Annotated in this window: 94 protein-coding genes and 1 rRNA gene; 72 read left to right on the top strand and 23 right to left on the bottom strand. The window is 68.1% G+C overall.

Annotated features, from left to right (window positions below; all coding sequences use genetic code 11):
• The 9 genes from AC1DDH_RS18705 to AC1DDH_RS18665 all read left to right on the top strand — a co-directional run.
• Window positions 1-847, top strand: an 847-nt coding sequence (locus AC1DDH_RS18705; protein WP_476956043.1) for a DUF222 domain-containing protein, incomplete at its 5' end; no start/stop codon positions are given.
• Window positions 848-980: 133 nt separating this feature from the next.
• On the top strand, window positions 981-1,364 hold the full coding sequence (locus tag AC1DDH_RS18700) for a hypothetical protein (RefSeq protein WP_476956042.1): 384 nt from the start codon (window positions 981-983) through the stop codon (window positions 1,362-1,364).
• A 190-nt stretch (window positions 1,365-1,554) separates the two neighbouring features.
• Window positions 1,555-2,538 (top strand): bifunctional riboflavin kinase/FAD synthetase, encoded by a 984-nt coding sequence (locus tag AC1DDH_RS18695; RefSeq protein ID WP_476856440.1) that lies wholly within the window; start codon window positions 1,555-1,557, stop codon window positions 2,536-2,538.
• A gap of 96 nt (window positions 2,539-2,634) precedes the next feature.
• Window positions 2,635-3,489, top strand: a complete 855-nt coding sequence (gene kynA, locus AC1DDH_RS18690) for a tryptophan 2,3-dioxygenase (protein ID WP_223914012.1) — start codon at window positions 2,635-2,637, stop codon at window positions 3,487-3,489.
• Complete coding sequence (kynU, locus tag AC1DDH_RS18685; RefSeq protein ID WP_476888298.1) at window positions 3,486-4,835, top strand: kynureninase; 1,350 nt, start codon at window positions 3,486-3,488, stop codon at window positions 4,833-4,835. Before kynA ends, kynU begins: the two co-directional genes overlap by 4 nt.
• Window positions 4,836-4,973: 138 nt before the next feature.
• Window positions 4,974-5,243: a 30S ribosomal protein S15 gene (gene rpsO / locus AC1DDH_RS18680; RefSeq protein WP_018774485.1), complete on the top strand. Its 270-nt coding sequence runs from the start codon at window positions 4,974-4,976 to the stop codon at window positions 5,241-5,243.
• Between the two features lie 247 nt (window positions 5,244-5,490).
• Window positions 5,491-7,758, top strand: coding sequence for a polyribonucleotide nucleotidyltransferase (locus AC1DDH_RS18675; protein WP_476888297.1), 2,268 nt, complete (start codon window positions 5,491-5,493; stop codon window positions 7,756-7,758).
• Window positions 7,759-7,863: 105 nt separating this feature from the next.
• Window positions 7,864-9,213 carry a M16 family metallopeptidase gene (locus tag AC1DDH_RS18670; RefSeq protein WP_079551351.1) on the top strand — a complete coding sequence of 450 codons (1,350 nt, stop codon included), beginning with the start codon at window positions 7,864-7,866 and terminating at the stop codon, window positions 9,211-9,213.
• Between the two features lie 57 nt (window positions 9,214-9,270).
• On the top strand, window positions 9,271-9,768 hold the full coding sequence (locus AC1DDH_RS18665) for a DUF1579 domain-containing protein (protein ID WP_476888296.1): 498 nt from the start codon (window positions 9,271-9,273) through the stop codon (window positions 9,766-9,768).
• Window positions 9,769-9,772: 4 nt separating this feature from the next.
• Here the strand turns inward: AC1DDH_RS18665 and AC1DDH_RS18660 are convergent, their stop codons facing one another.
• The 3 genes from AC1DDH_RS18660 to moaA form a co-directional block, all read right to left on the bottom strand.
• Window positions 9,773-10,054, bottom strand: coding sequence for a hypothetical protein (locus AC1DDH_RS18660; RefSeq protein WP_476849439.1), 282 nt, complete (start codon window positions 10,052-10,054; stop codon window positions 9,773-9,775).
• Window positions 10,055-10,185: 131 nt separating this feature from the next.
• Entirely contained in the window at window positions 10,186-10,452 is a 267-nt protein-coding gene (locus tag AC1DDH_RS18655; RefSeq protein WP_229992995.1) for a MoaD/ThiS family protein, read from the bottom strand.
• Between the two features lie 7 nt (window positions 10,453-10,459).
• Complete coding sequence (moaA, locus tag AC1DDH_RS18650; protein WP_476956041.1) at window positions 10,460-11,599, bottom strand: GTP 3',8-cyclase MoaA; 1,140 nt, start codon at window positions 11,597-11,599, stop codon at window positions 10,460-10,462.
• Window positions 11,600-11,731: 132 nt separating this feature from the next.
• Here moaA and AC1DDH_RS18645 point away from each other — a divergent pair, with 132 nt between their 5' ends.
• The 7 genes from AC1DDH_RS18645 to AC1DDH_RS18615 are packed head-to-tail and all read left to right on the top strand — an operon-like array spanning window position 11,732 to window position 18,386.
• Window positions 11,732-12,475, top strand: a complete 744-nt coding sequence (locus tag AC1DDH_RS18645) for a response regulator transcription factor (RefSeq protein ID WP_079551342.1) — start codon at window positions 11,732-11,734, stop codon at window positions 12,473-12,475.
• The gene (locus AC1DDH_RS18640) at window positions 12,462-13,844 is read left to right on the top strand and encodes a sensor histidine kinase (RefSeq protein WP_476888294.1); all 1,383 of its coding nucleotides are present in this window, start codon (window positions 12,462-12,464) and stop codon (window positions 13,842-13,844) included. Before AC1DDH_RS18645 ends, AC1DDH_RS18640 begins: the two co-directional genes overlap by 14 nt.
• Window positions 13,832-15,562 carry a molybdopterin-dependent oxidoreductase gene (locus AC1DDH_RS18635; RefSeq protein ID WP_476956040.1) on the top strand — a complete coding sequence of 577 codons (1,731 nt, stop codon included), beginning with the start codon at window positions 13,832-13,834 and terminating at the stop codon, window positions 15,560-15,562. Before AC1DDH_RS18640 ends, AC1DDH_RS18635 begins: the two co-directional genes overlap by 13 nt.
• Window positions 15,563-15,588: 26 nt before the next feature.
• Window positions 15,589-16,812: a molybdopterin molybdotransferase MoeA gene (locus AC1DDH_RS18630; RefSeq protein WP_476872793.1), complete on the top strand. Its 1,224-nt coding sequence runs from the start codon at window positions 15,589-15,591 to the stop codon at window positions 16,810-16,812.
• The gene (gene moaC / locus AC1DDH_RS18625; RefSeq protein ID WP_476849443.1) at window positions 16,809-17,366 is read left to right on the top strand and encodes a cyclic pyranopterin monophosphate synthase MoaC; all 558 of its coding nucleotides are present in this window, start codon (window positions 16,809-16,811) and stop codon (window positions 17,364-17,366) included. The genes AC1DDH_RS18630 and moaC overlap by 4 nt, the downstream gene beginning before the upstream one ends.
• Complete coding sequence (locus AC1DDH_RS18620) at window positions 17,363-17,875, top strand: MogA/MoaB family molybdenum cofactor biosynthesis protein (protein ID WP_476849444.1); 513 nt, start codon at window positions 17,363-17,365, stop codon at window positions 17,873-17,875. Before moaC ends, AC1DDH_RS18620 begins: the two co-directional genes overlap by 4 nt.
• Window positions 17,865-18,386: a molybdenum cofactor biosynthesis protein MoaE gene (locus AC1DDH_RS18615; protein ID WP_476888292.1), complete on the top strand. Its 522-nt coding sequence runs from the start codon at window positions 17,865-17,867 to the stop codon at window positions 18,384-18,386. Before AC1DDH_RS18620 ends, AC1DDH_RS18615 begins: the two co-directional genes overlap by 11 nt.
• Before the next feature lie 34 nt (window positions 18,387-18,420).
• On the opposite strand, the gene AC1DDH_RS18610 is transcribed toward AC1DDH_RS18615, so the two are convergent.
• Entirely contained in the window at window positions 18,421-18,879 is a 459-nt protein-coding gene (locus AC1DDH_RS18610; RefSeq protein WP_476856433.1) for a Clp protease N-terminal domain-containing protein, read from the bottom strand.
• A 9-nt stretch (window positions 18,880-18,888) separates the two neighbouring features.
• On the bottom strand, window positions 18,889-19,092 hold the full coding sequence (locus AC1DDH_RS18605; protein WP_223914000.1) for a helix-turn-helix domain-containing protein: 204 nt from the start codon (window positions 19,090-19,092) through the stop codon (window positions 18,889-18,891).
• A 206-nt stretch (window positions 19,093-19,298) separates the two neighbouring features.
• Here AC1DDH_RS18605 and dapB point away from each other — a divergent pair, with 206 nt between their 5' ends.
• Complete coding sequence (gene dapB / locus AC1DDH_RS18600; RefSeq protein ID WP_476849447.1) at window positions 19,299-20,057, top strand: 4-hydroxy-tetrahydrodipicolinate reductase; 759 nt, start codon at window positions 19,299-19,301, stop codon at window positions 20,055-20,057.
• A gap of 5 nt (window positions 20,058-20,062) precedes the next feature.
• On the top strand, window positions 20,063-20,545 hold the full coding sequence (locus AC1DDH_RS18595; RefSeq protein WP_223913998.1) for a hypothetical protein: 483 nt from the start codon (window positions 20,063-20,065) through the stop codon (window positions 20,543-20,545).
• A 68-nt stretch (window positions 20,546-20,613) separates the two neighbouring features.
• Here AC1DDH_RS18595 and AC1DDH_RS18590 read toward each other — a convergent pair whose 3' ends face one another.
• Window positions 20,614-21,867, bottom strand: coding sequence for a heparan-alpha-glucosaminide N-acetyltransferase domain-containing protein (locus tag AC1DDH_RS18590; RefSeq protein ID WP_476956039.1), 1,254 nt, complete (start codon window positions 21,865-21,867; stop codon window positions 20,614-20,616).
• 115 nt (window positions 21,868-21,982) lie between these two features.
• Here AC1DDH_RS18590 and AC1DDH_RS18585 point away from each other — a divergent pair, with 115 nt between their 5' ends.
• The 8 genes from AC1DDH_RS18585 (at window position 21,983) to AC1DDH_RS18550 (ending at window position 31,064) form a co-directional block, all read left to right on the top strand.
• Window positions 21,983-22,438, top strand: coding sequence for a hypothetical protein (locus AC1DDH_RS18585; protein ID WP_476849449.1), 456 nt, complete (start codon window positions 21,983-21,985; stop codon window positions 22,436-22,438).
• Window positions 22,439-22,447: 9 nt separating this feature from the next.
• Window positions 22,448-23,212, top strand: coding sequence for a carbon-nitrogen hydrolase family protein (locus tag AC1DDH_RS18580; RefSeq protein WP_476956038.1), 765 nt, complete (start codon window positions 22,448-22,450; stop codon window positions 23,210-23,212).
• A gap of 103 nt (window positions 23,213-23,315) precedes the next feature.
• A complete protein-coding gene (gene dapA, locus AC1DDH_RS18575; RefSeq protein ID WP_223913994.1) occupies window positions 23,316-24,224 on the top strand; it encodes a 4-hydroxy-tetrahydrodipicolinate synthase in 909 nt (302 codons plus the stop codon).
• A 60-nt stretch (window positions 24,225-24,284) separates the two neighbouring features.
• On the top strand, window positions 24,285-25,976 hold the full coding sequence (locus AC1DDH_RS18570) for a ribonuclease J (protein ID WP_028277222.1): 1,692 nt from the start codon (window positions 24,285-24,287) through the stop codon (window positions 25,974-25,976).
• Between the two features lie 321 nt (window positions 25,977-26,297).
• The gene (locus AC1DDH_RS18565; RefSeq protein WP_476956037.1) at window positions 26,298-29,273 is read left to right on the top strand and encodes an FtsK/SpoIIIE family DNA translocase; all 2,976 of its coding nucleotides are present in this window, start codon (window positions 26,298-26,300) and stop codon (window positions 29,271-29,273) included.
• 21 nt (window positions 29,274-29,294) lie between these two features.
• On the top strand, window positions 29,295-29,933 hold the full coding sequence (gene pgsA / locus AC1DDH_RS18560) for a CDP-diacylglycerol--glycerol-3-phosphate 3-phosphatidyltransferase (RefSeq protein WP_476849453.1): 639 nt from the start codon (window positions 29,295-29,297) through the stop codon (window positions 29,931-29,933).
• Window positions 29,930-30,472 carry a CinA family protein gene (locus AC1DDH_RS18555; RefSeq protein WP_476856427.1) on the top strand — a complete coding sequence of 181 codons (543 nt, stop codon included), beginning with the start codon at window positions 29,930-29,932 and terminating at the stop codon, window positions 30,470-30,472. The genes pgsA and AC1DDH_RS18555 overlap by 4 nt, the downstream gene beginning before the upstream one ends.
• Before the next feature lie 139 nt (window positions 30,473-30,611).
• A complete protein-coding gene (locus tag AC1DDH_RS18550; protein WP_026538316.1) occupies window positions 30,612-31,064 on the top strand; it encodes a helix-turn-helix domain-containing protein in 453 nt (150 codons plus the stop codon).
• A 99-nt stretch (window positions 31,065-31,163) separates the two neighbouring features.
• Here the strand turns inward: AC1DDH_RS18550 and AC1DDH_RS18545 are convergent, their stop codons facing one another.
• Entirely contained in the window at window positions 31,164-31,673 is a 510-nt protein-coding gene (locus AC1DDH_RS18545) for a MarR family winged helix-turn-helix transcriptional regulator (RefSeq protein WP_223913991.1), read from the bottom strand.
• A gap of 41 nt (window positions 31,674-31,714) precedes the next feature.
• On the opposite strand from AC1DDH_RS18545, the gene AC1DDH_RS18540 reads away from it, so the two are divergent.
• From AC1DDH_RS18540 to dapF, 6 genes are all read left to right on the top strand, one after another.
• Window positions 31,715-31,951, top strand: a complete 237-nt coding sequence (locus AC1DDH_RS18540; protein WP_223913990.1) for a DUF3046 domain-containing protein — start codon at window positions 31,715-31,717, stop codon at window positions 31,949-31,951.
• A gap of 222 nt (window positions 31,952-32,173) precedes the next feature.
• On the top strand, window positions 32,174-33,226 hold the full coding sequence (recA, locus tag AC1DDH_RS18535; RefSeq protein ID WP_018774457.1) for a recombinase RecA: 1,053 nt from the start codon (window positions 32,174-32,176) through the stop codon (window positions 33,224-33,226).
• 136 nt (window positions 33,227-33,362) lie between these two features.
• On the top strand, window positions 33,363-33,848 hold the full coding sequence (locus AC1DDH_RS18530; protein WP_476932176.1) for a regulatory protein RecX: 486 nt from the start codon (window positions 33,363-33,365) through the stop codon (window positions 33,846-33,848).
• Window positions 33,849-33,915: 67 nt separating this feature from the next.
• A complete protein-coding gene (gene miaB, locus AC1DDH_RS18525; RefSeq protein WP_476956036.1) occupies window positions 33,916-35,550 on the top strand; it encodes a tRNA (N6-isopentenyl adenosine(37)-C2)-methylthiotransferase MiaB in 1,635 nt (544 codons plus the stop codon).
• Between the two features lie 148 nt (window positions 35,551-35,698).
• Window positions 35,699-36,640, top strand: coding sequence for a tRNA (adenosine(37)-N6)-dimethylallyltransferase MiaA (miaA, locus tag AC1DDH_RS18520; RefSeq protein WP_476956047.1), 942 nt, complete (start codon window positions 35,699-35,701; stop codon window positions 36,638-36,640).
• Window positions 36,641-36,691: 51 nt separating this feature from the next.
• Window positions 36,692-37,645 carry a diaminopimelate epimerase gene (gene dapF, locus AC1DDH_RS18515; protein ID WP_028277231.1) on the top strand — a complete coding sequence of 318 codons (954 nt, stop codon included), beginning with the start codon at window positions 36,692-36,694 and terminating at the stop codon, window positions 37,643-37,645.
• On the opposite strand, the gene AC1DDH_RS18510 is transcribed toward dapF, so the two are convergent.
• A complete protein-coding gene (locus tag AC1DDH_RS18510) occupies window positions 37,626-38,240 on the bottom strand; it encodes a class I SAM-dependent methyltransferase (RefSeq protein WP_230008613.1) in 615 nt (204 codons plus the stop codon). The two genes, dapF and AC1DDH_RS18510, sit on opposite strands and share 20 nt — an antisense overlap.
• A gap of 574 nt (window positions 38,241-38,814) precedes the next feature.
• Between AC1DDH_RS18510 and hflX the strand changes: the two genes are divergently transcribed.
• Complete coding sequence (gene hflX, locus AC1DDH_RS18505) at window positions 38,815-40,413, top strand: GTPase HflX (protein WP_223913986.1); 1,599 nt, start codon at window positions 38,815-38,817, stop codon at window positions 40,411-40,413.
• Window positions 40,406-42,541 (top strand): ATP-dependent DNA helicase, encoded by a 2,136-nt coding sequence (locus AC1DDH_RS18500; RefSeq protein ID WP_476956035.1) that lies wholly within the window; start codon window positions 40,406-40,408, stop codon window positions 42,539-42,541. The genes hflX and AC1DDH_RS18500 overlap by 8 nt, the downstream gene beginning before the upstream one ends.
• Before the next feature lie 112 nt (window positions 42,542-42,653).
• Here the strand turns inward: AC1DDH_RS18500 and lexA are convergent, their stop codons facing one another.
• On the bottom strand, window positions 42,654-43,403 hold the full coding sequence (gene lexA / locus AC1DDH_RS18495; RefSeq protein WP_230008558.1) for a transcriptional repressor LexA: 750 nt from the start codon (window positions 43,401-43,403) through the stop codon (window positions 42,654-42,656).
• Window positions 43,404-43,935: 532 nt separating this feature from the next.
• Between lexA and AC1DDH_RS18490 the strand changes: the two genes are divergently transcribed.
• From AC1DDH_RS18490 to AC1DDH_RS18455, 8 genes are all read left to right on the top strand, one after another.
• Window positions 43,936-44,340: a LysM peptidoglycan-binding domain-containing protein gene (locus tag AC1DDH_RS18490; RefSeq protein ID WP_374208258.1), complete on the top strand. Its 405-nt coding sequence runs from the start codon at window positions 43,936-43,938 to the stop codon at window positions 44,338-44,340.
• 68 nt (window positions 44,341-44,408) lie between these two features.
• Complete coding sequence (locus AC1DDH_RS18485; RefSeq protein WP_476956034.1) at window positions 44,409-45,527, top strand: histidinol-phosphate transaminase; 1,119 nt, start codon at window positions 44,409-44,411, stop codon at window positions 45,525-45,527.
• 71 nt (window positions 45,528-45,598) lie between these two features.
• The gene (gene hisB / locus AC1DDH_RS18480) at window positions 45,599-46,225 is read left to right on the top strand and encodes an imidazoleglycerol-phosphate dehydratase HisB (protein ID WP_476849457.1); all 627 of its coding nucleotides are present in this window, start codon (window positions 45,599-45,601) and stop codon (window positions 46,223-46,225) included.
• The gene (hisH, locus tag AC1DDH_RS18475) at window positions 46,222-46,971 is read left to right on the top strand and encodes an imidazole glycerol phosphate synthase subunit HisH (protein ID WP_476956033.1); all 750 of its coding nucleotides are present in this window, start codon (window positions 46,222-46,224) and stop codon (window positions 46,969-46,971) included. The genes hisB and hisH overlap by 4 nt, the downstream gene beginning before the upstream one ends.
• Window positions 46,972-47,130 carry a hypothetical protein gene (locus AC1DDH_RS18470; RefSeq protein WP_164468561.1) on the top strand — a complete coding sequence of 53 codons (159 nt, stop codon included), beginning with the start codon at window positions 46,972-46,974 and terminating at the stop codon, window positions 47,128-47,130.
• Between the two features lie 41 nt (window positions 47,131-47,171).
• Entirely contained in the window at window positions 47,172-47,918 is a 747-nt protein-coding gene (gene priA, locus AC1DDH_RS18465; protein ID WP_079551296.1) for a bifunctional 1-(5-phosphoribosyl)-5-((5-phosphoribosylamino)methylideneamino)imidazole-4-carboxamide isomerase/phosphoribosylanthranilate isomerase PriA, read from the top strand.
• A gap of 62 nt (window positions 47,919-47,980) precedes the next feature.
• Window positions 47,981-48,874, top strand: coding sequence for an SseB family protein (locus AC1DDH_RS18460; protein ID WP_476887983.1), 894 nt, complete (start codon window positions 47,981-47,983; stop codon window positions 48,872-48,874).
• 62 nt (window positions 48,875-48,936) lie between these two features.
• The gene (locus AC1DDH_RS18455; protein WP_028277241.1) at window positions 48,937-50,250 is read left to right on the top strand and encodes an MFS transporter; all 1,314 of its coding nucleotides are present in this window, start codon (window positions 48,937-48,939) and stop codon (window positions 50,248-50,250) included.
• 171 nt (window positions 50,251-50,421) lie between these two features.
• Here the strand turns inward: AC1DDH_RS18455 and AC1DDH_RS18450 are convergent, their stop codons facing one another.
• The gene (locus AC1DDH_RS18450; RefSeq protein WP_230010214.1) at window positions 50,422-50,808 is read right to left on the bottom strand and encodes a DUF1844 domain-containing protein; all 387 of its coding nucleotides are present in this window, start codon (window positions 50,806-50,808) and stop codon (window positions 50,422-50,424) included.
• Between the two features lie 437 nt (window positions 50,809-51,245).
• Here AC1DDH_RS18450 and infC point away from each other — a divergent pair, with 437 nt between their 5' ends.
• The 4 genes from infC to AC1DDH_RS18430 all read left to right on the top strand — a co-directional run bounded on the left by infC (window position 51,246) and on the right by AC1DDH_RS18430 (window position 54,226).
• Window positions 51,246-52,361, top strand: a complete 1,116-nt coding sequence (gene infC / locus AC1DDH_RS18445; protein WP_476956032.1) for a translation initiation factor IF-3 — start codon at window positions 51,246-51,248, stop codon at window positions 52,359-52,361.
• A gap of 115 nt (window positions 52,362-52,476) precedes the next feature.
• Window positions 52,477-52,671, top strand: a complete 195-nt coding sequence (gene rpmI / locus AC1DDH_RS18440; RefSeq protein ID WP_003798720.1) for a 50S ribosomal protein L35 — start codon at window positions 52,477-52,479, stop codon at window positions 52,669-52,671.
• 122 nt (window positions 52,672-52,793) lie between these two features.
• Entirely contained in the window at window positions 52,794-53,264 is a 471-nt protein-coding gene (gene rplT / locus AC1DDH_RS18435) for a 50S ribosomal protein L20 (protein WP_028277244.1), read from the top strand.
• Window positions 53,265-53,329: 65 nt separating this feature from the next.
• Complete coding sequence (locus tag AC1DDH_RS18430; protein ID WP_223917207.1) at window positions 53,330-54,226, top strand: TrmH family RNA methyltransferase; 897 nt, start codon at window positions 53,330-53,332, stop codon at window positions 54,224-54,226.
• A gap of 150 nt (window positions 54,227-54,376) precedes the next feature.
• Here the strand turns inward: AC1DDH_RS18430 and AC1DDH_RS18425 are convergent, their stop codons facing one another.
• Entirely contained in the window at window positions 54,377-54,646 is a 270-nt protein-coding gene (locus AC1DDH_RS18425) for a GlsB/YeaQ/YmgE family stress response membrane protein (protein ID WP_230010760.1), read from the bottom strand.
• A 230-nt stretch (window positions 54,647-54,876) separates the two neighbouring features.
• On the opposite strand from AC1DDH_RS18425, the gene AC1DDH_RS18420 reads away from it, so the two are divergent.
• Window positions 54,877-55,797 carry a cation diffusion facilitator family transporter gene (locus tag AC1DDH_RS18420; protein ID WP_476956031.1) on the top strand — a complete coding sequence of 307 codons (921 nt, stop codon included), beginning with the start codon at window positions 54,877-54,879 and terminating at the stop codon, window positions 55,795-55,797.
• A 221-nt stretch (window positions 55,798-56,018) separates the two neighbouring features.
• Here the strand turns inward: AC1DDH_RS18420 and AC1DDH_RS18415 are convergent, their stop codons facing one another.
• Window positions 56,019-57,227, bottom strand: a complete 1,209-nt coding sequence (locus AC1DDH_RS18415) for an MFS transporter (RefSeq protein ID WP_476849463.1) — start codon at window positions 57,225-57,227, stop codon at window positions 56,019-56,021.
• Between the two features lie 194 nt (window positions 57,228-57,421).
• On the opposite strand from AC1DDH_RS18415, the gene AC1DDH_RS18410 reads away from it, so the two are divergent.
• From AC1DDH_RS18410 to AC1DDH_RS18395, 4 genes are all read left to right on the top strand, one after another.
• Window positions 57,422-57,886: a (deoxy)nucleoside triphosphate pyrophosphohydrolase gene (locus AC1DDH_RS18410; RefSeq protein WP_290370340.1), complete on the top strand. Its 465-nt coding sequence runs from the start codon at window positions 57,422-57,424 to the stop codon at window positions 57,884-57,886.
• Between the two features lie 88 nt (window positions 57,887-57,974).
• Window positions 57,975-59,117 (top strand): Re/Si-specific NAD(P)(+) transhydrogenase subunit alpha, encoded by a 1,143-nt coding sequence (locus AC1DDH_RS18405; RefSeq protein ID WP_476956030.1) that lies wholly within the window; start codon window positions 57,975-57,977, stop codon window positions 59,115-59,117.
• Window positions 59,117-59,500, top strand: a complete 384-nt coding sequence (locus AC1DDH_RS18400; protein ID WP_230008096.1) for an NAD(P) transhydrogenase subunit alpha part 2 — start codon at window positions 59,117-59,119, stop codon at window positions 59,498-59,500. Before AC1DDH_RS18405 ends, AC1DDH_RS18400 begins: the two co-directional genes overlap by 1 nt.
• Window positions 59,497-60,870: an NAD(P)(+) transhydrogenase (Re/Si-specific) subunit beta gene (locus AC1DDH_RS18395; protein WP_223917215.1), complete on the top strand. Its 1,374-nt coding sequence runs from the start codon at window positions 59,497-59,499 to the stop codon at window positions 60,868-60,870. The genes AC1DDH_RS18400 and AC1DDH_RS18395 overlap by 4 nt, the downstream gene beginning before the upstream one ends.
• A gap of 91 nt (window positions 60,871-60,961) precedes the next feature.
• On the opposite strand, the gene AC1DDH_RS18390 is transcribed toward AC1DDH_RS18395, so the two are convergent.
• Window positions 60,962-62,089 (bottom strand): Rv2578c family radical SAM protein, encoded by a 1,128-nt coding sequence (locus tag AC1DDH_RS18390; protein WP_476956029.1) that lies wholly within the window; start codon window positions 62,087-62,089, stop codon window positions 60,962-60,964.
• 103 nt (window positions 62,090-62,192) lie between these two features.
• Window positions 62,193-62,495 carry a helix-turn-helix domain-containing protein gene (locus tag AC1DDH_RS18385; RefSeq protein ID WP_476956028.1) on the bottom strand — a complete coding sequence of 101 codons (303 nt, stop codon included), beginning with the start codon at window positions 62,493-62,495 and terminating at the stop codon, window positions 62,193-62,195.
• A gap of 63 nt (window positions 62,496-62,558) precedes the next feature.
• Here AC1DDH_RS18385 and map point away from each other — a divergent pair, with 63 nt between their 5' ends.
• Complete coding sequence (map, locus tag AC1DDH_RS18380; RefSeq protein ID WP_476956027.1) at window positions 62,559-63,341, top strand: type I methionyl aminopeptidase; 783 nt, start codon at window positions 62,559-62,561, stop codon at window positions 63,339-63,341.
• Between the two features lie 109 nt (window positions 63,342-63,450).
• Window positions 63,451-64,092, top strand: a complete 642-nt coding sequence (gene pcp, locus AC1DDH_RS18375; RefSeq protein ID WP_476872813.1) for a pyroglutamyl-peptidase I — start codon at window positions 63,451-63,453, stop codon at window positions 64,090-64,092.
• A gap of 82 nt (window positions 64,093-64,174) precedes the next feature.
• Here pcp and AC1DDH_RS18370 read toward each other — a convergent pair whose 3' ends face one another.
• Together AC1DDH_RS18370 and AC1DDH_RS18365 are read right to left on the bottom strand one after the other, a co-directional pair.
• Window positions 64,175-64,813 carry an SIMPL domain-containing protein gene (locus tag AC1DDH_RS18370; protein ID WP_476956026.1) on the bottom strand — a complete coding sequence of 213 codons (639 nt, stop codon included), beginning with the start codon at window positions 64,811-64,813 and terminating at the stop codon, window positions 64,175-64,177.
• Between the two features lies 1 nt (window position 64,814).
• Entirely contained in the window at window positions 64,815-65,282 is a 468-nt protein-coding gene (locus AC1DDH_RS18365) for a hypothetical protein (protein WP_476956025.1), read from the bottom strand.
• A gap of 253 nt (window positions 65,283-65,535) precedes the next feature.
• Here AC1DDH_RS18365 and pheS point away from each other — a divergent pair, with 253 nt between their 5' ends.
• The 3 genes from pheS to AC1DDH_RS18350 are packed head-to-tail and all read left to right on the top strand — an operon-like array spanning window position 65,536 to window position 69,935.
• The gene (gene pheS, locus AC1DDH_RS18360; protein ID WP_028277258.1) at window positions 65,536-66,597 is read left to right on the top strand and encodes a phenylalanine--tRNA ligase subunit alpha; all 1,062 of its coding nucleotides are present in this window, start codon (window positions 65,536-65,538) and stop codon (window positions 66,595-66,597) included.
• 2 nt (window positions 66,598-66,599) lie between these two features.
• Window positions 66,600-69,143, top strand: a complete 2,544-nt coding sequence (pheT, locus tag AC1DDH_RS18355; protein ID WP_476856413.1) for a phenylalanine--tRNA ligase subunit beta — start codon at window positions 66,600-66,602, stop codon at window positions 69,141-69,143.
• A gap of 45 nt (window positions 69,144-69,188) precedes the next feature.
• Complete coding sequence (locus AC1DDH_RS18350; protein ID WP_476956024.1) at window positions 69,189-69,935, top strand: 4'-phosphopantetheinyl transferase family protein; 747 nt, start codon at window positions 69,189-69,191, stop codon at window positions 69,933-69,935.
• Between the two features lie 19 nt (window positions 69,936-69,954).
• Here the strand turns inward: AC1DDH_RS18350 and AC1DDH_RS18345 are convergent, their stop codons facing one another.
• From AC1DDH_RS18345 to AC1DDH_RS18330, 4 genes are all read right to left on the bottom strand, one after another.
• Window positions 69,955-71,379, bottom strand: a complete 1,425-nt coding sequence (locus AC1DDH_RS18345) for a M1 family metallopeptidase (protein ID WP_476947819.1) — start codon at window positions 71,377-71,379, stop codon at window positions 69,955-69,957.
• Between the two features lie 49 nt (window positions 71,380-71,428).
• Window positions 71,429-75,361, bottom strand: a complete 3,933-nt coding sequence (locus tag AC1DDH_RS18340) for a Pls/PosA family non-ribosomal peptide synthetase (RefSeq protein WP_476956046.1) — start codon at window positions 75,359-75,361, stop codon at window positions 71,429-71,431.
• Between the two features lie 113 nt (window positions 75,362-75,474).
• Entirely contained in the window at window positions 75,475-76,440 is a 966-nt protein-coding gene (locus AC1DDH_RS18335) for a quinone oxidoreductase family protein (protein ID WP_476956023.1), read from the bottom strand.
• A 164-nt stretch (window positions 76,441-76,604) separates the two neighbouring features.
• Window positions 76,605-77,708, bottom strand: a complete 1,104-nt coding sequence (locus AC1DDH_RS18330; protein ID WP_476956022.1) for a fatty acid desaturase family protein — start codon at window positions 77,706-77,708, stop codon at window positions 76,605-76,607.
• 186 nt (window positions 77,709-77,894) lie between these two features.
• Between AC1DDH_RS18330 and argC the strand changes: the two genes are divergently transcribed.
• From argC to AC1DDH_RS18280, 10 genes are all read left to right on the top strand, one after another.
• A complete protein-coding gene (gene argC / locus AC1DDH_RS18325) occupies window positions 77,895-78,938 on the top strand; it encodes an N-acetyl-gamma-glutamyl-phosphate reductase (protein WP_476956021.1) in 1,044 nt (347 codons plus the stop codon).
• Window positions 78,935-80,101: a bifunctional glutamate N-acetyltransferase/amino-acid acetyltransferase ArgJ gene (gene argJ, locus AC1DDH_RS18320; RefSeq protein ID WP_476859019.1), complete on the top strand. Its 1,167-nt coding sequence runs from the start codon at window positions 78,935-78,937 to the stop codon at window positions 80,099-80,101. The genes argC and argJ overlap by 4 nt, the downstream gene beginning before the upstream one ends.
• A 72-nt stretch (window positions 80,102-80,173) precedes the next feature.
• Window positions 80,174-81,106: an acetylglutamate kinase gene (argB, locus tag AC1DDH_RS18315; protein WP_476956020.1), complete on the top strand. Its 933-nt coding sequence runs from the start codon at window positions 80,174-80,176 to the stop codon at window positions 81,104-81,106.
• Window positions 81,107-81,255: 149 nt separating this feature from the next.
• A complete protein-coding gene (locus AC1DDH_RS18310) occupies window positions 81,256-82,551 on the top strand; it encodes an acetylornithine transaminase (protein ID WP_476956045.1) in 1,296 nt (431 codons plus the stop codon).
• Window positions 82,548-83,591 carry an ornithine carbamoyltransferase gene (gene argF, locus AC1DDH_RS18305; protein WP_476956019.1) on the top strand — a complete coding sequence of 348 codons (1,044 nt, stop codon included), beginning with the start codon at window positions 82,548-82,550 and terminating at the stop codon, window positions 83,589-83,591. The genes AC1DDH_RS18310 and argF overlap by 4 nt, the downstream gene beginning before the upstream one ends.
• A complete protein-coding gene (locus AC1DDH_RS18300) occupies window positions 83,591-84,121 on the top strand; it encodes an arginine repressor (RefSeq protein ID WP_079551248.1) in 531 nt (176 codons plus the stop codon). Before argF ends, AC1DDH_RS18300 begins: the two co-directional genes overlap by 1 nt.
• A 107-nt stretch (window positions 84,122-84,228) precedes the next feature.
• On the top strand, window positions 84,229-85,434 hold the full coding sequence (locus AC1DDH_RS18295) for an argininosuccinate synthase (RefSeq protein WP_028277269.1): 1,206 nt from the start codon (window positions 84,229-84,231) through the stop codon (window positions 85,432-85,434).
• A 5-nt stretch (window positions 85,435-85,439) separates the two neighbouring features.
• Window positions 85,440-86,867 carry an argininosuccinate lyase gene (gene argH, locus AC1DDH_RS18290; protein WP_476849479.1) on the top strand — a complete coding sequence of 476 codons (1,428 nt, stop codon included), beginning with the start codon at window positions 85,440-85,442 and terminating at the stop codon, window positions 86,865-86,867.
• Between the two features lie 193 nt (window positions 86,868-87,060).
• A complete protein-coding gene (locus tag AC1DDH_RS18285; RefSeq protein ID WP_476932164.1) occupies window positions 87,061-87,597 on the top strand; it encodes a pyridoxine/pyridoxamine 5'-phosphate oxidase in 537 nt (178 codons plus the stop codon).
• 57 nt (window positions 87,598-87,654) lie between these two features.
• Window positions 87,655-88,392, top strand: coding sequence for a maleylpyruvate isomerase family mycothiol-dependent enzyme (locus tag AC1DDH_RS18280; protein ID WP_230010643.1), 738 nt, complete (start codon window positions 87,655-87,657; stop codon window positions 88,390-88,392).
• A gap of 91 nt (window positions 88,393-88,483) precedes the next feature.
• Here AC1DDH_RS18280 and AC1DDH_RS18275 read toward each other — a convergent pair whose 3' ends face one another.
• Complete coding sequence (locus tag AC1DDH_RS18275; protein ID WP_223917255.1) at window positions 88,484-89,002, bottom strand: methylated-DNA--[protein]-cysteine S-methyltransferase; 519 nt, start codon at window positions 89,000-89,002, stop codon at window positions 88,484-88,486.
• Window positions 88,999-90,546, bottom strand: a complete 1,548-nt coding sequence (locus AC1DDH_RS18270; protein ID WP_476932163.1) for an AlkA N-terminal domain-containing protein — start codon at window positions 90,544-90,546, stop codon at window positions 88,999-89,001. The genes AC1DDH_RS18275 and AC1DDH_RS18270 overlap by 4 nt, the downstream gene beginning before the upstream one ends.
• A 90-nt stretch (window positions 90,547-90,636) precedes the next feature.
• Between AC1DDH_RS18270 and AC1DDH_RS18265 the strand changes: the two genes are divergently transcribed.
• Window positions 90,637-91,326, top strand: coding sequence for a DNA-3-methyladenine glycosylase (locus tag AC1DDH_RS18265; protein WP_476859013.1), 690 nt, complete (start codon window positions 90,637-90,639; stop codon window positions 91,324-91,326).
• A 73-nt stretch (window positions 91,327-91,399) separates the two neighbouring features.
• Complete coding sequence (locus AC1DDH_RS18260; RefSeq protein WP_476956018.1) at window positions 91,400-92,098, top strand: hypothetical protein; 699 nt, start codon at window positions 91,400-91,402, stop codon at window positions 92,096-92,098.
• On the opposite strand, the gene AC1DDH_RS18255 is transcribed toward AC1DDH_RS18260, so the two are convergent.
• Complete coding sequence (locus tag AC1DDH_RS18255; RefSeq protein ID WP_476956017.1) at window positions 92,059-92,685, bottom strand: GNAT family N-acetyltransferase; 627 nt, start codon at window positions 92,683-92,685, stop codon at window positions 92,059-92,061. The genes AC1DDH_RS18260 and AC1DDH_RS18255 overlap by 40 nt on opposite strands.
• 187 nt (window positions 92,686-92,872) lie before the next feature.
• Here AC1DDH_RS18255 and AC1DDH_RS18250 point away from each other — a divergent pair, with 187 nt between their 5' ends.
• The 4 genes from AC1DDH_RS18250 to AC1DDH_RS18235 form a co-directional block, all read left to right on the top strand.
• On the top strand, window positions 92,873-93,394 hold the full coding sequence (locus tag AC1DDH_RS18250) for an adenine phosphoribosyltransferase (RefSeq protein ID WP_476956044.1): 522 nt from the start codon (window positions 92,873-92,875) through the stop codon (window positions 93,392-93,394).
• A gap of 147 nt (window positions 93,395-93,541) precedes the next feature.
• Window positions 93,542-95,770 carry a HelD family protein gene (locus tag AC1DDH_RS18245; protein ID WP_476849486.1) on the top strand — a complete coding sequence of 743 codons (2,229 nt, stop codon included), beginning with the start codon at window positions 93,542-93,544 and terminating at the stop codon, window positions 95,768-95,770.
• Between the two features lie 60 nt (window positions 95,771-95,830).
• A complete protein-coding gene (gene tyrS / locus AC1DDH_RS18240) occupies window positions 95,831-97,144 on the top strand; it encodes a tyrosine--tRNA ligase (protein WP_230007239.1) in 1,314 nt (437 codons plus the stop codon).
• Window positions 97,145-97,677: 533 nt separating this feature from the next.
• Window positions 97,678-97,753, top strand: a 16S ribosomal RNA gene (locus tag AC1DDH_RS18235); the annotation flags it as partial.

Raw genomic sequence — 97,753 nt, 5'->3', positions numbered from 1 at the left:
GCACGGCCTGCAGCACCTGGAAATCTTCGCCACCACGGACCAGTTCGAACACCTGATCACCGTGATGAACACCGCCACCAACCCCCGCACCGGCCCAGACACCGGCCAGGGCACCGCCACCGGACCGGGTGACGGGTCCGCGGCGGCGGATGCGCCAGGCCCCGCTGCGGAGCCCGCCACGGCCGAACAGGACCCCGCACTGCCGTCCCTGGACCACCGCTCCCGGCCCCAACGGCTGCTCGACGGCCTGGTCGGCGCGTGCAAAGCGGCCCTCGCCACCGGAGGGCTGCCCGCCGCGGGCGGGCTCCGGCCCCAGATCATGGCCACCATCGACTACCGCGACCTGCTCACCCGGCTCGGGACGACTCCCGCCGAAGCAGGCGCCCCTGCCAACACCGCACAGCACGGCACCGGAACCAGACACGGCACCGGGACGCTGCTGTTCACCGGCCCAATTACCGCGTCCACGGTTCGCAAGCTCGCCTGCGACGCGGACATCATCCCGGTCGTCCTCGGCGGCGAGGGCCAGGTCCTGGACATCGGCCGCGCCTCCCGCATCTTCCCGCCCCACATCCGCAAGGCCATCACGGCCCGGGACCGGGGCTGCGCCTTCCCGCAATGCGCGATCCCGGCCCCCTGGTGCGAGGCCCACCACATCACCTACTGGTCCCGCGCCGGAACCACCGGAACCGGCAACGGCACCCTGCTCTGCTCCCATCACCACCATCTGATCCACAAGGAACACTGGAGCATCCAGATGCGCACCGGCATCCCCTGGTTCACCCCACCACCCCACCTCGACCCCGCCCGGACACCCCGCCGGAACACCTACTTCCGCCTGGAGTGACCCCCGCGCCTGGACTGACGCTCGCCTCGACTGACTCGGTGGGACCCCCGAAACCGCGCCCTCCGTCGCCGGGCTCCCTGCACCGGGCCGAAAGTCCCAAGCCTGCGTGCCACGGCGGGCCTAGGGTGGAGGCATGGACCAGCGCAGTCTGATGCTGCGGGCAGTGAAGACGCTCCACACCCTTGCCTGGCTCGTGATCGAGGCCTCCATGGCCTACGTCCTGTACGCCGGCATCACGGGCCGCAATGACCGGAAGACGAGGGCTGCCGCCGTCGTGGTCGCCAGCGAATCGCTGATTTTTGCGGGCACCGGCTTCCAATGCCCGTTGACTGTCGTCGCGAAAAATCTTGGCGACGGCTCGGGCTCCGTAACGGACATCTACCTGCCGCGGTGGTTAGCGAATATCCTGCCCGGGCTCCACGTCCCCCTCATCCTCGTCGCAGTGCTGCTGCATTGGCGGAATTGGCGGAAACAGACGGTGCGCGACAGCGAGCGGCGGCTTTTGCTCGGGCGATAGTGCGCGCCCGCCTCACACCTTCGCCCTGCCGCCGATTAACCGTGGTCCCTCCGGCGTGGCCTTTACGCGGATGCCCCGGAGCCCGGCGGACCGTCCGGGAGTTGCCCGGATTGCGGGTAATCTAAGAGAGTTCCGGAGCCGGCACGGTCGCTCCGGAGCAGTTCATGGCAGGCAGCAAAAGGCGAGGTTGATGGTCCACATCTGGAACGATCTGTCCGAGGTCCCGGCGGACTTTGGTCCTTCGGTTGTCACGTTCGGCAATTTCGACGGCGTGCACCGCGGCCACCAGCAGGTGCTGTCGCAGCTCATCCGTACCGCCCGGTTGAAGCACGCACGCGCCGTCGCCATCACCTTCGACCCGCACCCCGCGCAGGTACACCGTCCGGAATCGGCTCCCGAACTGATCATGGGGCTGGAGGACAAGCTCGTGGCCCTCGGAGAGCTCGGCCTCGACGCCGTGCTGGTGATGAAGTACTCGATGGAGCTCGCCAGCCTCACCCCCGAGGAATTCGTCGCGACAGTGCTGGTCGACAGCCTCAAGGCCAGCCACGTGGTGATCGGCCACGACGCCCGGTTTGGCCGCGGCAATTCCGGCGACCTCGCCACCATGCAGGAGCTGGGCAAGAAGCTCGGGTTCGAGGTGCAGGTCATCAGCGAATTCGGCTCAGAGGGCTTTCCCATCCACGACGACGACGGCACGGACCGCCGCTGTTCGTCCACGTGGGTGCGCGAGGCCCTGCGCGCGGGCGACGTCGCCACCGCCGCTGCCGTCCTCGGCAGGCCGCACCGGATGCGCGGCGAGGTGGTGCACGGGGCCGCACGCGGCCGCGACCTCGGGTTCCCCACCGCGAACCTCTCCTCGACGGCCACCGGGTACATCCCCGCGGACGGCATCTACGCCGGCTGGCTCGTGGACCAGGCAGGCACGCGCTGGCCCGCCGCCATCTCCGTAGGCTCGAACCCGACGTTCGACGGCGTGAGCCGTCAGGTCGAGGCCCACGTGATCGACCGCCCGGAAGAGTCTCCAGATGACTTCGATCTGTACGACCAGACAGTTGTGGTGGAATTTGTCGCCAGGCTCCGCGGCATGGTGGCGTACCGTGGGGCTGAAGCTTTGGTGGAGCAGATGCGCCTGGACGTCGTCCAGGCCCACGACCTCCTGTTCGCCCGCTAAGAACCGGGCCGGATCGGCGTCGGCCCCGCGCTGACAATGTTCTGGTTCACTGGAGCCGCGCTGATTCACAGCCACTTGGCAAGGAAGGCAAGACACGTGACCATCGAGAAAAACACGAGGGAACTGGACCAGGACATTGTCCGGGATTTCAGTGCGCGGATGAGCTACGCGTCCTACCTGCAGTTGCCCACCCTGCTCAGCGCCCAGCAGCCGGTCAGCACCCCGGAACACCACGACGAGATGCTGTTCATCATCCAGCACCAGACCACGGAGCTGTGGCTGAAGCTGGTATTGCACGAGCTTCGCAGCGCCGCCGCGTGGCTGCGGTCGGACGACCTCGGGTCCGCCCTGAAGGCGATCGCCCGCGTCAAGCACATTCAGAAGACGCTCACCGAGCAATGGTCCGTGCTGGCCACCCTGACGCCCACCGAGTACTCCCAGTTCCGCGGCTTCCTCGGCAACTCTTCCGGATTCCAGTCCAGCCAGTACCGTGCGGTGGAGTTCCTCCTCGGCAACAAGAACGCCAAGATGCTTCCGGTGTTCGAATCGGACCCCGAGGCCCACGAGATGCTGCGCGAACTGCTCGAAGCCCCCAGCATCTACGACGATTTCCTCGCCTATCTCAAGCGCCAGGGCTTCGACGTCCCTGCCTCCCTGCTGGAGCGCGACGTCACCAAGGCCCACGAGTTCTGCCCCGAACTGGTCCCGGTGTTCAAGTACATCTACGAGAACGCCGCCGACAACTGGGGCGCATACGAGGCCTGCGAGGAACTTGTGGACCTTGAGGACAACTTCCAGCTGTGGCGTTTCCGCCACCTGCGCACCGTCCAGCGGACCATCGGCATGAAGGCCGGCACCGGCGGATCCAGCGGCGCCGCGTTCCTGCAGAAGGCCCTCGAACTGACCTTCTTCCCCGAACTCTTCGCTGTGCGGACGGAGATCGGCCAGTGAGCATCTCCGCCAACACCGACGCGACGGACAGCCTGTGGCAGCGCGCCCTCGACCTCGACGCCGCGGACCCGCTGGCCGGCTACCGCGACCACTTCGTCGGCACGGACACGGCCCTGTCCTACCTTGACGGCAACTCCCTGGGCCGTCCGCTCAAGCGGACCGTCACCGACATCAGCAGCTTCATCCAGGACAGCTGGGGCGGCCGCCTGATCCGGGGCTGGGACGAGGAATGGCTCGAACTGCCCCAGAAGATCGGCGACCAACTCGGCCGCGCCGTGCTCGGCGCGGCGCCGGGGCAGACGATCATTGCCGATTCCACCACCGTGGTGCTGTACAAGCTCATCCGCGCCGCGCTGGCAGCCGTCACCGATCCGGCCCGGACCGAGATCGTCCTGGACACGGATAATTTCCCCACCGACCGTTACCTGGTGGAGGGAATCGCCCGTGAAGAAGGCCTGACCCTGCGCTGGATCGACGCCGATCCCGCCTCCGGCGTCACCGTCGAGCAGGTGCGGGACGCCACCGGCCCGGCCACCGCCGTCGTGGTTCTGAGCCAGATCGCCTACCGCTCCGGCTTCCTCGCGGACCTGCCGGGCATCACCGCGGCAATCCACGACGCCGGCGCCCTGGTGGTGTGGGACCTGTGCCACTCCGCCGGGTCTGTGGAGATCGCTTTGGACGACGCCGACGTCGACTTCGCGGCAGGCTGCACCTACAAATATCTGAACGGGGGACCGGGCTCGCCCGCGTTCGCCTACATCAACGCACGGCACCTGGCCGGGCTGCAGCAGCCCATCTGGGGCTGGATGGGGCGCAAGGACGCGTTCGAAATGGGTCCCGGCTACGAGGCCGCCCCCGGCATCCGCGGCTTCCTTAGCGGCACTCCGGCGATCTTCGGGATGCTCGCCATGCGCGGCACCCTGGACCTGATCGAGGAAGCTGGGATGGCGTCACTGCGGGAGAAGTCACGGGTGCTGACCGCTTATGCCCTCGAACTTTACGACGCCTGGCTGGCGCCGGCCGGCGTGCAGCTGTCCACCCCGCGGGCGGCGGAACTGCGCGGCAGCCACGTGACGATCGACCACCCGGCCTTCCGGGAAATGACGGCCACATTGTGGGACCAGGACGTGATTCCCGATTTCCGCGCCCCGCAGGGCATCAGGATCGGGCTGTCGCCGCTCAGCACATCCTTCGCGGAGCTTTACCGGGGTGTCGCCGCTATTCGCGAACTGCTCGCAGCCCAGGAAAGTGGAAAACCGCAACCGCCGCAGGCAGCTGGCGCGCCGGCAGAGTCGGCGGCCGCGCCCGGCGGTTTCGACAAGACCGCGGACGTGCCACTAAACTGAACGTTGGATCCGGCTGCAGTCCGTGGCGGCTGGCTCCTGTTGTGTACGGAATGCCCGGCTTCGGCGGGGGATTCCGGGACGGCACCCCCGGCAGTGAATTACTGATTCGGGCCTCACGGCACATCTCTAGGAGTTATTGTGGCACTTGAAGCCGCTGTAAAGCAGTCCATCATCAAGGATTTCGCAACGTCCGAGGGCGACACCGGTTCGCCGGAGGTCCAGGTTGCAGTCCTGACTCAGCGGATCAAGGATCTCACTGAGCACATGAAGGAGCACAAGCACGATTACCACACCCAGCGCGGTCTGCTGGCCATGGTTGGTCGTCGCAAGCGCATGCTCACCTACCTCAAGAACACTGACATCACACGCTACCGTAAGCTCATCGAGCGCCTCGGCCTGCGTCGCTAGTCAGCTTTAAGGGGCGGCCCCTTCCGGACCGGAAAGGGCCGCCTTCTTCAGGAAAAAACTAAACAGGAGGATCAACCGCATCACGCATTCGCGGTCCTCGGTAGTGATCCCCGGGAACGGCCTCAAGGAATGAGGCCCGGCCCGTGGGTCTCGATCGATGACCGGGTGCAGTGCAGGCCAGTAGACAGATGCTGGGCTGGGTTGATGCGGCTGGGCTCCGTGAACCAAGAAACGGAGGTGACTCTCTATGGAGGGTCCCGAAATCCAGTTCTCAGAAGCAATCATTGACAATGGCCGCTTCGGCAAGCGTGTAATCCGCTTTGAAACCGGCCGCCTTGCCAAGCAGGCAGCCGGCGCAGCGATGGTCTACATCGATGAAGAGACCGCGCTGCTGTCCGCAACCACCGCCGGCAAGCACCCGCGTGAAGGTTTCGACTTCTTCCCGCTGACCGTCGACGTCGAAGAGCGTATGTACGCCGCCGGCCGCATCCCGGGCTCGTTCTTCCGCCGCGAAGGCCGTCCCTCCACGGAAGCCATCCTGGCCTGCCGCCTCATGGACCGCCCGCTGCGCCCCGCGTTCGTCAAGGGTCTGCGCAACGAGGTCCAGATCGTCGTCACCGTGCTGTCCATCAACCCGGACGAGCTCTACGACGTCGTCGCGATCAACGCGTCCTCGATGTCCACCCAGCTTTCCGGCCTGCCCTTCTCCGGCCCGATCGGCGGCGTCCGCGTTGCCCTCGTTGCCGACGAGCACGGCTCGCAGTGGGTTGCGTTCCCGAAGCACTCCCAGCTCGAGAACGCCGTCTTCAACATGGTCGTCGCCGGCCGCATCGCCGGTGACGACGTCGCCATCATGATGGTTGAAGCCGAAGCCACCGACAACTCCTGGAACCTCATCAAGGAACAGGGCGCCACCGCCCCGACCGAAGAGGTTGTCTCCGAGGGCCTCGAGGCTGCCAAGCCGTTCATCAAGGCCCTTTGCGAAGCACAGTCCGACCTGGCAGCCCGCGCCGCCAAGCCGACCGTCGAGTTCCCGGTCTTCCTGGACTACCAGGACGACGTCTACGCCGCTGTGGAGTCCGCTGCCGCCGAGAAGCTGGCCGCTGTCTTCCAGATCGCCGACAAGCAGGAACGCGACACCGCGTCCGACGAGCTCAAGGATGAGGTCACCTCTTCCCTGGCCGGCCAGTTCGAAGGCCGCGAGAAGGAACTGTCCGCAGCCTTCCGCTCCGTCACCAAGCAGGTTGTGCGCCAGCGTATCCTCAAGGACCAGATCCGCATCGACGGCCGCGGCCTGACGGACATCCGCCAGCTCACCGCCGAGGTTGAGGTTCTGCCCCGCGTCCACGGCTCGGCCATCTTCGAACGCGGCGAGACCCAGATCATGGGTGTCACCACGCTGAACATGCTCAAGATGGAACAGCAGATCGACTCGCTGTCTCCCGTGACGCGCAAGCGCTACATGCACAACTACAACTTCCCGCCGTACTCCACCGGCGAGACCGGCCGCGTCGGCTCCCCGAAGCGCCGCGAAATCGGCCACGGTGCCCTCGCAGAGCGCGCCATCATGCCGGTGCTGCCGTCCCGCGAGGAATTCCCCTACGCCATCCGCCAGGTGTCTGAGGCTCTCAGCTCCAACGGTTCGACGTCGATGGGTTCCGTCTGCGCCTCCACGCTGTCCCTGCTGAACGCAGGCGTGCCGCTGAAGGCTGCTGTTGCCGGTATCGCCATGGGCCTGGTTTCCGACCAGGTCGACGGCCAGACCCGTTACGCCGCCCTGACCGATATCCTCGGCGCCGAAGATGCCTTCGGTGACATGGACTTCAAGGTTGCCGGTACCTCCGAGTTCGTCACGGCCATCCAGCTGGACACGAAGCTCGACGGCATCCCGGCCTCGGTCCTGGCCGCCGCCCTGAAGCAGGCCCGCGAAGCCCGTCTGCACATCCTGGACGTCCTGAACTCCGCGATCGACACCCCGGACGAGCTCTCCGAGTTCGCGCCGCGCGTCATCGCGGTCAAGATCCCGGTTGACAAGATCGGCGAGGTCATCGGCCCGAAGGGCAAGATGATCAACCAGATCCAGGAAGACACCGGAGCCGACATCTCGATCGAGGACGACGGAACTGTCTACATTGGCGCCACCAACGGCCCGTCTGCCGACGCAGCACGGTCCGCGATCAACGCCATCGCCAACCCGCAGATCCCGGAAATCGGTGAGCGCTACCTGGGCACGGTCGTCAAGACCACCACCTTCGGCGCCTTCGTTTCCCTGACCCCGGGCAAGGACGGCCTCCTGCACATCTCCGAGCTGCGCAAGATCGCCGGCGGCAAGCGCGTGGACAACGTCGACGACGTCGTCTCCGTGGGCCAGAAGATCCAGGTGGAAATCACCAAGATCGACGATCGCGGAAAGCTGTCCCTCTCGCCCGTAGTGGCTGAGGAGGCTGGCTCCGAAAATGCAGGAAACACGGAAAACGCTGACAACGCCGAGGTCTCCGCGGACGCCGCGGAGTAGTCTCTCCTGAGTCAAAAAGCGGGGCCGGTGGATCAACCACCGGCCCCGCTGCTGTTAAAGGTAGGATGGCAGGCAGATTTGGCATGTGTTCAATGAAAGGCCTTGATGACTGTCGTCCCCCTGCCGCTAGAGCAGAACCAGCACGCTGACACCCTGATCCACGGCGCCGACGGCGGCTCCGAGGTGCGACGCTCGGTCCTGCCCGGCGGCGTCCGCGTCCTCACCGAAGCGATGCCCGGCCAACGCTCTGCCACGATCGGTTTCTGGGTCGGCGTCGGCTCCCGCGACGAGGCTCCCGGCCAGCACGGTTCCACGCACTTCCTGGAGCACCTGCTCTTCAAGGGCACCAAGCGCCGCACCGCGCTGGAGATCGCCTCGGCCTTCGACGAGGTCGGCGGGGAATCCAATGCGGCCACCGCGAAGGAAAGCACCTGCTACTTCGCCCGCGTGCTGGACACGGACCTTCCCATGGCGATCGACGTCATCGCGGACATGATCACCGGCGCGGTCCTGGACCCGCAGGAGATGGAGCAGGAGCGGGACGTCATCCTCGAGGAAATCGCCATGGACAGCGACGATCCCACCGACGTCGCGCACGAGAACTTCGTGGCCGCCGTGCTGGGAACGCACCCGCTGGGCCGCCCCATCGGCGGCACGCCGGCAGCCATCCGGGCCGTGGCACGCGACTCGGTGTGGGACCACTACCGCCGCTACTACCGTCCCGACGAGCTCGTGGTCACCGCGGCCGGCGGCCTGGACCACGACGTCGTCTGCGGGCTCGTGGTGGATGCCCTGCACTCCGCCGGCTGGAACCTTGAGGCCGCGGCCGCCCCCGTGCAGCGCCGCTCCACCGAACGTGCATCGATCACCGGCACGGCCGGCCTGCATGTGGTCAAGAGGCAGGTGGAGCAGGCCAACATCATTATGGGTTGCCCGTCGCTGGTCGCCACCGACGGCCGCCGCTTTGTGATGAGTGTGCTCAACGCCGTCCTCGGCGGCGGAATGTCCTCCCGCCTCTTCCAGGAGGTCCGGGAAAAGCGCGGACTCGTCTACTCGACCTACTCTTTCGCCTCCTCCTACGCCGATGCCGGCTATTTCGGCATGTACGCCGGATGCACCCCGTCGAAGGTCCGCCAGGTCATTGATCTGCTGGGCGCCGAACTGGACAAGCTGGCTGCCGACGGCATCTCAGACGAGGAGCTGCGCAAGGCGGAGGGGCAGCTGTGCGGCGGAATCGTGCTGGCGCTGGAGGACACCGGTTCCCGGATGTCCCGGCTGGGCCGCGCGGAACTGGTGTCCGGCGAGTACCAGGACATCGATGAGACCCTCCGCCAGATCAAGGCCGTCACAGCCGCGGAGGTCCAGGAGCTCGCCCGTGAGCTCGCGGCAGCCCCGCGGACCGTCACGGTGGTCGGGCCGTTCGAGGAAACCGAGACGTTCGGACTCCTGGCCTAGACATTCCAACTGGCGCGGCGCCATGATGGTGGCGGGGTCACTCGGGAGGAACTCCATATGGGAGAAACTGTGGACCGGCCGCTGCCAGGCAGTGCATGCGAGGCGCTTGAGGCTTTCCTGGGCCATTGGACGGGGACCACGCACTGGGAGGCAACCGCGTGGGGTCCGGCGCGCACCGCGGACACCGAGATTATCTTTTCCCGGGCAGCAGCCGGGCTTGCCGTCACCCAGAGCTACCGGCACACGGATGCGGACGGGACCCGGTCCGAAGGCCACGGTGTCTTCACGACGGACCCGGACCATCCGGAGACCTTCTGGTACCACGTCAACAGCTTGGGGTTGCCGCCCGAGGGACCCGCGCGCGCCAGCATGGAAGGCGGCACCTTGACCGTGGAACGGCGAAGTGACCGCGGGACCGCACGGCACACCTTCCGGGTGGACGACGGCGAACTCACTCATGCCGCCGGACTCCGCCTGGGCAGGGCGAGCGATTTCACGCCCTTCATGACTACCGTGTGCCGCCGCGTCGCTGAGGGCGCTGCCGTACCGGCGTGAGGTCTTAGGAGGCGGCCTGCAGAATCCGGGTCTTCGGAGTTCCCTCTAGGCCGGGCGCCGCCTCGGCGGAGTTCCAGACCTTCGCCTGAAGATTGGCCAACAAGGCCTCTGCCTGCCCGCGCTGCTCGAAGTCCAGTTCAACGACCACAGAGTGCGGGTCGTCCACGGGTTGGTTGATGCGGTACGCGGTGACGCCCGACGCCGCGCGGTTCACCGGATCACGGTCGAACGCCGCTTTCCACATGGAGAAATCCTTGATCCTATGCTCGATCTGCAAGGTGAACATGCTGCCCTCCTCGTTGGTGTTTGTTGCCCGCCGCGGCGGATATTCCACACTCTAGAACCGGCCAGCTAAACGCGATACCCCGGATTTTGTGAACCCGACATACCGGCTTTATGGAGCCGGGCGTGCCCGGGTTACCCGCCGGCGAACGGCGGCAGCACGTCGACGACGTCGGCCGGCTTGAGCGCCGCGGCATGGTCCCGCACGGCAACTTCGTTGAGCAGGAAGCTGGAGCGGGACAGGATGCGGGCCAGCGGCGGCGTACCGGCCGGCGGTTCGGGGCGCTCGACGGCGAGGATCGCCTCGAGCAGCGAGGCGAGGGTGTCGCCGTCGGCGAGGTCGTAGCGTTCTTCATCCACGCCGGCGGCAGCGCGTGCGGCAGCGAAGTAGCGTACATTCACGAAAAAGTCAGCCTCCGATGGCGCTCATGCTGCGGTCCGGCTGGACGAAGTCGGGCGCGTCGAGGCCCACATGGTCCATGCCGTGGGCCTTGGGCTTGATCCACATGGCATCCTGCCAGCGTTCGGCGAGCTGTTCGTCGCTGGCGCCCTCGCGCAGCAGCCCCAGCAGATCCACTTCCTCGCGCGAGAACAGGCAGCTCATGATCTTGCCCTCGGCGGTGATGCGCGTCCGGCGGCAGTCCGAGCAGAACGGCTCCGTGACGGAGGCGATGATGCCCACAGTGCCGAGCAGAGGGCCGGCGGCGCGGTCGGTGCCGGGAACCCGGGCCCGGACTTCGAACCGTTCCGCCGGGGCGCCGTCGCGGTCCCGCGGGTCGGAACTGAGCACGTAATCGACCGAGAGCAGTTCCCGGATCTCCGCGGCGGTGATCATGTTCCGCCGGGTCCAGCCGTGGTCCGCGTCGAGCGGCATCTGTTCGATGAAGCGCAGTTCATAGCCGCGGTCCAGTGCCCACGCCAGGAGTGCCGGGGACTCGGCGTCGTTGATGCCGCGCATGAGTACAGCGTTGAGCTTGACCGGGCCCAGGCCTGCGGCCCAGGCGGCGTCGACGCCGGCGAGGACCCTGTCCAGGAAGGGCCGGCGGGTCAGCTTGGTAAAGGTTTCTTCATGCAGGGAGTCCAGCGAGACGTTGATTCTGGTCAGTCCCGCGGCTTTGAGTCCGGCGGCCTTCTTGTCCAGGCCGACGGCGTTGGTGGTCATCGAGATTGGCAGGCCGGGGTGGCCCTGGCGGAGCGCGGCGATGATCTGCAGCAGGTCCGCCCGCACCAGGGGCTCGCCTCCGGTCAGCCGCAGTTCACGCACGCCGAGCATGTCGACGCCGATCCGCACGATCCGGACGATTTCCTCCGCGGACATCACCGCCTGCTTGGACAGCCATTCCAGGCCCTCGGCCGGCATGCAATAGGTGCAACGCAGATTGCACTTGTCCGTCAGTGAGAGGCGCATGTCCGTGGCACGGCGGCCGTAGCGATCCACGAGCCCTGCAACCAGGCCCTCCGGACGCCCGGACAGTGCGGCTGCAGCAGGCACTCCCGCTCCGGGACTGCCTGCCGCGCGGGGCTGGGGCATACCCAGTTGAACTGTCATAGAGTCAGGCTACGCCACCTCGCGGCCCACGTCACAGCCGCATGACGGCACGGATATTACGGATTCGGGAACGATGTCCGGCGGGGGTCCGGAGCCCTGCCCGGACCGTGGCCGCGAACCTATGCTGGAAGCGTGAACAAGACCCAGCCGGCCCCGGACGCAACGGAGTACCGGCGCATCCTCCTCGTCGAGGACGAACCGACCATCGCCGGAGTGGTCCGGGACTACCTCGTCCAGGCGGGATACCAGGTGGTCCTCGCCGCCGACGGGTTCACGGCCCTGCGCCTTGCGGCCGAACGCCGCCCGGACCTCGTCCTGCTGGACCGGATGCTGCCGGGCCTGGACGGTGTGGAAGTCTGCCGCCGGCTCCGTGCCGCACACAGTGTCCCGGTCATCATGCTCACTGCCCTCGGAACGGAAGACGACCGGATCCTCGGCCTGGAAGCCGGCGCTGACGACTACGTCACCAAGCCGTTCTCGCCCCGCGAGCTGGTACTGCGGGTCCGTTCGGTCCTGCGCAGGAGCATTCCCGAATTCAGCCCGGAGCCCTCCGTCGAAGTGGGCGGTTTCGACCTCAACCCGGCCGCACGCACCGTCTCCCGCCATGGCAGGCCCCTGGCGCTGACGGCCAGGGAGTTCGACCTTCTGGCCTTCATGCTCCGCCGTCCCCGGCAGGTCTTCAGCCGCGAGGAACTCATGAAAGCCGTCTGGGGCTGGGACTACGGGGACCTGTCCACTGTCACGGTGCACGTGCGGAGGCTGCGGGAGAAGATCGAGGACGACCCCACCCGCCCCTCCGTCCTGAAAACGGTCTGGGGCGTGGGTTACCGGCTGGACCCCAGCGATGAGGAGGAGTCCGCCGATGCAGACCTCTGAACTCCTGACCATCATCGGCTGGGCCCTGGCCTGGGGAGCCGTGATCGGGGCCGCGTCGCTGCTCATCCTGAAATCCCTGCGCCGGGCCTCGTTCGCGGTCCAGATCTGTGTGGTGGTGCTCGCCGCCGTGGCGGTCCTGACGGCCGGAATGGTCAGCGCCTTCAACGCGATGTTCATCTCGGCCCGGGACCTCGAAGTGATGTGGTACGTCCTGGCCGTGGCTTCCGCCGTGGCTGTTTCGATCGCGCTCGTGCTCGGAGCGAGGGTCTCGCGGAACGCCAAGGCGCTGGTCGAGGCTGCCCGGAGCATCGGCCGCGGCGAGAGCCCCGGGATCCAGTCCCCGGTGATGAGCCACGAACTTGCCGCCCTCGCCGCCGAGCTCGAATCCAGCAGCCGGATGCTGGAGGCCTCCCGGCAGCGGGAGGCCGCCGTCGAAAACGCCCGCCGCGAACTGGTCAGCTGGATCTCCCACGACCTGCGGACGCCGCTGGCGAGCATGCGCGCCATGACCGAGGCCCTGGAAGACGGGATGGCCGCGGACGTCCCCGCCTACTACCGCAAGCTCATCGCGCAGACCGACCTCATGGCCGGCATGGTCAACGACCTCCTGGAACTGTCGAAGATCCATGCCGGAACTATGCGGCTCAAGGCCGAGCCGTTGGACCTGTACGACCTCGCCAGCGACGCCATTGCCGACCTCGCCGCGCTGGCGGAGCAGCACGGCATTACGCTCGACGGCGGCGGCCAACGGGAAAGCCTGGCCCTCGCCGACGGCCCCTCGATGGGGCGTGCCATCCGGAACGTCGTGCTCAACGCGATCGTCCACAGCAGACCCGGCTCCCGGGTCACCGTGGAAGTCGGCCGGGACGGTGACCGGGCCGTCGTCGCAGTCACCGACGGCTGCGGCGGGATCCCCGAAGCGGACCTCCCGCATGTGTTCGAAACCGGCTGGCAAAAGGACCCGGCGCGGCGGCAGACCGGCCGTTGGGCCGCCCCGGACGACGGACTGGACGGAATGGCCCCTGATGGCGCGGCCCCGGGCGACGGCTTCCGGGCGCCCGGGCCGGATGAGCCGGCAGGCGTCATGCGCTACAGCGGCGCCGGCCTTGGCCTGAGCATTGTCGCCGGAATCGTCAGCGCCCATCAAGGCACCGTCACCGTGGAGAACGTCGACGGCGGATGCCGGTTCTCGCTGCTGCTCCCCGGCCAGGGAGCCGCCGGCCAGAAGCCGGGTGGCAGCCACGGCACTTCTGCCGGGGAGCCTGCTGCCGGGGGAGCAGCAGCCCCGGCAGCAACAGCCGAGGGAGCACACAACAGGATTCCGCGCGACGCGGTAGAGGAAAAACTCCGGACGGGATGGGCACAGTGAGCAGCGGCGTCAGCTTTGACGGGCAGGGGAAGGAAACCGGCGGCACACTCGCCGGCAGGGAACAGCAGCATACGGAACCGGGAGTCCGGCAGCGGCAGTCCCGGGACCTGTGGGCCGCCGGGGCCGGACTGGTGGCCGTGGGGACGGCGGTGGTCCTCGGTGAACTCACGGCCAGCCTGGTGAGCCCCACGGTGTCTCCGGTGACGGCCGTCGGCGGGGCCGTGATCGACACCGTCCCGCCGGGCGTCAAGGAGTGGGCCATTTCCTTGTTCGGCACGGCGGACAAGGTGGCACTCCTGGGCGGCATGGCACTGGTCATCGCCGCGCTCGCGGCGCTCTCCGGAGTCCTCGAAGCGCGGCGCCGTTTCGCCGGGGTGATTCTCATCGCGGTGTTCGGCGCGGTAGGGCTCGTGGCCGTGCTGAGCCGGGCCGACCTGACCGCCAACGCCATCCCCGTCCCGGTGCTGGTGGCACTGGTGGGGATCGCGCTGTTGCGGTGGCTCATCCGGAAACTGTTGGAGTGGCAACCCGATGCCGGCCGGCGACCGGCGGTGGCGTCCGGCCCGCCGGAAACACCACCGGTTGAGCCGGCTCCGCAGGACGCCCCTGCCGTGGCGCCTGCAGATGCCACAGCCAACGAAGCCGGGCCCGCCCGGCGCAGGTTCCTGCTGGCGCTGGGCGGGACAGCCGCGGTTGCCGCCGTCGCCGGTGTGCTCGCCTCCACCCTCAGGGGAGCGGCCGCCGTCGTCAGCGACGTGCGCAGCAAGCTGGTCCTCCCGGTGCCCGCCGCTCCCGCGCCGCCCATCCCGGCCGGCGCCGAGATCCGGCTGGACGGACTGGGCCCGCTCGTGACGCCGAACAGGGATTTCTACCGGATCGACACCGCCCTGCGCGTCCCGCTGGTGGATCCTGCGGAATGGACGCTGAAAGTCACGGGCCTGGTGGAACGGGAGATCGAGCTCGACTTCGCCACTCTCCTGGCCAAACCCCTGACGGAACGGCACGTGACCATCGCCTGCGTCTCCAACGAGGTCGGCGGGGACCTGATCGGCAATGCCCGCTGGCTCGGCTGGCCGGTGCGCGAACTGCTCGCCATGGCCGGCCCTAAGCCCGGGGCGGACATGGTGCTCTCCCGGAGCACGGACGGCTGGACGGCAGGGACCCCGCTGGAGGCCCTCACGGATAACCGCGACGCGCTGCTGGCCGTCGCCATGAACGGGGAACCGCTTCCGCTCGAACATGGATTCCCCGTCCGGATGATCGTGCCCGGGCTGTACGGCTACGTCTCCGCCACGAAGTGGGTCACCGAACTGAAAGTGACCCGGTACGCGGACGACGTCGCCTACTGGACGCCCCGCGGCTGGAGCGAGCGCGGGCCCATCAAGACATCGTCCCGCATTGACGTGCCGCGCGACGGGGCCAACGTGAAGGGCGGGACGGTTGTCTTCGGCGGCGTCGCGTGGGCCCAGCACACGGGCATCGGCAAGGTGGAGCTGCGGGTCAACCGCGGCGACTGGCATCAGGCCGAGCTGGCCCCCGGCATCTCCAAGGACACCTGGTACCAGTGGAAGCTGGCCTTGCCGCTGGAGCCGGGACAATATGAGGTCCAGGTCCGGGCCACAGCCCTCGACGGCGTGCCGCAGGCCGAGGAATCCGCACCGGTCGCGCCGAACGGAGCCACGGGTTATCACACGGTTAGAGTTGACGTGAAGTCCTAGCGAGCCGAGCAGAGGTCAGGAAACGCATGCACCGCACCGAGACAAGGCATGTCAGCGTTCAAGCACACCGGGACAAGGTGCGGGCCCTGCTGGCCCCCCTGCGCACCGAGGGGCGGGTGGAACGGCTCCCGCTGCTCGAAGCCCTGGGCCGGGGGCTCGCCGCCGACATCCTGGCGCCGCTGGACCTTCCCCCCTTCGCCAACTCGCAGATGGACGGCTTCGCGATCCGCAGCGCCGACGTGCCCGACGGCGGCAGGGAACTGCGTGTCGTCGCGCCCGTCCCGGCCGGAGCCACACCGGCGGAACTGGCCGCCGGCACGGCCGCCCCGATCATGACCGGCGCGATGATGCCGGCCGGGGCCGACGCCGTCGTTCCCATCGAGCAGGCCGTGCCCGATTCCTTCCCGGTGCCGGGGGAGCCCGCCACGGTCCACTTGCCGGCCGCCGCCGCCGGAACGTTCGTGCGCGACGCCGGCAGCGACATCCGCTCCGGCGAGCTCGCCCTCAGCGCGGGGACCTTCCTCGGCCCCGGCCAGCTGGGACTGCTGGCGGCGATGGGCTACACGGAGGTGCCCGTCCGTCCCTCCCTCCGGGTCCTCCTGGTCACCACCGGCGACGAGGTGGTGGAACCGGGCAGCCCGCTCGGACCGGGCAAGATCTTCGACTCCAACGGCACGCTGCTCGAGTCCTCCATGCGCCAGGCCGGGCTCCAGGTCACACGGACCGGCGTCTCCACGGACCAGCCGGATGAGCTCGCCGCGTTGCTGCGCCGGCACGCCCCCGCCGCGGACCTGATCGTCACCACCGGCGGCGTCAGCAAAGGTGCCTACGAGGTGGTCCGGCAGGCAATGGCCGGACACGACGTCGAATTCGGCGCCGTGGCGATGCAGCCGGGCGGCCCGCAGGGGATCGGCAGCTTCGATGGCGTCCCTGTGCTGGGGTTCCCGGGCAATCCGGTGAGCTGCCTGGTGTCCTTTGAAATGTTCCTGCGCCCGGTCCTCACGGAACTGTTCGGCGCCCCGGCGCCCCGGCCCGCCGTCCGCGCGCGCCTCGCCGAACCGCTGACCTCCCCGGCGGGCAAGCACCAGGTGCGGCGCGGCACGCTGGCTCCGGACGGCACGGTCAGGCTGGAGGGCGGCGCGGGCTCCCACCTGGTCCATGCCTTGGCCCGTTCCAACGCCCTCGTCCACGTGCCAGAGGGAACAGCGGCGCTCGCAGCGGGCGACGAAGTGGAAGTATGGATCCTGTGAATGATGTAGAAAACCCTGAAGCGGATGCCGCACCGGCGGACAACGGCGAAGCGGGCAACGGCGAAGCGGACAAAAGAGCCGTGGGCAACACCCGCCTGACCCACCTCCGCCACGACGGCACGGCCCAGATGGTGGATGTGTCCAACAAGGCGCAGTCCACCCGGGAAGCCACGGCCACCGCGACCGTCCGCAGCACGGCCGAGGTCCTGTCCCTCCTCGGCGGCGGTGAGCTCCCGAAGGGCGACGCCCTGGCCGTGGCCCGCATCGCCGGGATCATGGCGGCCAAGAAGACGCCGGACCTGATCCCGCTCTGCCACCCGCTGCCGATCGCCAAGGTCACCATCGACTTTGAGCTCGACACCGACGCCGTGACAATTTTCGCCACGGTCAAGACACGCGGCGTCACCGGGGTCGAGATGGAAGCCCTGACTGCGGCGACGGTCGCGGCACTGAGCGTGTACGACATGATCAAGGCCGTGGACAAGCACGCGGTCCTGACCGATATCAAGGTGCTCGCCAAAAGCGGCGGCAAGAGCGGGGACTGGACCCTATGAACATGCCTGAACCCCACCGCCACGGCGAGGCCACGGGCCGCAAGGCCGGTGTCGTGATCGCCTCCACCCGGGCGGCCTCCGGTGTCTATGAGGACCTCACGGGCCCTGTGATCATCGATTGGCTCACCGAACACGGCTTCGAGCCGTTCCCCGCCATGGTGGTGCCGGACGGGGCGCCGGTCGGGGCCGCGCTGAGGGCCCTGCTGAGCCAGCAGCCGGCCGTCATCATCACCAGCGGCGGCACCGGGCTGAGCCCCACCGACGCAACTCCGGAGCAGACGCTGCCCCTGCTGGACCGGGAAATCCCCGGCATCATGGAGGGCATCCGGAACGCCGGAACGGCCAAGACTCCGATGGCCATGCTCAGCCGGGGCCACGCGGGCGCAGCCGGACAGACGTTCATCGTGAACCTGCCCGGATCCCCGAAAGGCGTGATGGACGGTCTGGCCGTGCTGGATCCCATCGTTGGACACCTTTGCGACCAACTGGAAGGCAGCCATGGGCACTAATACCGGATTTGAAATCGTGCACGCCGTGCTGAGCGCCGAACCCATCTCGGTGGAGCAGGCCATCGCGGCGGTGGAGTCGGACACGGCAGGAGCGGTGGTCAGCTTCAGCGGCGTCGTCCGCAACCACGACGGCGGCAAGCAGGTCTCCCGGCTCAGCTACAGCGCCCACCCGACGGCCCACCAGGTGATGGCCGACGTCGTCGCCGGGCTTGTGGCGGAGCACTCGGTCCCGGCCGGGAGTGCCGCGCCCGGCGGATCTCCGGAGGACGCCGCCGGCGGCGCCGGCGCCACGCGGGACGAGCGGCAGCCGGTGCGGATCTGGGCGGCCCACAGGATCGGCATGCTGGAGATCGGCGATCCGGCTCTGGTGTGCGCCGTCTCGGCGGCCCACCGCGGCCAGGCCTTCGCCGTATGTGCAGAACTCGTCGACCGGATCAAGGCCCAAGTGCCGATCTGGAAGGAACAGTTTTTCGCCGACGGCAGCGTGGAGTGGGTCGGCGCCGGCGAGTAGACGCCGTGGTGACCGGCAGGAAGCCGGCTCCGGATCAGGAGGAAATAACCCTGCGCCGGACCCCCGCCCGGTCGACCCCCAGTTCCTTCAGCAGCACGGCTGCCGGATCGTGTTCCTGGCAGTCCAGCAGCGACAGCAGCAGATTCGCGGTGGTGATTTGTCGTGACTTCTGGTCCATGGCGTACCGAAGCATGCCTTCCATTACCGACCGGGCGCCCGAGCTGAAGGGCGGCTTCTTCCCCCGGCTGGGCATGGGGACGCGCTCAAAGCCGTGGGCATCTATACCGATTGATGCGAGTGCCGTGCGGTCAAGCCTCGCCGCCGCGGCCCGTGCCTGATCGAGCGTGACACCCAGAAGGGCGGCGGGAGCAGGATCGTGGAGCGCCCCCAGCAGCAGATGATCCGTGCCCAGCCGCTTGTCGCCGCTGCAGCGGGCCTCGTCCATGGCGAAGCCAACGATTTTTCGGGTGTCGTCGGCAAATCGTTCAAACATGGCTTGATCTCACTCTCGGTATTTTGCGTGGACGGACTGCCGCGAGACGCCCAGGGCGTCGCCGATCTGCTCCCAGGTCCATCCCCGCTGTCGGGCAGCTCTGACCTGCGCTGCCTCGACCTGTTCTGCCAGGCGATGGAGGGCGCCGACCGCCCGCAGACCGACGGCGGGGTCGAGTGAATGAATATGCGCGGACAGGTCATCAGTCTCCATGCCTGTCAGTTTAGATTGACAGGCATAAGGGCGTCAATCCAGCCTGACAGGCCTGGGTCGGCGTGTGACCCATCGAGCCGGCGGCCCGGGCCTTGCGGAACGTTGCTCACGCCGCGTGGCGGTCAGGCTGTCGCCCCCGGCGGCGGCCCTGTAACCAAGCGCCGCCGGTTCCGGAACGCAGCGGCCCCGGCGGTAGGGTTGATGGCATGACCGAACAACTCTCCGTCGCCGTGCTGGGCGCCAGCGGGCGCATGGGCGCAGAGGCCGTGAAGGCCATCGACGCCGCCGCGGACCTGACGCTCGTCGCGGCCCTTGGCCGCAACGACCCCCTCGACTCCCTTGTCAGCTCCGGCGCGCAGGTCGTGGTGGACCTGACCGTCCCCGAAAGCACCGAGGCGAACGTTCGCTTCGCCGTCGAGCACGGCATGCACGCCGTGGTCGGCACCACCGGCTGGGATGCCGGCCGGCTCGCGGGGCTGGAAGAACTCCTCGCCAACCGGCCCGGCGTCGGCGTCCTGATCGCCCCGAACTTCGCCCTCGGCTCCGTCCTGGCCTCCGCCTTCGCCGCCAAGGCGTCCAAGTACTTCGAATCCGTTGAAATTATTGAGCTTCACCACCCGGACAAGGTTGACGCGCCCTCCGGCACGGCCGTGCGCACGGCACAGCTGATCTCGGCCGAGCGCTCCGAGGCTGGCGTGCCGTCCAGCCCGGACGCCACCACCTCGGAACTCGCCGGTGCCCGCGGCACCGACGTCGACGGCATCCGGGTGCACAGTGTCCGGCTGGCCGGTCTTGTCGCGCACCAGGAGGTCCTGCTGGGCGGGCCGGGGGAGCAGCTGACCATCCGCCACGACTCCTTCGACCGTGCGTCCTTCATGCCCGGGGTGCTGCTGGGGATCCGCAGCGTCGCCGCTCACCCCGGTCTCACCGTGGGACTCGACGGCTACCTGGACCTGGGACTCTGAGTCAGATGTCCGCTGCCTTGACAGCCCTGAAAGCGAACCGCACCAAGATCTGGGTGGGGGCCGTCACCCTGCTGCTCGTGTTTTACCTGGTGGTGTCCCTTCAACGTTCCGTGCTCCTGATGTCCGACCCCAGCCTCGTGGCGAAGGCGATCGGCGTCGCCTACCTGGTGCTGCCGGTCATCGGGGCCTGGGCCCTGATCCGGGAACTGCTGTTTGGTGCCCGCACTGAGCGGTTGGCAAAGATCCTCGAAGCCGAGGGGGGCCTGCCGGAGGACACTCTGCCGCGCACGCCCGCCGGCCGGATCATCCGCGAAGCCGCCGACGCCGAATTTGAGAAGTACCGCGCTGAGGCCGAAGCTGCCCCCGAGGACTGGCGTTCCTGGTTCCGGCTCAGCTGTGCGTACGATGCTGCCGGCGACCGCAAGCGCGCCCGCGCCTCAATGCGCGACGCCGTGCGGATGTTCCGCGCCGGGGAGCAGAAGAACTAGCCGGACACCGTTTGCCGGGCCGCGCCGGGCCCGGCGGCGGAACTTAGCGCACGACCCGGCGGCGGAACTTAGCGTACGCGTCGAGACCGGCGGACTTGGGCCGGCTGGTGCCGGCCCGCCTGGCTGGCCGCATGGGTCGCCCACTCCAGCGGCCCGCGCCACGCCATGGCCGCGAAGACTCCGCCGGCCACCAGCATCCCGACAGCCTGCGCGAAATACACACCCTCCACGGTCCAGCCCGGCATCAAGGGCTGGTCGTGCAGGGCGGCCATGATGCACAGGTGAGCCGTGTAGAGGCTCAACGTCATGGCCCCGGCTCCGCGCAGCGGCAGCAGCAGATCCAGTTCCAGCCAGTCGCCCAGCCGGCCCAGCAGCAGGCACAGGCCGATCACGGCGGCAGCGGCCCCCGAGGTGTGCAACAGATCCAGCGTGGTGCCGGAGTGCGGTGCACTCGTGGCCAGCCACCACACTGAGCCTGACTGGTCGATGCCGGCCAGGTTGACCTGCAGCAGGCTCTCCAGCGGGTAGGCGGGATCGCCGATGTGCGCCTGAAGGGCCTGCCTGCCGCCCCAGTCCTCCAGCATGAGCGTCCCCAGCCACTTGGACATGACGGCCACCACCGTGCCGGCAGCAACGAGCAGGAACGGCACGGCCGCTTTCCACAGCGCCATCCGACCGATCACCAGTCCTATCAGGAGATAAGCGATCCACTGCAGGACAGGGTAGTAGCCCGTGAGAAAGAGGTCGCCCAGCAGCCTGGCCGTGGTGGCCAGATCCTCCCAGCTTGGGTTGTGCCCCAGCCGCAGGGGCGGATCGGCGGACAGCAGCCACGGCCGCAGGAGGTAGGCCAGGGCGGGGGCAGCCAGTATCCAGAGGACCGCGAGTGCGGCCAGGCGTTTCAGCCCAAGCCCGACAAAGGGCAGCACGCACAGGAACAGCAGGGCGTAGTGGACCAGAATTATCGCGATGTTGACTTCCAGCCCGCCCAGGGAGAGCCCGACGGCACCGATTACGAGCGCCCGCAAGGCGATGCCTCTGCGGGCACCCCGCAGTTCGGCGCCCTCAAGCGGCTGCTGTTTCCCCGTGGACAAGGCGAGCCCGACTCCGGCCAGCACGGCGAACAGCGCGGCTGCACGTCCGGAAAACGCCAGGCCGATCCAGGTGGGCGTGAGCTGCGGGTCCGGCTCAAAGGTTGCCAGCACGTGGGTGGCCATCATGGCCAGCAGGGCCAGGCCGCGCGCGGCGTCGATGCCGGCCAGCCGGACGCCGGGGGGAGTGCCCCGGACGGTCCGGGAAGCCGTAGTCATTCCGCGCGCCGTCATCATCTGATCGTCTCACGATCGGCCCGGTGACCGTCTCATCTTCGGCCTGCCCGCAGCCCCGATCCTTCTCCGGGCATCCCTTGTATTCGAATATATGTTCGAATACGATGGGCGCATGAACGACGCCCCAGAGCCAGCCTTCCTGAAGCCCGAATTCACCGGCCGGGAATCCACAAGCCGACAATTTCCGGGCCCGGATCCGTCGGGCCCGCAACTGAACAGCGCGACGCCTGGCGGACGGACGAACGGTGGCGAGCCGGCGGCCGGCGTCCTCAAAGCCATGAGCCCGGGCGTCGTGGACTTCCTCTTCCGGCGCTTGGTCGCCGGGGAGCCGGCCGAGGACGTTCAGTGGGGGAAGGAAGGTGCGGCGCTGGCCGCGGTGCCGCCGGGAGCTGAGCTGGCCCGGCGGCTGGCCGAGACGGACCTCGACGCCCTCACTCCAACCGAACTGTTCGACTACGTGCGGGCGGCCCAGCGTCTAGCCGCCTGGGCAGAGGCCCTTCGCGAAACCGCCGTCGGGCGTTACTGCTCGGCACCTTCGGCTCCCTCCGGCGAAAGACGGGGTGCATAGGATGGCAGGGTGACCACTGGCTCAATCACCGCGCTGACGCTGTCCGCCGTCCAATACCAGGCCCTGGATGGTGGCGTTGCCACCAACGTGCCCGAGCACATCCGGCTGATCGAAGACGCCGAGTCGCATGGAGCCCGGCTTGTCATCTTTCCCGAACTCTCGCTGACGGGATACCGGCTGGACCTGCTGGACGGACCCGGGGAGTGGCTGAGCGCGGCTGACCGGCGGCTGGACGGCATCCGGGAAATCTGCCGGCGCACCGGAATAACCGCCGTCGTCGGTGCCGCGTTCAAAGACGCGGACGGTACTCCGCGGCTGGCCGCCCTCGCGGTCCATCCAACAGGCTCCATCGAGACCAGCTTCAAAACGCACCTGCACGGACCGGAGCAGGATCTCTTCGTGGCCGGCAGTAATCCAGCGGTCCTGGAGATCGACGGCTGGAAGGTCGCCCTGGCGATCTGCTTCGACGCAGCCCGCCCCGGCCATGCGGAATGGGCCGCGGACGCCGGGGCGGACATCTATGCCGTCTCGGCCCTCTACCCGGCCGGCGAAGACCACCGGCTGGCACTGCATCTCGGCGCCCGGGCCATGGACAACCGGATGTTCTCCGTCCTGGCGAACCTGGCGGGCGCCACGCCGCTCGGCCCTTCGTGTGGCCTGAGCGGGTTCTGGGGTCCCGACGGGCTCCCGCTCCGGCAGGCGGCCGGCACCGGCACCGAGGTGCTGACCGCGAGCCTCCAACACAGTGTGCTGGCGCGGTTTCGGCGGCCCTGAGTCCGGCCGGGCCGCCGAAACGTGACGCACGGCCGCCGAGTTTGACGTTCGTCACACCGCCGCCATTGTCCTAACATGCCGCAGACAAGGTAACGTTTTTCATATGGCTGACTCTGATATTCGCTCTTACACGTTCGGGACCCTCGTGACTGCCATGGTCACGCCTTTCACATCGGACGGTGAGGTCGACTACCGGCAGTCGGCGGAACTGGCGAGCAAGCTCGTCGACGACGGCAATGACGCCCTCGTGATCTCCGGCACCACGGGTGAGACCTCCACGCTCGAGGACGACGAAAAAGAGAAGCTCTTCCGCGTCATCGTCGAGGCCGTGGGCGACCGCGCCAAGGTCATCGCCGGAACCGGGACCAACCACACCTCGCACTCGATCGAGATGGCCAAGCGCGCCGCCAAGGCCGGAGCCCACGGCCAGCTGATCGTCACACCGTATTACAACAAGCCCAGCCAGGCCGGTATCCAGGCGCACGTCGAGGCCGTGGCCGACGCCGCCGACCTCCCCGTCATGGTCTACGACATCCCCGGCCGTGCCGGCGTGCCCATCCTGCCCGAGACCATGATCCGGCTCGCCGACCACCCCAGGATCGTCGCCCTCAAGGATGCCAAGGCCGACTTCAACGCCCTCACGCGCGTCCTGGCGAACACCGATCTTGATGTCTACTCCGGCGACGACGGCCTCACGCTGCCGTGGATGGCCGCCGGTGCCGTCGGGCTGGTCAGCGTCTCCGCGCACGTCGCGACGCGGCAATTCCGTGCGCTGATCGATGCCGCACTTGCAGGCGATTTTGCTACCGCCCGCACCCTACATTTCGAACTGGACCCCGTGGTCCGCGCAGTGATGACCCACATTCAGGGTGCTGTCGCTGCCAAGCAGGTTCTTAAGTGGCAGGGAGTCCTGCCCAACTCGGTTGTCCGTTTGCCCCTCGTGGAGCCGGGCGAGGCCGAGATCGCAACCATCCGCGAGGATTTGGCGGAAGCGGGGATGGTCTTTTCCTGATCGGGAGCCAATCCTGACGGTTAAGAACCAGCCCGGCTTCAGCCTGGAAAGTAGTGCACTATGACCCAAACCGCCCTTCCCGGCCTTGTCACGCCGCCCCGCCTCCCGAAGAACACCCTGCGGATCGTACCGCTCGGCGGAATCGGGGAAATCGGTCGAAACATGACCGTTTTCGAGATCGATGGCAAGCTCCTCATCGTTGACTGCGGCGTCCTCTTCCCCGAGGAGACCCAGCCCGGCGTCGACCTCATCCTGCCGGACTTCTCCTACATCGAGAACCGTCTCCAGGACATCGTCGCGGTAGTCCTGACCCACGGACACGAAGACCACATCGGCGCCGTCCCCTACCTCCTGCGCCTGCGCGCCGACATCCCCATCGTCGGTTCACAGCTGACACTGGCCCTCATCGAGGCCAAGCTGCAGGAACACCGGATCAAGCCGAACACGAAGATCGTCGTCGAGGGCCAGGTCGAGAAGTACGGGCCCTTCGAATGCGAGTTCATCGCCGTCAACCACTCCATCCCGGACGCCCTGGCCGTGTTCCTCCGCACCTCGGGCGGCACCGTCCTGCACACCGGTGACTTCAAGATGGACCAGCTGCCGCTGGATGGCCGCATCACCGACCTCCGGCACTTCGCCAAGCTGGGCGAAGAAGGCGTGGACCTGTTCATGTCGGATTCGACCAACGCCGACGTCCCGGGGTTCACCACCGCCGAGAAGGAAATCGGACCCACCCTGGACCGGCTGTTCGGGCAGGCCTCCAAGCGCATCATCGTCGCCTCCTTCTCCTCGCACGTGCACCGCGTCCAGCAGGTTCTCGATGCCGCCGCCAACCACAACCGCAAGGTTGCCTTCGTGGGCCGCTCCATGGTCCGGAACATGGCCATCGCCGCGAAACTGGGCTACCTGGAGGTCCCGGCCGGGATCCTGGTCGACATCAAGAACATCGACAACCTGCCGGACAACCGGGTTGTGCTGATGTCCACCGGCTCCCAGGGCGAGCCCATGGCCGCCCTGTCCCGCATGGCCAACGGCGACCACCGCGTCGTCGTCGGCGAGGGCGATACCGTCATCCTTGCGTCCAGCCTGATCCCGGGCAACGAAAACGCCGTCTTCCGCATCATCAACGGACTGCTGAAGCTCGGCGCCGACGTCATCCACAAGGGCAACGCCAAGGTGCACGTCTCCGGCCACGCTGCCGCCGGCGAGCTGCTGTACTGCTACAACATCCTTGAGCCGCTTAACGCCATGCCGGTGCACGGCGAAACCCGCCACCTCATCGCCAACGGCAAGATCGCCCTCGAATCCGGCGTGCCGGAGGAAAGCATCCTGCTCGCGGACAACGGCAGCGTGATCGACCTGCGCGACCACCAGGCCGACATCGTGGGCCAGGTCGAGGTCGGATTCGTCTACGTCGACGGCTCCAGCGTCGGCGAGGTCACCGAAGCAGACCTCAAGGACCGCCAGACCCTCGGCGATGAAGGCTTCATCTCCATCATCACGGTCATCCACCGTGCCACCGGCAAGGTGGTGTCCGGGCCGGAAATCCACGCCCGCGGCGTGGCGGAGGACGATTCCGTCTTCGACGAGATCATCCCCAAGATCAATGAGGCCCTCGAAGAAGCCGTGCTGAACCGCACGGACCACACGACGCACCAGCTGCAGCAGGTCGTCCGCCGGGTCGTCGGCACGTGGGTCAACCGCAAGCTGCGCCGCAAGCCCATGATCATCCCGGTGGTCCTTGAGGCGTAAGCCTCAGTTGGTTCGCCGGGCGTAAGCCTCAGGTGGTTGACCGGGCGTAAGCCTCAGGTGGTCCTTGAGGCGTAAGCCTCAGTTGGTTCGCCGGGCGTAAGCCTCAGGTGGTTCACCGGGCGTAAGCCTCAGGTGGTTCACCGGGCGTAAGTCCTTCACTCGCACCCGGCGCATGCCTGGTCAACGGCCTTCCCCGCCATCCCGCAGCCTGAGCGCCGCGGGATGGCGGGGGAGGCCGTTCCCGTTGGTGGTGGCGGCAACATGATCCCGGACGCCCGGAAATTCGGGGTTTTCGGCCCGGCATCCGGTACCGTGGCGGGTATGGCGACTCGTACTTCTTCCGCGCCTAGAGGAAACTCAAGCGGCAAATCAGGCAGTTCTCCCGGCCGGGGGTCCCGTCCCGCCGCATCCAAATCCGCCCGGCCGCGGGGAGCCGCAGGTGGGACCGCAGGTAGAAACACAGCCACCGCGCGGACCCGGCAGTTGGCCGTTGTTGAGCCGCACCAGCCCTGGGTGGTGAGGGTGCTGGCCGGTGCCTGGCTGGGCATCGCCCACGTGATCGGCGCCGGCATCCGGCGGGTCGGCCACGACGTCAGCGACCTAGCCCCCGAGGACCGCCGCGACGGCGCCGCCCTGTTCAACCTGGCCCTGGGAGTCTTCGTTGCCACCTTCGCGTGGTGGGGGTTCCAGGGCTGGCTCCCTGACCTCGTGTTTGCGATCGTCAACGGCACGTTCGGCTGGATGGCCCTGCTGCTGCCGCTCATGCTGTTCGTGTGCGCTTTCCGCCTGTTCCGCCAGCCCGACGACGGCCGCGGCAACAACCGGGTCGGCATCGGTTTCCTCATCATGACGTTCGCCGGTTCCGGGCTGGCCCACATCATTGGCGGCCAGCCGACCGTCGCCGACGGCTTCGACGGCCTGCGCCGGGCCGGCGGCATGCTCGGCTACCTCGCCGCCGCCCCGCTCGCCGCCGTGCACACCGCCGTCCCCGTCGCGGTCTACGGCCTGCTGGCCTTCACCTCGCTGCTGATCGTCACCGCCACGCCCTTCGGCGCGATCCCTGGCCGCCTGCGCGACGCCTACGAGCACCTGATGGGCATCGACCTGCAGGACGACGACGGCGGCGATCGCCACGACCGCAGCTACCTTTACGAGAACGACGCGCCGGCCCCGCCCAGGAAGAAGCGCAAACGCCTCTTCGGCAAGGACCACGACGACGAGTCCGGCCTGGAAGGCTACGTCGGCGACGAGGCCTTCGAACGCGCCCTCATCGCAGATGACGAAGCAGCGGACGCACCTCCGGCCAAGGGCACGAGGGGCAAGGCGCGTTCTGGCGTCGCAGGCGACGCCGCGCCCGATGTCGCGCCCGGCGTCCGCCGTCCCACCCAGGCCGAGATCGCCGTCGAAAAGATAAAAGCCGCCCAGGGCCTCGGCACGGCAGGATCCGCCGGCGCTGCGGCGGAGTCCAGCGGCGACGCCACCGAGGCCATCCCGCTGGTCACACCGGGGATGGTGGCCGCGGGATCGCTCAATGCCGCCGCTGCGGCCGCCAAGGTCCCCTCCAACCCGGTCGCGCCCGCACCTCTGCCCACCCCCATTCCGCAGCGCACCGAGCAGCTTTCCCTGGCCGGCGACGTCACCTACACCCTGCCGGCGTCGGACGTGCTGACACCCGGTTCCATCCCCAAGGAACGCACCGAGGCCAACGACGCGATTGTCGCCTCGCTGACCGAGACCCTCAACCAGTTCAACGTGGAGGCGCAGGTCACCGGCTTCAGCCGCGGCCCCACCGTGACCCGCTACGAAATCGAACTGTCCCCGGGCACCAAGGTGGAACGGGTCACCGCCCTGTCCAAGAACATCTCCTATGCCGTGGCCAGCTCGGATGTCCGCATCCTGAGCCCCATCCCGGGCAAGTCGGCCATCGGCATCGAAATCCCCAACACGGACCGCGAAACCGTGTCCCTGGGCGACGTGCTCCGCAGCCAGAACGCCCGCCGCACCGACCACCCCATGGTCATGGGGGTCGGCAAGGACGTCGAGGGCGGGTACGTCGTGGCCAACCTGGCCAAGATGCCGCACCTGCTCGTGGCCGGCGCCACCGGTGCCGGTAAGTCCTCGTTCGTGAACTCGATGATCACCTCCATCCTGATGCGGGCCACCCCGGACGAGGTCCGGATGGTCATGGTGGACCCCAAGCGCGTGGAACTCACCGCCTACGAAGGGGTCCCGCACCTCATCACCCCGATCATCACCAACCCGAAGAAGGCGGCCGAGGCCCTGCAGTGGGTGGTCCGGGAAATGGATGCCCGATATGACGACCTCGCGAATTACGGCTTCAAGCACATCGATGACTTCAACAAGGCTGTCCGGGCCGGCAAGGTCCACCCGCCGGTGGATTCCAAGCGCGTCATCAAGCCGTACCCATACCTGCTGGTCATCGTGGACGAACTCGCCGACCTCATGATGGTGGCCCCGCGCGACGTCGAAGACTCGATTGTCCGCATCACGCAGCTGGCCCGTGCGGCCGGCATCCACCTGGTCCTGGCCACCCAGCGCCCGTCGGTCGACGTCGTGACCGGCCTGATCAAGGCGAACGTGCCCTCCCGCATGGCCTTCGCCACCTCCTCTGTCACCGACTCCCGGGTGGTCCTGGACCAGCCGGGCGCCGAGAAACTCATCGGGCAGGGCGATGCTTTGTTCCTGCCAATGGGGGCCTCGAAGGCCATGCGTGTCCAGGGTGCCTGGGTCACCGAGTCCGAGATCCACAAGGTCGTCGAGCACGTCAAGGGCCAGCTCAAGGCCGTCTACCGCGACGACGTCGCGCCCGAGGCGCAGAAGAAGCAGATCGATGACGACATCGGGGACGATCTCGAGGTCCTGCTCCAGGCAACTGAGCTCGTGGTCACCACCCAGTTCGGCTCCACCTCGATGCTCCAGCGCAAGCTCCGCGTCGGCTTCGCGAAGGCCGGCCGTCTCATGGACCTGCTCGAGTCCAGGGGAGTGGTGGGGCCCTCCGAAGGTTCCAAGGCGCGCGACGTGCTGGTCAAGCCCGATGACCTCGCCGCAGTGCTGGCCGCGATGAAGGGACAGGACGGCCCGGTGTCCGCCGACTCGCAGACCGCGGCGCTGAGCGATAACGCCAACGCGAACATCGCCCAGGGCGGTTACGCCGAGGACCTCGTGGCGGCGGACCTGGAGAACCGCACCCAGGCGATCGACTACCACGACGGCGCCGACGGCGGTTCCGGCGACGAGGACGGCTCAGAGGACGCCTGGTCGCTCACCGGCCGGTAGCGCAGACGGTAGCCTAGGAAGGTGAATAGCGCCGAAGCCAACGCCGGATCCGCCTCGCAGATCTGGAACCTGCCGAATGTCCTCACGATGCTGCGGATAGTGCTGGTGCCGTTCTTCGTCTGGTTCCTCCTCCTCGACGCGCCGGGGCTGCAGGCCCAGAACGGCGTCTGGCGCTGGGCGGCCGCCTTCGTTTTCGCGGTGGCCATCTACACGGACAAGCTCGACGGCGACATCGCCCGGTCCCGCGGCCTCGTCACCGATTTTGGCAAGATTGCCGACCCGATCGCCGACAAGCTCCTGATCGGTTCCGCGCTGGTCATGCTCTCCTTGCTCCAGGAACTGCCCTGGTGGGTCACCATCCTGATCCTGGTCCGGGAGTGGGGCATCACCGCCCTGCGCTTCTTCGTCATCCGCTACGGCGTTATCCCGGCCTCGCGCGGCGGCAAGCTCAAGACGGTGGTGCAGACGGCGGCCATCTTCCTCTACGTCCTTCCGTTGGCATCCCTCGCCCCGTGGCTGGGCGTTGTGGCGTTCATCGTGATGATGGCCGCCCTGGCCATCACCCTGTGGACCGGCGGCGAATACGTCATTGAGGCGCTCAAACTGCGGGCCGCCGGCATCAAGGCAGAGAAACAACGTTCAAGGGAGAACAAGCCATGAACCAGCCGGACCCCGTTCCTCACCCCAACCTGCACCCCAATCTGCATCCCAATCTGCACCGCCTGGCGGAGCAGGCCGTCACCGGCGCCCTCGGCCGCGGCCTGACCGCCGCCACCGCCGAATCCCTCACCGCCGGGATGGTCACCGCCGTGCTGGCCGACACGCCCGGCGCCTCCGGGATGCTGCAGGGCGGCGTGGTGTCCTATGCCAACAGGGTCAAGTCCGACGTCCTCGGCGTCCCCGCTGAGCTGCTCGACGCCGTCGGCTCCGTGGACGGCCAGGTAGCCGCAGCCATGGCCGACGGGGCGCGCCGCATCTGCGGCGCCGATATCGGCGTGTCCACTACCGGCGTGGCCGGTCCCGAACCGCACGACGGCAAAGCGGTGGGCACGGTCTTTGTCGGCATCGCCACGGCGGAAGGATCGACGTCGTACCCCTATTCCTTTGACGGCAGCCGCGCCGAGATCCGCGCACTTGCCTGCGGCGCCGCGCTGGAACGTCTGCTGGAGGCCCTATCTTCCGAAGGCTACCGGGCGTAAAGTTGCCGGGAACAAAAGTTGATTCCGAATAGTTGTTACATTGTGTCGCTTCCAAATGAGGGAGGCGCCTAGGATGAAAACATCAGCAGAGTCCGCCCCCACCGGCGGACTCGACAGTACGAGGAGCAAGGCGATACAGATGGTAAAGCAGCCCGTATCCGTAAACGGCGTTGTCCGCTGGAAGGATGTGGGCCTCGCCGATCAGGCCAAGAGCGAACAGAAGGAGCGCAAGATGGTTGTACTACGTCACGAAATCGGTGATGTCCTGCGCGATGTCCGCCAGCGCCAGGGCCGTACGCTCCGCGAAGTCTCGCACAGTGCCCGCGTTTCCCTGGGCTACCTGAGCGAAGTGGAACGCGGCCAGAAGGAAGCCTCCTCGGAGTTGCTCTCCTCGATCTGCTCGGCCCTCGATGTTCCGCTTTCGAGCATGCTCCGCGAAGTTAGCGACCGCGTCGCGGTCGCCGAGGGCGTCGCGGTTCCGGACACCGTCCCCCAGGAGTTCGCGCAGCGCTATGGCCGCGACCTCGACCGGGAACTGAACTCCGATCTCACCGACGAGCTGGCCAAGGGCCTCCTTTCCGGGGCGCGCTAGCAGCCAGCTCACCTAAGACCTAAGACACAAAAGAGGACCTCCGACCCAGGTCGGAGGTCCTTTGTCGTGTTTCGGTGACCAGGGTTCCCGGTGGGGGAGTCAGGCGGGCTCGTCCCGGGGGAAACCGTCGCGCTCGTAGGTGGCATTGAGCTTGGCCATGTACATGGCCAAAGCCTGCAGATCCTCGGCCGGCCATTCCGCCAGGCGTTCCCGGAACACCTCACGCCGTGCGTCCTGGACCTGGTGCATCCTTTCCTCGCCTTCGGACGTCAGCCGGATGGCCTGCGCCCGGCCGTCCAGCGGGTCAGCCTCCTTCGACACCAGCCCGAGGCCCTCGAGGAAGGCGATCTGCCGGCTCACCGATGGCTTGCCGACGCCGATGCAGGAGGCTAGGTCGGTCAGCCGGATGGGGCCCTGCTGGCGGATCACGCTGAGCAGGCCGTAGGCGGCGGGTTCCATGTCCGGGTGGACCTGGCGCGAGAGCTGGTGGGAAATCGACCGGCCCCGGCGCCAGAGCAGACTCAGCTGGTTCTCGACGGCGTCCAGGGCGGCGTCCGCGCCGGCGGTATCGGGAGCGGGATCGCCCGCGGACTCAGTTGGGTTGCTCATGGCAACCATTCTAGAGTCCCCGGCCGTGAGAGACTTTACTCGTGCGAATCAGTGACTTTTGGCGGCTTATGGACGACGAGTTCGGCGCGGGATACTCCCGCGTCCTGAGCAGTTCGCTGGTCCTGGCCGGGGTCGGGGGCCGCACCGCGGACCAGGCGCTCAGCGCCGGCGTTCCGCCGCGCCAGGTGTGGCTTGCCATGTGCGACGTCCAGGACGTTCCGCCGGAACGCCGCCTGGGCCGCGACGTCAAACCCCGTGACACCACCGGGCCCCGCTGACGCCTGCGTCGTCGCGCTGACGCCAGCTGAGCTCCGCTGACGCCTGACACGCCGTCCGCTTGTTCGAATATCTGTTCGGATAGCGATATGCTTTTTTTCAGACCGTTTTCCACATACGTGGTTCTCCCGACAACTTTGTCGGAGGGTGCCAGTAGCGTCAGTGATGACAGACAAAGGCCTCCACGGCCACTCCACAGCGAGAAAGTATTAGAGGTGTGAATCATGGCCGCAGCCCCGGATCGCCAGAAGGCGCTCGACGCAGCGCTTGCCCAGATTGACAAGCAGTTCGGCAAAGGCTCGGTCATGCGCCTCGGCGATGAAGTCCGTGCGCCCATCGAGGTCATCCCGACCGGGTCCATCGCACTGGACGTTGCCCTGGGAATTGGCGGCCTGCCCCGCGGCCGCGTCGTGGAAATCTACGGTCCGGAATCATCCGGTAAGACCACGGTCGCGCTGCACGCGGTTGCCAATGCCCAGCGCCAGGGCGGCATTGCCGCCTTCATCGACGCCGAGCACGCCCTCGATCCGGAATACGCCGCCAAGCTGGGCGTCGACACCGACGCGCTCCTGGTCTCCCAGCCGGATACCGGCGAGCAGGCGCTGGAAATCATGGACATGCTTATCGGATCCGGCTCCCTTGACGTCATAGTCATCGACTCAGTGGCCGCCCTCGTTCCCCGCGCGGAAATCGAAGGCGACATGGGCGACAGCCACGTGGGCCTGCAGGCCCGCCTGATGAGCCAGGCCCTGCGTAAGATCACCGGCCGCCTGAGCCAGACGAAGACCACGGCCATCTTCATCAACCAGCTGCGTGAAAAGATCGGTGTCTTCTTCGGCTCCCCGGAAACCACCACCGGTGGTAAGGCGCTGAAGTTCTATGCCTCCATCCGCATCGACGTCCGCCGCATCCAGACCCTGAAAGAGGGCGCCGATTCCGTCGGCAACCGCACCAAGGCCAAAATCGTCAAGAACAAGATGGCCCCGCCCTTCAAGATCGCCGAGTTCGACATCATCTACGGCCAGGGCATTTCCCGTGAGGGCGGCATCATCGACATGGGTGTCGAGCACGGCCTGATCAAGAAGTCGGGCTCCTGGTTCACCTACGATGGCGACCAGCTGGGCCAGGGCATGGAGAACTCCCGCCGCTTCCTGCGCGACAACCCGGAGCTGGCGGCCGAACTCGAACGCCTGATCAAGGAAAAGCTCGGCGTTGGCGTCAAGGCCCCGGCTGAGACCGAAGAATCTCCGAAGCTGAAGGCCGTTGACGGCTTCTAACAGCCGGCGGCGCAAAGGGGCAGGATTTCCATCACGGAATCCTGCCCCCGGCTTTGCCGGCCCGGATCAGCCGGCGGACCGCACCGATGGCGCGGATTCGCCGGCCGGGCAGGACCGGGACGCGGACCCCGCGGCGGTGGCGCGTGCCATCGTGCTGCGGCAGCTGACGAATTCGCCCAAGAGCCGGCTGCAGCTCTCGCGCAAGCTGGCCGAGCGCAACGTCCCTGAGGACGTCGCGGAGGCCGTGCTGGACCGCTTCGAGGAAGTGCGGCTGGTTGACGACGCCGAGTTCGCCGACATGTGGGTCCGCAGCAGGTCCCAGACGCGCAAGCTCGCCAAAGGGGCCTTGCGGCGCGAACTTGCGGACAAGGGCATCGACCCGGAGATCGCTGCCGGTGCACTGGACCAGCTCAGCGACGCCGACGAGGAAACGGCCGCCCGGGAGCTCGTGGAGCGCAAGCTGCGGGGATTCACCGGCGGCGAAGACCGGGCCGAACGCGACAAAGTTACGCGCCGCCTCGCGTCAATGCTGGCCCGCAAGGGATACCAGCCGTCGCTCGCCTTCCGGGTGGTGGGTGAGGTGCTCGATGCCGCCGCCGGCCAAGCGGGGGACGGGGATTAGGACCGCCGGGCCGGGGTCTGCGCTGGCCCAGCCGCTGCCCACTACCCTTACCCGTTACCCTTAACAGGTGAGTTTTACCATTCCCTCCCCAACGGCCGGCACGACTTCTCCGACAGCGCCACCGGCGGTGCAGCCGGCAGGGCCCCAGACATTCGGTGCGGACCCCGTTTCCGCACCGGAAAGTCCCGCCCCGGCCGAGCCCCGCACCTACCAGGTGCGCACTTTCGGCTGCCAGATGAACGTGCACGATTCCGAGCGGATGGCCGGCATGCTGGAAGCCGCAGGCTACGTCCCCTCCTCCGGCGAGCTGGCCGACGTCGTGGTCTTCAACACCTGCGCGGTCCGGGAAAACGCCGACAACAAGCTGTACGGCAACCTCGGCATCCTCGCCCCGGTCAAGGCAGCCAACCCGGGCATGCAGATCGCCGTCGGCGGCTGTCTCGCGCAAAAAGACCGCGAGACCATCCTCAAGAAGGCCCCGTGGGTGGATGCCGTGTTCGGCACCCACAATGTCGGTGCCCTGCCGGCGCTGCTGGACCGGGCCCGCCACAACAATGAGGCCCAGCTGGAGATCCTCGAATCGCTGGACGTCTTTCCGTCCACCCTCCCCACCAAGCGGGACTCCGTCTACTCGGGCTGGGTATCGATCTCGGTGGGCTGCAACAACACCTGCACCTTCTGCATCGTCCCGGCCCTGCGGGGCAAGGAAAAGGACCGCCGCCCCGGCGAGATCCTGGCCGAAATCCAGGCGCTCGTGGACGACGGTGCCATCGAGGTAACCCTGCTGGGCCAGAACGTGAACTCCTACGGCGTCGAATTCGGCGACCGGCAGGCCTTCTCCAAGCTCCTGCGCGCGTGCGGCGACATCCCGGGCCTGGAGCGGGTCCGGTTCACCAGCCCGCACCCGGCCGCCTTTACCGACGACGTCATCGACGCCATGGCCGAGACGCCCAACGTCATGCCGCAGTTGCACATGCCCCTGCAGTCCGGCTCGGACAAGGTCCTCAAGGACATGAAGCGGTCCTACCGCTCGACCAAGTTCCTCGGCATCCTGGACAAGGTCCGCGAGAAGATCCCGCACGCCGCCATCTCCACCGACATCATCGTCGGGTTCCCCGGCGAGACCGAGGAGGACTTCCAGGCCACGCTCGACGTCGTGGCGAAGTCCCGGTTCGCCACCGCCTTCACCTTCCAGTACTCCAAGCGGCCGGGCACGCCCGCCGCGGACCTGCCGGACCAGCTGCCCAAGGCCGTGGTCCAGGAACGCTTCGAACGCCTCACGGCCCTGCAGGACCGGATTGCCGCCGAGGAAAACGCCCGGCAGCTTGGCCGCCGCGTCGAGGTCATGGTGACGGCCCAGTCGGGCCGTAAGGCTGGGGAAACCCACCGCCTCTCCGGCCGGTCCCAGGACCAGCGGCTGGTGCACTTCTCCGTGCCCGCCGGAGCCGAAGTGCCCCGGCCCGGCGATCTGGTGACTGTCACCATCACAGAGGCGGCGGCGTTCCACCTCGTCTCCGACCCCGCCTCGGCCGAGGACTACAGCCTGCGCCGGTCCCGTGCCGGCGATGCCTGGGACCGGTCGCAGGCAGATTCCTGCGGCGCAGGCCCAGCAGGCAAAACCAGCCCGGCGGGCAAGACCAGCGCGTCGGGCACCTCCGGCGTGTCGCTGGGCATGCCCAGCCTCCCGGTCCGCGGCCGTTAGCGCCGTGCCCGGCCCGCAGGGCGCTCCCCGGAACGAAGCAGTCCAGAACCCAGCAGCCCGGGCCACGGCGGCCGAGGACACAGCCCGGGCCTTGGCGGTCGAGGGCACTGCCCAGCAGGACACGGCCCAGCAGGACGCTGCCCAAAATGTGGCGGCGCAGGGGGCACGGCCGGCCGCGCCGCCGGTGATCGCCGTCGTCGGGCCGACCGGATCCGGCAAATCAGACCTGGCCGTTTCCCTCGCCCTTGAGCTCGACGGTGAAGTCATCAACGCCGACTCGATGCAGTTCTACCGCGGCATGGATATCGGAACCGCCAAGATCACCGAGGTGGAGCGCCGCGGTGTGCCGCATCACCTGCTGGACATTCTGGACGTGACCGAGGAAGCGAGCGTCTCGGACTTCCAGCAGCAGGCCCGGGCGTTGATCGCCGACATCCACGGCCGGGGTAAGCGCGCCATCCTGGCCGGCGGCTCCGGACTCTACGTCCGCGCCGCCCTCGACGTCCTGGAATTCCCCGGCACGGATCCGGACATCCGCGGCCGGCTCGAGGCGGAACTGGCTACCGCGGGCCCCGCGCCCCTGCGGCAACGGCTCGAGGCAGTGGACCCCGTCTCCGCGGGCAGGCTCGGCGATGAGCGCAGGATCATCCGCGCCCTGGAAGTCTTCGAGCTCACCGGGCGGCCATTCAGCTCCTTCATGCCGGCCCGCCAATACTTCCAGCCTGCCGTCCAGATCGGACTCGAGGTGGACCGGGAACTGCTCCGGCAGCGCCTGGCCGACCGGGTCCACGCGATGGTGGACCGGGGGCTCCTGGACGAAGTCCGCCGGCTGGACGCAGCAGGGCTCCGCAGCGGCCGGACCGCGCCGCGGGCCCTCGGCTACGCCCAGTTCCTCCGGGTGCTCGACGGTGCCTCCAGCGTGGAGCAGGCCGCGGACGAAACCATCATCGCCACCCGGCAGTTCGCGCGCCGCCAGCTGACCTGGTTCCGTGCGGATCCCCGGGTCACCTGGCTGGGCTGGCACGATCCTGACCTCGTGGCCGAGGCCGCCGGCCTCTGCCGGGCGACGCCGGTTCTGCCTCCGGCGTAGCGCTTGGGTCACGGTGCCGGAGCGGTCGGGGCGGAACGGTAACCTTGGAGCATGGACGAATCCCAAGCCGTAGCCGCTGACCGTACTGCCGGCGATACCGCCCCGCTGAGCGGCCTGAAGTTTTCCAAAGGCCACGGAACGGGCAACGACTTTGTCCTGATCGCAGACCCCAACGGCGCGCTCGAGTTGAGCCCGGAGCACGTCGCGGCGCTCTGTGACCGGCACCGTGGCATCGGCGGCGACGGCCTGATCCGGGCCGTGCCTTCCCGGCTCCTGCCCGAGGGGCAGCAATTGCTGACCGCGCACCCCGATGCCGAGTGGTTCATGGACTACCGCAACGGCGACGGCTCGCTCTCTGAGATGTGCGGAAACGGAGTCCGCGTCTTTGTGCACTTCCTCATCGCCGAAGGCCTCGTGGACCTGCCGGCCGGCGAATCGCTCGTCATTGGAACCCGGGGCGGTGCCAAGACGATCGTCCGGACGGCTGCGGGCTACGCCGTGGACATGGGCCCCTGGGAATTCATATTCCCGGGCGAGGCGACCGCGCGGGCCATGGACTCGCTGGTCAGCGCCGACGGGCTCGAAGTCGCACGGCCCGCCCTCTCCGTCAGCATGGGCAACCCGCACACTGTCGTGGCCCTGGCCGAAACAGCCGAACTGGAGGCCACGCAGCTGTTCACGGCCCCCCGGGTGGACCCGACGCCGCCGCACGGCACCAACGTCGAATTCGTTGTGCCCTCCGAACCACTGGTCCACGACGGCACCGGCACCATCACCATGCGGGTCCACGAGCGCGGAGTGGGGGAGACCCAGTCATGCGGCACGGGCGCCTGCGCCGCCGCCGTCGCGATTCGCCACTGGGCCGGCCAGGGCGCACCGGACGCGTGGAACGTCCACGTCCCCGGCGGCGTCGTCGGCGTGAAATTCTTCCTGGGCCCGGAGGGGCACGAACACGTCGAACTCAGCGGCCCGGCCGTGATCGTCGCTAGCGGGACGCTTTCCTGATTCGAAGGATCCGGAACGACTTCGACGTGCTCTCCCGGGTCACGCTGAAGCTGGCGTCGAGCTCCGCCGAGAGCCAGCGCTGCAGCGAGTCCGAGCCGAGGTTCTTCTGGACCACGAGCCAGGCCGATCCGCCCGGCGCCAGCCTGGGAATCCACAGGCGCAGGAGGGCATGAAGCTCATCCTTGCCGATCCTGATCGGCGGGTTGGACCAGATGGTGTCAAAGCGCAGGTCGGGGTCCACGGCGTCCGGCGTGCTGGCGGATACGTTGTGCAGCCCCAACAGCCCGGCGTTTTCATTGGTCAGGGTCACGCAGCGTTCGTTCACGTCCACCGCGTAGACCTGGGCGTGCGGTGCCCGCAGGGCCATGGTCAGGGCGATCGGTCCCCAGCCGCAGCCGATATCCAGCAGGTTGCCCTGCGGCGACGGCGCCGGGACGTCGGCCAGCAGCACGGCCGTTCCCTTGTCGATCCCGTCCGGGCTGAAGATCCCCGAGGACGTCTGCAGCCGGCGCGTCTCACCGGCAAGATCCACAGTGAGCGGCTTACGGGTAAAGGGCCCGGCCGGCTGGGCGCTGAAATAGTGTGCAGACTCCATAATGGGCCAGATTAGTTCGCGGCCAGCCCGTATGGGAAACCGGGTGGGAGCGCCGGCGTCTGCTACGCTACAAAACATGATCCTGATCTCCAAGTAGCCGGCACGGGTCCCGTCCCGTCCTTGTCAGGGACGCCGGGGGACTCCGTAGCGACGCAGGTAAACGCCTTCCGCTGAGTGCGCCATTGCAGGGGTGAGTTTTCTCACCCGCGGGCGCCCGCACCACTTGGAATCCAGCCATTTCCCAGGCACCGTGTCTTGCTGGCACAGTTTTTCGGGCACCGTGCTCCCTGGCCCGCTCCCGGGCCCGGCGTGGCGGAGGCACCTACCTCACCGTGTTTGCACCGGCACCGGCACCGGCACCGCCCACACAGCCAGTGTCCCCGCAGCCAGGCGCCCTAGCCGCCTCTACGTTCACCCAGCCACCGCTCCGCACAGAACCAGCCCCGCCCCGGCGCCGTTGCCGCAGGCATTCCAGGAGGCCCGCATGACCCCCCGCCGTCAGCCCAGCGCGAATACCGCCCCACAGAGCAACAATCGGCACTATTCTGAAAGAGCCGAACCTTTAAAGGAGACCATGACCAGCCACCCCAACACCGGACCCGATTCAGCAGCCCAGGACATGAGCCCTGAAGAGATTCAAGCTGTAATCGACCGGATCCTTTCCAAGGACACCCCCGCCCCAGGCCGCGGCGGCGGCACCGGCCATGGCACCGCCGCCGGTGCTGGCACCAGCAGCCCGACGTCGGTGCTCGGCAAGGCGCAGGCCATCTCCCGCCTGGACGAGGTGTACACCAACTTCGACGGCGACCAGCAGGACCTTGAGGAACGGCACGCACTGCGCCGCAAGGCCGGCCTGTCCACCGAGCTCGAAGACGTCACCGAGGTCGAATACCGGCAGTTGCGCCTTGAGCGCGTCGTCCTGGCCGGCCTCTGGACTGAGGGCACCCTCGCGGACGCCGAGAACTCCCTGCGCGAACTTGCCGCCCTCGCTGAGACGGCCGGCTCCGAGGTCCTCGACGGGCTCGTCCAGCGGCGCGCCAAGCCCGATCCCGGGACTTTCCTCGGCTCCGGCAAGGCACAGGAGCTGAAAGCCATCGTGATGTCCACCGGCGCCGACACCGTCGTCGTCGACGCCGAATTGGCCCCGTCCCAGCGTCGCGGGCTGGAGGACATCGTCAAGGTCAAGGTCATTGACCGTACAGCGCTGATCCTGGACATCTTCGCCCAGCACGCCAAGAGCCGTGAAGGCAAGGCCCAGGTGGAGCTCGCCCAGCTCGAATACCTGCTCCCGCGCCTGCGCGGCTGGGGTGAATCGATGTCCCGCCAGGCCGGTGGCCAGGTGGGCGGAGCCGGTGCCGGCATGGGCTCGCGTGGTCCCGGTGAGACCAAGATCGAACTGGACCGCCGCCGGATCCGCACCCGGATGGCCAAGCTGCGGCGCGAAATCGCCGCCATGAAGCCTGCCCGGGAAACGAAGCGCGCCAACCGCCGTCGTAATGCCGTGCCCTCTGTCGCCATCGCCGGGTACACCAACGCCGGGAAGTCCTCGCTGCTGAACCGGCTGACCGACGCAGGGGTGCTGGTGGAAAACGCCCTGTTCGCCACCCTGGACCCCACCGTCCGCAAGGCCGAAACCGCTGACGGGCTGGGATACACCCTGGCCGACACCGTGGGCTTTGTCCGTTCCCTGCCCACCCAGCTCGTGGAGGCATTCCGCTCTACGCTGGAAGAGGTCGCCGACTCTGACCTGATCCTGCATGTCGTGGACGTCTCGCACCCGGATCCGGAAGGCCAGATCGCGGCTGTCCGGACGGTCTTCAGCGAAGTCGACGCGCGCAAGGTTCCGGAAATCATTGTCCTGAACAAGGCCGACGCCGCTGACCCGTTCGTGGTCGAACGGCTAAAGCAGCGCGAGCCGCGCCACGTGGTGGTCTCGGCCCGCACCGGCGAAGGCATTCCGGAACTGCTCAAGGCCATCAGCGACGGCATTCCGCGGCCCAGCGTGAAGCTTGAGCTGCTCATCCCGTACAACCGCGGGGATCTGATCAGCAAGCTCCACGAGAGCGACGCCGAGATCCTCAGCCTCGACCACGAGGAAACCGGGACCCGTGCCGTGGTGATGGTGCGTGAAGGACTCGCCGCCGAACTGGATCCCTTCATCAGCAATGACTGAGGCTGCGGTGACCAGGACCGACGCCGATCCAGCTCATGCCGAACCAGCCGACGCCGGTCCGGCCGAAACTGACACCGGCGCCGGTTCGGGTGCCGGCGCGGCCGGCGAGGAGTTTGTTGTTAAGCTGCTCGACCGTGCCGTGTCCGGCATGGGCGGGCAGAGCCGCGATGGCCAGCACGAAATGGCCCGGCAGGTGGCGCGCGCGATAGACAGCGGTGATCACCTGCTGGTCCAGGCCGGCACCGGCACCGGCAAGTCGCTGGCCTACCTGATTCCGCTGATCGCGCATTCGCTGACCAGCAACAAGCCCACGCTGGTCTCCACCGCCACCCTGGCGCTGCAAACGCAGATTGTGGGCCGTGACCTGCCCAGGCTGCTTAAGACCATCACCCCTGCCCTGGAGCGGCCCGTCAAGGTCGCCCTGGTCAAGGGCCGGTCCAACTACGTCTGCCGGCACAAACTCGAGGGCGGCTTCCCGTCCGAAGAACCTTCCGAGGGACAGCTGTTTTCCCTCGGCGAGGACACGTCCGTGCCGCACTTCGCCGCCGCACTTGGCGGGCCGTCCTCCCAGCTGGGCAAGGAAGTTGTCCGGCTGCGCGAATGGGCCGAGGAGACCGCCACGGGGGACCGCGACGAGCTCATGCCGGGCGTCACGGACCGGGCCTGGCGCCAGGTCTCGGTCACCTCCATGGAGTGCCTCGGCGCGCAAAAATGCCCGCTCGCGGCCGAATGCTTCAGCGAGCTGGCACGGCAGAACGCCGCCGATGCCGACGTCGTGGTCACCAACCACGCCATGCTCGCCGTCAGTGCCTTCGAAGGCCTGGCGGTGCTGCCCGAGTACGACGTCGTCGTGGTGGATGAAGCACACGAACTTCAGGACCGCGTCACGGGCGCGGTCTCGGGCCAGCTCTCCGTGGCGATGGTGCACGCCGCCGCGTCCGGGGCCCGGAAGCACACGGGCATCACCGTGGATGCGCTGAACAATGCCGCCGCCCACCTGGAGCTCGCCATCGACGGCGTCCCCAGCGGGCTGATGCCCAACGGCCTGAACAGCGATCAGCTGGACTGCATCGACCAGCTGCGCGACGCGTGCCGCGCCGCCCTGTCCGATTCCAAGGGCGACAGCTCCGTGTCGGCGGACGGCGGACGGCAGCTGGCCCGCTCGCGCCTCATGGTCATCCTGGAGCTCTGTGAACGCCTCCTGGCCGCGCGCGAAAACCGCGAAGTCGTGTGGTTCTCCCGCAACAGCAGCTTCGACCCGGCGCAGGGCTACTCCCAGCCGGACGAGAGCGCGCCGGCGTTGATCAACGTTGCCCCGCTGAGCGTCGCAGGGCGGTTGCGCGAGGGCCTGTTCGCGGACCACACCGTCATCCTCACCTCGGCCACACTGGCCATCGGCGCTGCCTTCGAACCCGCCGCCGGCGGCCTGGGCCTGGTTGGCAACGGCGCCCCGAGCTGGACCGGCGTCGACGTCGGCTCCCCGTTCGACTACCCGAAGCAGGGCATCCTCTACGTAGCCAGGCACCTGCCCAAACCCAGCCGCGGAACGTCCCCCGAGGCCCTGGACGAACTCGAGAAGCTGATCCGCGCCTCCGGCGGAGGCGCCCTGTGCCTGTTCTCCTCGCGGCGCGCCGCAGAGGAAGCAGCCGAGGCCATGCGGCCCCGGCTGGGCCTCAGCATCCTGTGCCAGGGGGAGTCGACCATGACGGCGCTCGTGCGGCAGTTTGCCGACGAACCTGACACGTGTTTGTTCGGCACCATGTCCCTCTGGCAGGGCGTCGACGTCCCTGGCGTGTCCTGCCGGCTGGTGGTCATCGACCGGATACCCTTCCCGCGGCCGGACGACCCGCTGATGACGGCACGTTCGCGGGCCGTGGCCCAGGCCGGCGGCAATGGCTTCATGGCCGTCTCGGCCACGCACGCCGCCATCCGCCTCGCGCAGGGCGCCGGACGGCTGATCCGCTCGACCTCGGATAAGGGCGTGGTGGCAGTGCTGGATTCGCGGCTCTCCACGGAGCGTTACGGCGGCTTCCTGCGCGCCGCGCTGCCGCCGTTCTGGCCCACCACCGATTCATCGATAGCCATGGCAGCCCTGAAGCGCCTGGCGAAAGACTCCGCGAAAGCCTAAGTCCCAAACCGGGGCCGCCACCCTGCGCCGGAAATCCGCCGCGGGGTGGCCGCTCCGAACTGGCAGCATGCCCCGGATGGCTAAGGGGAGCGCAGTTTAGAGAGAGCGCAGTTTAGAGGGAGCGCAGTACCGATACGACCTTGCCCATGATGACGGCGTGGTCGCCCAGGATGGGCTCGTACTGGGTGTTTTGCGGCAACAGCCACGTGTGGCCGTCCCGCTGGCGGAAGGTCTTGACCGTGGCTTCGTCGTCCAGCAGGGCGGCAACGATATCGCCGTTCACGGCATCACCCTGGCGGCGGACAACCACCCAGTCGCCGTCGCAGATGGCGGCGTCGATCATCGAGTCGCCGGCCACCTTGAGCATGAAGAGTTCGCCATGGCCCACGAGTTGGCGGGGCAGCGGCATGACGTCCTCCACCACCTGGTCCGCGAGGATCGGCCCGCCGGCGGCGATGCGTCCGACGAACGGCACCATTGCCGTGTCAGTGGCGCTGGCGAGCTCGGTTACCGACAGGCCGCCGACGGCCCGCAAGGGGCTGGACTTCTCGATACCAGATATCGGCGTGGCCCCCTCGTCCAGGGTCAGCGGCATGAGCACTTCCATGGCCCGGGGCCGCTTCGGATCACGCCGCAGGTAGCCAAGCTTTTCCAGTTGGGAGAGCTGGTGGGTCACGCTCGACAGGCTGGCGAGACCGACGGTGTCTCCGATTTCGCGCATGGACGGCGGGTAGCCCTTGTCCGTGACGGACCGCTGGATGGTCTCCAGGATTTTCTTTTGCCGGACGGTGAGGCTCTTGGGGGCCCGGGCGGGCTGCGGGCTCCGTGGGGTGGCCCTGCCGCCGGTGGCTTGTGCTGCCATGTTCGCCAACGCCTTTCCGTTCCGCCCGGCTGCCGTGGCTGCTGTCACCGGGAACTTCCGGCCTGAAATGTCAGACCCTGCTGATCAACTACGAATGAATTCCCACTGGTAGTTCGAAAGTGGGAGTTCGAAAGTGGTTGTCCTGTCCCTCAAAAATAGGCCAGCCGCAGACCTTTTTCAAACATTTGTTCTAGCGAGTCTCGACATCGTTCGTTAGTAAGTGCTAAAACAGAACTAGCAAGATTCGAATATGTGTTCGATTCCGACGATCTGGGTTCGCAGGCAATGTTCGTTTCTATGTTCGAAGGTTCGGCCGGTTGGCGGCGAGTACGTGAGTACGCCGGGCGGCAACTTATGGTCCAGGAGGGCTCAGTTCATGTCAGTTTCAAGCGCGTTTGACGGCACTAACATTCAGGGCGTCACGACCCGCCACCGTGGTGTTGGTCCGGGTGGCGCAGCGGATCGCCGCAGCATCGGACACGGCAGCATCGGACACGGCGGCCTCGCCCAAAGCGGTTCCAGTCACGGCAACGTGTACCCGCTCAACGCCAGGCGCCGCGGCTCCGCGCCGTCGCGGGCGCAGCAAGGAGCCGCCGCCGCGGTTTCCGGCGGCCGGACCAAGCAGCCGCCGCTTCGGCTCACCCGGCGCGGACGCTTCGTCTTTTTCGGCGTCCCCCTGATTCTGCTGGCGGCGTTCATCCTGTCCTTCAGCGGATTCCTCAACGCTCCCGCGAAAGCGGCAGATTCCGCAGACCAGCTCTCGGTGACGCCGACCGTATCCGTCACAGTCCAACCGGGGGAGTCCCTCTGGGCCATTGCCGGGTCGGTGGCCCCGGAGCGCGATCCCCGCGATGTTGTGGCCGATATCGTGCAGTTGAACAATCTGGACGCCGCGCGTGTGATGCCGGGCCAGCAACTGTTTGTTCCGTCCAAGTAGCCACCCCCGGGTGCCGTCGCGGGCGTCACAGTTTCAGCGCCCGTCCCGCTACCACTTAAACTGGTCACGTGACTGACCAGCTTGAGCGCCTCAACCGACTGCCCCTCCGAACCAATCTGCGTGGCCTGCGTCCGTATGGCGCGCCGCAGCTGGACGTCCCCATCCTGCTCAACGTCAACGAGAACACCCATGGGGTCCCGGCCGATGTCCGCGCCGCGATTACCGAAGCCGTGAGCGCCGCCGCTGCCGGGCTGAACCGCTATCCGGACCGCGAATTCACCGAATTGCGCGAAGCCCTCGCCGAATACCTTGGCCATGGGCTGGACGCGGAGAACATCTGGGCCGCGAATGGTTCCAACGAAGTCCTTCAGCAAATCCTCCAGGCCTTCGGAGGCCCTGGCCGGACGGCCCTCGGGTTCCCTCCCACGTATTCGATGTACCCGCTGCTGGCCTCCGGCACGGATACGGAGTACGTCGTCGGGGCCCGCGCGTCCGACTATGGGCTCAGTGCGGAATCAGCGGCACAGCAAGTCCGCGAGCTTCAGCCCAACATTGTCTTCCTCTGTTCCCCGAACAACCCGACCGGCACGGGGCTGGGCCTTGATGTGGTCGAGGCAGTCTATGACGCCGGCGAGGCCAGCCAGACCATCGTGATCGTCGACGAGGCCTATCACGAGTTCGCCCACGACGGCACGCCCAGTGCCCTCACCCTGCTGCCTGGCCGGGAGCGGCTCATCGTCTCGCGCACCATGAGCAAGGCCTTCGCCCTCGCGGGTGCGCGGCTCGGCTACATGGCCGCGGCCCCGGAGGTCGCGGATGCCCTGCGCCTGGTCCGTCTCCCGTACCACCTCTCCGCTATCACCCAGGCTGCGGCCCTGGCTGCCCTGCGCCACCGGGAGGCGCTCATGGCGGACGTCGAGGACATCAAGCGCCAGCGCGACCGGATCGTGTCGGAACTGACGCGGTTGGGCTTGGCCCCGGCCGCGTCTGATTCCAACTACGTGTTCTTCGGCGGCCTCGAGAACCCCCATGAGGTTTGGCAGCGCATGCTGGACGCCGGTGTCCTCATCCGCGACGTCGGTATTCCGGGGCACCTGCGCGTCACCGCCGGCACTGAGACAGAAACCACAGCCTTCCTGGAGGCACTTGAACTCATCCTGGCCGGCTCCGCAAAGCCGCAGGCCTAGACTTGGTGGGGAGCCCAATCGTCCCCGCCAGATTGCCCAACACCCTGCCTTCTTCCAAAGGACACATCTACATGAGCACCACCGGATCCACCGCCGCCGAGGGCCGGACCGCACGCATGGAACGGACCACCAGCGAGTCCTCGGTCCTGGTCGAGATCAACCTGGACGGCACCGGCGTTTCAGACATCAGCACGTCGGTCCCGTTCTACGACCACATGCTGACGGCCCTCAGCAAGCACTCCTTGATCGACATGACCGTCAAGGCCACCGGCGACACCCACATCGATGTCCACCACACTGTCGAGGACGTGGCCATCACTTTCGGCGAGGTTCTGCGGACCGCCCTGGGCAACAAAGCCGGGATCCGCCGTTTTGGCGAGGCGACCGTTCCCCTCGATGAGGCCCTCGCGCAAGCTGTCGTGGACGTCTCCGGCCGTCCCTACCTGGTCCACGCCGGCGAGCCGGCAGGACAGGAATACCACCTGATCGGCGGCCACTTTACGGGCTCCCTGACCCGCCACGTCTTCGAGGCGATCACCCTTCACGCGGGGATCTGCCTGCACATGAACGTCACTGCCGGGCGTGACCCCCACCACATCGTCGAGGCCCAGTTCAAGGCCTTTGCCCGTGCCCTGCGCGCAGCCGTCGAGCCGGATCCCCGCGTCGAGGGCATCCCGTCGACAAAGGGTGCTTTGTGACCGGCCCTGTGCTCCGCGACGGGGCCATCATCGACCCCGCCGCCGCGGCCAAGCCGGTCTCCCCGCAGGGAAAGCCCACAGTTACGGTGCTGGACTACGGCTCCGGGAATGTCCGGTCCGCCGTCCGCGCGCTGGAGCGGGCCGGCGCCGAAGTCATCCTCAGCTCCAAGCCTGAGGATGTCCTCAATGCCGACGGCCTCGTCGTCCCCGGTGTCGGCGCCTTCGAAACCGTCATGCGCGAACTCAAGGCCGTTGACGCCATCCGCATGATCGGCCGCCGTGTCGCCGGAGGCCGCCCCGTGCTGGCCATTTGCGTCGGGCTCCAAGTGCTGTTCGAGGCCGGCGTCGAACACGGCACCGAAGCCGAGGGCATGGGGGAATGGCCCGGCAAGGTGGAACTGTTGCCTGCCGACGTCGTGCCCCACATGGGCTGGAACACCGTCGCCGTCCCCGAAGGGTCCAGGCTCTTCGCCGGGGTTGAGGACGAGCGCTTCTACTTCGTGCACTCCTACGGTGTCCAGAAGTGGGACTTCGACGTCATCCAGCCGCGGATGGCTGCGCCGCTGGTGACCTGGTCCGACCACGGTGCCCCGTTCATCGCGGCCGTGGAAAACGGCCCGCTGTGTGCCACCCAGTTCCACCCGGAGAAGTCCGGCGACGCCGGCGCCCGGCTGCTGCGCAACTGGGTCCAGAGCCTGCGCCCCGCAGCCCCGGACCTTACCGCAGCCCCGGAAGGGACCGCCTAGATGTGGTCCCTGGTGCTCATGGGCGTGGCCGGCCTGCTGGTTGGCGGCGGGATCTCCTTCCGCCAGCAGAAAAGTCCGCTCTGGGTGCAGATCGTTTTCTACATCCTCGCCGGCATGTCACTGCTGGCCGCCTACCTCCTGACCCTGCCGGCGTCCTGACCGCCCCTCCCCACCACCATCCCCAAGCTGAGGACTCCACGATGACCACCGAAACCCCGCTGCCCGTACTCGAGCTCCTGCCCGCCGTCGACGTCGTCAACGGACAGGCCGTCCGGCTCGTACAGGGCGAAGCCGGCAGCGAGACGAGCTACGGCACCCCGCTGGAGGCCGCCCTCAACTGGCAGCAGCAGGGGGCTGAGTGGGTGCATCTGGTCGACCTGGACGCCGCGTTCGGGCGCGGCTCCAACGCCGAGCTCCTGCGCGAGGTCGTCGGCCGGCTCGATATCAAGGTGGAGCTCTCCGGCGGCCTTCGCGACGACGAATCCCTTGAGAAGGCCCTCGATCTCGGCGTCGCACGCGTCAACCTGGGCACGGCGGCACTGGAAAACCCGGAATGGACGGCCCGGGTGATCGAGCGCTTCGGCGACAAGATTGCCGTCGGCCTGGATGTCCGCGGCACCACCCTCGCCGGCCGGGGCTGGACCAAGGAAGGCGGGGACCTCTGGGACGTGCTCGGCCGCCTCGAGGACGCCGGCTGCGCCCGGTACGTCGTGACCGATGTGACCAAGGACGGCACGCTCCAGGGCCCCAACGTCGAACTCCTGCGCCAGATGGTCGAGAAAACGGGCAAGCCGGTGGTCGCCTCCGGCGGCATTTCCAGCCTCGAGGATCTCAAGGTCCTGCGCTCCCTGGTGCCGCTCGGCGTCGAAGGCGCCATCGTCGGCAAGGCCCTCTACAACGGCAACTTCACCCTGCCCGAGGCCCTCGACGTCGCCGGCCGCCGCTAGCGGCGAAGGCGCCCATGACGCACTCCAACGACACCCACGACCCCAATAACCGCCACGAGACAATGCAGGCAGGGACCGGGGCCGGTCCCGTCCGGCATCTGCCCGGGCACATCGCGGCGGCCCTTGCCGGCGCCGGCGGGGCCACCGACTCCGCCGGCCAACCCTGGGCAGGGCGCAGCCTGTCCGGCGATGACGCCAAGATCCATAATTTCGACGACGACGACGGCACCGCCGACGCCGGCTATCTGGCGGCTTTGTCCGACCTCGCCGCGGGCACTGGCGACGAGGCGGCCGTGGTGGCCGCGCTGGCCACCGCCCGGGTGTTCGTGCCAATCCTCGCCCAGCTCGCCGAAGAGGGCGAGGCCGCGGCCGGGCCCAGCGGGGATCCGCTGCACTCGGACAAGCAGGCCGACATGGCCCTGGTGACGCTCAGGGCGCCGGACGGGCGGACGGCCATGCCGGTGTTCACCTCGGCGGCGTCACTGACGGCGTGGCACCCGGAGGCCAGGCCGGTCGCCGTGTACGCGGCCCGGGCCGCCTTGTCAGCGGTCGCGGAAGGCGCGGAGCTGCTCGTGCTCGATCCCGGCTCGGAAGTGACGTTCGTGGTCCGCCGGCCGGCAGTCTGGGCCCTCGCCCAGCAGCAGCCATGGACGCCGTCATACGCCGATCCCGATCTCGCGGGTGCACTCGGGGAAGGCGCGGTTGGCTTTCCGGCGGTCCGCCGTGTTGAAATTCATCCGGGGGGTGGAGTTGCCTCGGCCACGGCCGATGGCAGGCGGCTCCCCGGTGGGGGAGCCGGCCCGGAACTCCGTGTGGTCCTCTACCTTGAAGACGGTCTCGACGCCGCCGGCGTGCAGTCGATCGTCGCCGGTCTCAATAACGCCTGGGCCCGGAATGAAATCTTTGCCGAGCGGGTTGATTCGATCGAGGTCAAGCTGCAGCGCGCAGCACCATAGCTGACGGCCCAACGGGGGGACCTCCCGGTCCTGCCGTGGGCAGTACCAGAAGGATATAGTCCGTGAATTTCGCGCTTTACCGTCAGCTGCTGGCGATCCGGCCCATCAGGCGCCTCCTGTTGGTCGGCATGATCGCCCGCATACCGCACTCGGCGGCCGGCGTCCTGCTGACCCTGCACATCGTCCTGACCCTCGGCCAGGGCTACGCCGCCGCCGGAGCGGCCGCCGCCGTGATGACGATCGGTATCGCCGTCGGCGCGCCCTGGCGCGGACGCCGGGTCGACACCGTGGGGCTGCGAAAGGCGCTGATTCCGTCTGTGGTCTCCGAGGCCGTGATCTGGTCGATCGTGCCGCACGTGTCCTACGAGGCCCTGTTGCCCCTGGTCTTCATCGGGGGCCTGCTGACCCTGCCCATCTTCAGCGTGGTGCGGCAGTCGCTGGGCGTGCTGGCCCCCGGGGAACAGCGCCGGACTGCCTTTGCGCTCGACGCCATCGCCACCGAGCTGGTCTTCATGATCGGCCCGGCCGTCGGAGCCGTCGTCGCGACCAGCGGCCAGTCCGTCCTGGGCCTGACAGTCGTGGGAGTGGCCACATCCGTCTCCGGGCTCTTCCTCATGTGGTTCAACCCGCCCACCCGGAGTGCTTCCCCGGACGCCGGGCTTGAGGCGCAGGAGCTGGAGTGCGCGGAAGCCGCAGTGGTCGCCGCCGCGCCGGCCCACCTGCAGGAGGCAGCAGCCGAACTGGCACCCCTGGCGGCCGCCGCCGAGGAGCGCCGCCGGCGGGGATCCGGCCTGCGCCACAGGGTCATCCACAACTTCAGCTGGTTCACCGCCGCCGTAGCCGCCGTGTTTGCCGTCGGCGCCGGTGCCGGCATGGTCCTCAGCGGCACCGACGTCGGCATCGTCGCGGCGCTCCAGACCGGCGGCCACCAGGCCGAAATCGGCATCGTGTTCCTCTTCTGGTGCGCGGCCTCGGTGGTGGGCGGCGTCCTCTACGGTGCCATGCACCGGGCCGTTTCCCCGATCCTCCTGTTGCTGGGGATGTCAGCGCTGACGGTCCCGATGGCCTTCGCGACCGACGTCTGGACGCTCAGCCTGCTCGCGTTGCTGCCGGGTCTGCTGTGCGCGCCGGTGTTGTCCGCGGCCTCGGAAAAGGTGGCCGAACTGGTGGATGAAAGCCGGCGTGGCGAGGCGATGGGCTGGTACGGGTCATCGCTCACCGGCGGAGTGGCCCTGGGCGCGCCGCTTGCCGGGCTGTTCATTGACCTCATCGGCCCGTCGGCCGGCTTCGTCTCAGTGGGGTTGGCGGGCGTGGCCCTCTGCCTGGTGGGACTGGCCCTGCAACAGGTCCGGCGCAGCCGCCTGGCCCGCGTCTGAACGCGGGCCTGCCGCCATTGCGCCACTCCGGGCACGCGCCCGGGCTTTGTGAACGGCAAATCCTGTGAACGGCAAATCCTGCGGACGGAAAATGGTGCGGACGGAAAATAACGACGCCGGCGGGCGGACCTGGGTGGTCCGCACGCCGGCGTTGTCCTGGCTGACGGGTGCTTAGTTGACGGGGCCGGTGTACTTCTCGCCCGGGCCCTTGCCCGGAGCGTCCGGGATGATCGATTCTTCGCGGAAGGCCAGCTGGAGCGAACGGAGTCCGTCGCGCAACGGTCCAGCGTGCTGTGAGCCGATTTCGGGCGCCGCCGCGGTCACCAGACCGGCGAGGGCGGTGATCAGCTTGCGGGCCTCGTCCAGGTCCTTGAGGTCCTGGGCATTTTCCTCGGCGGCGAGGCCGAGCTTTACCGCGGCGGCGCTCATCAGGTGCACGGCGGCCGTGGTGATGACCTCGATGGAGGGGACTTCCGAGATGTCGCGGATCTGCTGCGAGACGTCCGCTTGGGCTGCCGCGGGCTCGAAGACGTGGGAATTACTATCTGAAGTGCTCATGCTGGTAAGCTTGTCACAGACCGACTAAATGTCGTTATTCTCAAGCTTTTATAGAATGCAGTGTTCTGACTGGCAGTGCTTGTCACTGAAGTTGGCGCCCGGCGACGCATACGTGCGTTGAACGGGTGTCTTTCTGTAGAGTTGGCTTTAGTTTGCAAGCGGAGTTCTCTCCCACCCGCGTCAGCCGCGAAACTTCCTTCGGGAAGCCCCTCCTGTCCAGGAGTCAAGGTTGCCGGGTACCTGGTCGGGCACTACCTCGGACTCCGGTCCGCAGGAAGTGCATGTTGCCCCATTGAGGGCCGCAGTTCCGATCTCGAGGCCTTCGATTGCTCCGGCAATTGGGGGCCTTCTCTTTTTGCCGGTGGAATACCCCTCACGAACACAGGAGCTTTAACATTAGCGAGCCAAGAATCAATGAGCGTATCCGCGTCCCCGAGGTGCGGCTGGTCGGCCCTGCAGGCGAACAAGTAGGAATTGTCCGTATTGAGGATGCCCTGCGTTTGGCTGCCGAGTCCGATCTTGATCTCGTTGAAGTTGCACCGCAGGCGAAGCCTCCGGTGTGCAAGCTGATGGACTTCGGCAAGTACAAGTACGAAGCCGCTGTCAAGGCACGCGAGGCCCGGAAGAACCAGACCAACACGGTCCTGAAGGAAATCCGTTTCCGCCTGAAGATCGACACCCACGACTACGAAACGAAGCGCGGACACGCGCTCCGCTTCCTCGGTGCCGGCGACAAGGTCAAGGCCATGATCCAGTTCCGCGGCCGCGAGCAGCAGCGCCCCGAGATGGGCATCCGCCTGCTCCAGCGCTTCGCCGACGACGTCGCCGAAGTTGGTGTGGTGGAGTCCAGCCCGCGCATCGATGGCCGCAACATGGTCATGGTGGTTGGCCCGCTGAAGAACAAGGCCGAAGCCAAGGCGGAGGCCCGCCGCGCAACGCAGCGCGCAGAAGCCAAGGCTGAGAACGAAGCCAAGGCTTCGGGACGCGTCGATGTCTCCGGTGGCAACGCCCCGCTGACCCAGACGCTGTCGGACCTCCTGCCGGAAGGCTACGTCGTATCGCCGGAGGCACCCGCAGCGGAGGCACCCGTCGAAGAAGCCAAGGTTGAAGAGACCAAGGTCGAAGAAGCCAAGGTCGAAGAGACCAAGGTTGAAGAAGCCAAGGTTGAAGCGGCTCCGGTCGAAGAGACCAAGGCCGACGAGGCCCCCGCCCAGGACGTGCCGGCGGAAGCCGCACCGAAGGCAGCCGAGGAGCCGGCAGCAGCGAAGGCTCCGGCGGCTCCGAAGGCGGCCGAGAAGCCGGCAGCAGCGAAGGCTCCGGCGGCTCCGAAGGCCGCCGAGAAGCCGGCAGCAGCCAAGGCTCCTGCGACTCCGAAGGCCGCTCCGGCCCCGGCAGCAGCGAAGGCTCCCGAGGAAAAGGCAGCCGCTCCGGCAGCAGCACCGAAGCCGGTTGCTGCTCCGAAGCCGGTACCCAGGCCCGCAGCGCCGAAGCCCGCCGCACGGCCGGCCGCCCCCCGGGCAGCCGCCAAGCCTGGCACCAAGAAGACCAACTAGTTCACGGCTGCCGGACAGCAATGTCCGGCAGCAGGCAACCAGCACGCCGCCCGCAGGGGTGGCTGCACGAAAGAGCTGCAGACTTTTCTGCGGATACGTAAGGAGATCGGTTCCCATGCCGAAGATGAAGACCCACAGCGGTGCTAAGAAGCGCTTCAAGCTGACCGGTACCGGCAAGCTGCGCCGCCAGCAGGCCAACCGCCGCCACTACCTCGAGCACAAGTCCTCCCGGCTGACCCGTCGCCTTGCCGGCGACAAGATCGTCTTCAAGGGCGACGCCAAGGTCATCCGGAAGATGCTCGGCATCTAAGTTCCAAGTTCTCTGACTGTTCGCCACCTGGCAGCAGTCAACTACCAAAAAGGCTTCTCAGGCCAGCCGGACCGTTCCGGCAGTAGACGCTTGGGATCAGAAATTTTCTAAGGAGTACGCACGTGGCACGTGTGAAGAGGGCGGTTAACGCCCACAAGAAGCGCCGGGTTATCCTCGAACGCGCAAAGGGTTACCGCGGACAGCGTTCACGCCTGTACCGCAAGGCAAAAGAGCAGCTGCTGCACTCGTTTGTGTACAGCTATGGTGACCGTAAGAAGAAGAAGGGCGACTTCCGCCGTCTTTGGATCCAGCGCATCAACGCTGCATCCCGCGCCAACGGCCTGACCTACAACCGCCTGATCCAGGGCCTGAAGGCCGCTGAGGTTGAGGTTGACCGCCGTATGCTGGCCGAGCTGGCCGTTTCCGACGCCAACGCCTTCGCCGCGCTGGTCAAGGTCGCCAAGGACTCGCTGCCTGCCGACACGTCCGCTCCGGCCGTCCAGGCTGAGGCTGCTCCGGCTCCCAAGGCTGCCAAGAAGGCTCCCGCGAAGAAGCCTGCTGCCAAGAAGGCCGCCGACGAGGCTGCAAAGTAGTTCCTCCCGCAGTTGAAAGACTGTCTCGTTCAAGAGCCGGCTGGAATAGCCACTAAGGTTCTTATATGAACGAAACCGGGCGCCCGCAAGACTTTCCACTCTCCAACCCCCGAGCTGATCGGATGAGGAAGGTGGCACAGCTTGCCGGGCGCCCGGCCCGTTTAAAGCGTCGCGAGTTCCTGGCCGAAGGCCCGCAGGCGGTCCGTGAGGCCTTGGTCCTGCACCGGAAGAGGATCGCTGCGGGGGAGCCCGGCATCGTCTATGAGGTGTACGCCACCGAGGCCTGCCTGGACCGCCACCCGGAGCTGGAGCAGCTGGCCGAGGGAACCCACGCGCACCTCGCAACCGACGAAGTGATCGCTGCGATGGCGGACACCGTCACCCCACAGGGCATCATTGCCGTCTGCGGCTTCCTGGACGTCAGCCTTGAGCACGTGCTCGACACCGGCCCGCGGCTGATTGCCGTCCTGTGCCAGGTCCGGGACCCCGGCAACGCCGGCACCGTGTTGCGGGCGGCCGACGCCGCCGGCGCCGACGCCGTCATCCTGACCGGCTCGAGCGTGGACATCTACAACCCCAAGGCCGTGCGGTCGACGGCGGGTTCCCTGTTCCATCTGCCCGTTGTCCTCGGCGCGGAGGTCGAGGAAGTCGTGGCCCGCTGCCGGGAGCGTGGCGTCGGCGTGCTGGCCGCGGACGGCAAGGGACAACTGGACCTGGACCGTCTCCAGGACGAGAACGCGGCCCGCCGCCTGGGGGCATCCGCCGCCGAATCGGTGTACGCGTTGGAACAGCCGACCGCCTGGCTCTTCGGCAACGAGGCCCAAGGCCTGTCCGAGGACGAGATCGCGCTGGCCGACCACCGGGTGGCCGTGCCGGTGTACGGGGAAGCGGAAAGCCTGAACCTCGGCACCGCAGCCACTGTCTGCCTGTACGCCAGCGCCCGCTCCCAGCAAACCCCCTAGCCGCTCAGCAGGAAACCAGCGGGTCCGGCAGGAATTCCTGTCCGAAAAACGCAGGCCAAACGAAAGGCGGGGCCCACCGAATGGTGAGCCCCGCCGTCGTAGTGTCACTGCCGCCCCCCGCACAAAGTGTGCGGCCAGTGCCTTGAAGAATTAGGTGGTGGTCTTGTTGCGCCCTGTGATGGCGCCGTAGATGAACGCGGCCGCGAGGCCACCGACGATGGCCAGGAGCCAGGAACCGAGATTCCAGAATTCCATCTTGCCGCCGCCGAACAGCAGGTCCCCGATCCAGCCGCCAACAATCGCGCCGACGACGCCGAGCACGAGGCTGGTAACCCAGCCGCCACCGACCCTGCCGGGCAAGAGTGCCTTGACGATTGCACCCACTATGAGTCCGAGAATGATCCAGCCAAGAAAGCCCATGTCTCCTCCTACATATTTTTCGGCATCCAAATTGTGAATACCGAATATGGCTTCAAGCTAACATAGGGCGGATTGCTTGTCAGCAGGGGACTACCCAATCGTTACGTGGCAGCGTTGGTCCCCGCCGCGGTTCGGCGCCGGCCCGGAAACCGGTACGGTATTCCTTGTGGGCGCTGGGTTCTTCCGGTGTTCGCATACACCCCGGAAGAACCCCATAAGGAGAAGCTCACGTGGCTGCAAATGGCGGTACCAAGGCGATTCTCGCGGCGCTGGCCGCAAACCTGACCATCGCCGTTTTGAAGTTCGTCGCCTACTTTCTGACGCTGTCCTCGTCCATGCTGGCCGAGGCGATTCACTCCCTCGCAGACTCCGGCAACCAGCTGCTGCTCCTGCTCGGCGGCAAACGCGCAAAGCGGGAAGCCAGCCCCGAGCACCCCTTCGGCTACGGCCGCGAGCGTTACATCTACGCCTTCATCGTTTCGATTGTGCTTTTCAGCGTCGGCGGCCTGTTCGCACTGTACGAGGCCTGGGGAAAAATCCAGCACCCGCACGCCATCGAAGGTGACTTCTGGTGGGTGCCGCTGGCCGTCCTGATCGGCGCGATCATTGCCGAGTCGTTCTCGTTCCGGACAGCGATCATCGAATCCAACCCCCTGCGTGGGAAGCAGAGCTGGGTTAAGTTCATCCGCAACGCCAAGCAGCCGGAACTCCCGGTGATCCTGCTCGAGGACTTCGGCGCCCTCGTGGGCCTGGTGTTCGCGCTCTTCGGCGTGGGCCTGACGCTCCTGACCGGGAACGGCATCTGGGACGCCCTCGGCACCGCGATGATCGGTCTGCTGCTCGTGGCGATCGCCGTGGTGCTGGCCATGGAAACCAAGTCCCTGCTGCTGGGCGAGTCGGCCACCCGCGATGACGTCGCCAAGATCCGCAGCGCGATCGAGGCCGGCGGCACCAGCATCATTCACCTCAAGACCATGCACCTTGGCCCCGAGGAGCTGCTGGTGGCGGCCAAGATCAGCATCGGCCGTTCGGACTCGGGCCAGGACATTGCGAAGGCGATTGATGACGCGGAGGTCCGGGTTCGGGAAGCCGTCCCGATTGCCCGGGTCATCTATCTGGAACCGGATGTGCAGCGCGTCAGCACCCCCTGAGCCGCCCAGCCCACAGGGAGAACGGAAGCCCATAGGGAGAACGGCAGCCGCCAGATGGAACGGCAGCCCCTCAACAGAACAGCAGTCCTGCCCAGTGCATCACTGGACAGGACTGCTGTTCTTTTTGGAGCATCTGCACCCTGCTGCCTCGGCCTCTTCCTCTGCCGTTGGCGGGGTACCGCGGCCGAGGCTGTTCTGGCGGGTGGCGGGTGGCGGGGTGGCTAGGAGGCCAGCGGCCGCCGGCGTTCCACGGCGCCGCTGAAGGCGGCGACCCCGAGACCCAGCACGGCCAGGACGGCGCCCACGAGCGCGGGGGCGACGTAGCCCCAGCCCCAGGCGATCACCAGGCCGCCCAGGAAGGCACCGAGGGCGTTGGCGACGTTGAGCGCAGCATGGTTCAGCGAGGAGGCCAGCGACGGTGCATCAGGGGACGCATCGAGCAGCCTGGTCTGCAGGGCGGGAACGAGCATGGACCCGGCGGCGCCAACGACGAACACCATGACCAGCGCGGACCAGGCCCAGTGGACGCCCACGGCATAAACCACGAGTGCCACCGCCGTGCCGGGCAGGACCCAGTAAATCGTGCCCATGACGGACTTGTCGGCGATCCGGCCGCCAACGATGTTGCCCACCACCATGCCCACGCCGTACAGGGCCACGACCAGCGGCAGCCAGGCCGCCGGGAGGCCGGCGACGGAGGTCATGGTGTGCGAAATGTAGGTGTAGGTCGCGAAGAACCCGCCGAAGCCGACGATGCCGACCAGGATGGCAAGCCACACCTGCAGCCGCTTGAGCGCGCCGAGCTCCCTGCGGAAGCTGGCATCGGCGTGCGGTTTCTGGAACGGGACGAACTTCCACAGCATGAACAGCGTAATGATGCCGATCAGGCCCACCAGCAGGAACAGCAGCCGCCACCCGTAGCTCTGGCCCAGCCAGGTGGCGAAGGGGACGCCAATGACGTTGGACACCGTCAGCCCGGCCATGACCATCGAAATGGCCCAGCCCCGCTTGGTCGGCGCCACCAGGGACGCGGCAATCACGGCCGCAACCCCGAAGAAGGCGCCGTGGGGGAGTCCCGCGGCGAACCGGGACACCAGCATGGAGCCGTAGTCCGGGGCGAGGAAGGAACTGAGGTTGGCGATGCTGAAGAAGAGCATGAGCCCGAGGGCCAGATACTTCCGCGGGAGTTTGGCCCCGACCGCGGCCAGCACCGGCGCGCCAATCACGACGCCGAGGGCGTAGGCCGAAATCAGGTGACCTGCCTCGGGCGTGCTGATGTTCAGGCCCTGTTCGATCTCCTTGAGCAGGCCCATCATGGTGAATTCCGTGGTGCCGATGCCAAAGCCGCCCATCGCGAGGGCAATGATTGCCATGGCAACGTGACGGGTGCCGGACTTGGTCGGCGCCGGGGCGTGTGTGGTGGTTGTCATTCGTCTTTTCGGAGAGATTTTCCGGGAGGGACCGGATGGATCGGACAGATAAATATGCTTTTAAGAACCGGGAGGGGGCGCCGAGTATTCCGGAAGGTGTCGTGGCGGCCGCCTCCACCATTGTCCCCTACCTGGGCTGGCCCTGGCCCCGGCCCCCGGGCGCCGGACCCTGCGCCCGCCTTAGACTTGAGGGCGTGACTGGACTCATAGGCGTCGTTGGCGGCGCAGTAGTGGACTCCCTGGCCGACCCGGGCATGCTCCTTGTGGCCCGGCGCACGGCGCCGCCGCAGTTTGCCGGAATGTGGGAGTTCCCGGGCGGAAAAGTCGAACCAGGCGAGGCCGCCGAGGACGCCCTGCACCGCGAGCTCCGGGAAGAACTGGGCGTGCTGGTGCGGCTCGGGGCGGAGCTGCCCGCGGAAACCGCCGCGGGCTGGCCGCTCAACGCGAAGGCGGCGATGAGGGTCTGGTTCGCGGAGCTCGCGCAGGGAGAACCCCGGCCGCTGGAGGACCATGACGAATTGCGCTGGCTCGACCTCCGCAATCCGGCAGGGGTCCTGGACCTGCCGTGGATCCCGGCGGACCTCCCCATCGTCGAGGCCCTCCTGGCGGCTGTGCAGGCCACCGGGCCGCGCGGAGTGGAAGCGGGCCTGGGCCGCTGACCGGACCCGCCGCCGCGCTTCGGGAGCCCGCCTCTCGCCAAACGGTCAGGCATGTGCCTACTCTGATCCCAACCGAGAGGAGTGGCCCGTGCAGGTCGGTGTCGGACGAGAGCAGCGAGCCGGAGAACGCCGCGTCGCGGCCACACCGGAGACGGCCCGGCAGCTGACGGCGCTCGGGCTCCATCTTCTGGTCGAGAGCGGTGCCGGCACCGAAGCAGGCTTCGCCGACGCCGCCTTCAAGGAGGCCGGGGCGACGGTCATCTCCGAGCTCCCGTTCGAGGCCCTGGACGTCCTGCTGCATGTCCGCCCGCTCACCCCGGAGGCCGCGGCCCGGCTGCGGCCCGGCGCGGTCACCATCGGGCTGGCATCGCCGTCCTCGGAGCTGCCGACCGTCCGAACACTCGCCGCTGCCGGGATCACCTCGTTCGCCCTGGAGCTGCTTCCGCGGATCTCCCGGGCGCAGTCCATGGATGCGCTCAGCTCCCAGTCCCTGGTCACGGGCTACCGCGCCGTGCTGGAAGCCGCCGTCCGCTACCCGCGGTTCTTCCCGCTCTACATGACCGCCGCCGGTACCATCCCGCCGGCGAGGGTGCTCGTCCTTGGGGCCGGCGTCGCCGGGCTGCAGGCGATCGGCACGGCAAAGCGGCTCGGCGCCCGGGTCTCGGCCAACGACATCCGGGCCGCCTCCGCCGAGGAAGTCGCCTCGATGGGCGGCACGTTCATCAACCTGGACATCGATGCGGCGGCAGACGGAACCGGAGGCTACGCCCGTGCCCTCGGTGAGGACCGGGCGCAACGCCAGCGCAGCCTCCTGGCCCCGCATGTCGCGGCGGCGGACGTCCTGATCACGACGGCGGCCATCCCCGGCCGGGCCGCTCCCTTGCTGGTGACCACCGCCATGGTGGCCGGCATGCGGGCAGGGTCTGTCGTCGTCGACCTCGCCGCGGAGTCCGGAGGCAACGTCGAAGGCGTGATCGCCGGCCAGGACGTGCAGGTGCCGGTCGACGGCGGATCGGTCACGCTCGTAGGTTTGCAGGACGCGGCATCCGCCATGCCCTCGGACGCGTCCCGGCTTTTCGCCCGGAACGTCAGCAACTTCCTCGCGCTCATGACCAACTGCGGCTCGGTGGCCCCGGACTTCGACGACGACGTGGTCGCCGGAACGTGCCTGACCCACGGCGGCACGGTGCGGCACGCCCCCACCGCGGAAGCATTGGAAAGGGAGGCGTGATGGGCCCCGTCGTCTTGCTGACCGTGGTGGTGCTCGCGGTGTTCGTTGGCTTCGAAGTCGTCTCCAAGGTCACCAGCAAACTGCACACACCGCTCATGTCCGGCGCCAACGCCATCCACGGCATCATCCTGGTCGGCGCCATCATCGTCGCCGGACAGGCCAGTGACCCGTGGGTCCTCGGCGTCGCGCTCCTGGCCGTCGTCCTAGCCACCGTCAACCTGGTGGGCGGCTTTGTGGTCACGGACCGGATGCTGGAGATGTTCAGCGCCCACAAACGGACACGCATCCCCGCCCCAAGCGGCGCCGCCAAGGCTGGCGGAACCGCGGGCGAAGGACACCCCGGTGAGGGGAGCTCCGCCGACGCGGCGGGGGAGTCCAAATGAGCCTCCTGAGCCCCGAATGGACAGCCCTGCTCTACCTTGTGGCCGCCGTCTGCTTCATCCTGGCGCTCAAGGGCCTCAGCTCGCCACGAACTGCCCGCCGCGGCAACGCCATCGGCGCGGCCGGGGCGCTGCTCGCCGTCGTCACCGTCTTCCTCTCCGCGCGGCTGGAAAATGTTCCACTCATCCTCGCGGCCATCGCCGTGGGCTCCGCGATTGCCTTCCCCGTGGCGCGCCGGGTGCAGATGACCCAGATGCCCCAACTCGTGGCGCTCTTCAACGGCGTCGGAGGCGGGGCCGCGGCGCTCGTCGCCGTACTGGAACTTGGCCACCAGGAAGATCCCTGGGTCCGCCTGGCCGTCGTCTTCACCATGCTGGTGGGCGCCGTATCCTTCGCCGGCTCCGCGGTGACCGTGGGCAAGCTGCAGGAGCTCATCAGCACCCGTCCGCTGCTGTTTCCCGGGATGCCCTGGGTGATGGGGGCCGTCCTGCTGGGGGCGGTCATCTCAGGAGCTCTGGTGGTCCTGACCGGGTCGCTGGGCTGGTCGCTCGCATTGCTGGGCCTGGGCCTCGCCGCAGGGCTGCTCCTGGTGCTGCCCGTGGGCGGGGCGGACGTGCCGATCGTGATCTCCCTGCTGAATGCCTTCACGGGGCTGGCGGTGGCAGCGTCGGGCGTGGTCCTGGGCAATGTCCTGCTGCTGGTCGCCGGGACGCTCGTGGGCGCGAGCGGCACCATCCTGACCAAGGTCATGGCCTCGGCCATGGGGCGCGGAGTCGGCGGAATCATGTTCGGGGCGTTCAAGGGCGGCTCGACGGCGGGTTCCACCGCCCTGAGCGACCGGCCAGTGCGTTCCTCGTCCCCGGAGGACATTGCCGTCCAGCTCGGCTACGCCCAGCGGGTGGTGATCGTTCCCGGTTATGGGCTCGCCGTGGCCCAGGGCCAGCACACAGTGGCGGAGCTTGCCACGGCCCTGGGCGCGCGCGGCGTGGACGTCGTGTTCGCCATCCATCCCGTGGCGGGACGCATGCCGGGCCACATGAACGTGCTGCTGGCCGAGGCCAACGTGCCGTACGAGTCACTGCGGGAGCTCGCGGAAGTCAATCCCGAATTCGCGACCACGGACATCGTCCTGGTAGTCGGGGCCAATGACGTCGTCAACCCGGCGGCCAAGTCTTCGCCGGGTTCGCCGATTTACGGGATGCCGATCCTGGAAGTGGTGCAGGCCCAGCAGGTCGTGTTCCTGAAGCGGTCCATGCGCCCGGGGTTTGCCGGCATCGAGAATGAGCTCCTGCACGATCCCAAGACCACGCTCCTGTTCGGGGACGCCAAGGATTCACTGGCCAGGGTGCTCGGCGCAGTCAAGGCGCTCTAGGCATCCTGCGCCCGGCGGCTCAGGGCACTTTCCGCTCCGGCTGACTGCGCAGGGGAGCACATGGCTCTGTGTGCTTGAGGTGGAGCTGGCTTCAAAACAGTGTGGGCTGGGCCGCGTCGGAACGGATGGCGCCGGCGTGGCGTGGGTTTGCGTGCCCCGCGGTGTCCGGGATGCTCCCGGCCGGGTACTGGGCTTCTTCCTCCCGGGCGTTGTCATGGTCGCTGCCCCCGTCCAGGTCCCGGTGGCTGAAGCCCTGCGAGCCGGAGAAGCCGTGCAGGTCCTTGAAATACCGGACCCGCCCTGCCAGCCAGGCGCGGTATTCCTTGGATGCGTACGACCCGCTGCCGTACAGGCGGCGGTACTTTCCCGCCAGGTGCGGATGTTCCCGGGCGATCCACTGCATGAACCATTCACGGGTGCCCGGCTTCAGGTACAGCGCACCGGCCGTGACCCCTGTGGCACCGGCCGCCGCGAGGGCCCCGAAGAGGGAGTCGAGGGCGTCGTCGCTGTCGGAGAGCCACGGCAGGATGGGCATGGCCATGACGCCGCAGGGCAGGCCCGCTTCCCGCAGACGGGAGATGAGCTTCAGCCGGGCACGTGGCCCAGGCGTGCCCGGTTCCACGGCTTCGGACAGCTGCTCGTTGGTCATGGCCAGCGAGATGCCCACGCCCACCGGCACCTGGGCCGCGGCATGCTTCAGCAGCGGGATGTCCCGGGCAAGGAGCGTGCCCTTGGTGAGGATGGACAGGGGAGTGCCGGAATCGGCGAGGGCACCGATGATGCCGGGCATGAGCTGGTAGCGGCCCTCGGCGCGCTGGTACGGGTCCGTGTTGGTGCCGAGGGCCACGTGCTCGTGCCGCCAGGAGGGCTTGGCCAGCTCCTTGCGCAGGATCTCGGCGGCGTTGATCTTGACCACCACCTGGCTGTCGAAGTCCAGACCGGCGTCGAAGTCCAGATAGGTGTGGCTCTTGCGCGCGAAGCAGTAGACGCAGGCGTGGCTGCAGCCGCGGTAGGGGTTGACGGTCCAGTCGAAGGGCATCCGCGAACCGGCGACCACCTTGTTGAGCACCGATTTGGCGGTGACCTCATGGAAGGTGATCCCGGCAAACTCCGGGGTGGAGACCGTCCGCACGAGTCCGGCCAGCGGCAGCAGGGCAGCCGTGGGCGAAGCGGCGGCCGGGGAATCGCCGCGCTCAAGTGCTTGTGCGTCCCATCTCATGCCTACATTCGAATATATGTTCGACTGAATGTCAAGGATGCTGACGGGCGAGGCGGCGGCCGGTTGCAGCATGGGGCGGCCTGCGCAGCTGCGGGATCGAGGCTTACGAAGCCAGCCGCTCACGGGCGTTGTGATCAGGGCCGGTTGGTTCAGTAGCGCGTTTGGTCTGGTTGACCTCGGCCCACACCGCATCGAGGGAGAGTCCGAGGACGCCGGCGATAGCGGCGATGGTCGGGAAGGCGGGGGTCGCTACGCGGCCCGTCTCGATCTTCCGGAGGGTTTCCGGTGAGACGCGTGCATCGAGCGCGATGTCGAGCATCGAGCGTCCCCCCCTGGCGCGGCGCAACAGGGCGCCGAGGCGCTGTCCGCGCTCGATCTCTGCGAATGTGAGGGGCAACCTGACCATGGCTTCGATTATACCGGGATAATATGACCGGTATAGTTATTGGACGCGTGAGAAAGGCGCCGCATGATCGAGATCCTGAATCCCACCGAACTTGCCCGGGCAAAAGAGACAGGCGCCCTTGTAGCTGACATCCTGCAGACGCTGAAGAACCGCAGCACGGTCGGCGCGAACCTCCTGGACCTCGACCGTTGGGCGCAGGCCATGATCGCCGAGGCTGGGGCGCAGTCCTGTTACGTCGACTACGAGCCGTCCTTCGGCCGCGGGCCGTTCGGACACTACATCTGCACGGCCGTCAACGACGCCGTGCTCCACGGACTCCCACGCGACTACACGCTGGCCGATGGCGACCTGCTGACACTCGACCTCGCCGTCTCCAAGCGGGGAGTCGCAGCAGACTCCGCCATCAGCTTCATCGTGGGCGGCTCAAAGCCCCCGGAAGGCGTCGGGATGATCAGCGCGACCGAGCGCGCGTTGAGCGCAGGGATAGCCGCTGCCCGGCCCGGAGCCAGGATCGGCGACATCTCCCATGCCATCGGCTCAGTCCTTGGCGAGGCGGGGTACCCGATCAACACCGAGTTCGGGGGCCATGGCATCGGATCGACCATGCACCAGGACCCGCACATTCCCAACACCGGACGGCCAGGCCGTGGCTACAAGCTGCGCCCCGGGCTGCTGCTCGCCCTGGAGCCATGGGTCATGGCCGACACCGCTGAACTCATCACCGACGCCGACGGGTGGACGCTCCGAAGTGCGACCGGCTGCCGGACTGCACACAGTGAGCACACGATCGCCATCACCAACGACGGGGCCGAAATCCTCACCCTGCCGACGCGGAACCACGCGTGAGGCCGGAGCGACACCTGCCCCGGCGGCCAAGTGCGGACGGGGCCGGGTTAAGGGTGCCGCGGGGGTGGCGCCTTGCCGGGCAGTGGAAGGGCGTTGCTAGGCTGGGGCGATGATTCTCCTGACCGGGTTCGAGCCATTTGGCGGCGATACGGCCAATCCGTCGTGGGCAGCGGCCCGTTCGGCGGCACGGCTGCTCCAATCCGAAGGGCTGGATGTCCAGGCGGTGGAATTGCCATGCGTCTTCGGCGAGTCGGCCCAGGTGCTGGCGGAGGCCCTCGAGCGTTTCACGCCGGAGCTTGTGCTGTGCGCCGGCCAGGCCGGCGGGAGGGCGCGCATCTCGCTGGAACGGGTGGCCATCAATTGTGACGACGCCCGGATTCCGGACAATGCCGGCAATCAGCCCGTGGACGAACCCGTAGTCCCGGGCGGACCGGCAGCCTATTTCACGTCGCTGCCCGTCAAGGCGGCGCTCGCGGCGTTGACCGCAGAGCAGATCCCGGCCGAAGTGTCCCAGAGTGCCGGGACCTATGTCTGCAACCACGTCTTCTACACGCTCATGCACGCCCTGCGGTTACGTCCGGGCACCAGGGGAGGCTTTGTCCACGTCCCCTACCAGGACACGCAGCTTCCGGCCGGGAGCAGTGCCCCCTCGCTGCCGGCCGCCCAGATGGCGGCGGCGCTCGCCGTCGTCGTGCGCACTGCGCTGGCGACGACGGCGGATCTCAAGCTCCCTGCCGGCGCAACCCACTAGCCCCAGCCGGTCATCCGCCGCCCGAAGCGGTGGCGGCCGCCGTCGGCGACGCGAGACAACTACTCCAACAATTACTGGACAATCAGTCCAGCAGTTCCCAGACGACGCCGATCGTGGCGGTGACGCCCGACTCGCCGGCCTCGACAGTGAGTGAGGCCACCGCCGCTTCCCGCTGCATCTTCGCCACGGGGATCGGCGCCTGGAAGCCGGTGTGTTGGGTGAGGGACAGGACCCTGCCCAGCCCGGTTCCCGCGAGGGCTGCGTAATGCTCGGCGGTGGTGCGGGCGTCCTGCCAGGCGGCCTCCCGGGCCCGGGCTTCCACGGCCGAGGGGTCGGCGAAGCCGAGGGTCAGCCCGTTCAGCCGGACGGCGTCGCCGCCGGCAGCAACCGCCGCGGCAAGGATCTGCGAGGACGCGGACAACTCGCGGATCCTGACGGTGAGCGTGCTGGAGGCCAGATAGCCGGTCACGGTCTGGCCCCGGCCATCCTGCCAGTTCAGCTCGGCCCGGACGTTCAGCCCCGAGGTGGACAAGTCCGCGCTGTCCACGCCGTGCTGCCGGAGCTCCGACGTGATGGCGGCCGATCGTGTTCCGGCCTCGCTGTAGGCCTCGGCCACGGTCTCGCGGCGGCATTCAACGCCGATCGACACGGTCAGCAGGTCCGGCGCCGCCTCGGCGCTGCCGGTTCCTGCAACGGAGATGCTTCGGGGGCTGTCTGTCATGTCAGGCCTCGTAACGTTCGGGGGCGGTGCCCATTCTGCGGTGCGTGCGTGGTCTGGTTCCGGGCAGGCCGGGCCGGGGGTAGCCGCCCGCTTCCAGACCGGCGTGCCGCTCGAAGATGTTGGCGCTGCCCGGGTTGCCCGTGCGCCAGAGGGACCAGCCGGCGGCCATGAAGTACAGCGGAAGGAAGGGCAGCCCGAGGCACCAGGCGTATTGGGTGCTGTGGCGCTCCTCGTGGCCCAGCAGCACTGGATTGGCGCGGGCGGATTCCGGTCCGGCCCGGAAGAGGATCACGTTGCCCACCGTGAAGGCCGCAGCAAACGGCAACCGCCAGCGGTAGCGGCCAGCGATCAGCAATCCGCGCGGACCGGAGCTGACGGTTGTCCGCGCCAAGGCTGCCAGCAGCAGGCCCAGCAGGGTGGAGCCGTTGAGCAGGTTGGCGATCTGGCGAAGCCGTTGTCCGGGCGTCATGAGGCCATGGTAACCGGGGGTGTGCCCGGCAGTCAGGGGTCCGCCGGGATGTCCCGTGCCCTTGGAATCCAGGCGTTGGCGTGCCCAGGTGCAGCCGGCACCGCTGCGTCACGTGCGGGGCGGCCGTGCCATGCCGCCGACGGCCGTCTACTAGACTGGGGACAGTGACCACAAGCCTTGCCGAGAACCTGCGCCGCGCCCTGTGCCCGGCGCACGCTGTTGGCATGATCCGACTCGTAGCTAAGAACAGTAGATGACTGAAACTTTGCCGGACGCAGCCGTCCCGAATCCTCTGGATGAAGCCGCCATTACCGCCGCCGTAGACCAGGCCGTTGCCGCCATCGCCGCCGCCGCGACCCTCGATGAACTCAAGGCCGTGCGCCTCGCCCACACGGGCGAGAAGTCCGCCCTGAGCCTCGCCAACCGTGAGATCGGCGCGCTGCCCAAGGACCAGAAGGCCGCCGCCGGCAAGCTCATGGGCGCCTCGAGGGGACGGGTCAACAAGGCGCTCGCGGACCGCACGGTCGCGCTCGAGGCCGAGAACGACGCGCGGATCCTCGTCGAAGAGACCGTGGATGTCACGGCAGCGCCGCGCCGGCGCACGGCCGGTGCACGGCACCCGCTGTCCACGCTGCAGGACCGCGTGGCGGACATCTTTGTCGGCATGGGTTGGGAAATCGCCGAAGGGCCCGAGGTCGAGTCCGAATGGTTTAACTTCGATGCCCTGAACTTCAAGCCGGACCACCCCGCCCGCGACATGCAGGACACGTTCTTCGTCGAGCCGCCCGAGGCCCACCTGCTCATGCGCACGCACACCTCGCCGGTGCAGGTCCGCTCCATGCTGGAACGGGAGCTGCCCATCTATGTGCTGTGCCCGGGCAAGGTGTTCCGCACGGACGAGCTCGACGCGACGCACACCCCCGTGTTCCACCAGTTCGAGGGCCTGGCCATCGACAAGAACCTGAGCATGGCGGACCTCCGCGGCACCCTGGAGCACTTCGCACGCCAGATGTTCGGCGCGGAAGCCCAGATCCGGCTGCGGCCCAACTACTTTCCGTTCACCGAGCCCTCCGCGGAGCTGGACATCTGGCACCCGGGCGCCAAGGGCGGCCCCAGCTGGATCGAGTGGGGCGGTTGCGGCATGGTCAACGCCAATGTCCTGCGCGCGGCCGGGATCGACCCGGACATCTATTCAGGCTTTGCCTTCGGCATGGGCATCGAACGCACCCTCATGTTCCGCAACGAGGTTGGCGACATGCGCGACATGATTGAAGGCGACGTACGTTTCAGCGAGCACTTCGGGATGGAGATCTAACAGTGCGTATCCCACTTTCATGGCTGCGCGAATTCGCGCAGGTACCGGCCGAAGCGACGGCCGAAGACGTCATGGCCGAGCTCGTCAAGGTCGGGCTCGAAGAAGAAGCAGTCCACCGGCCCACGGACGCCGTCCAGGGTCCGATCGTGGTTGGCCAGGTGCTCAGCATCGTCAAGGAACCCCAGTCCAACGGCAAGACCATCAACTGGTGCCAGGTCCGGGTTGTCCCCGAGGGCAGTGAGCAGACCCTGACCGGCGCCGGCATCGATCCCTCCGGCGTGCAGGGCATCATCTGCGGCGCCCACAACTTCGTGGAAGGCGACAAGGTGGTGGTCACCCTTCCGGGCGCCGTGCTGCCGGGCGACTTCAGGATCTCCGCGCGCAAGACCTACGGGCACCTCTCTGCCGGCATGATCGCCTCCGTCCGCGAACTCGGCATCGGGGAGGACCACGACGGCATCCTGGTGCTGTCCCGGATCGGCCTCGACCCGGAACTGGGCACCGACGCGATGGAACTGCTCGGCCTCTACGACCAGGCCGCCGAAATCAACGTCACCCCTGACCGCAGCTACTGCTTCTCCATCCGCGGTGCGGCCCGTGAATACGCGCACGCCACCGGCACCGTGTTCACGGACCCGGTCTCCAAGGTCCAGGTTCCGCAGTCGCTCTCCGGCGGCTACGGCGTCAAGCTCAACGACGACGCCCCCATCTACGGCAAGCCCGGCTGCGACCGTTTCGTGGCCCGCACCGTGCGCGGTGTCGACGCCACCCGGCCCACCCCGCCGTGGATGACCTCCCGTCTCCGGCTCGCCGGCATCCGGTCCATCTCCCTGCCCGTGGACATCTCCAACTACGTCATGCTCGAGCTCGGGCAGCCGAACCACTGCTATGACCTGGACAAGCTGGCCGGCGACATCGTGGTCCGGCGGGCCACGGCGGGGGAGAAGATCACCACCCTGGACGACAAAGAGCGCACGCTCGACGTCGAGGATCTGCTGATCACGGACGAATCCGGGCCCATCGGAATCGCCGGTGTCATGGGCGGTGCCCACACCGAAGTCTCGGACACCACCACGAACGTCCTGGTCGAGGCCGCGCACTTCGACGAGGTCTCGATCGCCCGTGCCCGCCGCCGGCACAAGCTGCCCTCCGAGGCGTCCAAGCGCTTCGAACGCGGCGTGGACTGGCAGGTGGCCGACGTGGCCGCCCAGCGTGTGGTGGACCTGCTGGTCGAACTCGCCGGCGGAACGGCCGACGAGGCCGGGACCGACGTCGGGACCGCGCCGGACGCCGTCACCATCGAACTGCCGGCAGAGTACGCGGCAGCCCGGATCGGGATCGACTTCACCGAGGAACAGATCCTGACCTCGCTCGAGGACCTCGGCGCCGTCGTTGCCAAGACCGGCAACGGCTACACGGTGACCGCCCCGAGCTGGCGCCAGGACCTCGAGACCAAGGACGACCTCACCGAGGAAATCGCCCGGCTGGTCGGCTACGACAAGATCCCGGCGACCCTGCCCGTGGCGCCCCCGGGCCGTGGCCTGACCCGCGTCCAACAGCAGCGCCGCCGCCTGATCCAGGCCCTCGCCGACGCCGGACTCACCGAGGTGCTGGCGTATCCGTTCGTCTCGAAGGCCGCCAATGACACCTTTGGCGTCCCCGCCGAAGGTGCGGAGCGCAAGGCCCTCAAGCTGGCCAACCCCATCAGCGAGGAGCACGGTTTCCTGCGGACCTCCGTCCTGCCGGGCCTGATCGAGGTTGCCAAGCGCAACCACTCCCGCGGCTTCCGCGACCTCGCCCTTTTCGAGGCCGGGCTCGTGTTCCTGCCGGGCGAGAAGCTTGGCACATCCGCGATTCCGCCGCTCGGCGTCAAGCCCGGCGACGACGTGCTCGATGCCCTGTACGACGGCGTCCCGGACCAGCCGCTGCACCTCGCCGCCGTGCTCACGGGGCACGACTCTCCCGCTGCCCCGGGCCACGCCCCGCGGGCCTGGGACTGGGCGGACGCGGTGGACATCGCCCGGATCGCCGGCGACGTGATCGGCGTCGAGCTCCTGGTCACGCAGGGCCGGCATCAGGCCTTCCACCCGGGCCGGGCGGCGCAGCTTGAACTGCGCACCGGCGAAGTGGTGGGCTACGCCGGCGAGCTGCACCCGAAGCTGCTGGCGGCGCACGACATGCCGGCCCGGTCCGTGGCACTGGAACTGAACGCCGACGCCCTCTTCGAGGCAGCCGCCGACGTGATCGTGGCCCGGCACATCTCGACGTACCCGGTGGCCACGCAGGACGTGGCCCTGGTGGTGGCGCAGGACGTCCCGGCCGGGGAGGTGCTGGCTGCGCTGCGTGAAGGCGCCGGCGAACTGCTCGAGGACGTCGCGTTGTTCGATGTCTACGCGGGCAAGGGCATCGAGGAAGGCAAGAAGTCGCTGGCGTTCAGCCTGCGCTTCCGCGCCGACGACCGCACCCTGACGGCGGACGAGGCCTCGGAGGCCCGTGAAGGTGCCGTGGCCGCCGCCCACGAACGATTCGGAGCGGTGCAGCGCTGAGGACTGCGCTGGTCACAGCGCAGACGTTTCTGAAAGGGGCGGGTCATGGCATCACACCTTGTTGTGCGTACCTGCCCGCCCTTTCGCGTTCCCGGCGACCCCGGGGTTCCCAAGGACCTGGGGGCGACCGTGGACGCGGCACCAGCCCTTTACCCGGAACCGGAGCTGGAACGCGACTCCCGCTCCCTGCTGGACGGGGCCGAACTCGTCCGGGCCCGGGCCATGACCCCGCGGACCCGGGAGGACTTCCTGCACGGGCGGCTCGCGCAGCGCCGGTTCGCCGCCGGCCTGCTCGGCGTTCCGGCGTCGGACCTCACCGCCTCGTACAGCTGCCCACGGTGCGGCACCGGCGCGGACATCTCACACGGCCGGCCCGGCTACCTGCTCCGCGGCCAGGCGGCGCCGCTGCTGCTGAGCCTGTCCCGTGCGGCCGGCTGGACGCTTCTGGCCGGGGTCGTGGACCCGGACCCGGGCGAGCACCTGGGCATCGACGTCGAGGATCCGGCCCGGGCGGACTTCGACGGGTTCGACGACGTCGTGTTGACGCCGGCGGAACAACGGCACCTCGCCGGGCTGGCCGGCATCACGCTGCTGCAGGGCAGGGCGCGCCTGTGGGCGCGCAAGGAGGCCTGGCTCAAAATGCTGGGCACCGGGCTGCAGACGGCCCCGGACACCCTGGACGTGCTGGGGCCGACAGTGAACGGCCGCGCAGGGCTCCGGGACCTGCCGCCGGCAGAGACGGGCCTGCCCGCTGATCTCGTGGCAGCCGTCGCCCTGGCGGTCCTTCCCTAGTCAGGGCTCCGGCCCCTGATCAGATCTTGGGCGGCGTTGCCTGCGGGAGCGGCGGCAGGGCGTCGGCGAACAGCCAGGGGTGCAACAGGGCCTCTGCGTCCAGGCCCGTCGTGTGGGCGGCCGCGACGATGAAGTCGGCGGTGGTTACGGTGCCGTGCCGGAAGCGGTCCGTCCAGTCGTGCAGCAGGGCGAAGAACGCCAGGTCGCCGCAGCGTACCCGCAGGGCGTGCAGGGCCAGGGCGCCGCGTTTGTAGACCCGGTCGTCAAACATCAGTTCGGGGCCGGGGTCGCCCACCATCAGGTCCTGCGGGGCAGCGGCGAGCTTGCGCCAGGCGGCGCGCGCGCGGGCAGCCGCCGACATGATGCCAGCCTCTTCAGACCAGATCCATTCCGCGTAGCAGGCAAAGCCCTCGTGCAGCCAGATGTCCTTCCAGGTCGCAGTGGTCAGGGAGTTCCCGAACCACTGGTGGGCGAGTTCGTGGGCGATCATCCGCTGTGATTCCCAGTCCTGCCGCAGATGGTTGGGACCCAGGATGGACAGTGTCTGCGCTTCCAGCGGGATTTCCAGGACGTCGTCGGTGACCACCACCGTGTACTCCGGGAACGGGTACGGCCCAAAGCAATTGGTGAAGGTCCGCATCATGTCGGGCTGGCGGGCCAGGGCGGCCCGGGCGCCCGCCTGCAGCGACGCCGGCACGGCCACATACTGCGGAACGTGCCCTGAGGGCCGGTCGGCATTGAGCGTCAGGAGCTCGTAGCGGCCGATCTGGACCGTGGCCAGGTAGGTGGCCATGGGTTCGGCCTGCTCAAAGACCCAGGTCTCGCGGCTGGCCCTGCTGGTGCGGGAGAGCAGCACCCCGTTGCACACGGCCCGGTAGTTCGCGTCGGTGGTCACGGTGATGAGGTAAGTCGCTTTGTCCCGCGGGTGGTCATTGCACGGAAACCAGGAGGCTGCCCCGTTGGGCTGCCCGGCGACCAGCACCCCATCGGAGAGCTCCTCCCAGCCCACTTCGCCCCACACGCCGCGGCGCGGCGCGGGGTACCCCTCATAGCGGATGTCCAGCGTGAAGGCCTCGGTGGCGAGCAGCGGGTTGTCGGGGTAGACAACGAGCTGCTCGGCCCGCTGCGTGAACCGGCGTACCCTGCGCCCGTTGAGCTGGATCTTCGTGGCCCGCAAGCCGGCCAGGTCCAGGACGATCGCCGACGTCGGGAGCTGCGTGATGGCGTGCAGGACGGCGTGCCCGGCAAGGCGGTTGCTGCTGACCCGGTAGTCCAGATCGAGTTCATACCGGGTGACGCGGTAGGCATTGGTCCCGTGGCCGGGCATATAGGGGTCCGGGGCGCCGGCTTCCGGGCTCGTGGCCCGGCTAATTTCGCGGCTGATTTCCCCGCTGATGTCCCCGCGGGCGGCGGCGCCGCTGCTGCTTGGTGCGCTGGTGCTCAATGGACGGACCTTCGGTTGTGGTGCTGGTTGACGTGCGCAGGCGCCGGGCCTAACGGGGCCCTGCGGGCGGTGCCGGCCCGTCCCAGGGGCTGACCGGATTGCCCATCCAGTACGTCCCGGCAGGGACGGTTTCGCCCCGCATGACGAGGGATGCCGGCCCCACCGTGCCGCCGCTGCCGATCCTGGCCTGCGGCAGGATGACGCCGTGCGGGCCCATGGTGGCTCCGTCATCGAGCGTAACAGTGTCGATGCTCATGACACGGTCATGGAACAGATGGGTCTGGACCACGCACCCGCGGTTGACGGTCGAATTCCTGCCAAGGGTGACGAGGTCCGCCTCCGGCAGCCAGTAGCTTTCGCACCAGGTCCCGGCACCGATTTTCGCGCCGAGTGCCCGCAGCCACCACACCAGAGCCGGTGTCCCCGTGGCGGCGCGCGCGAACCACGGGGCGCTGACCATCTCAATGAACGTGTCCACTACCTCGTTGCGCCAAATGAAGGAACTCCACAGCGGGTGCTCGCCGGGGCGGATGCGGCCCACCAGCAGCCACTTGGCCACGACGGCACTGCCCGCGGCCGTGGCCCCGGCGAGCAGGATCACCACTCCGCTCAGGAGAGCGGCGACTCCGTAGTTGAACAGGGCCGCCATCGCGTCGAACGCGAGCATGACACCGACGGCGATGACGACCGTCAGCATGACCGGGACGAACCGGCACAGCTCCCACAGGGCCCGCGCGACCTTCAGCCTCCGGGGCGGCTGGTAGGTCCGCGTGTCGTCCGAGGCGATGGCGGTGCGCCGCAGCCGCACCGGCGGGCTGCCGAGCCACGATGTGCCGGACTTCGCCTTGGCCGGCGTCGCGGACAACACCGCCACGAGGGAGTTCTTGGGCACGCTGCGCCCGGCCGCCGTCATGCCCGAGTTGCCCAGGAAAGACCGCTTGCCGATCTTGGCCGGTGCTATGTGCATCCAGCCGCCGTCGAGTTCGTAGGACGCCACCATCGTGTCGTCGGCCAGGAACGCGCCCTCGCCCACGGTGGTCATGCGCGGGATCAGCAGCACTGTCGAGGCCTCCACGTTGCGGCCGACCTTCGCCCCGAGAAGCCGCAGCCAGACCGGCGTAAAGAGGCTGGCGTAGATCGGGAACAGCAGATCCCGGGCCAGATCCAGTACCCGCTCGGTCGCCCAGACCTGCCACCCGATCCGGCTCCGGACCCGGTAGTAGCCTTCAGCGAGGCCGACGCTGAGGAGCCTCGTCGTGGCCAGGATCAGCAGCAGGTTGGTCAGGAACCATGCCAGCGCCGCCAGCGGGATCGAGAGCGCTATGCCGGGCAGGGCCGCGGGCAGGGAGGAGCTGCCCTGGATGAACGCGAAGATCACCAAGCCCGCGACGGCGGCGGAGACGTAGGGGATGAGCGCCAGCATGGCGGAGGCGGCGGCGAAACCGGCGAACCACAACCGGCCCGTCAGCCGGTGCTCGTCCGGGGAGTCCGGCCACGAGTGCCGGGCCTTGCCACGGCGCTCGGCCGGCGACCCGGCCACGAGCTGGCCCGCCTTGACCTTGCCGATCACAGCGGAACCCGGCTCCACCTGCGCCCCGGCACCCACCGTGGCTCCCGGCATCAGCGTGCTGCGGGCGCCCACGCTTGCGCCCGGGCCAATCCGGATGGCGCCGATGTGGACACGGTCGCCGTCGATCCACCAGCCGGACAGATCGACTTCGGGCTCGATATTGGACCCTGTGCCGAGGGTCAGCATCCCGGTGACGGGCGGCAGCGAGTGCAGCTGGACGTTCTCGCCGATCTTCGCCCCGAGCGCTTTCGCGTAGTAGGGCACCCAGGGCGCGCTGGCGAGGCTGATGGCGCCGGCCAGGTCCTGGATCTGTTCCGCGAGCCAGAGCCGGAGGTGCACCCGCCCGGACCGGGGATAGGTGCCAGGCACCAGGTTGCGCAGCAGGATGCGGGCCGCGGCGACGGAGAGCAGCATCCGCCCGGCGGGACTGACGAAGACCAGCCAGGAAACTCCCACCCACCACCACGAGATCGTTGGCGCGGCGCTGAATCCGGCGAAGGCGGCCAGCAGGTTGTTGGCTGCCATCAGGTAGGTCAGCCAGCGCATGCCGACCAGGATGTGCAAGGGAACGCCCAGGAGTGTCTGGAAGGCCTGTGACTTCCTCGCGGTGGGCCGGACGGTGCGCTCCTGGGCGGCGACGGCACCACCCTCCGGCAGCGACTGCCGGGCCTCGTCCACCAGGGCGCCCACCCTGGGTGTCGCGTAGATATCGGCCACCGTGATGGTGGGATAGCGGACGCGGAGGGCGGACACGAGCTGCGCGGCGGCCAGCGAGCCGCCGCCGTAGGCGAAGAAGTCGGCATCGAGGCTGGTGACCGGGCTTCCCAGCACGGCACTCCACTGCTCCACGATCCACTGCGCGTCCTCCGGCAGGTTCAGCGGGGCACCTTCGGCCTCTGCCGCTCCGGTTCCGCTGAGCGGCCAGGGCAGGGCGTGGCGGTCCACTTTGCCGCTGGTCTTGGTCGGCAGCGAATCGACGAGCGTCAGCAGCGGAATGAGGGGCGCGGGCAGGCGTTCGCCCAGCAGTTCACGGGCGGCCGCGAGGTCGATGTCCCGGCCCGCGACGGCGGCAAGGTAGCCGACCAGGATCTGGTTGCCGGCCGCGGTGGTCTGCACGGCGGCGGCGGCGCCGGCGATATCCGGCAGGGACTGCAGGGCGGCGTCGATTTCGCCGAGCTCGATCCGGCGGCCGCCGAGCTTGACCTGCTCATCGGCGCGGCCCTGGAAAATGAGGCCTTCTGCTTCGTACCTGACGAGGTCGCCGGAGCGGTAGGCGCGCGGCCAGCCCAGGGACGGCATGGGGGCATATTTTTCCGCGTCCTTGACCGGGTCAAGGTACCGGGCCAGCCCGACGCCGCCGATGATCAGTTCGCCCACCGCGCCTTCGGCGACGGGCAGCGAATCGGCGTCGACGACGGCGAGGTCCCAGCCGTCCAGCGGCAGGCCGATCCGGATGGGGCCGGGCGCGCCGAGCTGCGCGGCGCACGCGACCACGGTGGCCTCGGTGGGCCCGTAGGTGTTCCATACTTCGCGTCCTTCGACGGCGAGCCGTTCGGCAAGGTCGGGCGGGCACGCCTCCCCGCCGAAGATCAGCAGCCGGACACTTTCCAGCGACTCCACGGGCCAGAGCGCGGCCAGTGTGGGGACAGTGGAAACCACGGTGATGCCGTGGCTGATGAGCCAGGGGCCGAGGTCCATCCCGGTCCGCACCAGTGCCCGGGGTGCCGGAACCAGGCAGGCGCCGTGGCGCCACGCGAGCCACATTTCCTCGCAGGAGGCATCGAAGGCAACGGACAGGCCGGCCAGCACCCGGTCCTGCGGGCCCACCGGATCGGCCTGCAGGAAGATGCGGGCCTCGGCGTCCACGAACGCGGCGGCCGAGCGGTGCCGGACCGCGACGCCCTTGGGGGTGCCGGTGGAGCCGGAGGTGAAAATGACCCACGCGTCGTCGTCGGGACCGGGCGGCCTCGCGTCGGGGAACGGGCGGGGGCGGTTGCTGTCCGTGACGATCTTCCCGCCGGCGCGGAGGATGCCGGCCACCCTCGCCTCCCCGAAGACCAGTTTGGCCCGTTCGTCGGGATCGTCGGCGTCTACGGGGACATAGGCCGCACCGACCAGCAGCACCGCCAGGATCGAGACGTAGAGTTCGTTGGTGCCCGACGGGATCCGGACGCCGATCTTGTCGCCGGCACCCAGCCCGGCGAGGTGCAGTTTCCGGGCGGTGGCCCGGACCTCGTCCATGAGCTGGGCGTAACTGAGCGAACGGTGGCCGTCGTCGAGCGCCGAAGCGTCCGGGTAGCGGGCGGCAGTATCCCGGACGATGTCTATCAGCGTGCGCTCCGGCGGGGCGGAGAGGGCGCCCGGGAGCTGGGGCTCGTGGACGGTGGGACGGGGAGCGGGAAGACTCTGCACCGCACCGGCGTCGGGGGCTTCACTGGGGGTCAGTCGTTGCTCGGTCACTGGCGCATTGTCCCTGCAGGAGATGAACGGATGGTGTTGCCGTACGGCTTGGGGGTCCGTGCAGCCTAGGGGACGAGGATGACTTTGCCGGTGGTGCGGCGCTGTTCAAGGTCCTCGTGGGCACGGGCTGCCTCGCCGAGAGGATAGCGTGCGCCGATCCTGACCTTGAGGCTGCCGTCGGCAGCGGCGGCGAAGACTTCGTCGGAGCGCCAGCGGCGTTCCCGGGCGTCGCGCAGGTAGTGGCCCATGGTGGGCCGCGTGAGGTACAACGAGCCGCCGGCGTTGAGCCGCTGCGGGTCGAACGGCGGGACCGGGCCGGACGCTGCGCCGAAGAGGACCAGCATGCCCCGGATGCGCAGGGACGCCAGGGAGGCGTCGAAAGTGTCTTTTCCGACGCCGTCGTACACCACATCCGCGCCCGTGCCGTTGGTCAGATCCCGGACCCGGTCGGCCAAACCGTCGTAGCGCAGCACGTGGTCGGCGCCGGCGTCGCGGGCCAGCTGCTCTTTCGCGTCAGTCGAAACGGTGGTGATGACGTTGGCGCCCCTGGCCTTGAGCAACTGGATCATCAGGAGCCCCACACCGCCGGCGCCGGCGTGGAGCAGCACGGTGTGGCCGGACTCGACCTTGAAGGTGGAGTTGATCAGGTAGTGGGCCGTCACGCCCTGCAAAGGCAGCGCCGCGGCGGTGAAATCATCCAGGCCGTCGGGAACCGGGAGGGCCTTGTCCTCATCGACGAGCGCGTAGCCGGCGTAGCAGTCAGCGCCCTCGGCCGTGGCCACCCGGTCACCGGGAGCAAACCCGGTGACGGCGTCGCCGACCTCCTCCACGGTGCCCGCGGCCTCGGAGCCGGGCGTGAAGGGGTAGCTGACCTTGTAGACGCCGCTGCGCTTGTAGGTGTCAATGAAGTTCACGCCCGCGGCCGCGACCTTGACCAGCAGCTGGCCGGGCCCGGGAACGGGCCGGGCTGTCTTGTCGAGTTCGAGGACCTCGGGGCCGCCGGCCTGGCGGGCGACGATTGCGTGCATCATGTGGCTCCTTTTCCGGGCGGGGAATTCTGTCCCGGTCCCTGGGTCCATCCTAGGGACACCGGGGGTAACCATGAAGGGGCCTTCCGTAACCAGCCGTCACGTGATGTTTGGGCCGACGTTGCCAGGAGGTGGCAGGTCCTGCGCGGCCGCCGGCGGTCCGTCCTTTAGTAGCGGCGGGATACCGTTGCCATCGGGCATTCGAAGTGGCGGCCGGCGGCGAGTCCGACGTCGTTGAGGTAGCGGACAATGATGGCGTACGACTGCATCAGCGTGGTTTCCGTGTACGGGACCTGGTGCTTGGCGCAGTACTCGCGGACGATCTTGGCGGCCTGGTGCAGCTGCGGGCGGGCCATGTCCGGGAAGAGGTGGTGTTCGGCCTGGCGGTTGAGGCCGCCGAGCAGGATGTCCATGAAGCGGCCGCCCGAGATGTTCCGGGACGTCAGGACCTGGCGGCTGAAGAAGTCCACCCGGCTGTCCGCCGGCAGCACCGGCATGCCCTTGTGGTTCGGCGCGAAGGACGCGCCCATGTAGAAGCCGAACACGGCCAGTTGGACGCCGATGAAGGCGAACGCCATGCCCAGCGGCAGGAAGGTGAACGCGAGGACCGGCAGGAGGCTGAGCCGGACCGCGAGGATCGGGATTTCGACCCAGCGGTGCGTGACCTTGGCCCGGCGGACGATGAATTTCACGGAATCGATCTGCAGTCCCAGGCCCACCAGGAACAGGAGCGGGAAGAAGAACCAGCCCTGCTTGCGGGTCAGGAACGCGAGGCGTCCCTGGCGGTCGGCTACGGCTTCGGGGTGGAAGGCGATGGGGCCGGGCGCGATGTCCGGGTCCTTGGAGATGACGTTCGGGTGGTTGTGGTGCGCGCCGTGCTTCTGCTCCCACCAGGAGTAGCTGATCCCGGCCACGGAGGTGGCGAGCAGGCGTGCTGCCCAGTCGTTGGCGCGGCGGGACGCGAAGATCTGCCGGTGCCCGGCCTCGTGGGCCAGGAAACTCAACTGCGTGCAGATGATGCCCAGGGCGGCGGCGATCAGGAGCTGGAACCAGCTGTCACCGATCAGCGCGAACCCGAACCAGGTGGCGGCCATCAGGAGCACCAGGCTGGCGAACACCGTGATGTAGAACCCGACGCGCCGTTCGAGGAGGCCGGCCGTCTTCACGCTCTTGAGGAGTTCCGAATAGCTCAGGACCACGGCGTTGGGCTGCCGGACCCGCGATGGCGGCCGCGCCGGCGTTTCGGCGGGAAGGGTGGAAGTGGCGGTCATAGGGCGCTTGCCTCGTCACGGTTACGGGCAACGCTGCAGCTGACATTCGCAGCTGCACGGTCTGGATCACCCTTTACCAAGCATACGCCCCCGGGTTTCCGCGGCGCCGTTCGGGAGCTTTGGACACACGCCCATCGATGCATAAATATCGGCATCTATGCATACTCTTGCTGTATAGTCGTGCTTATGACTATTTCTGTTGCCGTTTCCGGGGCTAGCGGCTATGCCGGCGGCGAGGTCCTGCGGCTCCTCGCCGGTCATCCCGACGTCACCATCGGCGCCATCACGGCCCACAGCAACGCCGGTTCCAGACTAGGGGAATTGCAGCCGCATCTCCATGGCCTCGCGGACCGGATCCTCGAAGACACCACCGTGGATAACCTGGCCGGCCACGACGTCGTTTTCCTGGCGCTTCCGCACGGGGCATCCGCGGAGATCGCGGCGCAGCTGCCCGCCGGGACCCTGGTCATCGACGCCGGCGCGGACCACCGCCTCGAGGACCCGGCGGCCTGGGAGAAGTTCTACGGGTCGGCCCACGCCGGAACCTGGCCGTACGGCCTCCCGGAACTGCCCGGCCAGCGCGATGCCCTCCGCGGCGCCACCCGGATCGCCGTCCCCGGCTGCTACCCGACCTCGGCCCTGCTGGCCCTCACTCCCGGCTTCAGCAACCAGCTGCTGGAGGGCGACGACGTCGTGATCGTCTCCGCCTCCGGCACCTCAGGGGCCGGCAAAGCTGCCAAGGTCAACCTGATCGGCGCCGAAGTCATGGGCTCCATGAGCCCCTACGGGGTCGGCGGGGGACACCGGCACACCCCCGAGATCGAACAGGGACTCTCCAAAGCGCTGGGGGCCCCGGTCACCGTCTCCTTCACGCCCACGCTGGCGCCGATGAGCCGCGGCATCCTCACCACGGCGACCGCCAAGGTGCGGCAGCAGCCAGGCCGCAGAGTCACTGCCGCAGACCTGCGTGCCGCCTGGGCCGAAGCCTACGACGACGAACCGTTCGTGCACCTGCTCCCCGAGGGGCAGTGGCCCTCCACGAAATCGGTCCAGGGATCGAACCACACGGTCATGCAGCTCGCCTTCGATGAGCACACCGGCCGCGTGATCGTGTGCTGCGCCATCGACAACCTCACCAAGGGGACCGCCGGCGGGGCCGTGCAGTCCATGAACCTAGCCCTCGGCCTGGCGGAAACCGCCGGCCTCAACCTCCAGGGAGTCGCACCGTGAGCATCACCGCACCGCAGGGATTCCGCGCCGCCGGCGTGACGGCCGGGCTCAAGGCTTCCGGCAAGCCGGATGTGGCCCTCGTGGTCAACGACGGCCCGTTCAAAGCCGCCGCGGCGGTCTTCACGTCCAACCGCGTCGCCGCGGCCCCCGTGCACTGGTCCCGGGAAGTGGTCAAGGACGGCCGCGTGGATGCCGTGATCCTCAACTCCGGCGGGGCCAACGCCTGTACCGGGCCCCAGGGGTTCCAGAACACGCACACCACCGCGGAGAAGACCGCCGAAGCCCTCGGCGTCTCCGCCACCGACGTCGTGGTCTGCTCCACCGGACTGATCGGCGAGCAGCTCCCCATGGAGAAAATCCTGGCCGGGATCGGTTCCGCCACCGCAGCCCTGGCCGCGGACGGCGGCCCCGCGGCGGCCACCGCGATCATGACCACGGATTCGGTGTCCAAGCAGGCCGTCTTCACCGGCACGGCCGCGGACGGCACGCAGTTCACCATCGGCGGCATGGCCAAGGGCGCCGGCATGCTGGCCCCGGGCCTGGCCACCATGCTGGTGGTCCTCACCACGGACGCCGACGTCCCGCCGGACGTGCTCGACGCCGAACTCCGCAACGCCACGCGGCTCACCTTCGACCGGGCGGACTCGGACGGCTGCATGTCCACCAACGACACCGTGGTGCTGCTCGCCTCCGGCGCCTCCGGTGCCGCGCCGTCCGCCGCCGACTTCGGCGCCGGCCTGACCCAGGTCTGCGCCGAGCTGGCCCGGAAACTGATCGGCGACGCCGAGGGCGCCAGCCACGACATCGCGATCCGGACGTTCAACGCCGCGAGCGAGCGGGACGCCGAAATCGTCAGCCGCGCCGTCGCCCGCTCCAACCTGTTCAAGACCGCGATCTTCGGCAAGGACCCCAACTGGGGCCGCGTGCTGTCCGCCGTCGGCACCACCGACGCGGCCTTCGAACCGGACCAGCTGAACGTGTCCATGAACGGTGTGCAGATCTGCCGCAACGGCAGCATCGGCGATGACCGCAACCTCGTGGACCTCGAACCGCGCGAGGTCCTGGTCGAAATCGACCTGCAGGCCGGTACAGCCGAGGCCACGATCCTCACCAACGACCTCACCCACGACTACGTCCACGAAAACAGCGCCTACTCCAGCTGACCTCCCCGGAGGGATGAACAGCAGGGATGAACAGTAGGGATGAACAGCAGGGACGAACAGAGGACGAACAGCATGAACACCCAGACCCGCGAGACCACCTCCCAGTCCGACGCCCGGGACAAAGCCGCCACGCTGATCGAGGCGCTGCCCTGGATCCAGCGCTTTGCCGGCAGCACCATGGTGATCAAGTACGGCGGCAATGCCATGGTCAACGACGAGCTCCGCCGCGCCTTCGCCGAGGACGTCGTGTTCCTGCACCACGTCGGCATCCACCCCGTGGTGGTGCATGGCGGCGGCCCGCAGATCAACGCCATGCTCAGCCGGCTCGGGATCGAATCCGAATTCAAGGGCGGGCTGCGTGTCACCACGCCCGAGGCCATGGACGTGGTCCGGATGGTCCTCACCGGCCAGGTGGGACGCGAACTCGTGGGCCTGATCAACTCCCACGGCCCGTACGCCGTCGGGATGTCCGGCGAAGACGGCGGCCTGCTCCGCGCCGTCCGCACCGGCACCGTGGTGGACGGCGAAGAGGTGGACCTGGGCCTGGTGGGCGAGGTGGTCGGGGTGAACCCGGAAGGCATTGAGGACATCCTCGCGGCCGGCCGGATTCCTGTGATCTCCACCGTCGCCCCGGAAATCCACGACGACGGATCCACCACGGGGCAGGTACTTAATGTGAACGCGGACACGGCGGCGGCCGCGGTCGCGTCGGCCCTGGGTGCCTCCAAGCTGGTCATCCTGACCGATGTCGAAGGCCTCTACGCCAACTGGCCGGACAGGTCATCGCTCATTTCGTCGCTGACGGCGTCGGAGCTGCGCGAGATGCTGCCGCGCCTTGAGTCCGGCATGATCCCGAAGATGGCGGCGTGCCTGAAGGCCATTGACGACGGCGTCGAGCGCGCCCACATCGTGGACGGCCGCCTGCCGCACTCGATGCTCCTGGAAACCTTTACGACCGCCGGCATCGGCACCCAGGTCGTCCCCGACGAGGAAGTGAACGCATAGTGAGCAGCACTGAACTGAGCCATTTCGCTGAAGGCCGCAGCAGCGATGGGGGGCCGGGTGTGGTCGGGCACCGCGGAGGGCCCACGGCCTCCGGGGTCCCCGTCCGAGCTGGCGAGGAGGGGGTGAGGCCGGGGACGGGCGGGGCCCCCATCGCTGCGGAGACCGCCGCAACCACAATCGTTTCCAGCCGCAGCGGAGCCGAGTGGCTGTCCCGCTACTCGTCCTCGCTGCTGGGCGTCTTCGGCACCCCGCAGCGGGTCCTGGTCCGCGGCGCCGGCTGCCTCGTGTGGGACGCCGACGGCAAGGAATACCTGGACCTGCTCGGCGGCATCGCGGTGAACGCCCTCGGCCACGCCCACCCGTTCGTGACCTCGGTGATCTCCAGCCAGCTGGCCACCCTGGGCCATGTCTCGAACTTCTTCACGAGCCCCACCCAGATCGCCCTGGCCGAGAAGCTGCTGGAACTGTCCAAGGCCCCGGCCGGCTCCAAGGTGTTCTTCGCCAACTCCGGCACCGAAGCCGTCGAGGCGGCCTTCAAGCTGGCGCGCCGTAACAGTGGCGCCAGCCAGTCCGCGGCCGCGGAGAATACTGTCGCGGAAAAAACAGCGAAGCCGCGCACCAAGATCATCGCGCTCGAAGGCGCCTTCCACGGGCGCACCATGGGCGCCCTCGCGCTGACCTCCAAGGAGGCCTACCGGGCGCCGTTCGCGCCGCTGCCCGGCGGCGTCGTGCATGTCCCGTTTGGTGACATCGAGGCCCTCCGCGCCGCCATTGATGAGACCACCGCTGCCGTCTTCCTCGAACCGATCCAGGGTGAGGCCGGCGTCCGGCCGCTGCCTGCCGGCTACCTCAAGGCGGCCCGCGAGGCCACGAGCGCGGCGGGCGCCCTGCTGATCCTCGACGAGGTCCAGACCGGCATCGGCCGCACCGGCAAGTGGCTGGCCAGCGAGGACGCCGGAATCGTGCCCGACGCCGTGACCCTCGCCAAGGGCCTGGGCGGCGGTTTCCCGGTCGGCGCGCTCGTCACGTTCGGCCCGGAAACGTCTGCTCTGCTGACCGCCGGCCAGCACGGGACGACCTTCGGCGGCAACCCGGTGGCCACCGCCGCCGCCCTCGCCACCCTGCACGTCCTGGAAAACCAGGACATCCTGGCCCACGTCCGGAACCTGGGGGAGCATCTGCGCGCCCGCCTCGCCGGAATCGCCGGCGTGACAGAGGTCCGCGGCGAGGGGCTGCTGATCGGCTTCGACCTCGACGCCGACGTCGCCCCGGGCGTCGTGGCCGCCGGCCTCGACGCCGGGTTCATCGTCAACAGCCCGGGCCCGCGCACCATCCGGCTGGCGCCCCCGCTGATCCTGACCACCGAGCAGGCAGACCTTTTCCTGGCCGCCCTGCCGGCACTGCTCGAGACCGCCAAGACCAACGCTGCAAAGGACGCCAAGTGACCGCCGCCGTGACCGCCTCAGTGCCCACCCGCCATTTCCTCAAGGACACGGACCTCAGCCCGGCCGAGCAGGCCGAGGTCCTCGAGCTCGCCGTCCGGATGAAGGCCGCGCCCTACAGCGTGCAGCCCTTCGCCGCAGACGGCAACGGCCGCCGGACGGTGGCCGTCATCTTCGACAAGACCTCCACCCGGACCAGGGTCTCCTTCGCCACCGGCATCGCGGACATGGGCGGCAACGCGCTCATCATCAACCCCGGCGAGGCGCAGATCGGGCACAAAGAATCGGTCGAGGACACTGCCAAGGTGCTCGAACGCATGGTCTCCACCATTGTGTGGCGCACCGGCGCGCACGCCGGGCTCGTCGCCATGGCCGAGAACTCCCGCGTTCCGGTCATCAACGCCCTGTGCGATGACTACCACCCATGCCAGCTCCTGGCCGATCTGCTGACCGTCAAGGAACACAAAGGCTCGCTCCAGGGCCTGACCATGGCCTACCTGGGCGACTCGGCCAACAACATGGCCAACTCCTACCTGCTGGCCGGCGTGACTGCGGGCATGAACGTCCGCGTCGCCGGACCGGAGGGCTACCTGCCGTCGCCGGAGATCATCGCCGCCGCCGAGGACCGTGCCGCGGAGACCGGCGGCTCGGTGCTGGTGACGGTTGACGCCGCCGAAGCGCTCCTGGGCGCCGACGTCGTCGCGACCGACACGTGGGTGTCCATGGGCCAGGAGGCGGAGAAGGAAGCGCGGATGAAGCTGTTCCGCGCCTATTCCGTGGATGCCGACGCGATGAAGCTCGCGGCGCCGGACGCCGTCGTGCTGCACTGCCTCCCGGCCTACCGGGGCTACGAGATCGCCGCGGACGTCATTGACGGCCCGCAGTCGGTGGTCTGGGACGAGGCCGAAAACCGGCTGCACGCGCAGAAGGCACTCATGGCCTGGCTCATGCACCGCTCCGGTCTGGCAGTGGTTGACGGTCTGGCGCCAGTCGGTGGGCTCGCGCCACTCGATGGGCCGGCACCGGTGGGCGGACCGGCCTGATGTCCGTCCAGCCAGCCTCTCCTGGGGCCAGCCCGGCCACCAAGACAGCCCGGCAGGCGCGGATCACGGCGATTCTCACGGGCGAATCTGTCCGTTCCCAGGCCGAGCTCGCGGCGCTGCTCGCGGACGACGGCGTCCAGGTCACCCAGGCCACGCTGTCACGAGACCTCGTGGAACTCGGCGCCGTCCGGGTCCGCGGCAAGGACGGCGTGCTGGTCTACGCCGTCCCGGGGGAGGGCGGCGAACGGGCGGCCAAGAGCGGCGTCACGCAGGAAATCCTCGACGCCCGGCTGACCCGGTTGTGCGGGGAACTGCTCGTCACCGCCGAGGCCTCCGCCAACCTCGTGGTGCTTCGGACCCCGCCGGGCGCCGCGAACTTCCTGGCCCTCGCCATCGACCACTCCGTAATGCCCTCGATCCTGGGCACCATCGCTGGGGACGACACCGTCCTGCTTGTCACCCGGGACCCCCTGGGCGGCGCGGACATCGCCGCACGCTTCCTGCAGTTCGCCGAGGAAGCCGGCCAATAAGCCACACCATGAGCCCTTCACAGGACCGGGCACCCGGGTGTGTGACAGGCTTGCAACAGAGCTTTTCCCAGGCTTAATGCATCACCAAACAACTAAGGAGCATTTCCGTGACTGAGCGTATTGTTCTGGCCTACTCCGGTGGCCTGGATACTTCCGTAGCCATCGGCTGGATCGGTGAAGCCACCGGCGCCGAGGTCATCGCCGTGGCGGTCGACGTCGGACAGGGCGGCGAATCGCTGGAGACCATCCGCCAGCGCGCGCTGGGCTGCGGCGCCGTCGAGGCCTACGTCGCCGACGCCAGCGACGAGTTCGCCAACGAGTACTGCGTGCCCACGCTGAAGGCCAACGCCCTCTACCAGGGCCACTACCCGCTGGTCTCCGCCATCTCCCGCCCGGTGATCGTCAAGCACCTGGTCAAGGCCGCCCGCGAATTCGGCGCCACCACCGTCGCCCACGGCTGCACCGGCAAGGGCAACGACCAGGTCCGCTTCGAAGTCGGCATCCAGACCCTCGGCCCGGACCTGAAGTGCATCGCCCCGGTCCGTGACCTCGCCCTGACCCGCGACAAGGCCATCGCCTTCGCCGAGGAAAAGGGACTGCCGATCGAGACCACCAAGAAGAACCCGTACTCGATCGACCAGAACGTCTGGGGCCGCGCCGTCGAAACCGGCTACCTCGAGGACATCTGGAACGCCCCCACCAAGGACATCTACGACTACACCGCCACCCCGGAATTCCCGCCGGCACCGGATGAGGTCACCATCTCCTTCGAAGCCGGCGTGCCGGTCGCGATCGACGGCGTCAAGGTCACCCCGCTGCAGGCCATCAAGGAACTCAACCGCCGCGCCGGTGCCCAGGGCGTGGGCCGGATCGACGTCGTCGAGGACCGCCTCGTGGGCATCAAGTCCCGCGAGATCTACGAGGCACCGGGCGCCATGGCGCTCATCACCGCGCACAAGCACCTCGAAGACATCACGATCGAGCGCGAGCAGGCCCGCTTCAAGGCGACCGTCGGCCAGCGCTGGGCCGAGCTGGTCTACGACGGCCAGTGGTTCTCGCCGCTCAAGCGCTCCCTCGACGCCTTCATCGAGGACACCCAGAAGTACGTCTCCGGCGACATCCGCATGGTGCTGCACGGCGGCCAGGCGATCGTCAACGGACGCCGCTCCGAGACCTCGCTCTACGACTTCGACCTTGCCACGTACGACACCGGCGACACGTTCGACCAGTCGATGGCGCGCGGCTTCATCGAGCTGTGGGGCATGTCCGCCAAGGTTGCCTCCGGCCGCGACATCCGCGTCGCAGGAGAGTAGCCCCTGTGGCTGAGCAAAAGTCTGAGGCTACAAATACGGGAGCGCTGTGGGGCGGCCGGTTCGCCGGTGGCCCAGCGGACGCCCTCGCCGCGCTGAGCAAGTCCACGCACTTCGACTGGCGGCTGGCCCGCTACGACATCGCCGGGTCCAAGGCGCACGCCCGCGTGCTGCACAAGGCCGGGCTGCTGGACGACGCCGAACTGGACGGCATGCTGGCCGCCCTGACGCAGCTGGATGAGGACGTCGCCTCCGGCGCCTACCTGCCGGCCGAGTCCGATGAGGACGTGCACGGTTCGCTCGAGCGTGGCCTGATCGAGCGCGCCGGTACCCAGCTCGGCGGCAAGCTCCGCGCCGGCCGGTCCCGCAACGACCAGGTGGCCACCCTGGGACGGATGTTCCTGCGCGACCACGCCCGGATCATCGCCCGCGGCGTGCTCGCCACGATTGACGCGCTCGTGGACCAGGCCAAGGCGCACAAGGGCGTGGCCATGCCCGGCCGCACCCACCTGCAGCACGCCCAGCCGGTACTGCTCAGCCACCACCTGCTGGCCCACGCATGGGCGCTGCTGCGCGACGTGCAGCGGCTGGCCGACTGGGATAAGCGCGCCGGGGTTTCGCCCTACGGCTCCGGTGCCCTGGCGGGCTCCTCGCTCGGCCTGGACCCCGAGGCCGTCGCCGCGGACCTGGGCTTCTTCTCGGCGACGCACAACTCGATCGACGGCACCGCCTCCCGCGACGTCTTCGCCGAGTTCGCCTGGATCACGGCCATGATCGGCGTGGACCTGTCCCGGGTTTCGGAGGAAGTGATCCTGTGGGCCACGAAGGAATTCTCCTTCGTCACCCTGCACGATTCCTACTCCACAGGCTCCTCGATCATGCCGCAGAAGAAGAACCCGGACGTGGCCGAACTCGCTCGCGGCAAGGCCGGCCGGCTGATCGGCAACCTGACCGGGCTGCTGGCCACCCTGAAGGGCCTGCCGCTCGCGTACAACCGCGACCTGCAGGAGGACAAGGAACCGGTCTTCGACGCCGCCGACACCCTGGAGGTCCTGCTCCCGGCAGTCTCCGGGATGATCGCGACGCTGAAGTTCAACACCGAACGGATGGAAGCGCTGGCTCCCCAGGGTTTCGCGCTGGCGACGGACATCGCCGAATGGCTGGTCCGCCAGGGTGTGCCGTTCCGCGAGGCGCACGAGCTCTCCGGCGCCGCGGTCAAGCAGGCCGAAAGCCGCGGCGTCGAGCTCTGGGACCTCACGGACGAGGAATACGCCGCCATCTCGGAGCACCTGACGCCGGAGGTCCGCACGGTCCTGTCCACCGAGGGTTCGCTCAACAGCCGGAACTCGCAGGGCGGCACCGCACCGGCCGCCGTCGAACGCCAGCTGCTGGCCCTCGAGGGCGAGCTCGCCGGTGTGCGCGAGTACGCGGGCTAATTAGCACACGCGAGAGGGGCCACGCGGGCAGGGTTCCCTGGCCGAGCTTGCGAGGCTAGGGTGCCGGTGGGGAGTTCCGGCAGCGTCTCGGCCGACGCTCCTGCATTGCCTGCAGGAGCGTCGGCGGATTTCTTGCCAAAAGTGAGCGAGCGTTGTGCGTTTGCCGCCGAAAACTCCCCGCTAGCATTGCGACATGAGCGAATCGTTCCGCCAACTGCTGCGTGCCCTGCCCGACTTCCCGGAAGTGCTCCCGGACTTCGACCCTGCGGCGGCGCCCGCGGACCCCGCGGAGCTGTTCCGGCTGTGGCTGGACGAGGCCCTGGCGGCCGGGGTGCCCCAGCCCAACGCGTGCAGCCTGGCCACCGCCGATGAGCACGGCCGGCCGTCGTCGCGGATGCTGATCCTGAAGGACATCGACGCCGACGGCTGGCACTTCGCAACCTCCAGGGAATCCCGCAAGGGCAAGGAACTCACGGCTAACCCGCATGCGGCGCTGAACTTCTTCTGGCAACAGCAGGGCCGCCAGGTCCGCGTGGCCGGGGACGTCGTGGAGCTGTCCGCGGAAGCCTCGGCCGCCGACTGGCGGGCCCGGCCCGGCGCCGACGGCAGCGAAAATGCAAACAATGAAAACACAGACTGGCAGCTCTACGCCCTCCGGCCGCGCGAAATCGAATTCTGGCAGGCCCGGCACGACCGCCGGCACATCCGGCGCCGCTACGCGCCCCGCTGACCGGGCATCGCTCAGTTAATCCGACTTAATCGGGTGGCTCGGTTTAGGATGGGCGCCATGACCTCAATCACACCAGAGAACCTTCGGGCAGAACTGCACCGCGCCGCCGGAGTCGTGGCCGGAATCGCCGCGAAACTGACGGAACAGGACATCAAAGCGCCGTCGGAACTGCCCGGCTGGAGCCGCGGCCACGTGCTGGCCCACATCTGCGGGATTGCCAACGCGATGGGCCGGCAGCTCGAATATGCCGCCCGCGGCGAGGGCGTCGAACTCTATGACGGCGGCTTCGAGGGGCGGAACCGCGCCATCGAGATGGCGGCCGGCCACAGCCTCGCGCAGCACCGGGCCGACCTCGACGCGGCGTTGGACCGGGCCCTGCGCGCCTTCGACTCCCTCGACGCGGCCGGCTGGCGTGAGCCCATCACCTACCGCGGGGGAGTCGTGTTCGACGGCGGCCTGGCACTGTGGCGCGAACTCGTCATCCATGCCGCCGACCTCGGCACCGGCCACGGACCGGAAACCTGGAGCCGCCCGTTCTGCGGGCACCTTTTCGATTTCCTCTCCGCGCGGGTACCCGAGGGCCAGCGCTTCGTGTTGCAGCCGCTTGGCCTGCCGGCGGTAGCCATCGGGAGCGGCGGAACATCGACCGTGATCAACGGCATGCTCACGGACATCGCCGCGTGGCTCGCCGGCCGCAACCCCACCCTCGGCAGCCTGCGCGCCACCGCCGCGGCCGACGGCGTCGACCTTCCGAAGCTGCTGCCCTGGCCTGCCGGCGTTCCGGTCAACAACTGAGCCCGCCCGGGTCCGGCAGGCCGTCCCTCGCACACGGTGCGCCGGTCAACAACTGAGCACGCCCGGGCCCGGCAGGCCTATGGAATAAGGCCTAGGGCCGTGCCGTCGCGAGGGCTGCTTCGCGTTCCCGGTCCAACAGGCTGCCCTTGACGGCCAGCCCCCAGCGGAAGCCGCCCAGGGTCCCGTCGGTGCGGATGACGCGGTGGCAGGGAACAAACAGTGCCGCCGCGTTGAAGGCGCAGGCACTGGCCGCCGCCCGGACGGCCTTGGCGTTGCCGGACAGCTCCGCATACTCCGTGTAGGTCACCGGGCGCCCCGGCGCGACCGTGCGCAGCACGTCCCAGGCATGGCTGCGGAACGGACCGGACTTCTGCAGCACCGGCACCCCCATGGCCGGCTCCGGATCGCCGGCATAGAACGCCTCCACGGCTTCGGAGATCCCGCCGAGCCCGGTGACGGTCTCGAATTCGGCCGGAAGCAGGTCAGCGTGGATCTGGCCGGTCAGCTCGCCGGGAACGGCGGTCCAGCCCGACGACAAGACAGCCCCGTCCCGGGCAATGATGGTGAACGGACCGTCCGGGGTGGACATGGTCAACAGCTGGGCTTTCATGGTTTCGCTTCCTTCGGAGTCTGCTTCGGAGTCTGCTTGTGGTTCTGCGTTGGAGCCTGCCTCGGCGGCAGGGACGGCTTGCGCGCCGCGGCCTGGGCAGCCGCTGCTGCGCGCCACAGGTGCATGGTGGCGTAGGAGCGCCAGGGGCTGACCTCACGGAAATCCGGGGTAAGTGTGGCGCCGTCGGGGGTCTCGGCGAGTGAACGGATACCGTTGCGGACCGCGGCGTCGTTGGCCAGGAACACATCCGGCGCGCCGATGACCCGCATCGCGACGTATCCCACGGTCCACGGCCCGACGCCGGACAGGGGCAGGAGTTTGGCCTCCAGCCCCTGCACGTCATCGCCGTAGCCGAAGTCGAGGTCGCCCGAGGCCATCGCCGCCGCGGCGTCCCGGACAGCATCGATCCGCCGCTGCGGGCCTCGGAGCAGTTCGAAGCCGGTCCCGGCGATCTGCTCGGCCGTCGGGAAAAGCCGGTGGAGGCCGTCGTCGGGCACCAGGCTCGCGCTTCCGACCGCGGAAAGCTGGACCAGGGCGGTCCGCGCGGCGGCCACGGTGATCTGTTGGCCGATCATCGCCCGGATCAGCAGTTCCTGCGGATCAACGGCGCCGGGCATCCGCATGCCCGGCGTGCGCGCCACCGCGGCGGCCAGCCGGGAGTCGGCCTCGAGGGCGGCATCGATGGCGACCGGATCGGCGTCCAGGTCCAGCAGCCGGCGGACCCTGCTCAGCAGGGCGGCCAGATCCCGGAGGTCGACGGCGCCGATGGTCAGCACGAGCGGACGCCCGGGCGCGCCGGCGTCGTAATCCACGCGGAAGCGGGCATCGCCGTGCGTCAGCCGCAGGGTCCGGGCGTAGGAAGTGGAGGTACCTTCCTCGATCCCGGGGATGGCGCGGACTGCCAAAAAATCAAAGACGCCCGGGTCGAACGGTTCGCGGTACGGAAGGTTGAGTGTGAGCGCTGTGGTCGCCGCGGGGGAGCGGTGATGCCTGGCTGTGGCCCGGAGCGCGGAAGGCGTCATCGCAAAGACCTCGCCGATGGTCTCGTTGAACTGGCGCACGCTGCTGAATCCGGCGGCGAAGGCGATGTCCGAGACTTTCATGGCGGTGGAGACCAGCAGGGTGCGGGCGGTCTGGGCGCGGCTCGCCCGCGCCAGGGACAGCGGGCCGGCGCCGAGTTCGTGGCTGAGGATCCGATTGAGCTGGCGCGAGGAGTATCCGAGCCGGGCCGCGAGCCCCTCGACGCCGTCGCGGTTGATCACGCCGTCATTGATGAGCCGCATGGCCCGGCCGGCGATATCGGAGCGCACGTTCCAGGCCGGCGTACCCGGCACGGCCTCGGGCAGGCAGCGTTTGCACGCACGGTAGCCGGCGTCGTGCGCCGCGGCGGACGTTTCATAGAACGTGACATTGTCCGCCTTGGGCGTCCGCGCGGGGCACGAGGGCCGGCAATAGATGCCGGTGGTCCGGACAGCTGTGTAGAACTGCCCGTCGAATCGGGTGTCCCGGGCATCGATTGCCCGGTAGCGCTGCCAGAAGTCCATCACCCCATCCTGCCAGCTTCGCGGAGCAGCTGCTAGCGGAATTCGGACACGGCCGTCCTCTCCTTCGGCGGTGTTTGTTAAAGTCTGAGCATGACTTCCAGCCCGCTTCCTGCCCAGTCCGGCGCGGCCGAGACCGTCCGCGAGCTGCTCTCGGCCGATGCCCGGCACGTGGCGCCGCTGATCCTCGGCGCGGTGCTGACGCACGACGGGCCCGGCGGATCCGTCTCGGTTCGGATTACCGAAGTGGAGGCATACCTGGGCCCGCATGATTCGCACCACCCTGACCCCGGGTCCCACACCTTTCGCGGCCAAACGGCCCGCAACGCCCCGATGTTCGGCCCGGCCGGCCACCTCTACGTGTATTTCACGTACGGGATGCACCATTGCGCCAATATCGTGTGCGGGCCCGAGGGCGTGGCATCGGCGCTCCTGCTGCGGGCCGGCGAAGTGGTCGCGGGACATGAGCTGGCGAGGGCCAGGCGGCCGACGTCGAAATCGGATGTCGACCTCGCGAGCGGGCCGGCCCGGCTGGCCACCGCGCTGGGACTGACGACGGCGGACAGCGGGCGGGATGCCCTCGCGCCGCCGTTCCGGCTGGAACCGGCCGCGTACCCGCCGGAGGGGGTCGCCGCGGGCATCAGCTCCGGTCCGCGCGTCGGCGTCTCCGGCGACGGCGGCAGCCACGAGTACCCCTGGCGGTTCTGGCTCAGCGGCGACCCGACCGTCTCCCGCTACAAGGCGGCAAAGCCGGCAAAGGCGCCAAGCGCCCGCGGCGCGTGAGGTAGCGGGCACTGTGTGCGCCCCGTTCCCGCGCCCTGATGCAGGCACGTGTGGTGGGGGATGATGGAGCAGTATGGGCGAGGGAAAGCGCGGAAAACCGGGCAGCGAGCTGGAGCGGCTCCAGATCTTCGCGGAGCTGGCCACCGAGTACTTCCGGATGGTGGAACTGTTCACCCCCGATGGCGGGCAGGTCGCGGCGGACTCCGTCGAAGCAGAGCGCCGGCACTGGATTGAGCTCTTCCGCGCGGCCCTGCTGCGCAAATTCATCGTTCCCGAAGAACACGTTTCGCTCAAACTCGTGGTGCGGGCGCTGCGCCTGTGCAACTACTCGGCGGACTCCCGGCTAGCCCAAGGCGCAGCGGAAGCGGCCGGGATGTTCACCAACGGCATGATCCGGGACCGCGAGGCGCTGATGGCCGAAATCGCCCTGGCCGACCATGACTTGTTCGAGGACGTCCTCTATGGACGGCTCCTTCACGGTGACGCCGACAGGTTCCGCCGGTCCGGATGGGCCGGGGACTACGCCCGGCTGAGCCGCGTGGCAGCCGGGCGGTTCGACGCCGAACGCGCGCTCCGAAAAGCGCTGGACATCGTCTCCTACGGGCTTGCCAACGAACTCCTGCGCCCGCCGGAGCCGGACTCCGTGCCTCCAGATGCCGGGCCTCCAGATGCCGTGCCTCCCGATGCCGGGCCTCCCGTTCATCCGGACGCCTTGCCTCCAGCGGCAGGGGATCAGGGGTTCCAGGTGGCTGCGAAGCTGCCCAGCGAGTAGCCGGCGCCGACGGCGAAGGGGGCGAGCCGGCGCCGCAGGTCCTCGCGCACGTGCGGCCACTCCTGCGAGAGGATCGAGAAGACGGCGGTGTCCGCGCGTCCCCCGCCTGGCGCCGCGCGGTGGCCGCGGAGGACCCCCTCGAATTGTGCGCCGAGGCGTTCGATCGCCGTCGCACTCCGGGTGTTGCGGGCGTCGCAGCGGAAAGCCACCCGGTCCACTTCCAGTACCTCATAGGCGTAGGCGAGGAGCATGTGCTTGCACGCCGGATTGACGTGGCTGCCCCAGAACTGCCGCCCGTAAAATGTTCCGCCGATTTCCAGGCGCTGCTGGTTCGGAACGTAGTCGCGGAGGGACGTCGTGCCCAGCAAGGCGCCGGTGCGCCCGTCCGTCACGGCGAACGGGATGGTGGCGGGATCCTCCAGCCGTGACCGGAACAGCGCCGCCAGCTCGCGGGCCGTCCCCGGCATCGGTGCCGCCATGCCTGCCCACATGCCGGCGTCCACAAAATCGAAGAGGCCTGCCGCATGGTGCGGGGCCAGCGGAACCAGCCGAACCCCATGGCCGGAGAGGACGATTTCGTGTCGCATTCGAGCATTCAATCACCGGCGGGATGGACAGGAGCGGCGAATCCGGCACCGACAGCGTGAACATTGGATGGCCGGTGGGTTGCCGGGGAGCTGGTGGGCAGGGAGGCCGGGGCCCGGGAGGCTTCCCGCTACCAGCCAGTAAGGTGGATGGGTGAATCAAAGCGACCCGAACCAGACGACGACTGCAATGCCGGTGGATGAGCTGATCAAGAGCCTGTGCGCCACCATCCCGGACTATCCCAAACCAGGGGTCAGCTTCAAGGACCTGACCCCGGTGTTCGCCGACGGCGCCGCCTTCGGGGCCGTCGTCGATTCCCTGGTGGGACCTTTCCAGGGCCAGTTCGACGCCGTCGCCGGAGTGGAGGCCCGCGGCTTCCTGCTCGCGGCGGCCGCCGCCTACGCCACCGGGACCGGGGTCATCACGGTCCGCAAGGCCGGCAAGCTTCCGCGCGAGGTGTTCTCCGAGGACTACGCCCTGGAGTACGGCACCGCCACCCTTGAGCTGCACACCACGGACCTGGCGCCGGGGAGCCGGGTGCTGATCCTCGACGACGTGCTCGCGACGGGCGGCACGCTCGGCGCCGCGGCGCGGCTGTTCGAGCGGTGCGGGATCCACGTGGCCGGCATCGGTGTGGTCATGGAACTCGACGATCTTGGCGGCCGCACGGCCCTGACCGGCCACAACGTCCGGTCCCTGTTGCGGATCTAGCGGGCCTGCCGGGCTGGACCATCCGGGACGTGTCGGTAGAATTCCCTGACGAAGACTGCCTTGGCATTGTTCGGCGACATGCAACAGCCGTGCCGCCGAAATGGCTGTAGAATGGTGGGTCTGTCTTTTTCGATAGGGGAACGTTCGATGCACGACGCTGATTTGGCCCATGAACGCGACTATGTGGCCGGACTTTACGCCCGGCTCGATGAGTTGCGGGCGGAGAAGCGCACCCAGCTGGCCCAGGTGCGCCGGGCCGGTGCCGTGGGCACCATGCAGAACGTTTCCGAACGTGATGCCTTCGCCGCCCTCTACGAGGACCGCCTCGCCCAGCTCGACGCCGTCGATGACCGGCTTGTGTTCGGCCGCCTGGACCTGGACTCCGGGGAGGCCCAGTACATCGGCCGCATCGGCTTGACCACCGAGGACCTGCAGCGGCTCATGGTGGACTGGCGTGCGCCCGAGGCCGGCCATTTCTACCAGGCCACGGCATTCGACCGGCAGGGCGTCCGCCGCCGCCGCCACCTGATCCTGCAGGGCCGCGAGGTCAAGGCAATCGAGGATGACGTGCTCGACGCCGGCATGCTCGCCGACAACGATTCGCTCCAGGGCGAGGGTGCCCTGCTGGCTGCCCTGAACTCCAAGCGGACGGGCCGGATGTCAGACATCGTCGGCACCATCCAGTCCGAGCAGGACCGGATCATCCGTTCCTCCATCTCCGGCGCCCTCGTGGTCCAGGGTGGCCCGGGCACGGGCAAGACCGCTGTCGCCCTGCACCGCGCCGCGTACCTGCTCTACACGCACCGGGACCGGCTCAAGAGCGCCGGCGTCCTGCTGGTGGGGCCGACGTCGTCCTTCATGAAGTACATCGAACGCGTGCTGCCCTCGCTCGGCGAGACCGGCGTCGTCATGGCGAGCCTGGGCCGGCTGATGCCCGGCATCACCGCCGTGGCCGAGCCGGACTCCGCCGTCGCCGCCATCAAGGGCCGGCTCGACATGGCCGAGGTGGTCGCCAACGCCGTGGCCAACCGGCAGCGCATTCCGGCCGGAAACCGGACCCTTGAGGTGGACGGCCGCAAACTGGTCCTCACACCCAGGCAGGTCCGCCGCGCCAAGGAGAGGGCGCGCGCCACGGGCAAACCGCACAACGAGGCCCGCGTCTCCTTCGTCAAGATCCTGCTTCGCGAATTGACCGAGCAGATGACGGAGCTGGTGGAGGCAGGCAACATCGGCAACAACGCCGACCGCTCGTACCTGGCGGAGGATGTCCGCTCGGCCCGGGATGTCCGGATCGCCCTGAACCTGTGCTGGATGCCGATGACCCCGGAGAAACTCGTGGGGGAGCTGCTCAGCAAGCCGGCCATCCTCGAGGCATGCACCCCGAACCTCAGCCCGGAAGAACGCGCGCTGCTGCTCCGCCCGGCCGATTCGCCCTGGACCGAGTCCGACGTACCGCTGCTGGACGAGGCTGCCGAATTGCTCGGCGAGCTTGATGCCGCAGCCGGGCGCGGCCTGGCGCAGCAGGAACAAGACCGGGCCCGCGACCTGGCCAACGCCAAGCAGACCCTGGTCAACATGGAAACCGCCGGTGTGGACGTCCTTGTCACGGCCGAAGACCTGGTGGACCAGAACCAGGAGCGTGAGACGCGGCTGACCGCTGCAGAGCGTGCCACCACGGACCGTTCCTGGGCCTTCGGGCACATTGTGGTGGACGAAGCGCAGGAGCTGTCACCCATGCAGTGGCGGTTGCTGGTCCGCCGCTGCCCGCTGAAGTCCTTTACGATCGTGGGCGACATCGCGCAGACCAGTTCTGTTGCCGGCGCCAACTCCTGGCACAGCGCCCTGGGCCCCATGTTCGGCGACCGCTGGCAGCTCGAAGAGCTGACCGTCAACTACCGCACCCCCTCCCAGATCGCCGAGGCCGCCGCCCGCATGGCGACCGCGGCCGGACTGGTGGTTTCGGCACCCAAGGCCGTGCGGGAAGGGCGCTGGTCCCCGGTCATCGACAAAGTCGGCCAGGGCCAGATCGTCAACAAGCTCGTCGAGGTGCTTCCGGAGGAACTGGACGCCATCGAGGGCGGCCTGCTGGCAGTCATCGCCGACGGCGGCCTTCTCCCCGAGGCCAGCGCGGCACTGCGGGCCGTGTACGGCCACCGGGTCGGGACGGGCGCCGGGAGTTACGCGCAGGACATCGTGGTGATCAGTCCCCGCGAGGCGAAGGGGCTGGAATTCGACGGCGTCGTGGTCCTGGAACCGACCGACATGCTCAACCACGAGCACGGCCGGGTGGGTGACCTGTACGTGGCCATGACCCGGCCCACCCAGCGCCTGCGGCTCATCGCCGCCGCCGGAGTCCCGGCAGGCATCGAGGAGTAGGCCCGGGCCGGCGGGCGTCACCTGCGCTGCGGCCCGGTTGATCCTGCTAACTTAGATTCCGTGTCCCAGCTAAATATTCTCGATGCCCAGCAGAACGATCCCAGCTTTGCCAATATCTGGCAGGAGCTGAAATGGCGCGGCCTTGTCCACGTCTCCACGGATGAGGCGGAGCTCGAAAAGCTCCTCGCCGGCGACCCCGTGACGTATTACTGCGGCTTCGATCCGACCGCGCCGAGCCTGCACCTGGGCAACCTGGTCCAGCTGCTGCTCATGCGCCGGATCCAGCTGGCCGGCCACAAGCCGCTCGGACTCGTGGGCGGCTCCACGGGCTTGATCGGTGATCCGCGTCCGACGGCGGAACGCACCCTGAACACCAAGGACACCGTGTCCGAGTGGGTGGGCTACCTTCAGGCCCAGGTCCGTCGGTTCCTGAGCTTCGAGGGCGACAACGCGGCCCGGATGGTCAACAACCTGGACTGGACGGCGCCCCTGAGCGCCATCGACTTCCTGCGCGAGATCGGCAAGCACTACCGTGTCGGCACCATGCTCCGCAAGGACGCCGTTGCCTCCCGCCTCAGTTCCGACGAAGGCATCAGCTACACGGAGTTCAGCTACCAGATCCTGCAGGGCATGGACTACCTTCAGTTGTTCCGCGACTACGGTTGCATGCTGCAGACCGGCGGCTCGGATCAGTGGGGCAACCTCACCAGTGGCACCGAGCTCATCCGCAAGGTTGAGGGCAAGCACGTCCACGCCCTGGGAACGCCGCTCATCACCAACTCTGACGGCACCAAGTTCGGCAAGAGCGAGGGCAACGCGATCTGGCTGGATCCAACCATGTGCAGCCCGTACGCGTTCTACCAGTTCTGGCTCAACACGGCGGACGCCGACGTCGCGGACCGACTCAAAGTGTTCACCTTCTTGAGCCGCGCCGAGATTGAGGAACTGGAGCTCGCGATCGCCGAACGGCCTTTCGCCCGCGAGGGCCAGCGAAAGCTGGCCTACGAGGTGACTTCGCTCGTCCATGGCGTGGACGCCACGGAGAAGGTCATTGCGGCTTCCGCCGCGGTGTTCGGCAACGGCGACCTCTCCGTACTGGACGAAGCGACACTGAAGGCGGCGACCTCCGAGCTGCCCTCCGCCACGGTTGACGCCGGCGCCCTGGGCATCATCGAGCTGCTGGTCGCCTCCGGTCTGTCTGAGAGCAAGTCCGCCGCCCGCCGCACTGTGGGGGAGGGCGGCGCCTACGTCAACAATGCGAAGGTATCTGACCCGGACGCCGTTATTGCGGCCAGCGAGTTGCTGCACGGGCGCTACCTGCTTCTGCGCCGGGGCAAGAAGAACCTGGCAACAGTGGAAGTCGCCGCGCCCTGACCAGCACGGGATCCTGACTGGTACCGGATCCTGACTGGTACCGAAAACGCACCTGCACGCTCCTTCCCGGCCGATTTGCACGGCCGGGGAGGAGCGTGTATTGTTTTCTGAGTTGCCGCCGTTGAGTGGTGACAAACCCCCACAAATGAGAAGCAATTCTTCATGCGCCAGGCGCACATAATGAAAATTGCTTCCATACTGCCGGGCGGATTCGCTCCGCAAAGCGAAATTCTGATGAAAATCGCGAATTTGCAAAGTGGAAATGAATGAAATAAGCTGTAAACATCGCAGCGAAGAAAAGCGGAATAAAGAATTCATGAAAATGAATTGTTTCGGCGAGTATTCGAATGTGTCTGTTGTTTGAGAACTCAATAGTGTGCCAAGTTTGTTGATACCAATTTATTGTATTGAATTGGTTGAATTTGCCGGGCCCGCCACCCCGTGGTGTGGTCTGGTGTTATTTGGCTGGTTTCAAATTTTGTGCAGCGTGTGYATCCCGTTTTCCCGGGGGCGCATGTTGTGTCTGTTTTACTTCAACGGAGAGTTTGATCCTGGCTCAGGATGAACGCTGGCGGCGTGCTTAACACATGCAAGTCGAACGATGATCCG

Source organism: Arthrobacter sp. 10T425 (assembly GCF_056393985.1).
This window is presented reverse-complemented; position numbering and strand designations above follow the sequence as displayed.

Bases quoted from the DNA above. Each gene is read 5' to 3' on its own strand.
- AC1DDH_RS18700 (WP_476956042.1), top strand. From the start codon at position 981: ATGGACCAGCGCAGTCTGATGCTGCGGGCAGTGAAGACGCTCCACACC.
- AC1DDH_RS18695 (WP_476856440.1), top strand. From the start codon at position 1,555: ATGGTCCACATCTGGAACGATCTGTCCGAGGTCCCGGCGGACTTTGGT.
- AC1DDH_RS18675 (WP_476888297.1), top strand. From the start codon at position 5,491: ATGGAGGGTCCCGAAATCCAGTTCTCAGAAGCAATCATTGACAATGGC.
- AC1DDH_RS18670 (WP_079551351.1), top strand. From the start codon at position 7,864: ATGACTGTCGTCCCCCTGCCGCTAGAGCAGAACCAGCACGCTGACACC.
- AC1DDH_RS18665 (WP_476888296.1), top strand. From the start codon at position 9,271: ATGGGAGAAACTGTGGACCGGCCGCTGCCAGGCAGTGCATGCGAGGCG.
- AC1DDH_RS18660 (WP_476849439.1), bottom strand. From the start codon at position 10,054: ATGTTCACCTTGCAGATCGAGCATAGGATCAAGGATTTCTCCATGTGG.
- moaA (WP_476956041.1), bottom strand. From the start codon at position 11,599: ATGACAGTTCAACTGGGTATGCCCCAGCCCCGCGCGGCAGGCAGTCCC.
- AC1DDH_RS18640 (WP_476888294.1), top strand. From the start codon at position 12,462: ATGCAGACCTCTGAACTCCTGACCATCATCGGCTGGGCCCTGGCCTGG.
- AC1DDH_RS18635 (WP_476956040.1), top strand. From the start codon at position 13,832: ATGGGCACAGTGAGCAGCGGCGTCAGCTTTGACGGGCAGGGGAAGGAA.
- AC1DDH_RS18630 (WP_476872793.1), top strand. From the start codon at position 15,589: ATGCACCGCACCGAGACAAGGCATGTCAGCGTTCAAGCACACCGGGAC.
- AC1DDH_RS18620 (WP_476849444.1), top strand. From the start codon at position 17,363: ATGAACATGCCTGAACCCCACCGCCACGGCGAGGCCACGGGCCGCAAG.
- AC1DDH_RS18615 (WP_476888292.1), top strand. From the start codon at position 17,865: ATGGGCACTAATACCGGATTTGAAATCGTGCACGCCGTGCTGAGCGCC.
- AC1DDH_RS18610 (WP_476856433.1), bottom strand. From the start codon at position 18,879: ATGTTTGAACGATTTGCCGACGACACCCGAAAAATCGTTGGCTTCGCC.
- AC1DDH_RS18605 (WP_223914000.1), bottom strand. From the start codon at position 19,092: ATGGAGACTGATGACCTGTCCGCGCATATTCATTCACTCGACCCCGCC.
- dapB (WP_476849447.1), top strand. From the start codon at position 19,299: ATGACCGAACAACTCTCCGTCGCCGTGCTGGGCGCCAGCGGGCGCATG.
- AC1DDH_RS18595 (WP_223913998.1), top strand. From the start codon at position 20,063: ATGTCCGCTGCCTTGACAGCCCTGAAAGCGAACCGCACCAAGATCTGG.
- AC1DDH_RS18590 (WP_476956039.1), bottom strand. From the start codon at position 21,867: ATGACGGCGCGCGGAATGACTACGGCTTCCCGGACCGTCCGGGGCACT.
- AC1DDH_RS18585 (WP_476849449.1), top strand. From the start codon at position 21,983: ATGAACGACGCCCCAGAGCCAGCCTTCCTGAAGCCCGAATTCACCGGC.
- dapA (WP_223913994.1), top strand. From the start codon at position 23,316: ATGGCTGACTCTGATATTCGCTCTTACACGTTCGGGACCCTCGTGACT.
- AC1DDH_RS18570 (WP_028277222.1), top strand. From the start codon at position 24,285: ATGACCCAAACCGCCCTTCCCGGCCTTGTCACGCCGCCCCGCCTCCCG.
- AC1DDH_RS18565 (WP_476956037.1), top strand. From the start codon at position 26,298: ATGGCGACTCGTACTTCTTCCGCGCCTAGAGGAAACTCAAGCGGCAAA.
- AC1DDH_RS18555 (WP_476856427.1), top strand. From the start codon at position 29,930: ATGAACCAGCCGGACCCCGTTCCTCACCCCAACCTGCACCCCAATCTG.
- AC1DDH_RS18550 (WP_026538316.1), top strand. From the start codon at position 30,612: ATGGTAAAGCAGCCCGTATCCGTAAACGGCGTTGTCCGCTGGAAGGAT.
- AC1DDH_RS18545 (WP_223913991.1), bottom strand. From the start codon at position 31,673: ATGAGCAACCCAACTGAGTCCGCGGGCGATCCCGCTCCCGATACCGCC.
- recA (WP_018774457.1), top strand. From the start codon at position 32,174: ATGGCCGCAGCCCCGGATCGCCAGAAGGCGCTCGACGCAGCGCTTGCC.
- dapF (WP_028277231.1), top strand. From the start codon at position 36,692: ATGGACGAATCCCAAGCCGTAGCCGCTGACCGTACTGCCGGCGATACC.
- AC1DDH_RS18510 (WP_230008613.1), bottom strand. From the start codon at position 38,240: ATGGAGTCTGCACACTATTTCAGCGCCCAGCCGGCCGGGCCCTTTACC.
- hflX (WP_223913986.1), top strand. From the start codon at position 38,815: ATGACCAGCCACCCCAACACCGGACCCGATTCAGCAGCCCAGGACATG.
- AC1DDH_RS18500 (WP_476956035.1), top strand. From the start codon at position 40,406: ATGACTGAGGCTGCGGTGACCAGGACCGACGCCGATCCAGCTCATGCC.
- lexA (WP_230008558.1), bottom strand. From the start codon at position 43,403: ATGGCAGCACAAGCCACCGGCGGCAGGGCCACCCCACGGAGCCCGCAG.
- hisB (WP_476849457.1), top strand. From the start codon at position 45,599: ATGAGCACCACCGGATCCACCGCCGCCGAGGGCCGGACCGCACGCATG.
- AC1DDH_RS18470 (WP_164468561.1), top strand. From the start codon at position 46,972: ATGTGGTCCCTGGTGCTCATGGGCGTGGCCGGCCTGCTGGTTGGCGGC.
- priA (WP_079551296.1), top strand. From the start codon at position 47,172: ATGACCACCGAAACCCCGCTGCCCGTACTCGAGCTCCTGCCCGCCGTC.
- AC1DDH_RS18460 (WP_476887983.1), top strand. From the start codon at position 47,981: ATGCAGGCAGGGACCGGGGCCGGTCCCGTCCGGCATCTGCCCGGGCAC.
- AC1DDH_RS18450 (WP_230010214.1), bottom strand. From the start codon at position 50,808: ATGAGCACTTCAGATAGTAATTCCCACGTCTTCGAGCCCGCGGCAGCC.
- rpmI (WP_003798720.1), top strand. From the start codon at position 52,477: ATGCCGAAGATGAAGACCCACAGCGGTGCTAAGAAGCGCTTCAAGCTG.
- AC1DDH_RS18430 (WP_223917207.1), top strand. From the start codon at position 53,330: ATGAACGAAACCGGGCGCCCGCAAGACTTTCCACTCTCCAACCCCCGA.
- AC1DDH_RS18425 (WP_230010760.1), bottom strand. From the start codon at position 54,646: ATGGGCTTTCTTGGCTGGATCATTCTCGGACTCATAGTGGGTGCAATC.
- AC1DDH_RS18415 (WP_476849463.1), bottom strand. From the start codon at position 57,227: ATGACAACCACCACACACGCCCCGGCGCCGACCAAGTCCGGCACCCGT.
- AC1DDH_RS18400 (WP_230008096.1), top strand. From the start codon at position 59,117: ATGGGCCCCGTCGTCTTGCTGACCGTGGTGGTGCTCGCGGTGTTCGTT.
- AC1DDH_RS18395 (WP_223917215.1), top strand. From the start codon at position 59,497: ATGAGCCTCCTGAGCCCCGAATGGACAGCCCTGCTCTACCTTGTGGCC.
- AC1DDH_RS18390 (WP_476956029.1), bottom strand. From the start codon at position 62,089: ATGAGATGGGACGCACAAGCACTTGAGCGCGGCGATTCCCCGGCCGCC.
- AC1DDH_RS18385 (WP_476956028.1), bottom strand. From the start codon at position 62,495: ATGGTCAGGTTGCCCCTCACATTCGCAGAGATCGAGCGCGGACAGCGC.
- map (WP_476956027.1), top strand. From the start codon at position 62,559: ATGATCGAGATCCTGAATCCCACCGAACTTGCCCGGGCAAAAGAGACA.
- pcp (WP_476872813.1), top strand. From the start codon at position 63,451: ATGATTCTCCTGACCGGGTTCGAGCCATTTGGCGGCGATACGGCCAAT.
- AC1DDH_RS18370 (WP_476956026.1), bottom strand. From the start codon at position 64,813: ATGACAGACAGCCCCCGAAGCATCTCCGTTGCAGGAACCGGCAGCGCC.
- AC1DDH_RS18365 (WP_476956025.1), bottom strand. From the start codon at position 65,282: ATGACGCCCGGACAACGGCTTCGCCAGATCGCCAACCTGCTCAACGGC.
- pheS (WP_028277258.1), top strand. From the start codon at position 65,536: ATGACTGAAACTTTGCCGGACGCAGCCGTCCCGAATCCTCTGGATGAA.
- AC1DDH_RS18350 (WP_476956024.1), top strand. From the start codon at position 69,189: ATGGCATCACACCTTGTTGTGCGTACCTGCCCGCCCTTTCGCGTTCCC.
- AC1DDH_RS18335 (WP_476956023.1), bottom strand. From the start codon at position 76,440: ATGATGCACGCAATCGTCGCCCGCCAGGCCGGCGGCCCCGAGGTCCTC.
- AC1DDH_RS18330 (WP_476956022.1), bottom strand. From the start codon at position 77,708: ATGACCGCCACTTCCACCCTTCCCGCCGAAACGCCGGCGCGGCCGCCA.
- argC (WP_476956021.1), top strand. From the start codon at position 77,895: ATGACTATTTCTGTTGCCGTTTCCGGGGCTAGCGGCTATGCCGGCGGC.
- argB (WP_476956020.1), top strand. From the start codon at position 80,174: ATGAACACCCAGACCCGCGAGACCACCTCCCAGTCCGACGCCCGGGAC.
- AC1DDH_RS18300 (WP_079551248.1), top strand. From the start codon at position 83,591: ATGTCCGTCCAGCCAGCCTCTCCTGGGGCCAGCCCGGCCACCAAGACA.
- AC1DDH_RS18285 (WP_476932164.1), top strand. From the start codon at position 87,061: ATGAGCGAATCGTTCCGCCAACTGCTGCGTGCCCTGCCCGACTTCCCG.
- AC1DDH_RS18280 (WP_230010643.1), top strand. From the start codon at position 87,655: ATGACCTCAATCACACCAGAGAACCTTCGGGCAGAACTGCACCGCGCC.
- AC1DDH_RS18275 (WP_223917255.1), bottom strand. From the start codon at position 89,002: ATGAAAGCCCAGCTGTTGACCATGTCCACCCCGGACGGTCCGTTCACC.
- AC1DDH_RS18270 (WP_476932163.1), bottom strand. From the start codon at position 90,546: ATGGACTTCTGGCAGCGCTACCGGGCAATCGATGCCCGGGACACCCGA.
- AC1DDH_RS18265 (WP_476859013.1), top strand. From the start codon at position 90,637: ATGACTTCCAGCCCGCTTCCTGCCCAGTCCGGCGCGGCCGAGACCGTC.
- AC1DDH_RS18260 (WP_476956018.1), top strand. From the start codon at position 91,400: ATGGGCGAGGGAAAGCGCGGAAAACCGGGCAGCGAGCTGGAGCGGCTC.
- AC1DDH_RS18255 (WP_476956017.1), bottom strand. From the start codon at position 92,685: ATGCGACACGAAATCGTCCTCTCCGGCCATGGGGTTCGGCTGGTTCCG.
- AC1DDH_RS18250 (WP_476956044.1), top strand. From the start codon at position 92,873: ATGCCGGTGGATGAGCTGATCAAGAGCCTGTGCGCCACCATCCCGGAC.
- AC1DDH_RS18245 (WP_476849486.1), top strand. From the start codon at position 93,542: ATGCACGACGCTGATTTGGCCCATGAACGCGACTATGTGGCCGGACTT.